Genomic DNA, 115,343 nt, shown 5'->3' on the forward strand with positions numbered 1-115,343 from the left:
GTACCGGCCGCCAGTGGCCTTCCTTGAGGAACGTCTTCAGGGCTACGCCCTTCCGACGTTCCTCAAGGACCAAAGATTTGAATGGAAAGATTTAGTTTTGAATGTTACTAACTGAGGGAAGCTTTCAGGATAACGCTAAACTAGGGGTATCAATTTCATATATACCTGGACAGTATAGCCTGGTAACTTTTACGGTGCGTCGCATACAATAGCAATCTAAATGCGTCCGGTGTGGAGTATCTTAATCAATGCAGATATCGCCAAGATAAAAGAAAACGGTCATGGAGAAAAATGGCTACAATTGGAAAGTGTATTGCGGAGTTAGTGAACCTGAAAATGGTATGTCAAAATGCTGCTGCAAGGGCTAACATTTATTGTTAAAAGCGATATTCATAATCTTTCCTATTTCAAAGGGCGGCATAGAACGCTCGCAGCGAATTACTCTTTGCCCATATTTGTCAAACTCCCAAAAAAAGGCCCATCGTTTCCGATGAGCCTTTTTCAATATCACGAAGCGTCCGCTTCAAAACTGTACCCGGGATGGGAGTTGAACCCACACTCCCATTGCTGGGAACGGGATTTTAAGTCCCGCGTGTCTACCGATTCCACCACCCGGGTAGACCACAAACAAAAATTCCAAACCGCCTGCGCAATTTGGAATCTGTTCTTGGAGCGGAAGACCGGGCTCGAACCGGCCACCCCGACCTTGGCAAGGTCGTGCTCTACCAAATGAGCTACTTCCGCTTATGAATAAGAACTGGCCAACGGCGTTTTTTCGTTGGGATGGCAAAGATAGGAATTGTTTCTATAAAACAAAAAGTTTTCTGGAAAATATCAGGTTCATCCTTGCCATCCCGCTACCACAGGGAGTTCTGTTTAATTGATCTGTAGCAAGACTCACAGTCCCGGCAATCCTTCCCCTTTACTTCGCTAACTCATAACCATACTTCACCATCCCCAATAATTCCTTCTGTTTCCCATAACAGGTCTCCTTCAGCGGCAACCCATTCTCCTGGTATTGATACTGCCACCGCGTATAGTCTCCCGTCTCCGCATTCACAGTGGTCATCTGCAGCAGGCGGCCCCTGTCATCATACTCAAACATATAATCAGGCAGCATACGCTTGCGCACCGCATTGTACCGCAGCACAGCGCTCAGGTGCCCCGCGCTGTCGTAGTCATAATAGATCCGCCCCGTGTGCACGCCTTTGCCCACTTCCTGCTCTTCGGTCACCTGCAGCTTATCATTGGTTTTGAAGATGATCAACGTAGTATCAGCAGGATTGGCACTGCGCTGGCGCAGCATGTTCAGCAGGCGCCCGGAACTGTCGTACCGTGCAGTGCGTGCTTCCGCCATGCGGAAGTGCTGTACGGTAGAAACAGACGTGGACTGGATGCTGGTCAGTTGTGCCTTGTCGTTGTAGTGGTATTGCAGCACGGTGGTGCTGGCCTCTGTACTGTCCACCACTTTACTGAGCAGGCCTTTGGTGTTGAACGAGGAAACCGTTACAGCCCGGCCGGTAGCGCGGCTTTTGGTCACCGCGGTCATCTGCCGGTAACTGGGCTCAATGACCCGTTCACAAATAAAGTCATTATCGGACGACAGGTCTGCGTCCATGCTTTGCACGGTCTGCTTTTGCACCTTGGCCGTCTTCAGCAGGGCCATATTGGCGTTTGCCTGCTGGTTGGCATAAATGTCCTGGTAAAAGTACTGGGCATGCGCCATGCTGCTAAAGCCACAGGCGGCCAGTACGGAGAGAAAAAGTTGCTTGAGGGATGGTTTCATATGCGATGCAAATATAACGTTTGCCCGCATTGCTTATTGCCCGGAACGGCTCGGGGCAGCCGGTGTTGTCACTCATATTTGAAAATTTCAAATAGGAATTATCCCGGCTGCATCTTATTTTTAGCACTCAAACCAGGATCTAACCACCCAAAAATCTACTGCATTGAGTAAAGACCTCCGGCATGAGAAAAACTGCCTGAACTGCGGCCATGAAGTGCCCGAGCGGTTCTGCACCCACTGTGGCCAGGAAAATACCCCCGCCCATGAACCTTTCAGCCACCTTTTAAAACACTTCGTGGCAGACGTGGTGCACTATGATTCCAAGTTTCACACGTCCATCACCTACCTGCTGTTCCGCCCCGGGCGCCTTACCAAAGAATACCTGGCCGGGAAAAGGGTCAGCTACATTCACCCCATCCGCCTTTACATCTTCGTTTCGTTCGTGTTCTTTTTCACGGCCTTTGCCATCAACAAGCACGAGGAAGTGGAAGAGGAAAAGACCACGGAGCACGCCATTTTGCAGACCGCTACAGATACGCTCTCCCATGTGCTGAAAGGGGTGCAACTGGATAGTGAAGGTGGAAAACCCGGTACCAGCGCGGCGGATTACGCCCGCCGCATCACCCATACCACGCTGGATAGCACCTTTGCCAGCCGCAGTGACAGCACCGGCTGGGAGCAATTTCACAGCGTGGCGGCCTATGACTCCGCCCAGAAAACCCTGCCAGACAGTCTCCGCGACGGCAGGGGAGAACGCTGGCTCTACCGCCGCCTCATCTACCTGCGCCATAAATACAATAACGCCAATTACCAGGAGATCTTCATGGAAATGATCCAGCATGACGGGCCCAAAGTGATGTTCCTGCTGCTGCCGCTCTTTGCCCTGCTCATGAAGGCCATGTACAACTGGAAGCGCTGGTTCTACGCAGACCATGCCATTTTCAGCATCCATGTACATAGTTTCTGGTTCATTCTTTTCCTGGTGGTGCTCATCCTGGGCCGGGTGTTCAATACGGATGCCTTTAACGGCTGGGGATGGATGCTGGGCTTCTTTTACCTGATGGCGGCCATGCGCAATACCTATAGCCAGGGCTGGGGCAAGAGCTTTATCAAGGCCAGCGTGATCTCCGTGGCCTATTGCTGTTCTGTGCTGATCGTGTTTTTATTGTTCCTGTTGCTGGCATTTGCAGTTATTCTGTAAATTAGGGTATGACACCGGAACATCTTATCGTACACCAGCAGCCGGCGCCCCACGTAGCGCACGTACAACTGCACCGGCCCAAGGAACTCAATGCCCTTAACCTGGAGCTGATGGGCGAGCTGCGGGACGTGCTCCGCCAGCTGGACGCTGATGACCAGGTGCGTGCTATCGTCATCAGCGGCGATGAAAAAGCATTCGCCGCAGGCGCAGATATTAAGCAGATGGCGGATAAAACGGCCATCGACATGTATAACATAGACCAGTTCAGCACGTGGGACACCATCCGCCGCATCAAAAAGCCCCTCATCGCCGCGGTGAGCGGCTTTGCACTGGGCGGCGGCTGTGAGCTCACCATGCTGTGCGACCTGATCATCGCCAGTGAAACGGCCCGCTTCGGGCAGCCGGAGATCAAGTTGGGCATCATGCCCGGCGCCGGCGGTACCCAGCGCCTTACCCGCGCGGTAGGCAAAGCCCTGGCCATGGAAATGGTGCTGACCGGCCGCCTGCTCACCGCGGAAGAAGCCTTCCAGGCTGGCCTTATCAATAAGATAGTACCCGTACCGCTCTATCTCCAGGAAGCCGTTAAGATGGCGGCCACCATTGCCTCCATGAGCCCCCTGGCGGTGCGCATGGCCAAAGAAGCGGTGCTCAAATCGTTTGATACCACCCTCGACGAAGGATTGCAGTTTGAAAGAAAGAACTTTTACCTGCTGTTTGCCACCGAAGATCAAAAGGAAGGAATGCAGGCCTTTGTTGAAAAAAGAAAACCTGTTTTTAAAGGGCGTTAACGATCTTTGCGGTAGTTGAAAACCTTATTTTACCGGCTGGTTCCCAGCGCCGGTTACATCACTTGCTATGAGCGTTAGAACGATTTTATTCCTGGGCGCCGCACTGCTGGCCTTTCCCGCCTGCGGATCGCTTACCAGCCCATCCCCCAAGACCACCCTGGCTGCAGAAGGGGTACACCCCACGGTAGATTCCATGGTGCTCTCTGAAGATACCGTGGTAGTAGTGCCGCTCACTTCCTGGAGCGCCTTTGAGCGCTTTGAAGGGCGTTATGCGTATGATGTGCACCTCATCAACCAGGAACCCCTGCACGCCCGTCTCCAGCGCCTCCTGGGCACCCGCGCGGAAACCTTCACAGAACGCTACCAGGTAATGCCCCCCATCGATATTGACAACCAGGTGCTCTTCAACGAAGGCTGCATGCCCCACAATTGCCTCCAGGACGAAGCCGCACTGGCCATAGACATGCGCCGCGATATCGTATACGTGGGCATTGCGGACAACAAACGGGTAAGCCTGTACGGAGAAAATGGTGACACCATTTACCCCGCAAGACTGCTGGCGTGGAAACAGAAATTCGTGACCCGGTGATCGTATAGCCGTTAACGGTGTTGCAATACATCAAAGCGGCGCATCGTATGAAATGATGCGCCGCTTTGATCTATAAACGGTCAAAAAAAACCGCTAACGATTATCCGTTAACCTGTTAGTTGAATTTCTTTCGCAGTTCATCCAGCTTGGACTGGAAATCATTGACCGGTCCGGGTTTCGCAGCTTTCTTCTGGTTGCTTTGCTGCGGGCGGTTGTCGCGCTGCTCGCGGCGGGCGGCCGGTGCTACGGGCTCATTTTCTTTCATGGAAAGGGAAATGCGTTTGCGGGCCGGGTCCACTTCCAGCACCGTTACCGTTACCTTTTGGTTCAGTTTTACCACGTCATTCGGGTTGCTCACATAGCGGTTGGAAAGGTGGGAAATATGCACCAGGCCATCCTGTTTTACGCCCACGTCCACGAAGGCACCAAAGGCCGTGATGTTGGTCACCACACCAGGCAGTGTCATACCCACTTTCAGGTCTTCCATGGATTTTACGCCTTCGGCATATTCAAAGATGGAGATCTCATCGCGCGGGTCACGGCTGGGTTTATCCAGCTCTTTCATGATATCTTCCAGTGTGAGCAGGCCCACTTCTTCGCTGACGTATTCTTTCAGGTTCAGGTTTTTGCGCAGGTCTTCCTTGGCCATCAGGTCGGCCACGGTGGTGTGCTGCTTGCTGGCCATTTGTTCTACCAGTTTGTAACGCTCGGGGTGCACAGCAGAATTGTCCAGCGGGTTGTCTCCGCCTTCAATGCGGAGGAAGCCCGCGCACTGCTCAAATGCCTTTTCACCCAGGCGGGGCACTTTCCTCAGCTCCAGGCGGTTGCGGAAGGCGCCGTTCTCCCTGCGGAACTTCACAATGTTTTCTGCCAATGAAGGCCCCAGGCCGGAAACATACGCCAGCAGGTGTTTTGAGGCCGTGTTCAGGTTCACGCCCACATTGTTCACACAACTTACTACCACGCGGTCCAGGCTTTGTTTCAGTTGTCCCTGGTTTACATCGTGCTGGTACTGGCCCACGCCAATGGCTTTGGGGTCAATTTTTACCAGCTCGGCCAGCGGGTCAATGAGGCGGCGGCCAATGGATACGGCCCCGCGCACGGTCACGTCGTGGTCCGGGAATTCCTCGCGGGCCACTTCCGATGCGGAGTACACGGAGGCGCCGCTTTCATTCACCATGAATACGTTCACCTTCTTACCAAAATCTATTTTCTTGATAAATTCTTCTGTTTCGCGGCCCGCGGTACCATTGCCCACCGCGATGGCGGCAATGTCGTGGCGGTCTACCCACTTGCGCAGCAGGTGCTCTGCATCATCGCGCTTGTAGTTCTTTTCCAGGGGGTAGATCACGTCATTTTCCTGCATATTGCCCTGCTCATCCAGCGCCACTACCTTACAACCGGTACGGTAGCCGGGATCCACGGCTATTACGGCTTTGGGGCCCAGGGGCGCAGCCAGCAACAACTGGCGCAGGTTTTCTGCAAATACGTCGATCGCTTCCACATCGGCTCTTTCCTTGGCATTGGAGCGGAACTCGTTTTCCAAGGAGGGGCGCAGCAGGCGTTTGTAAGCATCCGTACCGGCTTTGGCCACCTGCTCGCCTGCGGCATTCTTCGCGGTTACAAACTGTTTGTTGATGATCTCGATCGCGTCTTCTTCCTGCGGTGCAATGGTGCCGTACAGGAAGCCTTCCGCCTCTCCGCGCAGGATGGCCAGCACGCGGTGGGAGGGGATCTCCATCAGGTTTTCGTTGAAGTCAAAATAATCTTTGTACTTGATGGCTTCCGCTTCTTTGCCTTCAATTACCCTCGAGGTAAAGGTGGCGGTATGGGTGAAGAGCTTCCGCATTTTATCGCGCAGCTCCGCGTTTTCGTTGATCTTTTCCGCAATAATATCGCGGGCGCCCTTCAGGGCATCGTCAATGGTGAGCACCTGTTCATTCAGGAAAGGCTTGGCCAGCGCTTCCAGGTCGCCATCCTGCTGGTCAAAGAGGGTAGTGGCCAGCGGCTCCAGTCCCTTTTCAATGGCAATAGTGGCGCGGGTTTTGCGCTTGGGCTTGTACGGCAGGTAAATATCTTCCAGTTCGGCCAGTACCCAGGTGTTTTCCAACTTGGATTCCAGTTCCGGGGTCAGTTTACCCTGCTCGCCAATGGTCTTGATGATAAAGTTGCGGCGCTCGTCAATTTCTTCGTAGCGTTTTTTGAGGTCTTCGATACGGCCTATCTGCACCTCATCCAGGCTGCCGGTTACCTCTTTGCGGTAACGGCTGATGAAGGGAACGGTAGACCCTTCCGCCAGCAGGTTCATGGTATTTTCGGCCTGCCGGGCGCTGATGCCCAGTTCAGATGAGATGAGTGCAATGTGTTTGCTGTTCATAAATTTTTACCCTTTTTGACACCGGCAACTCCCGCAGACCGGGAGGGCCTAAGGCCGCAAAAGTAAGTAAAATGGGACGTACGGCATAAAAAGAAATTAATATTTTTCATATGGATGGGGAATGGGTTATAACCCAATGCCAGCGCGGGTTTTAGCCCGGCCTTTGCTGCCCCGGCCGTTTTCCTTATTTTTACCAAATGCAACAACCGGCACCCTTCGACAGACTACTGCAAATCATGGACGATCTCCGGGAAAAATGCCCCTGGGACCGTAAACAAACCCTGCAATCTTTACGGCAACTCACCATCGAGGAAATGTATGAGCTTACAGACGCCATCTCCGAACAGGACTGGCCCAATATCCGCGAGGAACTGGGCGATGTGCTCCTCCACCTGGTGTTCTACGCAAAGATCGCCAGTGAGCAGCAGCAGTTCAATATGACAGACGTGATCAATGGCATTTGTGAAAAGCTCATCGTCCGCCATCCCCACATCTACGGCGATGTGAAGGCCGATACGGATGAAGAAGTAAAGCGCAACTGGGAAAAGATCAAACTGAAAGAAGGCAAAAAATCTGTGCTCGCCGGTGTACCGGCTTCCCTGCCAGCCCTGGTAAAGTCCATGCGCCTGCAGGAAAAATCCAAACAGGTAGGCTTCGAGTGGGACAATACCGAACAGGTGTACGCCAAGCTGGAAGAAGAGCTGCATGAGCTGAAAGATGCTGTAGCCGCAGGTATCCAGGACGGGATAGAAGACGAACTGGGTGATGTGCTTTTTTCCCTGGTGAACTACGCCCGCTTCATTAACGTAGACGCTGAAAATGCGCTCGAACGTACCAACAAGAAATTTATCCGCCGCTTCCAGCAGATAGAAAACCTCGCCGCAGAGAAAGGCACCACGCTGTCTGAAATGTCGCTGGATGCCATGAACGCCCTGTGGGATGAAGTAAAACGTACAGAAAAAGCAAGCCGGCCCTAACGCATGGATGAGATCAAAGATATACGCCTCTTTGTGCTGCGCCATGGTTATCTGCTGATCATGGCCGCCTGGCTGTTTACGCTGGCCTTTTTGTTCAACAACTACTGGTCCTACTACTCCTCGCCCCAGGGCGTGAAACGTAGCCTGGAAGAGAGCATACAGGAACGGGAACAGGCCTTTTACAGGATGACGCAGGACAAGCAGCTGGTGCAGCAACTGTTTGACCGTACTTACAACGCCCAGACCCTGGAGAACCTTACCCGTAAAGACTTTTACGTGTATGCTTATGAAGGCAACGGCGTAGATAAATGGGAAACCTTCTGGAGCAATAACTCCGTGCAGCCGGCGGATATTACACCGCCCATGCTGGATGGTGTGCGCTTTGAAAAACTGAAGAATGGCTACTACGAGGTCATTTACAAAAGTGTGAGCCTTGCGCCCAAAAAACGCTTCCTTATCGGCCTCATTCCCGTAAAGCTGGAATATGCCATCAGCAACAATTACCTCGTAGATCACTTTTATGATAAACCTGCGCTGGGCAAGGAATACACGATAGACAGCCAGGGCCCCGGCCTGGCGGTGGAAAATAGCGGGCATAAGATGCTGTTCTACCTGCGCTACACGGAGCGGCTCAGCAGCCACCCGGTAAATGTGATCAGCGTAGTGCTCAAAGTGCTGGGCTGCATCTGCGTACTGGTGTTCATCAACCTCTTTGCCGCCATGATCGTGATGCGCTGGAAAGCCTGGTGGGGCTTTGCTTTCCTGGCCGTGGCCGTGGTCTTCATGCGGGCCGTCAGTTACGTGTATGACTTCCCTTTTAACCTGCGTGCACTCCATCTTTTTACCCCCCTGATCTACGCCAGGGATGAAGTGTTCCGCTCCCTGGGCGACCTGCTGCTCAATGTGCTGCTCTGCTTCTGGCTCATCCTGTTTTTCCGGGAGCACCTTAAAACCCTGAAGCCGCCCCGCCTGGCGCGTAAGTGGCAATGTTATCTGCTGATCGCGCTTTCCTGCTTTTTGCTGTATGGGGTGGGGCAGTTCCTTACCTCGCTGATAGAAAGCCTGGTGATAGATTCCCGCATTTCCTTTGATGTTACCAATTCGCTTTCGCTCAATGAATACAGCGTTGTAGGCTTTATTGTATTAGGGTTCATTGCATTTAGTTTCCTGTTCTTTTCACAGGTGATCAACTATTTCATGAACGAGCTCACCGCTTACCAGGTGCGCACCAAATACCTGTTCCTGTCCTGCATAGGCGTAGTGTGGCTGGCATTCAATCTCAATGATCCGGAACTGGGCTTCTACATCGTGCTGGTATTCTGGCTGGTAGCTTATGTGTTCCTGCTCGATACCTTTGAATACCGTTTTGAGAGCAGCATTGCCTCCGTGCCTTTCCTGTTCTGGCTTTTCCTGCTTACCATCACTACCTCCGCGGTGCTGGTGTACTACAACAGCAACAAGGAGATCACCATCCGCGAGAGCATTGCCAAAGACCTTTCCAAACAAAAAGATCCTTACCTGGAAATGCTCCTGGGCGACGTAGGGCAGAAACTGGAACAGGAAGAACTGATCACCACTTTCTTTGACAATGCTACCCGCGAAGGCAAGCGGGAGCTGCTCAATAACCTGCGGGAAAAATATTTTTCCGGCTACCTGAAGCGCTTCAACGTAAATTTTTATACCTACGATGGCAATGGCGACCCGCTTTTTAACGGGGATACCATGACCCTGAGCGTCTTTAACCGGGATGTGCTGCTCAATGCCGATAACTCCCTGCAGGTAAGCGGCAACGACCTGTATTTTTACGAGCGCAGTTTCAATGACTACAGTTATATTGGTAAAAAAGAATTTGCCAACGGCTACCTGGTCTACGAACTAACACCAGCCGTGGTGAATGTGGAACGCCTGTACCCCGAGTTGCTGCTGGAAGGGGAGAGCGATGCCGGGATGGAGAACACCAGCAACTACTCTTACGCGGTTTATGACAAGGGCAACCTGGTGGCTAACTACAACGATTACCCGTTCCCGTTACACCTCAATACCGCTGACATCACCATTGGCCTCAGTAAACTGGAAACCAGGAAAGGCTATTCCCTTCTGTATTTCCGGGCCACCAAGGATAAGTCTGTAGTGCTGGTGAAAGAGCAGCGTAACTTTATCGAGTTCATCACCCTCTTTGCCTGGATGTTCTGCCTGTTCCTGCTTATCATCCTGGTGTACAAAGTGCTGGACCTGCTCATCCGCGCGCGCATGCGCATTGGCAATTTGAAGCAGCTGGTCAATATCAACATCCGCCGCCAGGTGCACGGGACCATCATTGCAGTGGTAGTGCTGGCTTTCCTGGTATTGGGCGCCACCACGATCCTGTTCTTCATCAGCCGCTCCAAAAAGGAAAACCGGGAGCGCCTGGCAAAGAGCATCAACGACGTATCCCGCGATGTGGAAAAGGCATTCAACAACCAGCGCATGATGGATAATGTGGATGATCTTTACAGCCCCATTTTCCAGGCCCAGCAAAGCCAGGCCATGAGCAATATTGCGGAAGAGCGCGGGCTGGATATCAATGTATATGATCACGACGGTAACCTGCAGTTCACCACGCAGCCGCTCATGACGGAGAAAGGGCTGCTGTCCCGCAAAATGAATCCCAAGGCCTATTTCCAGCTGTTCAGGGAAAATGAAGTGTTGTATATCCAGGATGAGCAGATCGGCAAGATGAGCTATCTTTCCGGTTATGTACCGCTGCGCAATAACGGCGAAGTATACGCCTACCTGAATGTGCCTTACTTTGCCACGGAAACGGAACTGAAGCAGCAGATCTCCGACTTCCTGGTGGCGCTGATCAACTTCAACGCGTTCATCTTCCTGCTGGCGGGTATCCTGGCCTTGCTGATCACCAACTCCATTACCCGCTCTTTCTCCCTGGTAACAGAAAAGCTGAAGCAATTCAACCTGGGGCAGCGTAATGATGAAATTGAGTGGACCAAGGACGATGAAATAGGCCTGCTGGTGAAGGAATACAACAAGATGGTGCGCAAGCTGGAAGTAAGTGCCGCGCTGCTGGCCAAGAGTGAAAGGGAGGGCGCCTGGCGCGAAATGGCAAGGCAGGTGGCGCACGAGATCAAGAACCCGCTTACGCCCATGAAGCTGAGTATACAGTACCTGCAAAGGGCCATTGCCAGCGATGCGGCGAATGTAAAGGACCTCTCTGCCAACGTAGCGCGTACCCTGGTAGAGCAGATAGAGCATTTGTCTAACATTGCCAGCGATTTCTCCGCGTTTGCACACATCGGGGAGTCCAATAATGAGCGGCTGCTGCTGCAGGAAGTGCTCAAAAGCCTGGCCTCCCTGTACCAAAGCCTCCCGGAGGGGGATGTGATCTTCATGCAGCCGGACCGGGAGTACTACATCTTTGCGGATAAAACGCAGATGAACCGCGTGTTCACCAACCTGCTGCAAAACGCCATGCAGGCCATCCCGGAAGGCAGGAAAGGCGCCATTTACATCCAGGTGCAGCCCTCCGGCCAGCATAATGTTACGGTGAGCATCCGCGACAATGGCATGGGTATTCCCCCGGAAGTGCAGGCGAAGATCTTTGTGCCGAACTTCACCACGAAATCATCGGGTACGGGTTTGGGGCTGGCCATGTGTAAGAACATCGTGGAGCAGGCGAGGGGACATATCTGGTTTGAGACCATGCCAGGGGTAGGAACGGTATTTTTTGTGGAGTTGCCGCTGGTAGAGTAGGGGGGCGTAGATCAGCACTGCGCCCCAGGGCAGGTCTTTTGCGATACAATACCTGGTCCGGGTAATTATATTTACAGGAAAGCCGCTAAAGTATATGTCTTCAAACGGGGCAGATCCTTGTTTTTTTAATGAAACAGGCGGAAATTAAACAGTTTAGGGCCCGCCTAAAACGTCTTCTGCAAAAACACCAGATCCAGCCACCTCCCAAATTTATACCCCACTTCCGGCATTCTCCCCACTTCCACAAACCCGTACTTCTTATGAAACGCAATACTACTTTCATTGGCCGCATCGATCCCCGCTACCATGGTATGCATGCCCTGCTCCTGCGCCAGCCGCAGTAACTCCTCCAGCAGCAGCTTTCCAATGCCCATACCGCGGTGCTCCGTGTCCATGTAAATAGAATGTTCCACGCAGTACTGGTATCCTATCTTCGGCCGGAAACGCCCATAGCTGCCAAAGCCCACTGCCTTGCCATTTACATCCGCTACCACAACCGGCATACCGGTAGCCAGCTTATCCTGCCACCAGGCCTCGTGGGCTTCCGGCGTGCGGGGATCATAGTCGTAAATAGCAGTGCTGTTGAGAATAGCCTCGTTCACGATGTCGAGGATGGCCGGCAGGTCGGCGGGAGTGGCGGGACGGATAAGGGTGGGCATAAAACAGGTAGTTGTGAAATGTAGTGAATACAAGTGCACTGAAAACGAAAAACGTTCACCCCGCGATGCAGGATGAACGTTTTGGCGCAGGCATTACACCTGATAGTTATTTGGCAATAAAGCTTTCTTTGATCTTATCGAGCAATTTGGACTCTAGCATTTTCTGCGCCACCACGATCATGTTCATGAACGCGCGTTGGCCGGAAATGCCGTGGCCAATGATCACTGGTTCGGAAACGCCTAGTACAGGGGTACCGCCATAGTATTCAAAATCGAAACGGTCGATGTAATCATCCTTGATACCGCGTTTTACCGCCACTTCGTGGAATGATTCGGCCATTTTCAAAACTACGTTGCCGGTAAATCCTTCGCATACGATCACATCAGCCTTGTCGGTGAATACATCCCTTCCTTCCACATTGCCGGCAAAATTAATGCGTGGCTCGTCTTTCAGCAGGGGATAAGTGGCTTGCGCCAGCAGGTTACCCTTGCCTTCTTCTTCACCAATGTTGAGTAACCCTACTTTCGGGTTTTCCGTACCCAGGATATGCTTGGCGTACAAAGAACCCAGGATACCAAACTGCACGAGGTTTTCCGGCTTACAGTCTGCATTCAGACCTACATCCAGGAGCAACCCGTAACCGCCGGCTTCGCGGGGTACCATGGTGGCAATCGTAGGGCGTTGAACCCCCTCGATGGACTTGATGGAATAAAAAGTACCGACCATCATCGCACCGGTGTTCCCGGCACTGATAAATGCGTCGATCTTCTTATGCTGCAACAGGTAAAAGCCGATCGCAATCGAAGACTGCTGCTTTTCCTTTAATGCTTTGGTAGGATGTTCATTCATCCCAATTACTTGAGACGAATGAACGACAGTGTATCTTGATGTGTCCAGCTGAGCTTCTTCCAGTAAAGGTTTCAGGGCTGTTTCGTCGCCGATCAGCACCAAATGGGCATCAGATGTAACAGTATCGAAAAATAATTTTACTCCCTTAACGGCTTCCCCGGGTGCATAATCGCCACCCATCATATCAAGTCCGATTCTCATGTAACTTGTGAGTTTTTTTGCTGGGTCCGGGTAAAATTAGTCAAATTATTTCTCGGCGCTCTGTTTTTCCAGGACTACTTTTCCTTTGTAGTACAACTTGTTCTCTACCCAGTGAGCACGGTGTCTAACGTGCATTTCGCCGGTTGCGCTGTCAGTGCTCAGTGTGTCAGCAAAAGCCTTATAGTGCGTTCTTCTCTTGGCTGAACGTTGCTGAGAGTGTCTGCGTTTCGGATTTGGCATTGTATTTAAGTTTTAAAATTGTGCGTAATTAATTGTTCTTGAATTTATCCAATCCTTTCCAGATCGGGTTACTTTTCTCTTCTTCCTGCTGGCTCATTTTAGCGAGCATTGCTAACACCTCCGGATCACAGCCTGGCCTTCCGTCCGGTAAGTCCGGGTGAATATGCTGCATCGGGATACTCAGATTGATGAACTCATAAATCCAGTCCGCCACATTTACATGCGATTCGGTCCTGGCAATGTACGCTACATCCGGATCTTCGTCGTTGCTCATTTCTTCGGGATTGTCCACCAGCTTCACGACCAGGTGGAAATCATCCCACAGCCGCAACTCAAACGGAGCCCCGCAACGGTCACAGTCTACCATCGCCTTGCCACCTATCTCAAACTTCAGCATGAAAAAACTTGCCTTCTTGTCGAATTGAAGTTTTACTGTAGCCTGGCAATCCCGAAAGTCCTGTTCACCGTAATTTTCAAAGAAACTATCCGTAATTTGGTACTCAAATGAGTGCACTCCAGGTGTTAAGCCCACAAAGGGGATGTCAAATTCGCGGAGTGGTTTCATAATTAAGTCCTCACTTTTAGAGGGATGCAAAGGTAGTTAAATATTTTCAAAAGCAAAAATTTCCTGGTTTTGAAGAGCACCTCCCCCAGATTTATATATCTTTTTTCTAAAAATATATGATATTTGACAGACTTTAACTGCTAGGTAAACAATCGCTTAGCTTGCCCCTGCCCAACTATCCATTTTCCTGAAAATGCCAGACCGGTCAGTGAGCATTCCAAGCAGCACCCAAAAACCAGGCAATTATCAATCCGGGAGCACAGCCGTGCTCTTATTTTCACCCTGACACAATGAAATTAATCAGAAAAAATGGAAGGAAAAAACCTATGCCCGGCGAAACCGCCGACATGGAAGTGCCTGCCATTTTTTCCCTTCCCATAGCCACCTACCTCCATAATACCAACGCAGGTATCATGGTCACTGATGAGACCCACCGCCTTATCTGGCTCAATGACGTGATCCTGGAACGTACCGCCGTAGGCTCCGCCGCCGCCCTGCTGCACCTTCCCTTTGACGCCGTGGTCATGCACTACTGCCTCCAGGTATCACAACCAGTGGCCTTTGCCCACCGCATGCAGGAGCTCATTAACCAGAAGAAGCCCCACATCGGGTGGGAGATCGCCTTCCGCGAGGGGCAATACCGTGAACTGAGCTACATTCCCATCTTCGAGGAAGGGGTGTTCCGGGGCAGCATATGGGAAGTGATAGATGTAACCAAGCACCACCTGCTGCAGGAAGAGATCCTCCACAACGAGCGGAAGTTCCAGGTAGTACTGGACAATCTCAACGCCGCCCTCTGCGAAACAGACCTGGAAGGCAATATCACCCGGGTGTTTGAAGGCTTTTGCCGTATGAGCCGGATGACGGAGGACCAATTGATCGGCAGGAACCTGATCGACCTGTTTGTACCGGAAGAAAAGCAGGGCTACGCCCGCATGCTGCGCCAGCGCCGCCAGGAAAATAACATGCCCCTGCTCTACGAAATGGAGATCGTGATACCCGGTGGGGAACGCCGCTGGGTACTGGCCAGCGCTGCCAATATCCATGACCGGGACCAGGTAACCACCGGGAGCATGAGCATTTACATGGACATTACGCCCCAGAAACGCCTCCAGCGGGCACTGGAGCAGGCCCGGGAAAGTGCGGAACAGGCCCGGCGTAACCAAAAGGAGTTCCTGACCAATATCAGCCACGAGATCCGCAATCCCCTCACAGCCATCATCGGCATTTCCTATCTCCTGGAAAACACGGAGCTGACCGCCGAACAACAGGAATATGTGGGGATCCTTAAATTATCGTCCGATTTTCTCCTGGAACTGGTAGGCAACCTGCTGGACCTGTCTAAAATAGAAGCCGGCAAGCTGGAAGTTCAGCAGCGGGAATTTAACCCCGTGGCGCTGATCAAATCCCTCCAGGACACCTTCCGGCTCAAGATGGGCAAGCGCCCCATCAGCCTCACCGTAGACATAGACCCTGCCCTGAGCACCTGGCTGCTGGGGGACGATCTCTTGTTAAAACAGATCTTACTGAACCTGCTCTCCAACGCGGAAAAATTCACAACGGAAGGAGAGATCGCCATCAAGGTAAAGGCCCTGGAAGTAACGGACGGCAAGCGCTGGGTCAGCTTCCAGGTATGCGATACCGGCATTGGCATAGACCAGGAACAGCGGGCTGCCGTGTTTGAAGAATACCGGCAGGCACCCCGCCCCGGCCACGAACGCTATAACGGCACCGGCCTGGGCCTGGCAATTGTAAAACAACTGGTGGAACTGCAGGGCGGCCGTATTTTTGTGGAAGAAATACCGTTTTACCAGACCTGCTTCAGTTTTTCCCTGCCCTTTACGGATACTGGCCGCTCCATAGACCAGCGCCGCCGTACGGCAGCCCATCCCAGCCGGCCCATGCCCAACGTGCGCTTTGAAGAAGCTTACGTGCTGGTGGTGGAAGACAATATCATGAACCGCAAGTACATCTCCGGGCTGCTGCACCGGGCCGGCCTGCATTTCCAGCTCGCGGCCAACGGGCAGGATGCCCTGCACCTGTTGCAGCACCGGCAGTTTGACCTTATATTAATGGACCTGCGCATGCCGGGCCTGGATGGCTTTGAACTGGCCACCATGGTACGGGCAGACGAGTCCCAACCCAACGCAGCCACACCTATTGTAGCCGTAACCGCCAGCGCTATGGAAGACATGGCAGACCAGGCGCGCATGGCAGGCATCAATGATGTGTTATCAAAACCATATACCCCGGAACAACTGATCCGGGTACTGCAGAAATTCCTTAACGAAGACGAAACAGCCCTTATGGAAACGCCTAACATCAACGGTTATCAGTTCCAACCCACTTTGGACACCAAGTTCCTCAACGCCCTGTATGAAAATAACCTGGGCTATGCCTCAGATCTTTTCGAGGTATTTGTGCGTACCATCCAGGATGAAATGGGGAAGATCAGATTGTTGCTGGAAAGTAAGGATTGGGAAGCCATGGGGTTCCAGGTGCATAAGCTGAAGCCCAATTTCTCCATGGTGGGGCTTACCGGCATTGCCGCCAAAATGCAGACCCTGGAAAATTACCTGAAAAGCAGCCAGCTGGAGCAGCATCTGCCCGAGATCCCCGGCCTGTTCTCCGAAGTGGAAGCCGCCCTGCACACCAACATGCCTGTTGTAGAGGAAGAATTAAAAAACATGCGCGCCTTTGAAGAAGCCACCAGCAAAGGAAGTTAAGTGGAATAACCGCCGTCAGAACTCGTTCAGCACTTCCTTGATGTCACTAAAATAACTGCCGCCAAATATCACATAATGCACCAGCAGTGGGTAGAGCTGGCACACGCCAATGCGGGACTGCCAGCCATGGGAGAGGGGAAATACCGCCTGGTATGCATAATGGAAGCGGGTATCAAAACCGCCAAAAAGCCTGGTCATGGCCAGGTCCATCTCCCGGTGGCCATAGTACACGGCGGGGTCGTAAATACAGGCTTTGCCATTGTTACCCACCATAAAATTGCCCGACCACAGGTCCCCGTGGATCAGGGATGGCGGCTCTGAAGGAAAAATGTCCGGCAGCCGTTTGCTCAGCAGTTCCAGTTGTTTTACGGTTTCCTTATCCATCTTTTGCTGGTCGTAGGCCTCGCGGGCCAGGGGCAGCAGGCGGTTCATGGCATAGAACACCGGCCAGGAACTGTAGGCCGTGTTATACTGTTTCAGGTTGCCGATATAGTTGGAGGTATGATAACCGAAATTAGGCTGGCTGTGCCGGTGCAGCTGTGCCAGGGAGGCGGCAAAGTTTTCCCAGAAATCGCTGACCAGGCGGCCTTTTTCAATCAGCTCTGTGACCAGGAACGCGTGGGGGCCGGCGGTGCCGTACAGGATGGGTTGGGGTACTTTGATGGCGCCGGTGCGGGCCAGCGTTTGCAGGCCGTCGTATTCTTTGGCAAACATGCCCGGGTATTTCTGGGCATTGTTCATTTTCAGGAACCACTGGCCTTCGTTACTTTCAATACGGTACGTGTCATTGATATCGCCGCCGGCAATGCTCACTGTACGATTAATCTGTATTTTCACACCCAGCTGCCGGGATAAGGCAGTGCCCAGGTTAGTCAGTAACGTTTCATCCATCATATTGCTCAGCGGATTATGGAATTAAAAGCGAAAATAAACAGGCAATTGTACAGCATTGCATCCGTGATCATAGTGTTGCTCCTGCTAAAATTGGCCTTTGAAAGTGCCTCGTTCTCCCATTTCTATTTTCATAGGTGGTATCCGTGGGTCAGCAGCATCTTTCGTTCCGCCTTAGGGATTGTAAAAATAAGTGTTGGCGATGTAATTTACAGCGTCTGGGTCATTACAGGATTTATTTTTCTGTTGAAGCTCCTGCATAAATTATTTACCGGCCAGTGGGCGCGTCTTTTTTACATGTTGCTCAAAGGCGTGAGAACCTTACTGGGACTGTATTTGGGCTTCCTGCTCTTATGGGGCTACAATTATAACCGTGATGCCGTTGCGGAAAACCTCCACCTCAAAAGTGGTGAGTATTCCACCCATGCACTGCAAGCCCTTGCGGATACACTGTTACACCAGGTGAATACGCTGCGCCCTGCCCTGGGCGACACCTTTGCCCTGCAATTTTCCATCCCTGACGATTCCCTTTTTACAGCCGGGCGCAATGCCTATGCCCGTGCGGCAGACAACCAGCCGGCCCTGCGGCATGAGCACCTGTCGGTAAAGGCAACCCTGTTTGGCCACTGGCTCAACTACACCGGGGTGGCCGGTTATCTCAATCCATTCACCGCCGAGGCCCAGGTGAATACCACCGTGCCCGGTTTCGTGCTACCGTTCAATGTATGTCATGAAATGGCCCACCAGCTGGGCTATGCACGGGAAGAGGAGGCTAACTTCATTGGTTTCCTGGCTGCCAGCCACAGTACAGACCTGCGTTTCCGCTATGGCGCCCATTATGAAATGCTGCTGTACACCATCAGCCAGCTGGCCCGCAGCAATGATACCCTGGCAAAGGCCACTTGGCAACAGGCCTATGCCGGCGTACGCAATGATTACCGCGCCGTAAAGGCCTTCTACAAGCCTTACCGCGGTGCGGCAGACGCCTCTTTCAGCTTTCTTTTCGACCGTTACCTCAAAGCCAATAACCAGCAGCAGGGCATTGACAGCTACGATGATGTAGTGGGATGGTTGCTGGCGTATTATAAGATCTCCTAGTTCATCATCAGCACATTCACGCTGCGCTGCAGGATGTTGAACGCTATTTCAGCCATGAGGTTCTCCCGGTCCAGGGTGGGGTTTACTTCCGTGATCTCGAAGCAGCAGATCTTGCGGTGCTGCATGAATTTGGAAATGAGATCTTCCGCTTCCCGCTCCCGCAGGCCGTTGCTCACAGGGGTGCCGGTGCCGCGGCTGATAGATGCATCCAGGCTGTCCACATCAAAGGAAACGTAGATGTAATCACAATCGCTGAGGTAACGGAATACGCTGCGCGATACAGCTTCCGCACCTTTGCGCCTTACCTCGCTGGTGGTGATCACTTTCATGCCGTATTTACGGATGAGGTAGTCTTCTTCTTTTTCGTAATCCCGCAGGGAGATAAATACCACGTCTTCCGGCAGCACCTTGGGAGAGATATTGCCAATGTTCTTCAGCTTTTCCCACCACTGCACCGTGTTTTCATCCAGCTCGTGATTTTTACAATCCTGGTTATCTTCCGCGATGGCGGTGGCCAGGGGCATGCCATGCAGGTTGCCGGAGGGGGTGGTGTAAGGCGTATGGAGATCGGCGTGTGCGTCTATCCAGATCACGCCCAGTTTTGCATCCGGGTGGGCCATTTTGAGGCCCGCAATGGTGGCGCCGGCGTTACTGTGATCGCCGGAAAGTACCACGGGAAACCAGTTGGATTTTACCGTATCGTACACGCTTTTGCTGATGCGCTCGTACATGGTGTATACGCCTTTCACTCTTTTGGCGTAAGGGGATTCTATGGGCTCAAACAGCAGCCGGTTCTCTGTTTCAATGGATTCTGAGGGAAAATGCACAAAGAAATTACTCATGAAGTCCAGCGCCGCGATCTTGATGGCTTCCACGCCCAGGCTAGCGCCCCGGGTGCCGGCCCCGATCTCCGATTTCACTTCAATTATCTTAATATTCTTCATAATACCAGCAAACTAGTGTATTTACCCGAACCTCCCGGGCCGCATGGCTGCAAATGGTTTTGCATTCCCCTGGAAAAACCAGATAAAATCCAAAGAGGGATGAAGATTGTAAAACTATATTCAACATTTTCCGGCAAACAATGGATAAGCTGTAATTCTGTGCAGCCGCCTTTTTTAGGTGCGTATTTAAAGGTATTATTGTAACAACAGCACCAAAACACGTTATAAAAAATGAATTACCAGTTAACGGAGGAACACCTGATGATCCGCAAGGCAGCCCGCGATTTTGCGGTGAATGAACTGCTGCCCGGCGTTATAGAAAGGGATGAACACCAGAAATTTCCGGCTGCACAGATCCAGCAACTCGGCCAGCTCGGTTTTATGGGTATGATGGTAAGCCCCAAGTATGGCGGCGCAGGCCTTGATACCATTTCCTACACCATTGCCATGGAGGAGATCTCCAAAATAGATGCATCCGTATCCGTGTGTATGAGCGTGAACAATTCCCTGGTTTGCTGGGGGCTGGAAGCCTTTGGCACGGAAGAACAAAAACAAAAATACCTGGTGCCCCTGGCCACGGGCCAGATCATTGGCGCTTTCCTGCTCAGTGAGCCGGAAGCCGGCAGCGACGCCACTTCCCAGCGCACCATCGCAGCAGATAAAGGGGACCATTACCTGCTCAATGGTACCAAGAACTGGATCACCAACGGCAACTCCGCCAGCGTATACCTGGTGATAGCCCAGACCCACGTGGAAAAGGGCAGCAAAGGCATCAACGTATTTATCGTGGAAAAGAGCTCTCCCGGCATTACCGTGGGGGCCAAGGAAAATAAACTGGGCATCCGCGGCAGCGATACCCACAGCATCATGTTCCAGGATGTGAAGGTGCCCAAGGAAAACCGCATTGGCGAAGACGGCTTCGGGTTTAAATTTGCGATGAAAACATTGGCCGGGGGCCGTATTGGTATTGCCTCCCAGGCCCTGGGCATTGCCGCCGGCGCGTATGAGCTGGCACTGAACTATTCCAAGCAACGCAAAGCGTTTGGCAAGGAGATCAGCCAGCACCAGGCCATCCAGTTCAAGCTGGCCGATATGGCTACCCAGATAGAAGCAGCCCGCCTGCTGGTGCACAAGGCTGCCTGGGAAAAAGACCAGCACCTGGATTATACATTGAGCGGCTCCATGGCCAAGGTATTTGCATCAGAAACTGCCATGGCCGTAACAGTGGAAGCCGTGCAGATCCACGGTGGCTACGGTTATGTAAAGGAATACCACGTAGAACGCCTCATGCGCGACGCCAAGATCACCCAGATCTATGAAGGCACTTCCGAAGTGCAGCGCATCGTGATCAGCCGTTCCATTTTAGCATAGGTTTTTCATTAGTGGTCAATAAACAGTAAAAGGGCAGCCGGTACTCCGCGCTGTCCTTTTCATTTGTTACTTTCGCGCCATGTCTATCAATCTTCCCGCGTACCAGCACGTGCTGGAGCAGCTGCAGCCCTACGGCGCCCGCCTGGTGGCAGTGTCTAAAATAAAGCCGGTGGCCGATATCCAGGCGCTGTACGACGCCGGCCAGCGCGCCTTTGGTGAGAATTATGTGCAGGAGCTCGTGGAAAAGCAGCCCCAGCTCCCGGCGGATGTGCAGTGGCATTTCATTGGCCACCTGCAAAGCAATAAGGTGAAATACATGGCGGCGTTTGTGAGCGTCATCCACACGGTGGACAGCCTCAAGCTGCTGCAGGAAATACAAAAACAGGCCGCCAAACACCAGCGGGTGATAGACTGCCTGCTGCAGGTGCACATTGCCCGGGAGGAAACCAAATTTGGCCTGGACGAAACGGAGCTTTTCCAACTACTGGCGGATGCAAAAGCTGCCGCCTTTACCCATGTGCGCATTACAGGCCTTATGGGCATGGCTACCAATACGGATGATGAAGCCCAGGTGATACGCGAGTTCCGCCAGTTGAAAACCCTGCAGGAAAAAGCAAAGGCCGCTTATTTTGCAGACGCGGATCATTTCAAAGAACTGTCCATGGGCATGAGCGGCGATTATCCCCTGGCCCTGGAAGCCGGCAGCACCCTGGTGCGCATCGGCAGCCTCCTGTTTGGCGCCAGGAAATAGTTGTCCATCCGTCCCGGTTAGATTCCTTTTGTCTACTTATTTAGTAGGATTTCCCTGCTGAATCCGTAATTTTGTCCGCAGCACTTTTGATCACAGGGTGCGCGGACCTTTTTTTTATCATTAACACGCTTACATGAAACGTATGCTTTTGATCCTTGCCTGCTTTTCCGGCCTTACCAGCCAGGCAGGTAATGGAGGGCCTCTTTCCAACGGTATCTGGCAGGGCCGCCTGCACCGTACGGATGGGGTAGACATTGTGTTCAACTTTGAAGTAAAAGACAGCGCTGCACGCAAGGTGATCTACATCCGCAATGCCGGGGATCGCCTGCTGGTAGACGATATTACCGTAAGCGGCGATTCCGTGAACTTCCGGATGCCCTTCTTCGATTCTGAATTTAAAACTGCCCTGCAGCCGGATGGCCGCCTGGAAGGCCAATGGATCCGCCACCTGCCGGAGCGGGATATGATCTTCCCGTTCACCGCGCTACCCAAAGTGAGCACCCGTTTTTCCACCGCCAAGGCGCCCACCCGCAACGTAACCGGCCGCTGGGCCACTTATTTTGTGAGCCCGAAGGACACCTCCTTTGCCGTAGGCGAATTTAAACAAACCGGCAGCCAAGTGACCGGCACCTTCCTGACCCCCACGGGTGATTACCGCTTCCTGGAGGGCACCGTGAGTGGTGATACCCTGCGCCTCAGCACCTTTGACGGCTCCCATGCTTACGTGTTCCAGGCCACCATCACGGGCGGCCATTCCCTGCGGAACGGCGTGTTCTACGCAGGCCTGAGCAACAAGGAAGACTGGTACGCCCATAAAGATCCCAAGGCTGCATTGCCGGCGGAAACCGCGCTGGCAGGCATGAAACCGGGACAAAAGCAACTGGATTTCTCTTTCCCGGACCTGGACGGCAAAACCGTATCCATCAAGGACCCAGCCTACCGGGGCAAGGTAGTGATCGTAACCCTGCTGGGCTCCTGGTGCCCCAACTGTATGGACGAAAATGCCTACCTCTCCAGGTGGTATGAAGAAAATAAGAAACGCGGCGTAGAGATCATAGGCCTGGCTTATGAGCGCACCACAGACCCGGTGAAGTCCAGGCAGGCATTGCAGCCTTTCATTCACCGCTTTGGCATTACCTACCCCATCCTGCTCACCGGCGCTACACCCGGCGATCCGCAGAAAGGAGAGAAGACCCTGCCCCAGCTTACGGGGATAAAAGGCTTTCCCACCACGATCTTCATTGGCCGGAATGGGGATGTTAAAGAAGTACACACTGGCTTCTCCGGCCCAGGTACCGGTGAGCATTACGAGACCTTCAAAAAAGAATTCAACGAACTGGTGGACCAACTGCTGCAACAGCCTGTTGCCGCGGCATACTAAAATAACCACCCTGCACGTTTTTTTATAGATCCTCCCGCCCCGCGTGGGAGGATTTTCATTTTAAGACTATTTGTAATATATTTAAGCTGCATTTACCCTTTCCATGAAGAGATTTGTGTTATTCCTGTTGTGCGGGAGCCTGGCCGCCTGCCAGCAAACCACACCGGGGGCCACCCGTACCATTAAAAGCGTGAACATAGATATGGCCAAACTGCCCGCCTGTGTACAGTCGTATCCCGCTGTACTGGACGCAGCAGGCCCGGTGTTTGGCGATTCCGTGAAACATGCAGATACCGGTGAGAAGCCGGTGGAAGGCATCACAGACCCGCTGGACATTAGACCTTTTACCGGCGTGCCAAAAGTGAAAGGCAACTGCCTTACCGGCGTGGCCACAGACGAAGCCCAGTACCGGCGCAATACCTTTGTGCTGGCCGGCAGCGGCCGGGTGATGCAGCTGAAAGCGGGCCACCAGGTAGTGTTCCTCCGTGCGGTGGATAAGGAACCGGACAACTTTTTTGAATGGTGGTTCAAAGGGCATGGATACCAGGTGCACGTGAAAATGCTGCACCGCCAGGACAGCCAGGAAGGCACGTTTTTGTTTGACGGGTATATGGACATAAGCTACGGCGGGGAGCACATCGTGGTGCCGGTGTATGGCGGGGGCGGATGCTAACGGGCGGAAAAAATCAACATAAAAGTAGGCGCTGCTGCAGATGTGATGTATCTTGCTCTTCCGGACCCATGTTCGGCTGTGAGCAAAATTATCCGTTTAACTATGCGCAAATTTGCATTCGTTTTCGCCCTGGGCACGCTGGTGATGCTGGCCTGTAACTCTTCCAACAATAAAAACAGCGGCAATGCCGGTGACAGTACCGATGCCACCATTGCAGATACTGCCCTTGCCGGCATGAACAGGACGGCTACGGCCAACGACAGCCTGGCTGCCAATGCCCTGCCCAGCGTAATGCCCGATATAGACACTTCCGACGCGCCCATTGCCGCCCTGGCAAATCTTACCACCGTGAAACTGGACAAGATCCACGGCATCCCTGATTTTATCCAGGGTTGCAGCGATGGATCTGCGGAAACGGAGCAGGATTTTGAAACAGAGCATTACATTTTCGTGAGCGACGGCCAGTCCGTGGGCATGCTGATAATCAACGGGGTGCGGGTGTACCTGCGCGCAGACCTGGCCCACAGCAGCGAAGATGATAACAACGTGGCGTACGTAGGACATGGATTCCGGGTGCACATTGTACTGAGCAACCAGCAATCGCATGAAGCGTCTGACAGCTTTACTTACCAGGGCACGCTGGAGGTGCTGAAGGATGGTAAGTCTGTGTATAAGACCAGGATCTGGGGCGGGGGCGCCTGTTAATACGGGGCTCCACGTTGCGGGATCAGCTGGCAAAGCATGCTATTTACCTATGAATAATTGTAACCCTTTGACAGCAGCCAACGCCGGTCACTGATTGCAATTCCCGCGCAGATGAATATATTTGCAAACCCTATGTGTAAACTAAGTATCAGGCATTTAGCCATTACCTGCCTACTGCTCACCACCCTCACGGCCTGCCATACACGCTCTAACAAGCGGCTCAATGAAACGGCCCTGCAGGATAGCTGGTACGCCCTGCAGCTGCAATGGAAAGTGAAGACGATGACCCAGTATGAGTACATTGCCCGCAACGGCGAAAAACCAGGCTCCTACTACCGCAAAGACGTATTCAATTTCAATACAGACGGCTATCTCAGCGAAAATCTCATCTACTTCAACCAGGGCGCCTACCGCGACCTGAAACAGGTATCGCTCTACCTGCGCCAGGAATATGAATACGACGACCGCGAAAACCTGGTGGAAAAGAAAGCCTATGCCGGCGACGGCCACCTGAACTACAGTGAACGTTTTGTGTACGATGACCACAACAGCCTTACCCGCCAGACCGGCGTGAATGGCGGTGGCATAGACACCTTCCGCATCAGCTACCAGAATAAATACAACACCGGTGGCCAGATCACGGAGCGCCGCACCTTTGCAGGGCATCCCGCAAAAGCCGTATCCAAAGAGCTTTACACCTACAACGCCAACGGCAACCTGGCCTCCGAAAAGAAATACGCCAGCGATCCGGTAAAGAAAAATTTCTACCTGCTCAATAGCACCGCCTCCACTTACAATGGCGACTGGCTGCTCATCAAACAAGTAAAAAAAGACGCCACCGCCGGCACAGAAACCACCCTCACATACGACCTGAAAGGCAATGTGCTCAAGAGCCTCGTAAAAGACGACGCCGGCAACATCGACAACGAAGCGACCGACGTGATCACCTACGAGTTTGATAAAAAAGGCAACTGGACCTCCAAAACAGTGGCCGATGCCAATGGCAACATGAAAGCATATTACAAGCGGGAGCTGGTGTATTTTTAGAAAGATTGTCTTAGGTCCTAAGACCCACCTACTTCAACATCTGCTCCCTGATATATTTTACCGGTGCGCTACCGTAGCTGAGGAACTGCTCGTGGAAGGCTTTCAGGTTGAAATCCTTGCCCTGCCTGGCTTGCAGGGCTTCGCGGAGGTTGATGATCTCTTTGTAACCGGTGAAGTAACTGGTGAGCTGCACGCTGGTCACGCTCACGCGCTTCCATTTGCCCTCGGCTTCCGCCTGTTGCTGGAAGGCTTCTTTGGTGAGCAGGTGCAGGGCATCTTCCCTGCTCATATTGTTTACGTGTACACTGTAATCCAGGATGGTGTTGCACACGGTGCGCAGGTGCCATTTGTACCACATCAGCCACATTTCAGGCGCGTTGTTGCCAAAACCGTTTTCCAGCATCATCTGCTCCGTGTACACGGCCCAGCCTTCCACCATGGCACCATTGCCCAGCAGGGATTTGATCAGGCTGGGGGACTGGTTGGAGTATACCAGCTGCGTGTAATGGCCAGGGATGGCTTCGTGGATGCAAAGGATCTGCAGGATGTATTGGTTGTACTCACGCAGGTAGCTTTCTGCTTTTTCTTTGGGCCATCCTGCCAGGCTGCCCACGTTGAAGTAGGTATTGCCATTCTTGTCGAACGGGCCGGGGGCGCTGATGCTGGCGCCGGCCACCCCTGCCATGTAGGCGGGCTCTTTGCGCACCACCAGGGGTTTGGAAGCATCCAGGTACAGCAGGTTCTTTTCTTTGATGAAGGCCTCCAGCCGGGGAATCTCTTCCGAGATGGCATGCTGGAAATCTTCCGGTTTTACGTGCACGGTAGACAGGGTGTCTATCATCCGGCCGATCAGTTCCAGGGAGTCTGCCGGCATGGGCTGCTGCCCAAAATATCTGGGCCAGAGCTGGCGGCTGATCTTGGCCATTTCCCCATGCAGGTATTGCTTGCGGGCCACGGCAGCATCATAGATCTGTGCAGCGGTGAAAGTGCTCTGGATATTGTATTGGAACTTCTGTTCATAAAGCGCCTTGCCCAGGCGGAAACTGCGTGGCTGCGCGGGTTTCAGGGCCTTCAGCCAGTCCGCATAACCGCGGATGGCAGCAGCAGCGGTTTTGGCGCGGGCCAGGATATTTTTTTGCAGGCTATCCGGCAGGGTGGATTGATGCAGGGAATCGGCCAGGTCTTTTTCAAAGATGGAAAGACCGCCCAGGTTTTGATCGATCGCGAGGGATTGCAGTTCGGGTGCGGGATTGTTGACCAGGGTTTTGGCAGCTTCATAATACGCGGGTACGTTGGCCAGCCGTACATAAAAGCTTTGCAGGCGCTGGTCCAGTGGGGCGTAATGTTCATTGAGCAGGGTGGCAAAGGTGCCGCTCACATTGTAGGTGCCGGGATCCCACTCAAAGCTTTTCTGGGTACTGATCTCCCATTTGGTGGATTGCAGCTGGTTGCGGATCAGGTAATAATCCGTGAGATTATTGGCGTCCAGTTTTGTGGTGTCATAGCTGGCCAGGGAATCCAGCTGGGCTTTTACAAAATCCAGGTCTGCCGCCTGCTGTGCTTTGCCGGGGATCACCAGCACGGTGTCATAGGCATGATAACCGGCGCCGGTGGCAAAGTCGGGCCATTGTTTCAGCGCGGCATCTGCAAAGCGGAGCGTGTAAGCGTGAAAGACATTGCTGGCGGTGGAATCTGCATTGCTGCTATGGCCGCCGGTTCCGGGCCTGCACGCCGAAAAGCCGGCCGCCAGGGCCAGCATGAACAAAACTGTTTTTTTCATGGGAGACTATTTCAGGAAAATTAAAAGTCGTTTTTCCACATCATGCTTTCTACCGGGCGGATGGTGCGGCCGTTGTATTTGGCATTGCCCTTTTTGTTGTAGAAAGTTTCCACTTCGCCTTCCACCACAAAGTAGATCAGCTGGCCAATGGGCATGCCGTGGTAAATGCGTACGGGCTGGGCGCAGGAAATTTCCAGGGTCCAGGTGTTGCAGAAACCTACATCCCCCTTGCCGGCGGTGGCATGGATGTCAATGCCCAGGCGGCCGGTACTGGACTTGCCTTCCAGGAAAGGCACGTGGGCGTGGGTTTCGGTATATTCTGCCGTAACGCCCAGGTACAGGGTGCCTGGGTGCAGCACAAAGCCTTCTTCCGGGATCTCGAAATGTTCAATGGTGTTATGGGCCCGCGCATCCAGCACACGGTCCTTATAAGTAGCCAGGTATTTGCCCAGGTGCACATCATAGGAATTTGTTCCCAGATACTTGCGGTCAAATGGCTCGATGAGGATGGTACCTTTGGAAATTTCTTCAAGAATGCGCTTATCGGACAGGATCATAACTAAATTGTATTAGGTATTATGTACAGTGTACAATGTACAGGGTACAATGTACAACCTGTTTTTGCACGGCCTTTGCGTGTTCGCCTACCGGAAAGTTTATAATAATAAGTACCTTGTACGTTGTACACTGTACTTTGTACAATTTTTTTCTTTCAGCTTTTAGCGTTTAATTTGGCAAGATATGCCTTTAATACGTACCATACAAATTGATCCCGGGACGCGGCTGGGTGTGTGGCAGATAGCAGAATCCGCGGATTTTTTTGAGACCAGGGTACAGGTGCAATCCGCCATCCATCACCCGCACAAGCGCCTCCAGCACCTGGCCGGCCGCTACCTGCTCACCAGCCTTTTTGCAGACTTTCCTATTGCAGACATCCGGATAACCCATAACCGCAAGCCGGTGCTTACAGACGGGCGTTTCCACTTTTCCATTTCACACTGCGGGGATTATGCCGCGGCCATCATCAGCCGTACCTGCAGCGTGGGCATTGACATAGAACAAATGCAGCCCACCATTGAAAAGATCTCCGGCAAGTTCCTCAATGCTGCGGAACGCGCTTTCATAGACCCGGCGCGCACCCTGGCACACAAGACCATTTGCTGGAGCGCCAAGGAAGCCGTGTACAAATGGTATGGGCTGGGAGGCATTGATTTCCGGGCAGACATCCGCCTGCTGCCTTTTCCCTGCCGCCCTGCGGGCTTCATCCACTGCGATTTTGAAAAAGAGGAAGACAAAGCCCTGCTGCATTTACAATACCTGCTGGAAAACGATCTTTGCCTGGCCTGGACCCTGGCCACGGAAGGGGCCTGCGCACCGCTATCGCCCGGCTCGAAATAGTGTATTTATGCCACGCATTTTAAAGGTTAAAAAATTAGTTTAATTTAAACCTGCAAAACGTATCATTTTAAAACCGAACCAATTTGAAAATCTTTTTACTTGGCTTTATGGGCGCCGGAAAATCCTTCTGGGGCAAGCAACTCGCAGACCAATACCATCTCCCTTTCTATGACCTGGATGAAGTAATTGTGCAGGATGAAGAAATGGCCGTCAGCGATATTTTTGCAACAAAAGGAGAGGAGTACTTCCGCCGCAAGGAAAGCAACCTGCTGCGCGAACTTTCCAAACAGGATAAGTTCCTCATTTCCTGCGGAGGCGGCACGCCCTGCCTGCAGGAAAACATTGACCTGATGAACGAGCGGGGCACCACCATCTGGATCCATCCATCCATCCAGGTGATGACGGAGCGCCTGCTGCGCAAGAAGTCCAAACGCCCGCTGATAGCTGATATGCCGGATGAAGAAGTGCCGGACTTCATAGAAATGAAACTGAGCGAGCGCCGTCCTTTTTATGAGCAGGCCCAGATCATCATAGACCAGGATGATATTTCTTTAGATACCTTTGCGGAAAAATTAGCAAATGCATAAAGGCTTTTTAGTGTGGGCGGCCGTGATGGGCGCCCTGGCAGTAACCTTCGGCGCGTTTGGTGCCCATAAACTGAAAGAACTGGTGACGCCGGATGCGGTGGCCACTTTCCAGACCGGTGTGCAGTACCAGTTCTACCATGTATTTGCTTTGCTGGCCGTGGCCATCCTGTTTAACTGGATGCCCGGTCCCCAGCTCACCTGGGCAGGCCGCCTGTTCATTATGGGCACCCTGCTCTTCTCCGGCTCCCTGTACGCCATCGTGTTGTGCAAGGCCGCCAACGTGGAGTTTCCCCGCATCATTGGTGTGGTTACACCGCTCGGGGGGCTATGCTACATCATCGGTTGGGTGCTGCTGCTGCTGGCCGTACTGAAATGGAAATAGAAAACGCATAACGATCTGTAAGCCTCCACTGCCGCTGCTTTTGGGCCGCGGTGCTGGAGGTTTTTCCATCAACAGGCCCCGGGTCACGGGCCACATTTGCCGCTGCTTTTGAGCCGCAGTGCTGGCGGTTTTTCCATCAACAGGCCCCGGGTCACGGGCCACATTTAACGAAATTTTATCCGGCAATACCCCGCAATTGTCGTAGCTATGCACCGCCCCCGCCTGATAAATGCAATTTTTTTTGATATATTGATGTATGAAAAATGCAGCAGGAACGGATGTGCATCATACATTTGACCCATCGCTCAAAACGCACTACATGAAATACGGTTTCGCTCTCCTGGTCGCTCTACTGACCGGCACTGCCGCCATGGCACAGGATATCCCCGACATCTCCGGCAACTGGTACAGCGTGCTTAGCATGCAAGGCCACAAGTTGCGCCTCAATATTTTCCTGGACCGCACCTCAGACACCAGCTATACCGGCACCTTTTTCAGCCCGGACCAGGTAAAGCAGGGCTTTCCCATCAACCACGCTTCCCTGCATGGCGATACCCTGGCCTTTGCCGTACCTATGGTAGGGGGCAGCTTCCGTGGCATCTGGGATTTCCGCGCCAGCGCTTACATTGGCAGTTTTAAACAAGGGGGGCTTAGCCTGCCCCTGGGCTTCAGCCGCGTGGAAACCACGGAGGCCGATATCAAACACAATCGTCCGCAGACACCCAAACCACCTTTCAATTATTTATCACAGGAAATACTGGTGCACAACGACAGCGCGAAAGTAACGCTGGCAGGCACTTTCACCCGGCCCAACCGCAACAAGCGCTATACTACCGTGATCCTCATTACCGGCTCCGGCCCGCAGGACCGCGATGAAACCCTGTTTGACCACAAGCCATTCTGGATCATTGCAGACCAGCTGGCCAAGGAAGGTATTGCCACCCTGCGCCTGGACGACCGCGGTGTAGGCGCTTCTACCGGTAATTACAGCACGGCCACCATCAGCGATTTTGCCAGCGACGTGCGCGCCGCCATGGCTTACCTGCGCACCCGCCCGGATGTGGATGTACAGCACATTGGCCTCCTGGGCCACAGTGAAGGCGCCCAGGTAATGCAGGTGGTAGCGGCAGACAATCCGTACGTGGCCTTTTGCGTTTCCCTTTCGGGCCCCGGTGTACCGGGCGCAGACCTGATGCTGAAACAGAATGAACTGGTGTACCGCTCTATGAATGCTACGCCGGAGCAGATAAAGACCCGGCTGGATTATATGAAGAACATCCTCGGCATCATGAGCACGGAAACGGATAAAACGGCCTTATCCAAAAAACTGACGGACGAAGTGAAGCGCGAATACGCGGCCCTGCCGGACTCTGTGAAAGCCGGTGTGCCGGAAGCGCAATATGTTTTTTCCAACGTAGCTGGCTTCAGCCGCCCGGAACTCTTGTCCATCGTGCGTTTTAATCCGGCAGATTATTTGCCAAGGATCCATTGCCCTTTCCTGGCCATCAACGGCAGCCGTGACATCCAGGTGGATGCCACCCAGAACCTGAATGGTATTGATGCATTATTGCGCCAGGGGGGAAATAACCGGATCACGATCCGTAAATTTGAGGGACTGAATCACCTCCTGCAGGAATGCCAGGAATGTACCGTGGCCGAATATGAAACCTTAGAGCAATCTATTTCGCCCAACGTGGTGGACTTTATCAGCAATTGGCTTACCTTATTACCGACCCTGCAGTCGAAATAATTAATTCGGGTATTGTGCAGCGGCCGGCTTAATTTTGACGAGAGATATGTCGAAAAACAAACTGAAAACCGAAAAACCGGAGAGCAAGAAAACCGCCCCTGCAAAAGACCCCTCGATGGTGCTGAAAGCAGACAAGGTGGCCGATGTGAAGGTGAAGGAACTGGTGAAAGACGAGCGTACCCACAAGGTGCTGGGCGTGTTTCTGCTGTTGCTTTCCCTGCTCGGTTTCATTGCATTCTCCTCCTACCTTTTCACCTGGGAAGAAGACCAGGACAAGGTATTCCGCTACTCCTTCCACCTGATGTTCATGGGGGATGAGCACGTGGAAAACCTGCTGGGCCGCTCCGGCGCATTTATTTCCCACTGGTTCTTTTACGATGGTTTTGGCCTGGCCTGCTACCTGTTCTGCTATTTTGCCTTTATCCTCGGTATCAACTTCGTGGTGGGGCGCAAGGTGTTCCGCATCTGGCGCAACGTAAAGCATATTTTATTTGGGCTGCTCTTCATCAGCATGACCACCGCCTTTATTGCGGGGCATGCCGGTTTTCCATGGGGCGGGGCCGTGGGCAATGCGCTGAACCGCTGGGCCACCGGCTTCCTGGGCACCCTGGGTACCGGCCTGCTGCTGCTGGTAGTGGGCTTCAGCTGGTTGATCTGGAAATTCAATTTTGAATTCAAACTTCCCGAACGCAAGCCCAAAGTAAAACCCGCACCCCAGCCGGCGGCCGTGTTTGACGAAGGCATGCCCGCACCGGTAGAAGAGAAGACCGGCAAAGGCAAAAAGAACGGGATTAAAAATAATACAGGCGTTACCGTTATACCGCCCGTGATCACGGAGCCGGAGGAGGATGAAGCCGCAGGCGCCATGGAACTGGTAGAGCGCGATGAAGCCGGCATCCACCCGCTTATCACCGTAATTCCCGCCAATGCGCCTCAGATAGAAATGTTGCTGCCCGAAGAAGTGGAAGGCCCGCCGCCTTTTGACCTGGAAGAAAAGAAACCGGACCTGGAAGAAACATTCACGCCGGCAAGCAACCGCCGCAAAAATGGCAATACCGCGGATGTGGCCTTTGAGGTAAAATCCGTTTACGAAGAGAACCATGATGTGGACGACAGTATGGACCTGGGCCCCACCCGCCCCGTGAGCGTAGACCCTTATGACCCTGTTCTGGACCTGCGCGATTACAAGTATCCCACCCTGGAGCTGCTGGACCAGCACAGCACGGACAAAGTGGTGCAGGACGCCTCTGAGCTGGAAAAAAATAAGAACCAGATCATTGATACCCTGAAGAACTATGATATCGCTATCCAGAAGATCAGCGCTACCGTGGGGCCCACCGTTACCCTGTACGAAATAGTGCCGGCAGCGGGCGTGCGCATTTCCCGTATCAAGAACCTCGAAGATGATATTGCGCTCAGCCTTTCGGCATTGGGCATCCGCATCATTGCGCCCATTCCCGGAAAGGGCACCATCGGTATAGAAGTGCCCAATATCCGCAAGAGCATGGTGTCATTGAAGAATATCCTGGCTTCCGATAAGTTCCAGCAAAGCGCCATGGACCTGCCGGTGGCCATTGGTAAAAAGATCGACAACGAGAACTTCATTGCAGACCTGGCCAAGATGCCGCACTTGCTCATGGCCGGTGCCACCGGCCAGGGTAAATCCGTGGGCATCAATACCCTGCTGGTGTCCCTGCTCTATAAGAAACATCCCAGCCAGCTGAAATTTGTACTGGTGGATCCCAAGAAAGTGGAGCTGTCGCTGTACAAACTGATCGAAAAACACTTCCTGGCCAAACTGCCCGGTGAAGAAGACGCCATCATCACAGACACCAAGAAAGTGGTGCACACGCTGAATGCGCTGTGTATTGAAATGGACCTGCGTTACGACCTGCTCAAGGAAGCCGGCACGCGCAATATCCGTGAGTACAATGCGAAGTTCACCCAGCGCCGGCTCAATCCTGAAAAGGGCCATCGCTACCTGCCTTTCGTTGTGCTGGTGATCGATGAGTTTGCAGACCTGATCATGACCGCGGGCAAGGAAGTGGAAATGCCCATTGCGCGCCTGGCCCAGCTGGCCCGTGCGGTAGGGATCCACCTGATCATTGCCACCCAACGCCCGTCTGTAAATATCATTACCGGTACCATCAAGGCCAACTTCCCCGCGCGTATTGCGTTCAAGGTGTCTTCGAAGATAGACTCCCGGACCATCCTGGACCTGGGCGGCGCGGAGCAGCTCATTGGCCAGGGGGATATGCTGGTATCGTTTAACGGGGAGCTGGTGCGCCTGCAATGCGCATTCGTGGATACGCCGGAAGTGGAGCGGGTGGCCGAATTCATTGGCGGCCAGCGTGGCTACCCGGAAGCCTTCCTGCTGCCGGAATACCTGGACGATAAGGATGCCGATGGCAAAGAGATCAGCCTACAGGACCGGGACCCGCTGTTTGCCGAAGCAGCCCGCATCATTGTGCAAACACAGCAAGGCTCTACCTCGCTGTTGCAACGCCGCATGAAGCTGGGCTACAACCGCGCCGGCCGCCTCATGGACCAGCTGGAAGCCGCTGGTATTGTAGGGCCCAACATGGGCAGCAAAGCCCGTGAAGTGCAGGTGAAGTCCGACAGTGAGCTGGAAGAGATCTTCGACGCCATGGGCATTGTTTAATTACATGGTACGTTGTACACTGTATCCTGCGCAAAAAAATTAGCATCCCTTTAACGGCCGGCTTTTTAAACGCACCGGCATGGCATTTGTCTTAATTGCAGCATCTGCCAACATAAACCTAAACTGCAACTACATGAAGCAAATTTTTCTCCTGGGATTATTAACCTGTGGCCTGGTAATGTCGGGCATGGCACAACAGAACGACCCGAAAGCCAAAACCATCCTGGATGGGGTGAGCAAAAAATTCAAATCACTCAGTTCCATAGTGGCCAGTTTTACCCTGAAAGTAGAAGGCACCAACAATAAAGTGGCCGACAGTAAGAAAGGCGTAATGTCCATGAAGGGCAATAAATACAGGATCGTCATGGACGGCCAGGAAATTATTTCCGACAATAAAACCTCCTGGACCTATTCCAAAGATAACAACGAAGTAACCGTGAACGGGGTAGACCAAAGCGCCGGCAGCCTTACGCCCGCAAAGCTTTTCACGAACTTCTACGACAAGGATTACCTGTACCGCCTGAACGATGAAACCAGGGAGGGCGCCCGGACGTTGCAGAACATTGAGATGACACCCACGGATAAGTCAAAGCCTACTTTCAAAGTGCTGCTTTCCGTTGATAAGAAAACGCAAACCATTTACCGCGTGAAGATGTTCAACAAGGATGGCAACCGCTACACCTACGAGATCACCGGTTTTACACCTAACAAGCTGCTGGCGGATAATCTCTTTATGTTTGATGCCAAGCAACATCCTGGTGTGGAAGTGGTAGACCTGCGCTAAGAACGGCGCTTGTATATAACTGAAAAATCCCCGTGACGCTGGTAGCCACGGGGATTTTTTTATGGGAAGTAATATTGTTTAAATGCGCACCGGTGTTACGGTGTAGCCTAGTTTTCGGAGGCCTGTAATTAAGCCATAACTTGCTTTAAGATGATCTAAACCTACTGCGATGAAACTGCTTTGTGCCTGCAGCATCGATGGTATGCGTTGAAGCCATATTAAAAACACCGCGCCGTCGTATTGATATTTGCAACAGTCATTATTCCGCCATTACGATCACGGGTGCCGCGGTGGGTTCCGCGGCGGGCTGCGATTGCTTTTGCTGGATGGCCTTGTTCACCACGAACATGCATACCGCGCAGATCACGAAAGCCGCCACGCATACATACCCGATCACATCAAAATGATGCAGGAAGCCACTGGGCTCGGAGGTAATGATAGCGCCGCCTATCACCGCCGCTACGCCGCCCCCCATCTGCTGTACAGACGCATTGATGGCCATGAAGGCGCCGCGGTCTTTCATATCCGGCACGGCGGAAATAAGCGCCTGCGACGGGATCATGCGGGAGGTCACCGCCGTCATCATCACAGCGTTGACGATCATCACTAACCATAACGGCGTAATGCCCAGTTGTGTGAACCAGATCACCATCAAAATAGCCAGGCAGCTGCCGGCGATGAACACATTGTACTTACCTGCTTTATCCGCCAGGCGGCCAATGAGCGGGCCTGCTACCAGGCCTGCCGCGCCGGTTACCATGTAGAGCATGAAGAGGTCTTCCTGTTTAATGCCTACGTTGTTCACCAAAAAATTACTGGAGTAAGGCATCAGCAGAAAGCCGCCGGTAGAAATAAATACGGTGGTGAGGAACGCTTGCTGGTAGCGGGGCTGCGCGGCGGTGGCCAGTAAGTGCTGCATAGGATGGGCCACTGGTCCGCGTTTCAGGTGTTCGCGCATGGGCTGCATGCCGCGCCAGATGGCCAGGCCGATGAGCACGCATACGCCCACGATCAGCAGGAAGGGGGCATGCCAGTCGAACATGCCGGCCAGCTTAAGGCCGATGGGAATGCCGAGTACCTGGCTGCTGGCAAAGGCCATTTGTACAAAGCCCATCACCCGGCCCCGCACTTGCAGCGGGAAAAGATCCGCCACAATGGCCATGCCGATAGAGAACATCACGCCGCCAAACAGGCCGGTTACCATGCGGGCCATGAGCAGGAACCAGAAGCCGGAGGCCACGCCGCAAAGCAGGGTGCCCCCGGTGAAGCCGGCGTAAAAGAACAGGAGCATTTGTTTACGGTCAAAACGGTCTGCAAAGCCTGCGGCCGCAATACCGGAAACCGCCGCGCTGAAGGCGTAGGCAGATACGATCCAGCCAAACTGGGTGGCGGAAATGCGCATGCTTTTGGTGAGCATGGCGCCCAGCGGGGAGATCACCATGAAATCAAGGATCACGGTGAACTGGATGAGCGCAATAAGGGCTATCATAAACTTTTGATAGCGGGTGAAAGAAGTGGCGGAAGGCGTGTTCATAAGTGCAGATGGTGTGTGTTTAGGTGTTAGTAGCGGTGTGTAGAGACAAAACGGCCCCTGCAAGACGGCTAAATGAATATTCATTTAGTTATCTGGCTAAAAAAAGGGTAAAAGCGGCGATGATTTAAAAACGGTTGATGGGCACCTCGTTGGGCAACACTTCGCAGCAGAGGCCCAGGCTTTCAATGAGAATGATGATATGTTCTGCTTCCATGCCCAGCACCACTACGCGCAGCACCTCGTCGATGTCATCGTGATCAATGTTCCACTGGAGGATGTTAGATTGGGCATTGAGCAGGTGCGCTACGTGCAATTCAGCATTGGCCGTGAGGATGTTCGTTTTGAAAACGAGGATCTGGTTGATGAGTGTATTGCGCATAAAAATGAATATTCATTTACTTATCTAGTGAAAAATAAACGAAGGTCCTTTGCCTTCGTGTTGCCGGAGAAGCGCTCCCGGCGGGCGTTTTGCAGGCAGGCCTGCAGGGTGTTGATGCCCGGAAAAACACTTCCGGTAAATGATCGCTGGTTTGGTTTTGTTTGCTTGCCTGCGGTTAAGGTTTTAATGCTTTGAGCACCATCTCCAGCGTCGTGTACAAGATTTCGTCGGTAAGTTCAAACGGCTCGCCTTTGTGGGTGTAGCCTACCTGGTGGCTTTTGATCAACTGCATCAGCGGGGCAAATGCTATGGACCAATACACTTCAAAGTTGGGCATTTGCCGCAGCTCCCCGTTGGCGATGGCTTTTTCTGAAAAACGGGCCATCATGTTCCGGAAGTCCGGGCTGAGTATTTCCTGCGCGCGATAGTGCAGGGGGGTGTACGTGATATGCTCCATGAAAAGCCCCACTTCCTGGTGCTCCAGGGCAAACTGGGCGCGGCGTTTCCATTGCACCCGCATGCCTTCTGCGAACGTGGATTCCGGGTTGAAATCCTGGAGAATGAATTTAAAGTATTTTTCCACGATGCGGGCGTACAACTGAAGGATCAGGTCGTCGCGGTCCTTGAAGTAGATGTAGATCGTAGCGGGCGATACGCCAGCCGCCTTGGCTACTTTCTGCATACTCAACCCGTCGAAGCCCTCTTTTACAATCATATGCAGGGCCTCGCGCAGGATGGCTTTCTCTTTATTTTCGTCTCTTGTTCGCATTGATGATGCAAATATAAGTGAATGTTCGTTTATTTATAAAATTTATTTTTACCCTTTTTTGCAGGGGCAATAACCACCAGCCACCGCGCCGGACACAAATTAGTATTTTTAAGATATATGCCGCGCAGCTCCTCATAATATCTACACTACTTGCTACATTTTCCCTACCTTTGGCAAGTTTAAATAAAAACAAAAAGACTATGGCATACGACGTAATCGTAATCGGTAGCGGTCCTGGTGGCTATGTGGCAGCTATCCGGGCTTCTCAGCTAGGCTTTAAAGTAGCAATCGTAGAAAAAGAAGCCCTCGGCGGTATCTGCCTGAACTGGGGCTGTATTCCCACTAAAGCACTGCTGAAATCCGCCCAGGTATTGGAATATATGCACCATGCAAAGGATTACGGCCTGTCCGTAACCGACCCGAAAGCCGACTTCGACGCAGTAGTGAAGAGAAGCCGTGGCGTGGCCGATAAGAACTCCCGTGGCGTACAGTTCCTCATGAAGAAGAACAAGATCGATGTACTCATGGGCTATGGTAAAGTGAAAGGTAAAGGCCAGGTGGAGATCACCGATAAAGACGGTAAAGTAACCACCCAGGAAGCAAAATACATCATCCTGGCTACAGGCGCCCGCAGCCGCCAGCTGCCCAACCTGCCCATCGATGGTAAGAAAGTAATTGGTTACCGCGAAGCACTGGTATTGCCCCAGGCGCCCAAATCCATGATCGTAGTAGGTTCCGGCGCTATCGGCGTTGAATTTGCCTATTTCTACGCTACCATGGGCACCAAGGTGACCATCGTTGAGTTCCTGCCCCGCATCGTGCCGGTAGAGGACGAAGAAATCTCCAAGGAACTAGAAAAGATCTACAAGAAAAAGGGTATCGAGGTAATGGTGAATGCCAGCGTGGAAAGCGTGGACACCGCTGGTGCTACCGTGAAGGCCAACGTGAAGACCGCTACCGGCAATATCACCCTCGAAGCAGACGTAGTACTGAGTGCCGTGGGGATCTCTGCCAATATCGAGAACATCGGCCTGGAACAGGTAGGGGTGAAGACCGATAAAGGCCGCGTGCTGACCGACAAATACTACGCTACCAACGTTCCGGGCATCTACGCCATTGGCGATATCATCCCCGGTCCGGCCCTGGCACACGTTGCTTCCAAGGAAGCCATCGTTTGCGTGGAAGCCATCGCTTACAACGAAAAGAAATTTGCCCATAAGCCCGAGCCGATCAACTACATGAACATCCCGGGCTGTACTTACTGCGTACCGGAAATTGCTTCCGTAGGCTACACTGAAAAGGCTGCCAGAGAAGCCGGTTACGAGATCCGCGTAGGCAAATTCCCGTACTCTGCATCCGGCAAGGCTGGTGCAGCAGGCGCCCCCGAAGGTTTTGTAAAAGTGATCTTTGATGCGAAGTACGGCGAGTGGCTGGGTACCCACATGATCGGTGCAAATGTAACCGAGATCATTGCGGAGACCGTTACAGCCCGCACCCTGGAAACTACTTACCAGGAAGTACTGAATTCCATCCACCCGCACCCCACCATGAGTGAAGCGGTAAAGGATGCGATTGAAGTTGCATACGACGAAGCGATCCACCTGTAATCGCTTTTTCACATAATTCCAGCAACGGGCCTTTCCTGACCGGGAAGGCCCGTTTTGCCTGTTAGCGCCACCCGGGAAAAATATTCCTATCTTCACGATCCAATGCAGCCCCGCACATACATACCAGCCCCCGCGCTCCGGCCTTACATCCAGCGATACCTGTTGCTGGAAAGTGAGGTGCTGGCTGTAAACCGCGTGCTGCCCAACACGGCCCTGGTACTGTGCTTCCGCTATCGCGGCGATGTACATTTTCTTGAGAATGATACCCTGCATCCCTTGCCTGTAGCCGTTTTCACAGGATTGCGGCAAAGTGTGCGCTTTATCCAATACGCCCCGGGTACGGCAAACTTCCTGGTACAATTTACCCCCACGGGTGCCGCTGCTTTCAGTAAAATACCCCTGCATGAAACCTTCAATGAAAGCATTTCCCTGGATGCGCTGTTGCACACCGCATCCCTGGAAGAGCAACTGATGGAGGCCGTGGACGATGCGGCCCGCGTGCAGTGTGCGGACGAGTATTTTCTCCGGCAACTAAAACGTCCCGGAACGGACGCGCTTGTGGAGGCCGCAGTACACCGTATCCGGCAAAATGATGGCCATCTTAAAATGAAAGCACTGGCCGCGGAGCTGTACATTTCACAGGATGCATTTGAAAAGCGGTTCCGCCGGGTAGTAGGCGCCTCCCCGAAGCAGTATGCCGGTATTGTGCGCATGCACCATATTATTGCGCAGGGCGCTAAAAGCCTTGTTGGTGCTGCTTTTGAAGCCGGGTATGCAGATCAGCCCCATTTTAATAAAGACTTCAAGCGCTTTACCGGCCAGGCGCCGCTTGCGTTTTTTAAAGACCCGTTATACTGGTAGGCGATCGTTATAGATGTTAATCCCTTTCCCCATCCTTTTAGTTCTAAAGAAAGACCGGTGGTTTTATCCCGTTTGCAAAGTATAATTCAATGATTTTTTACAAGGAACACAGGCCCGCAGTTTGGAATTTTACGGCATAAAATTTCAAACGATGAATGCTTTTACCCGTTTGTGTTGCCTGCTCCTGTTATGCGGCAGCATGGGCTTTAAAACCTCCATTATGCAAACAAAACACGCCGTGTACGTAGACCAGTTCTTTGTTCCTGCTCCCGCCATTGATAGTTTTATGGAACGCATGCTGTATAACCGCAAGCTGTTGCGCACAATGCCAGGGTTACTGCACCAGGAGGCCTATGCCCGCAAGGATGAACAGGGCAACCTGTATGTGCTCACCACCGCCAGCTGGGAGAGCGATGCAGCCCTGCAACACGCCCGTGTTACCGTGCAAAACGCCTACAAAGAAGAAGGATTTGACCTGGCGGCTATGCTGGCGCGCCAGCACATTAAACTGGAGCGCTCCGTGTACCAGCCACTGGAAGATTAATGGGGTAAGACCACCAGTTTTTGCGTGCCCGTCCTGCGGCCATGGTCAAAGACCGCGCATACGTAAATGCCCGCTGGCAGCCCGCTTACAGGGATGGTGGTTTGCGGCATGTTAATGTTGCGCTGCAATACCAGCTGCCCGCTCATGTTATACAGTTGCAGCTGTACCTGCTCCGTAGTTCTGCTGAAAAACTGGAACTGCTCCTGCGCCGGGTTGGGGAACAACCAGTAATCATGCGTGCCCAGGAGATTAACGGCCACTTCATCACTGGTGTAATTTTTTCCTCCATCAGTAACCAGTGTTACGCGGTAGTATACCACGCCTGTGAGGTGGGTGGTATCAGTGAACTGATACACCAGCCCATCCTGGATGCCCTCTTCCTGTAATGTGATGAAACCCTTACTGGTAAGGCGTTCCCACCGGATGGCCTTTAGGTGGTATACGGTGCCCAGTTGCAGTTGCAGCAGCACACCTTGTGCAGTACTATCCGCGTTCAGGGATTGAATGTAACACTGCAATCCCTGCTGATGATAATTGTAGGTAAGGCTGCGCAAGCCGGTATCACCCCGGGGACTGATGGCTTGCAGGGAAAAGTAACTGGGCCCGTCGCCGGGGATCACCAACGCGGTATCACGGGTATGGATATACGTTTTTAGGCTGTCGTAGTCCAGCACGGCAAGCTGGTAGCTGTCCGCTCCAGGTTGAGTGGGCCACCAGAGCTGCCCGGCATCACTGCAGTCGAAACCCACGTGCAGCGTGGGTTGTGGCGAGACCACGAAAGTGTCGCTCAGGAACACCTGGGCGGCACTTTCCATTTTCAGGATGGCGGTGCAAAAAGTATCCGGCAGTGCCCAGGTGTAGCCGTCTTTTGCCAGGGGGATGCCGCTGGCCAGTGTTTTCCAGGTGTTACCACGATCAAGGCTATACGAGATATTGCCGGTGTTGTAACCGGCAGATGACCAGCGCAGGGGAAGGGTGGTGGCGGCTTCGGGTTTACTGCTGCGCAATGGGTATTCCCAGGTAAAATATTGTGCCGGTGTAAAACTGTATACCAGGTAAAAACGCTGGGTGCCGGCGTGCAGGTGGGTGGCATTTACCACCAGGCTGTAAGTGCCGGCAGTGGCGGGTTCCAGGGTTACCTGTTCTACGTTGTTAAGACTGTCGCGCCGGCGGGTGGCCGGTGCATTGATGCCGGCCGGCACCCAGGGCAGGAGGGAAGTGCTTTCCGGTGTTATTACCTGGAGGTCCAGGTCGTTCACCAGGGCCTGGGGAGCATTGGCCTCGGCCGGGGGATCGTTCCATACCAGGGTTACTTTCAGTGCGCCCGTACCTGCGGGTATTTGTAATGGCAGGGCGATGCTGCCACCTGCACTTACCTGTGCTTCCCGGAAGTGCCCGTCCTGCAGTGTTTGCAGGGCGCGTGCCGCATGCAGTGCACCAAAGCCGCTGCTATAGTCCGGTCCGGGAGGGCCAATGTCTGTAGCGCTGTTGATCAGCAAACCTTTTACCAGTGCAGATGCCGGGCGATGCCCGTATCGCGTGGCATAAGCCTGTTGCAGCAAGGTGGCCACCCCACTGCTCAGGGCTGCCGCACCGGAAGTGCCGTCCTGCCCATACGCCACTATATCCGGCTTCATGCGCCCATCATAAGCGGGGCCTTTGGAACTAAGCACGGGCACGTTGTTGTCTGCATCTGTACCCCCTGTTACCAGCACGTTCTTGGCTTGTTTGAAATTACCGGAGAGATTGGCATAACCTTTCACACCGGCGTAGCTGCCTTCAGTGGCTACGGAGTCGCCGATGTTCCCGGAGCTGAATACGTGCAGCAGCGTGTCCTGGCTCCAGGCTTGTGCATCAAAGGCGCGGGCTTCCAGGCCATAATAATTTTCAATGGAAGGCGTACCATAGGAGTGGTTTTGCACGCCTATGTGCAGGCCCTGGTAATAGGCATCCGGCTCGGGGAGGAGATTGGTGCTGTAGTCTGCATTGCTCAGTTGCGCCAGTGGCGCCACGCCTTTGCCGGTAATATCACTATTGCCCCTGCCTGCGGCCAGGGTGGTCATGATGGTGGCGTGCTCGCTGGTGGTGGAGGCTTCCTCTGCAGCGGGAATATGTTTATGCAGCAGGTCAATATCCGTGGTGTCAAACATGGATTCCTTGAAAGAGATCACCATGCCCTGTCCCTGCCATTGCGGGTAGCTTTGCCAGGCCAGGACAATGCGGTTCAGGCGCATGTCGCCCGTGTTAATGATCATCTCTTCTACGGGTTTCCGGTACACATCAGCAAAGCGGATAGGTGGAAGTGCTAACAGGCTGTCCAGCTGCCGGCTGGCCACGCGCAGGCTGTAAATGCCTGTTCTTACTGGCTTTGCGGGCCATGCAAGGCTATCAGCGCCCAGGAGCACCGTAACACTGTCGGCCTGTACGCATGCACGTAGCAGGGCCTGGCTGGCCTTCCAGTGATGGCTGGTGCTGTCTATGCTGATGATGTTACTGTCTTTCACCACGCGCTGTACATAATACCATCCCGGCTTTACTACCCGTAGCAATCCACTGGCCTGCAACTGCGCAGCAGCGGGTATGTGCGCGTAGTGCACCAGGTATGCAGTGCGGGTTTGCGCGGCAGCTGTGAAGCTGTGTAAACAGCAGTATAAAGTGATGATAAAAGGAGGCCAACGAAGCAACATAGTGATCGACAAGGATGCAAATAAAACTAAGCAATTTTTTTTCGCCGGGTTAAAAATGTTTTTTTGATTCTTAAAATTTTGCTAATATTGATTTAGTAGAAATTATCAACGAGCAAATCCAAAAATCTAAACCGAGCAACAATTTCAGCAGCACTATCCGTTTGTTACAGATCGTACCCGTTTTTATTGAAACACTTTACAGTACTGGTTTTCCTACGATCCTGTCCTGCAGGCTTTTAGCTGCATTTTAATTGATCATGGCTTTGTAGCACCGCCCGCACAACCACCGGTTGCGGCAGGCTATTGCATGTTTTTCTCACTGTATCACCTTGTATGCAGTTTGTTAACCTGCGCCCGTAAAAATGCGTATAACCGTTACCGTTATACGTTATGTTAGTTGTATGATCCGTTGCAGTGCACCGTCAGGTGTGCTAACGTCTGTTTTATTTTCAGAAACATTAAACCCACTCCAAAACTGAGCTATGAAAAAGCAAATGAGCACTGTTATGGCCTGCCTCTGCGTGGCCCTGCTGGCAACCTCCTGTAAGAAAGACCAGGCAGCTAAAACCCCCTCCGCCAACGAGATCTCCCAGGATGCGTTGAGCGCCATTTACAACAAAGGCTTCAGCACCGCTGATGTGCACAAGGTATCCGGCGGTTACCTCGTGGAAGGCGACATCTTCCTCAGCGATGCGGACCTGGCCACGGCTTTCACCGGCCCTGTGCTGCGCGTAGCTAATACGGAGCAGTACCGCACCACTAACCTGGTGACCGGCCTGCCCCGCAGCATCAAGATCAAGGTAACCGGCCTCGGTACGGCTTTCATAGCCGGCACTGATACCGCCATTGCCCGCTACAACGCACAACACCTGCAGCTTACCTTCTCCCGCATCACCAGCGGCACTGCAGATATTACGATCTCTGGCTTTAACCAGGGCCCCAGTGGGGGATACATCACCCTGGGCTCTTCCGGCTTCCCTACTAAGGCTGGTAAACCCTACAATTCCATTACCCTCAACACCAACACCCAGGCATATGGGTCTAATCCCAATGTGCTGTACGTAGGTTCCGTGATCCAGCATGAAATGGGCCACTGCATAGGGTTCCGTCATACAGATTACTTTAACCGTGCCTACAGCTGCGGGGGCACTGCTACCAACGAAGGTGCTGCCGGCGTAGGTGCCATCCTCATCCCGGGCACCCCCAGCACTGCAGACCCCAACTCCTTCATGCTGTCCTGCTCTAACGGGGGCAACCGTACTTTCAATGCAAATGATATTATTGCGTTGAATTATTTATACTAAGGTATTTTTCCATCGGCCCGCAGCCCGCTCCCGCAGGGCATTAGAGAGCACTATGTCATTCAGGGCAGGCGGTGCTGCGTGCCGTGGTACTGATTGTTTGGGCAACGGATCATACACAAAGAGGCCACGCTGCTATGTTACGGCGTGGCCTCTTGCGCAGGTGGCGCCTGAAATGCAAAGGGGCTGCATATTAGTGCGGCCCCTTTCTATTAAAAAATGAGTCGTTTATGCGTTATCATTTACCACTTTGCACTCATACACGATGGAGCTGCAGCGGTCTACTTTCTTTAGCCCCTTGCGGTAAGAGCGCAGGCCCTGTATAAAGCCACCCACCAGGCCACTATGGCCGGTCTTGTACTTTTCGCTGAGCAGGCTTACATAAAAGGCGTCAAACACCATGGGGTGTTTTTTTACGACCTGGATATTGTATTGCTGCAGCAGCATTTCCATAGACGGTGGTGAGAAATGGTAGAGGTGGCGGGGCACATCATAAGCAGCCCAGAAAGGGCCGTAGTGCTGTGCGTCCAGGGAAGTATAATTGGGCACCGCGATCAGCAGGGCGCCGCCGGGTTTCAATAGTACGGGCAGGTGTTGCAGGTAGGCATGGATCTCATGCACATGCTCCAGCACATGCCACATGGTAATGGCATCATACTGACCGGTTTCCAGGCTGAATAGATTTTCTACCGGCTGGGCCGCTACGTTGTATAGTTCCTTCGCCCTGGCGCGGGCGCCTGCATCGGGCTCCAGGCCGGTTACGCTCCAGCCTATCTGCTGCATGTAATGAAGAAAGGCGCCGGTGCCGCAACCAATGTCCAGCAGTTTGCCCTGTTTAAGGTTGGCGGCAGATTTCACCCAGTTCTGTTTGGAGCGCATAGTGATCTTGCGTACACTATGGTACAGGCGGTTCACCAGGCCCGCCTTGGTTTCGGTATGACTGATATATTCTTCTGCAGCATAGTAACGGCCTATCTGGCCACTGGTAGGGATGTTCTGGGTAAACCTGCCGGTGCATGCATCGCAATGCCATATCTCGAAAGTTTCTTTGGATACGGTGTAGTCCTGTGCTTTCAGGCTCAGATGGATGCCTGCAGCACCACAAAGCGGGCAGTTCTTGTAATAGATCAAACTCATGTAAATGTCTTTATTCCTTTGAAACCCTTACTGTTAGCTGGTTTCGTGCTACTGTGCTCAAACATATTCTCCCCATACCTGGCGCAGGGTATCGGCAATTTCTCCAAGCGTGCAATAATGTTCTACGGCCGTTACAACAATTGGCATCAGGTTTTCGGTCGTAGTGGCTTTCTGGGCCAGTTCCTGTAAAATGCGTTGCACCTGTTCATTATCGCGGCGTGCACGGAGGCTGGCCAGCCTGGCCGATTGGGTGACCCGGATGCTGTCGTCCACGCGGAATACCTCCGGCGTGGCGGTTTCTGCCACCGTAAATTTATTGACCCCAACGATAATTTTCTCATTTTTTTCAATGGCCAGCTGGTATTCGTAAGCACTGCGCGCAATTTCATCCTGCACAAAACCTTGTTCTATAGCGCTTACGGCCCCGCCCATCGCATCTATCTTTTCCATCAGCTGCAGGGCTTTGGCTTCCAGTTCATTGGTAAGGGCTTCCACGTAGAACGAGCCTCCCAGCGGGTCTACCGTATCGGCTATCCCGCTTTCATAACCAATGATCTGCTGCGTGCGCAGGGCAATGCGGGCCGCTTCCTCCGTGGGCAGGGAAAGGGCCTCGTCGTAACCATTGGTGTGCAGGGATTGGGTGCCACCCAGGGTAGCGGCCAGGCTCTGGACGGTTACCCGCACAATGTTGTTGTGCGGCTGCTGCGCCGTAAGCGTGCTGCCACCGGTCTGGGTATGGAAGCGCAGCATCTGCGCCTTGGGATCTGTGGCGCCCAGGGAGCGCGTAATGTGTGCCCACATGCGGCGTGCAGCGCGGAACTTGGCCACTTCTTCAAACAGGTGATTGTGGGCGTTGAAGAAGAAGGAAAGGCGCTTGGCAAATACATTGATGTCCAATCCCTTTGCCAGCGCGGCCTGCAGGTAGGCCTTACCGTTGGCCAGGGTGAAGGCCAGCTCCTGCACGGCGTTAGCGCCTGCTTCGCGGATGTGATAACCGGAAATAGAAATGGTATTCCACTTGGGCACTTCTTTGCTGCAGTGCTCAAAAATATCGGTGATCAGCCGCATGGAGGGCTTGGGCGGGTAAATATAGGTGCCGCGGGCGGCGTATTCCTTGAGGATATCGTTCTGGATGGTACCGGAGATCTGCTGCAGGTCTGCCCCCTGGCGCTTGGCCAGGGCAATGTACAGGGCCAGGAGAATAAAGCCCGTGGCATTGATGGTCATGGAGGTGGTGATCTTTTGCAGTTCAATGCCGGCAAACAGCTCTTCCATATCTTCCAGTGAATCAATAGCTACCCCTACTTTGCCTACCTCTCCTTCCGCCATGGCATGGTCACTGTCGTACCCGATCTGTGTAGGCAGGTCAAAGGCCACGCTGAGGCCCATGACACCCTGGCTGAGCAGGTAATGGTATCGCTTGTTAGATGCTGCTGCGGTGCTGAAACCCGCGTACTGGCGCATGGTCCAGAGCTTGTCGCGGTACATGGTAGAGTGAACGCCCCGGGTAAATGGAAAAACCCCTGGCTGCTCCTCCATGGGAATTGGTTTACAGTAGAGGGGTTGTATCACGATGCCGGCATCGGTTTTGATGGTGTTTTCCATTTTGTTTGATACGATGTTTGCAATGTTACATAATTATTACGTGACTTCCTTCCAGTGAAAATTTATTAATAATTTGTGCATGGTCTTTAACAAATGATATGGTTATTTACATTTTGCTGGGCCTGACGTTGCTGTTGGCCCTCGGTAGTATGCTCCTCCTGTGGATTGCCGTTACGCGGCCCCTGCAATATTCCCGCTCCCTTGTCTTCCTCTCATGCAGCCTGGCCCTTTTCGTTTACCTGTATGGTACCTGGATATTTCTCTCCGCCTATACCAAATATGTTTTTGCCGCAGCCTTTGTGCTGGTGCTCATTTCCGCAGCGCAGCAACCGCGGAAGGAACCTGTGCGCCCATATGCGGCCTGGCGCAAATGGGTGAACCGGGCGCTGGCCTGGATACTCTGGGTTTTCATCATCCTCTATTTTACCGGCACCACCGGCCGCCCGCGGCGCGTGGCCATAGGCCTGCCTTTCAAGCATGGAAAATATTTTGTGCTGCAAGGCGGTAAAGGGCTGCCCACCAATCTTTTTCACTACAGCCTGCGCGGCGCCGTGTATGCCATGGACATTGTAAAACTGGACCGGTATGGTCGCCGCGCCAACCGCGTGTTCTCTGCAAACCTGCATGATTACGTCAGCTTTGGCGATACCATCTATGCGCCCTGTGATGGGCGCGTGGTGCGGGCTAACAATACCAACCCGGATAACACACCGCCCAACATGCAGCGCGGCCCTACCAATACCAACCAGGTACTGCTGGAAACCGGCACCTGCTATGTATTTATGGCCCACATGCGCAAAGGCTCCGTGATGGTGCATGAAAATGATTGGGTAAAGAAGGGCGACCCCATTGGCCGCATTGGCAACTCCGGCTTCAGCGCGGAGCCTCATCTCCACATGCAGGTGCACATGAAGGAAAGCAACCTCCCCTGGTACCAATGCCCGCCTTTGTACATGGAGCTGAATGGAAAAAGCTACCTGCTCAATGAGATCATTGATGCGGATGAAAAATAATAGCGACGAACGTGTTAAAAAAGAAAATCCTGGTCCGGTAGCGCGGCCAGGATTTTTTTATGTGGTAGCAGGCAACAATAAATTATGCCATAATACGCTTGGCTTCATTACTGATGATCTGTGAAGCAATATCAGTGGGCGATTCCGGGAACTGCATGTAAATGCCCAGGATGGCACGGTTCAGGTCTGTAGCGGTAGCGCCTTCGCCCAGGTTGCCATAGGTCTGGTTAATCAGGGCGATGGTATTTTCCTTCACGGTCTTTACCGCATCCCATGCCCCTGCGCTCACGTAGATCTGCTGGGTGATGTTATGGTCAAATTCCGCCTTGATGGTATGCACCAGGGCCACATGCATGTCTGCAGCGGTCATTTCGGAATTGTACACGCGGTTAATGAGGCTCTGCGGGGTAAGGCGCTCTACCAGCAGCACCAGGCGCTCATAAGCAGCCAGTTGCAGGGGCAGGGTGCTCCTGTCGGCCGGTGCAGCAGGCGTAAATGCAGCCGCGGTGGCTGTACCGGTGCTGGTCTCCGGGGCGGCAGGCGCTCCGGCTTCCTCCTCTTTTGACGGTTTTTTCACGAGGTCCCGGATAGTAGTATACAGCACGTAGATACCGCCTAAGCAGAGTAAGAAGATGAGAATGTTCTGGGTGGAGAAGTTCATTAGGACAAAAAGTAGTTTAGGATGGGCAGCAAATATATAAAAATTTGTTATACCAATTTGCCTAACCATTCCTTCATGCGGGCCACGCCTTTTTCCAGTTTGTCCATGCCGGTAGCATAAGACAGGCGGATGCACTCCGGCGCCCCAAAGGCACCACCGGTTACGGTAGACACGTGCGCCTTGTGCAGGAGGAACATGCAAAGATCGTCTGCGTTCCGGATGGTGTCTCCTTCAAAGGATTTGCCGAAGAAGGCGCTCACATTGGGAAACATATAAAAGGCACCTTCCGGTTCATTCACCTTCAGCCCCGGGATGGAGGCCAGGCCTGCCGCAATGAAGTCGCGGCGCTTGCGGAACTCGGCCACCATGGCCTTTGCAGTGAGCAGGTCGCCGGTAAGGGCGGTCACTGCGGCCCGCTGGGAAATGGAGCTGGTAGCGGAAGTGAACTGGCTTTGGATCTTGTCAAATGCTTTGGCCAGTGGCAGGGCAGAGGCGCTGAAGCCCAGGCGCCAGCCGGTCATGGCAAAGCCTTTACTGAGGCCGTTGATGATGATCACCCGGTCTTTCAGTTCCGGGAACTGTGCAATGCTTTCATGCGGGCCGGTGTAATTAATATATTCATAGATCTCGTCGGACATGATATATACCTGGGGGTGTTTGAGGAACACCTTGGCCAGGCCTTCCAGTTCTTCCCTGGAGTACACGGAGCCCGTAGGATTGCAGGGGGAGGAGAACATGAACAGTTTGGTCTTTGGCGTGATGGCCGCTTCCAGCTGTTCCGGTGTGATCTTGTAATTATTTTCAGCGCTGCAGGCCACAAATACCACTTCACCCTGGCAGAGTTTCACCAGCTCTGAGTAAGTAACCCAGTAAGGAGTGGGGATCACTACTTCATCAGCGGGATCTACCACGCTCAGCACCGCGTTGGCAATGCTTTGCTTGGCACCGGTGGATACCACGATCTGTTCCGGCGTATAGTCAAGACCATTATCCCGTTTGAATTTCTGGGCCACTGCGGCGCGCAGGTCTGCATAGCCGGCTACGGGTGTGTAGTGGGTGTAACCTTCATCCATGGCCTTTTTGGCCGCATCGCGGATGTGTACCGGCGTATCAAAGTCCGGCTCACCAATGCTGAGATCTACGATGTCTATGCCCTGTGCTTTCAGTTCGCGGCCCAGCTTTGCCATTTTAATGGTTTGCGGCTCGGAAATGCGGGAGAGGCGGTCTGCTAGTTGGAATGTCATGATAATACAATTGTGACCTTGGCCGACAAACCTAAACAAAATAATTGTATTAAACGGGAGCAAAAATTATGGAACAGAGGCCCGTTTAGCGAAAACAGAAAAGGGCTGCATCCAACAGGATGCAGCCCCTTTTCTGCTATAAAAAAAGAAGATTAATAAGTGCTGTAACCGGCGGAGTAGATGCCTACTTTCTCTTTGCCTACACCGTGCAGGTAACCAGCCAGTACCAGTTGGTATACGTTGGCGGTGTACAGGTTCATGGTAGCTTTACAGATCAGGGAATCTTTGCCGGTGGGTTTTACTTCCACGGTAGCATTGGTAGAACCGGGGAAGGTGGTCCAGGCGGGGAAGAAGCCGGTGCGCGGTGTGTAATCACGGCCGGAGAACACTTTCACGGTGTTGATGAACACATCTACAGGACCAGTGCTGTCGCAGAAGTTGAAGAAGCGTACATTGGCAGAATCACCACGGATGTTGGCAAAATTTTCTTCCAGGTTAGCCAGCTTGCCACCGGTAGCTTTAGTGCCATAAGCGATCAACGTATGATAGGTCAGTGAATCAAAGGGAACACCGGTGATGCTGCAAATGAGTGAATCTGTTTTGTAGGTCCGGAAGTTGTAGCTGTGGGTGGTGGGCACGTCGCGCAGTACACTCCAGAAGCCAAGCGGGAAGCGGGTGGTATCTACTTTGGAGCTGCCGTCGTAAAACACCATGCCGGTGGAGTCAGCATAGGCGTTGATGATCGTGGAATAGGTCCAAACAGTCTGGGTGGAGCTGTTGGAGGTCTTCAAACAGGCGGTCATTGTCATCATCCCCAGGAGACCGGCAGCCATCAGCAGGCCGGCGATTTTCTTTCTGATCATGTTGGTGAAGGTTTATTTAAGTGTTCTAAAAGGTTTTGCGGTGTTGTGCCCGGAGGATGGTATGGTACACTAGTATTCAGTATAACGTTGCAGGTCCGGGTAATATTTTTTTGGTCGATGCAGTTCGTATTCATAAACAGCAGTTCCCAGGGCTTTGAGCCACTGTTTGCCGGCTTGCTCCTGTTCCGGCATGTTTGCCTGCAGGGGCGTACCGTCGTGGAAGGCTACGGTGGCTGACAGGCAGAATTCAATGCCACGTACAGGATCCGCGAAATAGGCCGTATCTGTCAGGAACCCGAAGGCCCACCCGGCTTTATTAAAACACCGCACACCGGGAACATCCGGCAGCAGGAACTTGGCGTAATGGTCCGGGTAATCAGCATGGGCTGGCAGGTTTTCCATCTGCCGGGGCCATTGGCCCAGGCTACGCAATAACAAGCGACGATCAGTGTCTGTTAAACGGAAGCCCTGCTCAAATGTTACACACTCCGGGAAAATTATGGACTGTAATATCTTATGAAGGTTTAGCAACGGTAGCCGGTTACGGAAAGAAAAGTTCATGGGTTGCCGGTGCAACCGGCCCTGGCCGTCCAGGAATGCGGTGCCGGCATGGTCATGCCGGGGAGGGGCTGCGGCCAGGTGGCAATGTGCCCCCGGTTGTTCATATATAACGGTATCCCCCTCCACAAACCGGCAGGGTGCCGTGTCCGGGTGCCCGGTGCCAATGTCTGAAAAGCCCAGCTGGTGGCGGATATCCGCGTCTGCATACCCCTTGGCGCCCAGCATGGCCTGCAGGGTGCAGGGCCCGGTGAACTGGTAAAGGCGGTTAAAAGCCGTATTGCTGCTGAGGGTCAGCATTTTCTCAATATCGGTGGCTACAGAACTGGCCTGCCCGGCCTGGTACCCCGTGTCCAGGGGCATGGCGGTCGTATAATAAGGTGTGTTTACCGTAAGGCGGGGGAGGCCCAGTAAATTTATTTTTTCCAGGGCGGCGGCCGCCATCGGAAGTTTTACGGTGGAGGCAGGATAAAAATACCGCTCTGCATCAACCTGGTAGTAAAAATCATGAAAATAAGCTACATTGCGCGCATCACGATCGATCCGGGTGTACACCACCTGTACCGGACCGGTGTTTAAAGGTTGCAGCACCGCGTTCAGCGGTCGTGAGGTATGTAAAAAGTCCTGAAACCAGGGATCTGTGGCCGGCCCTTTGCCTGAACGCATCTGAAGTGTTGAAAGTTGTAAATGTATTAAAATCAGCCCGGTCCGGCATCTGCCGGCGGGAAGGCACACGATATTCCACTTTCCTTCCTCTTTGCCTGAAAGCAGCGCCGCTACTAAATTTTGGCGGATTTTAACGGCTCTTTAATATATCAATTTAAATTCTATCTTTGCAACTCTAAAAAATTTTTTTTAAACCCGATACAATATGCAACTTAAAGGACTTGTAAGAGTTTTTACCGTCGCACTGATCCTTATCTCTGTGTATCAATTGTCCTTCACGTTTGTGGTTCGCAATTATGACAAGAAGGTAAATGAACAGGCACAGAACGATGTGTCCAAAAACTTCCCTTCCGCTGCCGTAAAATATCCCGGCGATGCGCAACAGCAGGCATTCTACCAGGATACACTCAACGACCAGGTAAAGCTCCGTAAACAAGCCATCCTCGATTCCGTTGGCAATGCCAAGATTGCCAGCTTCCCGTGGAACGTGAATTACACCACTGCAAAAGAAAGAGAACTGAACCTCGGCCTGGACCTGCAGGGTGGTATGCACGTAGTACTGGATGTGAGTGTGGAAGATGTGATCCGTTCCCTGTCTGGCCGCTCCAAGGACGGCGCTTTCAACCAGGCGCTGAAACAGGCCAACGAAATGAAGAAAACTTCACAGTCTGACTATGTGACCCTGTTCGGGCAGGCTTACGAGCAGATCAACCCCTCCGGCAAACTGGCAACCATCTTTGCCAATGCATATTCCAAAGACATTGATTACAATTCCTCCAACGCCAAAGTGCTGGATGTATTGCGCCGCGAAGCCCGCGCCGCTATCCAGAACACGTACCTGGTGCTGCAGAAACGTATCGACAAGTTCGGCGTATCCCAGCCCAATGTGAGCCTGGACGAAAATAAAGGCATTATCTCCGTGGAACTGGCAGGCGTGGACAACCGCGAGCGCGTACGCAAGTACCTGACCGGTATCGCCAACCTGGAATTCCGCGAAGTATATAAAGGTGGTGTTGAAAACTACCAGAATATCCTGGTGCCGGTGAATGAAGCCATCCGTGCCGCCCTGATGGGTAAAAGCGCAGATACTTCCGCCGCCAGGGCCGACAGCACTGCCACTGCAGCTGCTACCCCTGCCGCAAAGGATACCACCGGTGGCAATGGCAGCCTGTCCCAATACCTGTCTGACAGCAGCAAGGCCTCCGATAAGAACGCCGCCAAGACCAAAGATGCCCAGCTGGAAGAACTGCGCCGCCAGAACCCGCTGTTTGCCATCATGCAGCCTTTCTTCACCCAGGACAACCAGCCGGCTCCCGCTCCCGCACTGGGCCGCATCCTGCCCAAGGATACCGCCACCCTGCGCGCTTACCTGGAGATCCCCGCTGTACGCAACGTACTGCCCCGCGACTTTGTACTGGCTTACGGTCCGGAGAACAAAGAAGACAAGCACGCCGCCCTGGAAGTATACGGCCTGAAAGTGAATCCCTCCAACCCCGCACCCCGTGTGAGCGGTGAGCACATCATAAATGCCCGCCAGGACATCCGCGATGGTAAAGTGGAAGTGAACATGTCCATGGATAACATCGGTTCCAAGGAGTGGCGCAAGATGACCAACGACGTGTCACAGGGTTATAACAAAGACAATCCCTACAGCATGAACTACGTTGCTGTGGTACTGGATAACGTAGTATATTCCGCACCTTCCGTACGCGAAGAAATTGCCGGTGGTAACTCTTCCATTGCCGGTAGCTTTACCGCAGAAGAAGGTACTGACCTGGCAAACATCCTGGAATCCGGCAAAATGCCGGCTCCCGCGGTGATCGTACAGGAAAGCGTGGTAGGCCCCAGCCTCGGTGCTGAGTCCATCCACGCCGGCGCTACTTCCTTCCTCATTTCTTTTGCAGTGATCTTCGTGCTGATGCTGGTGTATTACAATACCGCCGGTATCGTAGCTAACATCGCGCTGATCCTCAACCTGCTCTTCACTTTCGGTATCCTGGCTTCCCTGGGCGCCACGCTCACCATGCCCGGTATTGCGGGCCTGGTACTCACCGTGGGTATGGCCGTGGATACAAACGTAATTATCTTTGAACGTATCAAGGATGAACTGAGCCTGGGTAAAACCTACCAGCAGGCGGTGATAGACGGTTACAAACGTTCCTATGCACCGGTACTGGATGGTCACATCACCTCCCTGCTCACCGCCTGCATCCTGTTCTACTTTGGCCTGGGCCCCGTACTGGGCTTTGCCACCACGCAGATCATCGGCCTGTTGCTGTCCCTGTTCTGCGGTATCATGGTATCCCGCCTGGTAACCGACTTCTGGACCAATAAGAAACGCCACTTCGAATACTTTACACCCATTTCCCGCAAGATCTTTAAGCACGCTAACTTCGACTTCGTAGGCAAGCGTAAATATGCTTACGTCATCTCTGCTATCGTAATGGTGCTGGGTGTTGCTTCCTTCTTCCATGGCTTCCGCGCCGGTGTTGACTTCTCCGGTGGCCGTAGCTACACGGTACGTTTTGAAAAGGACGTGCCCCAGGGCGAGGTGACCGCCCACCTGAAAGATGTATTCGGTGCAGAACCGGTGGTGAAGACCTTCGGTGCTAACAACCAGCTGGCCATCACTACGGGTTATAAAGTAGAAGAAACCGGCGCCGCCGCAGATAAAGAAGTATCCACCAAGCTGTTTGAAGGCCTGAAGCCTTACCTGGCCAATGGTACTACTTACGAGCAGTTCATGAGCAAAAACCTGCTGGGTTCTGAGACCGTATCCGCCACTATCTCTACCGCCCTGCGCGGTGGTGCTATCAAGGCCACGATCTTCTCCCTGGTAGTGATCTTCCTGTACATCCTGCTGCGCTTCAGTAAATGGCAATACTCACTGGGTACCATTTTCTCCCTGCTGCACGACGTACTGGTAACCCTGGCGGTGTTCTCCTTCCTGAAAGATGTAGTACCCTTCCCGCTGGAACTGGATCAGCACTTCATTGCGGCTATCCTTACCGTGATCGGCTTCTCCATGAACGATACGGTGATCGTATTTGACCGTATCCGTGAGAACTTCCGCAGCACCAAGAACGGCGATAGGAATACCCTCATCAACAAGGCGATCAACAGTACCCTGAGCCGCACCATCATGACGTCGCTCACGGTGTTCCTGACCATCCTGATCCTGTTTGTATTCGGTGGTGAAGTAACCCGCGGTTTTGCATTCGCCATGCTGATCGGTGTGATCACCGGTACTTACTCTTCCATTTTCGTAGCAGCCCCCGTGCTGGTGGACTTTGACCACAAGAATGAGCTGGCAAATGAAAGTGATGTACTGGAAGCGCTGGAGCCGAAAGCGACCGCTGCCGCTTCCAAGAAAATATAAGCTGACTAGTTAATGTTTGATAGAGAAAGGTCCTGCCGGCTGGCAGGACCTTTTGTTTTTTGCGGTTAAAACCTCAAAGCGGCGCATTCACGGTCCCGTTCTTCAAACTATCCACATACCGCTTGTAAGACTGGTGAATGAAATACAGCATATCATAATCACTCCAGTCATGCACCTGCTCATACGTGGGCCGGTACTTGTTTACAAAGTAGGTCAAAGAATCCCCGCTGAGCGGCACCGTAGACGCTACGAGGCGTTCTGTATAATGCGCGGCTACAAATCCTTCATGCTCGTACTGCACCAGCTGGTGCTTGAAAAACATTTTGTGACGGTTGGATTTCAGCTGCGCCAGGTGGGTAAGCTGGTTAATGTTTACCGCGATGCCGATGGGTGCTACATGTATGATCTCGCCTACGCGCGGGCGGTGGAAGTTGAAGGCTTTGGCATACTCCTGCCGGTTGGCGATGGAATCGTCTTTGTAGGTATGGTTGCGGACGGATACGGGCATGAGGTCAATGATCCGGGGCGTGAGCAGGATGTCGTGCACACTGCGGCTGGCGCCGGATGGCACGATCCAGTAGCGGGCCACCACGTTAATGCCGGAAAACAGGATGGTATCGCCGGGGTGGGCCAGGAGGGTAAAGCTGGCGTCCGGGCCGGAAGTGGTGGCAAGTTGGGAATGCCGGTTCGTAATGGCCACGCCGGCCAGGGGCACGGAATCCTGGCTGAGGGTACGCCCGCTGATACGCTGCTGGCCGTAAACGAAGGCCGGCAGCAACAGGGCGCTAAAGGCGGCAAGGCCTATGACGGTGACAGGTCTCATAAACAACTAGGCCTGTGCCTGTTCCAGCAGTTTTTCATGCAGGGCCAGCACCTGGGGGATCACGAGCTGCTGCTCATCATTGACGATCACGTGGTCCGACAGGCGCATTTTAATGTCTTCATCGATCTGGCGGCGCATGCGGGCCAGCACCTCTTCACGGGTCACATGGTCGCGCTCCATGACCCGTTGTATGCGCAGGGACTTAGGGGCCGATACGCCGATCACGGCATCGAGATAGTGGTTAGAGCCGGACTCAAAGAGGATGGCGGCTTCCTTGATCACGTAAGGAGTGGTTTGGCGGGCGGCCCATGCCTCAGAGTCGCGGATGGTGGCCGGGTGTGTCAGTTCGTTGAGAAGGGCCAGGCGCTCGGGATTATTGAACACCAGGTTGCCCAGGTACTTGCGGTCCAGCTGCCCGTCTGCCAGGTAAGCAGCATCTCCAAAGTGCGCACGGATGCCCGCTATCAGCTCAGGGTCTGTGTTCATGAGCCGGCGGGCTTCCGTGTCGGACTGGTACACGGGAATGCCCAGCACGGCAAACATGGCCGCTACGGTGCTCTTGCCTGAGCCTATACCGCCGGTGATTCCAATCTTTAACATGGTCCTCGTTTAGGGCAAAAAGATACAAAAAATAAAAAGGGCCTGCTGCAGTTACAGCGGGGCCCTTTCAAAAAAAGTGCAGTTGGAATTATTTCTTTTCTTCGGCAGGCTTGTTCATCGCCACGGTGTATTCCATGCTTACTGCAGAACGCTCAATGGTGAGGTAGCTGGCAGGGCTTACTTCGATCTGCAGGGTACCGTTGTCATTGATCTTTTTCAGCTTGCCATGAATGCCGGCAATGGTTACAAGTTTATCACCTTCTTTCAGGTTATCGATGAAGTTTTTCTGATCCTTTGCTTTTTTCTGCTGCGGGCGGATCATAAAGAAGTACATCACCAGAAACATACCGCCGATCAGCAGTATGGGCTGCATGCTTCCCAATCCACCAGCTTGAAGTAAAATGTTCATGTTTATTGTTGTTAATAGTTAATCGTTAATTGTTAATCGTAGTTATAAGGACGTTTGAACGGCCATTTTATTTTAATACGTGGTACCGTTGCCTTTTATCACGTTGCACAGGATGTGTGGTCCGGGCACAAAGGCATCTTTTGTATTGGCCTTGATGGAGATGGACTTGTCCTGGGCCCCGTCTTTGCCGGCACTGTTGAAAGATACCTTCAGGGCGCCTTTCTGTCCGGGTTTGATGGGCTCCCTGGGCCATTCCGGTACGGTGCAGCCGCAACTGGCTTGTGCATCTGTGATGAGCAGGGGCGCGTCGCCGGTATTGGTGAATGTAAAATCGTAGGTTACTACTTCTCCCTCATGCACAGTGCCAAAATCGTGGGTTTCCTGGTCAAAGGTGATCACCGGGAACCCGTGCTGGCTGGAATCTGTAGCCGTGGCGGCCTGTTTTTCCGAAGCAGGCTGGCCCTGGTGGCAGGCGCCCAGCAGCAAGCCTGCGCCGAGCAAAAAAAGGGAGATGCGTTTCATACGGATGGACGAATTTGCCGTAAAAATAAAACTTCCGGGCAGGAAACCTATTTTTTGCGATCTGTTTTCTGGATAAGGTTTTGGTTCTCCAGTTCTTTCAGCACATTATCCAGGATACCGTTGATGAACTGGCCGCTTTGCGGTGTGCTGTAAGCCTTGGCCAGGTCAATGTATTCGTTGATGGTCACCTTGATAGGAATAGTAGGGAAGTAGAGGAACTCGCATACGCCCATTTCCATCAGCAGCATGTCCACGGTGGCGATACGTTCAGAGTCCCAGTTCTGCAGCTTGGGCTTGATCAGCTCCAGGCAGTATTCCTTTTTATCGATCACGGTGAGCAGCAGTTCTCTTGCGTAGTCCAGCTTTTCCTTGCTGATCAGCTGCAGGAAGTTGAACAGCTGCGGCTTGTTAAAGTAGTTGCCAATGAGCAGGTGCATCATGTCCGCATCATCATCCCAGCTGGTAAAGTTGTCTTCCATGTGCTGGAGGAAAGCTTCACTCTTGGCGAGGATGCTGCTGTAGATGAATTCCAGGATGTGCTTTTCGCTGCTGCGGGCACGGGTTTCATCGGCAATGTAAGTCTGGTAAGTATCGGTGGCTACCAGCTCGTTATAGAGCTTGCGCAGCAATTCATTGTCTGGCAGGTATTTCAGTTTCCATTGCTCCAGGTTGATCTGGAAGCCATTGTCTTGCAGGATCTGGTAGAGGAACTCGTTGCCGGCGATCTTGGTGTTTACATTCAGGTCGGCCTGGCTGGGCAGGTGCTTGTTGGAGCGGGCCTGCGCATCGGTTTCCGCGTATTGTGCCACGCGGATAATAGAATAGAGCAGGTAGGAAAAGATCTGTCGGGTTTGTTCCAGCTTATCGTTCAGCAAGCTGGTGGCGGTACCCGGCTTAATACTACTTTGCTCCATCGTGTCCAGGGCATAAAGCGTTTGCATCACTTTCACCCGGATGTTTCTTCTACTAATCATGAATTTTAAGAACTGGTATGAGGGCGCAAAAGTAGGCATTTCAAGCCACTCTGCCAAAGCCGTTGTATTAATAAAATACATATATGACAAAAGGTCACAGACGCGTCTGCCAGCTTTTAAGCCGCCATGGACGGGACGTAGCCGGGGACGGGCTGTGGGGATCTGCCGGGAGGCAGCTATGAGGGGCGAACCCCCGGGTTTGGCATACTTTTCGCCTTTGCCGGGTCAAAACCATATCACATGAAAAAGATCTCCCTACTCCTGATCCTGCCGGCCATTTTGATCTTCGCTGCCTGTAAGAAGGACAACAAAAGTGGCACCGCGGCTGTAACCATGCGCCTTACAGACGCACCGGCGGCTTATGACCATGTTTTTATTGACATCCAACGGGTGGAAGTGACCATGGAAGGAAGTAGCACCACTACGATAACCCCGGTGCACCCCGGTGTCTATGACCTGCTGAGCCTGAAAAACGGGCTGGATACCCTGCTGGCGCAAACTACGCTGCCGGCAGCTACCATCGGCCAGATCCGCCTGGTATTGGGATCTAACAACTCCCTTGTGGTCAATGGCACCAGCTACCCGCTCAATACACCGTCTGCCCAGGAAAGTGGCCTGAAGCTGAACTTTCATCAAAGCCTGAGCGCTGACAGTGCCTACACCATCTGGATCGACTTTGACGCTGCCAAATCCATCGTGCAGACAGGCAATGGCGGTTACAAATTAAAACCGGTGATCAGGGCTTACAGCGCCATCACCAACGGGCAGATCAAAGGCTATGTACTGCCACTGGCCGCAGGTGCCATTGTATACGCAGCCGCGGGTACCGATACCCTGTCTGCAATACCTAATACCACAGACGGCTTCTTTAGAATAAGCGGCCTTGCTACCGGTACTTACAAGGTATGGATCACACCGGCAATGGGAACCGGCCTGCAACCTTACACTAACGCGAATGTATCCGTTAGCTACGGTATCCAGACAGACCTTGGTACTATCACCCTCCTCCCGTAAGCATGTTTTTAAAGCCGGTGCAGCCCACCGGAACACAATTGACCGAACAAATTTTTTTAAGCCGCGGCAAGCCATTGCCGCGGCTTAATCATTTCTTAATATAAACCTCTCAGCTACTTTTTCCAATTTTGCTGTTACAGGCCGCTGCCGGCACTCCCACTTCCATTTTTGCTTACTCCTTTTTTTAACGGAACTGTATCACAAATCCGCCGTCATGGACATTATTGGATTGAAGTTGGGCTATGAAGGGATTTTTGAGGAGGTGTACCATGCCTTTCACGAAAGGCTGTACGCATATTTCCTCAAGCATACCCGTTCGCCCGAACTTTCCGCTGAGCTGGTGCAGCAGGTCTTTATCCGCCTGTGGCAGCACCGGGCCCGCCTGTCCGAAACGCATACCCTGTCCGAGCAGCTGTTCCGCATTGCAAAGACCACCTTCATTGACATGCTGCGCAAGGAAAAATACCAGCGACAGCTAATGGATGCCTATGCCCAAACCCTGGATACCCCTGCCTCCACACCGGGCCACCATGCGGATATAGAAAAACAACTACACCGGGAAATGGATAAAATGCCCCCCGTGCGCAAAAAAGTTTTCTGGCTCAGCCGCGTGGAAGGCCTCTCCCACAAAGAGATCTCCGAACAGCTTTCCATTGCCCCCAAAACCGTAGAAGCCCACATCAGCAAGGCTTTGAAGCAACTGCGCAAAGCCCTGGTGTCAGCACTGGTTTAAATGCGTGCTGCCATTCACCGTCCCCTATTTAAACAAATTGTTAACACTAAGGGATCGGCTGTGCGCAAACGTAGTGTTGGTATATGCTATCAAAAGAGCTTTACCAGCGTTTTTTACAGGGCCAGTGCAGCGCCGCCGAAGAAGCGGAAGTGCTGGCATATTTCCGGCAGCACCCGGAAGCCTGGAAAGAACAGCTGCAGCATGATGATTTTCAACAATTCCGGCCCGATGCCCGCCTGCACCCGGCCCATTCAGCCAATATGTTCAAAGCCATCCGCACCCGCATTGTACAGCAGGATGGCGTGCACCGCATGCGGGTGCGCATCTTCACCGCCGCAGCCGCGCTGCTGGCCGGCGTGGCAGGCATTGCCTTCCTTTGGAAATTTGAAGCACAACGCCAGCATGCACCGGCCCCGCTGGTGGCCATGGCTGCCACGGTAATGGATACCCTGCGCAATAACAGCAACCACTCCCAACGCTATGTGCTGGAAGATGGCAGCAGCATTGTGCTGTACCGCTACAGCCAGATCTCCTACCGGAAAGGATTTGAGACCAATGCCCGTAATATCTATTTAAAAGGGGGCGGTCGCTTCTCCGTGGCTAAAGACCAGCGGCGGCCATTTACCGTATACACGTCCACGTTAGCCACCACAGCCCTGGGCACTGTATTCACCGTACAGGAAAATGCACCGAGGCAAATACACATAAAACTCATCAGCGGCAAGATCGTGGTGAAGAGCACCGGTGGCGTGGCCTTTGCCCCCATGTACCTGGAACCGGGTGAAACCCTGGCCTGGAACGAGGGCATGCATCTGCCCGAAAAGCGCCATGAGACGGTGCTGCCGCCCATGCCAGGCAGCGAGGAACGCCTGGTGGCCGATGGGCAAACCCTGGCATTCAACCATGTGCCTTTGCAGAAAGTACTGCAGGTACTGGGTGAACAGTATGATGCAGACATACAATATGATGCACACCATTTGAAAAAAGTATACGTCACCGCAACGTTCAGCCGGCAGGATTCATTGGTCAATATCCTGCAAACTATTGCTACGCTGAATAATGCCAGCGTGCAGGGCGACAACGGGCGCCATTACCAGTTAAAGAAGTAGAACCAACATCATTACCCGCTGAAAACGGCTGCTGCAGCGGCCCGGGAAGCTATTGCCTAAAAAAAATTGTATGAACAAAAACACACAACACATGTCTTTACGCATCCAGCATGCCTGCTGGTGTTTGCTGCTGCTCCTGCCAGTGATGGCCCGCGCACAGCAACGCCCCAGTGTGAGCGGCATTGTGCAGAATGATCAGAACGAAAGAATGATCGGCGTATCGGTAAAAGCCACCGATACCCGCACCGGCCGGATCAGCGCCCAGATGACCAATGAAAAGGGCCTGTTTACTTTCAACGACCTGGTGCCGGGCGATACTTACCAGTTTGCCTTTTCTTACGTGGGCTACAAGAACCAGGTGCTGGATGGTTATCTCATTAAAAAAGACGAGACCATTAACCTCGTGGTGCACCTTAAAATTAAAGACGATGCGCTGGCCCAGGTAGTAGTGGTAGGGTATGGCACGCAGAAGAAATCCAACGTGACCGGCGCCATCTCACAGGTGGGCTCTGAAGTGTTTGAAAACCGCCCGGTGACGAACATTGCGCAGGCTCTGCAAGGCGCCCTGCCCAACGTGAACGTGACCTTTGGCGATGGCCAGATAGGCCGCGGCGGCACCTTCAACATCCGCGGGTTTACTTCCCTGAACGGGGGCGGCCCGCTGGTGCTGATCGATGGTACGCCTGGTGATATTAACCTCATCAACCCTGAAGACGTAGAAAGTGTAACGGCCCTGAAAGACGCTGCCAGTGCAGCTATTTACGGCGCCCGCGCCGCCTTTGGCGTGCTGCTGGTCACCACCCGCCATGGCCGCAAAGACCACCTGCAGGTGCGCTATACGAACAACTTTGGCTGGGGCCAGCCCACCCGCCTGCCACACGTGATCAAAGACCCGCTGGCAGCGGCCCAGCTGCAAAACCAGGCCTACCGCGACTATGCAGGCAGCGATGCAGCCGGCATGGCAGACGTAATTGCTTACCTGCAGAAAAGAAAAGCAGATCCTTCCCTGCCGGAACTGGGCGTAGATGCTTCGGGCAACTTTATCCGCGGTGCCAACACGGACTGGTACAGCGCGTTTTACAACAACCGCCAGCCTTTCCAGAAGCACTACGTAAGCATTTCCGGTGGCAAGGATAAAACAGAATATTTTTTGTCGCTCGGCTACCTGAACCAGGATGGTTCTTTCAAAGCAGCTACAGACAATTACAAGCGCTACAACCTGCAGTTTAAACTGAACCAGGAAGTGACCAAATGGTTTAGCTTCAATAATAACACGGAACTGATCCAGGGCGTGTATGATGCACCCAATAAATTCCTGAACACCGCGGGCAATAACCTGTACCGCTACCTGTCATTATTTGCCAACCCTTACGAAGCCATTCATACACCGGATGGTAATTATACCCAGGCCGGCGCACTGACCTTTGGCGCGCTGGAAAAAGGCGGCCGCTCCCTGGAAAAGGACCAGGTGCTGAAAAACACGCTGGGCTTTCATACCCAGTTCCTCAACAACAGTTTGCACGTGAATGGAGACTACTCCGTGTTTGTATCGCAGGACCGTGGCCAGCTCCAGGGCATTCCCATCCAGTATGAGACCCGGCCGGGTACCGTGGTGACCTATTCCAATCCCGACTTTTACCGCACGGCCTTCCTGGAAAACTTTGACCAGAATGCAAACCTGTATGCGGACTACGAAAAGCGTTTTGGAAACGGCCACCATTTCAAGGCACTGGTAGGGATGAACCAGGAATGGAACACCTTCAATGCAGATACGGCCATGCGTAAAACCAACGTAACGGCCAATGAAGGCTCCCTCAACCTCACCACCGGCGTAGCCACCGTGAGTGATCAGAAAAGCAAATGGGTAACGAGGGGTTTGTTTTACCGCCTGGACTACGACTTCAAAGACCGCTACCTGCTGGAGTTTAACGGCCGTGAAGACGCCACCAGCCGCTTTGCGGAAAACCACCGCCGCGGCTTCTTTCCCTCTGCTTCCGCGGGGTGGGTAGTATCAAAAGAAAACTTCTTCAAACCGGTGGAAAAGATCATCAACTCCCTGAAGCTGCGTGCCTCTTACGGCTCCCTGGGTAACCAGCTGGTGAGTGATTATGCCTACATCAATGCTATGAAAGTAGGACAGGTAACAGATATCCTCGATGGCGCACAGCCCACCGCTATTTACGCACCCAATCTTACGCCATATAACCTTACCTGGGAAACCGCTACCACCACGGATTTCGGGGCGGACATCGCCCTGCTGGACAGCCGCCTGCACGTGGGTTACGACTGGTACGACCGTAAGACCACTAAAATGCTGACCAAAGGCAGGACACTGCCCGCCGTGCTGGGTACTACCGCTCCCCAGCAGAACGCTGCGGACCTGGATACCCGGGGCTGGGAACTGTCAGTGAAATGGGATGATCAGTTCCAGCTGGCCGGCAAACCCTTCAGCTACGGGGCTTCCGTGGTATTGTCAGACAGCCGTTCTTTCATTACCCGCTATGATAATCCTTCCAAACTGCTCAGCGATTATTACGTAGGGATGCAACTGGGCGAGATCTGGGGCTACACCACAGATGGTTTTTTCCAGAGCGATGATGAGTACAAAGGACATGCAGACCAGCGCAAAGTGCAGAGCACTTCTTACAGCCTCAATGGCCACCCCCTGGCCGGCGACCTGAAATTCAGGGACGTTAATGGCGATGGCGTGATCTACTCCGGTACCAACACGGTAGGCGATCCCGGCGACAAGCGCATTATCGGTAACTCCATGCCGCATTATGCTTACGGTGTGGACCTGAACTTCAACTGGAATGGCATTGGCCTCAATACTTTCTTCCAGGGCATTGGCAAGCGTGACTTCTGGCCTGGTGCGGAAAGCGGCATTTTCTGGGGCTTTTATAACCGCTGGAACCAGCCGGTGTATGATCATATTTACAACAACTACTGGACACCTACGCACACGGATGCGTACTTTCCCCGCCCGCGTGCTTATGATGCACTTAGCGACACGCGCCAGCTGGGTGTGGTGCAGACCCGCTACCTGCAAAACGCAGCTTACCTGCGCCTGAAGAACGTGACGCTGAGCTACACGCTGCCGGTACACTGGACAGAATCCATCAAAATGAGCAACGCCCGCATTTTCTTCTCCGGTCAGAACCTGTTTGAGTGGACGAAGCTCAGTAAGGCATTTGACCCCGAAGGAACCGGCGATGAAGTGGATGGCGTAGCCTCCAACCCCGCTGTGAATGGCAACGGTTTCGTGTACCCCATTCAACGTACTTACACATTTGGCCTGGAAGTAAACTTTTAAAACATGAGAAAGCATTCATCATACATCACCGCACTTTCCCTGGCAGCGCTGCTGCTGGGTGGTTGCAGCAAAGACATGCTGGACCAGCGTCCGCAAAGCAGCATTTCCCCGCAGGACTTCTTTAACAATGAGCAGGACCTGCAAACGTATACCAACGGTTTTTATTCCATGCTGCCCGGCACGGAGATCTATTCTGATGACCAGACCAGCGACAACGTGGAGCCTTCCACTACCAGTACGGTGGTGGCCGGCCGCACCATCGTGCCCAGTGACGCCGCCAGCGCCGGCTGGACCTGGGGCGACCTGCGCAACGTGAACTATTTCCTGGCCAATTACAACAAGCCGGTGATCCCCCAGGAAGCGCGCGACCACTACGCCGGCATCGCCCGCTTCTTCCGCGCCATGTTCTATTTCAACAAAGTGAAACGCTTTGGTGATGTGCCCTGGTACGCTAAGCCGCTTACCGATACCAGCTCGGAACTGTATAAAGGGCAAGACCCGCGCACGCTGGTGGTGGACTCCATCCTTGCAGACCTGGACTTTGCCACGGCGCACATCCGCACAGGCAAGAACGTGTCGCGTGTAACGCGCTGGGCGGCCTTTGCACTCAAATCACGGGTGTGCCTGTTTGAAGGTACTTACCGCAAATACCATGATGAACTGAAGCTGCAAAGCACTGCTACCCAACTGCTGCAAATGGCGGCAGATGCGGCCGACTCCGTGATGGTAAGCGGCCAGTATAAACTGTACACCACCGGCAAGCCGAATGTGGATTACCTGAACCTCTTTGCAGCCGATGCGGCCAATACCGACGAATACATCCTGGCCCGCGTGTACGACCGCTCACTGAATAAAACACATGCGGCCAACGGCGTATTTACCACCGCTACACTGGGTGCGCCCGGCATCACCAAAGCTATGATGGACAGCTACCTGATGGCAGATGGTACGCCCTTTTCCCAGCAGCCCGGCTTCCCCGCCATCCAGTTTGTGAACGAAGTGAAAAACCGCGATCCGCGCCTGGCCCAGACCATCCGCACACCTGGCTATACCCGCAGTAATGCCACGGCAAAGCTGCTGCCGGATTATACCAACGCACTTACCGGCTACCAGTGCATCAAATTTGTGACCGGTACCGACCAGGATGGTTATAACACCAATGCAAACGATCTGCCGGTGATCCGCTACGCGGAAGTGCTGCTCAACTATGCAGAGGCCAAAGCCGAACTGGGTACCTGCACACAAACAGACATTACGCAAAGCATTAACCTGCTGCGTACCCGCGTGGCCATGCCAGGTATGGACATTGCCAACTTGCCCACAGACACCGTGCTCCAACATCAATATCCGAACGTGACGGATAAACTGATCCTGGAGATCCGCCGGGAACGCCGGGTGGAACTGAACATGGAAGGCTTCCGCTATGCAGACCTCATGCGCTGGAAACAAGGCGCGCTGCTGGCCAAAACCTTCCTGGGCGCTTACTTCCCGAATAAAGGCTACTTTGACCTGGATGGTGATGGTACCGATGATATTGCCGTGCTGGACGAGCTGCCGGCTACACAGGTGAAGACCATCCAGTACTACAAGCTGCTGCCGGACCGCTCCCTGAGCAACGGCGCTGCCGGCAACCTGGTGGTACACCCGAACGATACCAAGACCTTTGATGAAACCAAGAGTTATGTGTTCCCGCTGCCCGTTACGGAGCTGCTGCTGAACAAGAACCTGCATCAGAATCCAAACTGGAAATAGATATTTGAAACGGGGCCCTGCTTACATCGTTAACGGGGGACCATGCTTAAATAATTAAAACGGGACCATGCTTAAATCCATTTTTGCTTTTGCCGCGGCGCTGTGTATGAGTATGGCCGCGGCCGCGCAGGACACGGCTTTTCGCTTTGTGATGTTGTCTGATACCCACATTGGCAACGAGACCGGTGCGGAAGACCTGGAACGCAGTATCCGCGATATCAATGCACAACCCGGTATTGCTTTTGTAATGATCAGTGGTGACATTACGGAGTTTGGCGCAGACAAAGAGATCATGCTGGCCAAAAGTATTTTTGATCAATTGAAGGTGCCCTGGTATATCATTCCGGGAAACCACGACAGTAATTGGTCGGAGAGTGGCTGCAACACGTTTAAGAAAGTTTTCGGGAGCGAAACGTTTGCTATGGAATACCACGGCATCCTGTTCCTGGGCACCGGCTGTGGCCCCAGCATGCGCATGGGACCAGGGCAGATCCCCCGCGAGCATATTGTGTGGCTGGACCAGCAGCTGAAAGCGCACCCCGATAAAAATCAGCCCATCATTTTTGTAAACCACTACCCGCAGGATAGCACACTGAATAACTGGTATGAAACGCTGGACCGCTTCCGCGGCCGTAACCTCAAAGCCGTGATCTGCGGCCATGGGCATGCCAATCACCACCTGGACTTTGAAGGCGCGCCCGGCATCATGTGCCGCTCTAACCTGCGCGCCGGCAAGGCGGTGGGCGGGTACAACATTGTATCTGTAATGGGTGATTCCCTCATCTTCAATGAACGCACGCCGGAAGTGGGCACCCTGCCCGCCTGGAACCGGGTGGGCATTGCCCATACCAACTGGCTGCAACACCCGCCCAGGCCGGATTACCACCTGAACGACACCTTCCGGAATGTGCAGGAAAAATGGCTGGTACAGGAAGATGGAGACCTGGGCGGAGGCGTTACCCTGGCCGGCAACCAGGTGCTATATGCCAATACCAATGGCTATGTTAAAAGTGTATCCCTGGAAAGCGGGAAGCCGCGCTGGGAGTACAAAACAGGCGGGAAGATCTATGCTACCCCACTGGTAACCGGCAGCCACGTGATAGTGCCGGGCACGGACCAGGACATTTATTCCTTTAATGCCGCCAATGGCAGGGTGCAATGGCATTTCACCACCGGCAAGGCCATTGTGAGCAGCGCTGCCCAATCGGGCGATCTGTCGATCGTGGCCGGTTCCGATGGTCACTGCCGTGCCCTGGAAACGGCCACGGGTAAGCTGCGCTGGGATTTTGACAGCGTACGGGGTTTCGTGGAAATGAAGCCGCTGCTATACAATGGGTTGGTAATGTTTGGCAGCTGGGGCAATGACTTTTACGCCCTGGATGCTGCCACGGGCCAGCCCCGGTGGACGTGGAACAGTGGCGCCACTAACCGGATGTTTTCCCCTGCCAACTGTGCTCCCGTGGCCACCGGCGGCAAGGTATTCATCGTAGCGCCGGACCGTTATATGACCTGCCTGGATGCCGCTACCGGCACGCAATTATGGCGCTTAAAGGATACGGCAAACTGGGTGCGGGAATCCATGGGCCTTTCGGAAGATAGCAGCAAAGTATATGTGAAGACCATGCAGGGCAGGATCATGGCCATAGACACTCACGCCCCGGAACGCCGCATCCTGTGGACTTCCCCGGTGATGCTGGGTTACGAGATCTGCCCGTCTGCGCTCCGGGAGTACAAAGGCGTGCTGTATGTGCCCACACAGTCCGGCGTGGTGTACGCCCTCAGTGCAAAGGATGGAAGCCTGCGCTGGAAGCATAAGTTCTCCAACTGCGCGGTGAATAACATTGTCCCGGTAAATGAGCACCGGGTGCTGGCCGGGGCGGCCGATGGGAGGATCGTTTGCCTGGAAATTAAATAGCCGTAAATAATTTAGAATCGCAAATCGCAAGTAGCCCGCGGTATCTACCGTGGGCTTTTATTTATATATGCAGGAAAAGAAGATGTGAAAAGAGGGCTTTGCGCATTGCCCGATTGTTCTATATTGCAGCTCCGACATTCTGACTGACACGCCGGGCTGAAAAATTGGCAAGATGGCAGCCGGGCTGAGGGGTGAAAATAGACGGAACTGCAAATTTGACCCGAAAAATGGTCCATGGCGCGGAATGCGTCCATTGGCATAATTCGTGAGGACCCACTGACATCACATAAAAAATCTACGTTTTAAAATTCATACGAACTATGGCTAATTTAAGTATCAAACCATTGGCTGACCGGGTAATTGTGAAACCCGCAGCTGCTGAAGAGAAAACTGCTGGCGGCATCATCATCCCCGACACCGCTAAAGAAAAACCGCAGAAGGGTACCGTAGTGGCCGCCGGTCCCGGTAAAAAAGATGAACCGGTTACCGTAAAAGTTGGCGATACCGTACTCTATGGCAAATATGCCGGTACTGAGATCAGCGTGGAAGGTCAGGATCTGCTGATCATGCGCGAATCCGACATCCTGGCTATCGTGTAAAGCTGTTTTGTACTTGAACCAGATCGTTAAACCTTAAATGGAAAACAACAATTATTATGGCAAAGCAATTATATTTTAATGTTGAAGCCCGCAACAAAATGAAAAAGGGTGTTGATACCCTGGCAAACGCGGTAAAAGTAACCCTCGGTCCCAAAGGCCGTAACGTGGTAATTGAAAAGAAATTTGGCGCTCCTTCCGTAACCAAGGATGGTGTGAGCGTTGCCAAAGAAATTGAACTGGAAGACGCCATTGAGAACATGGGCGCCCAGATGGTAAAAGAAGTAGCTTCCAAAACCGCTGATATTGCCGGTGATGGTACTACCACCGCTACCGTACTGGCCCAGTCTATCATCGGTGAAGGCCTGAAGAACGTGGCTGCCGGTGCAAACCCGATGGACCTGAAACGTGGTATCGACAAAGCGGTAAAAGCCGTTGTTGAAAACCTGAAAGCACAGTCTAAGGAAGTAGGTAGCGACCACCAGAAAATTGAGCAGGTGGCTACTATCTCCGCCAATAACGATTCTGCCATCGGTAAACTGATCGCAGAAGCCATGCAGAAAGTGACCAAGGACGGCGTTATCACCGTGGAAGAAGCAAAAGGCACCGACACTACCGTAGAAGTAGTAGAAGGTATGCAGTTTGACCGTGGTTACCTCTCCGCTTACTTCATCACTAACAGTGAGAAGATGCAGGCAGAACTGCAGAACCCCTACATCCTGATCTACGACAAGAAGATCAGCACCATGAAGGACATCCTGCACATCCTGGAAAAAGTGGCACAGCAGGGCGCACCCCTGGTGATCATCTCTGAAGACCTGGATGGTGAAGCACTGGCTACCCTGGTGGTGAACAAACTGCGCGGTACCCTGAAAGTGGCTGCTGTAAAGGCTCCCGGCTTTGGCGACCGTCGTAAGGAAATGCTGCAGGACATCGCCGTACTGACTGGCGGTATCGTGATCAGCGAAGAACAAGGTTACAAGCTGGAAAATGCAGACCTCACTTACCTGGGTAAAGCAGAATCCATCTCTATCGATAAAGACAACACCACGATCGTAGGTGGCCGCGGCGAGAAGGAAAATATCACTGCCCGCATCAGCCAGATCAAATCCCAGATCGAGGTAACTACTTCCGACTACGACCGCGAAAAGCTGCAGGAACGCCTGGCTAAGCTGAGTGGTGGTGTAGCCGTACTGTACGTAGGTGCAGCTACCGAAGTAGAAATGAAAGAAAAGAAAGACCGCGTAGACGACGCCCTGCACGCTACCCGCGCTGCAGTGGAAGAAGGTATCGTTCCGGGTGGTGGTGTTGCGTACATCCGCGCCATCGAAGCCCTGGGCAACCTGAAAGGTGATAACGAAGACGAAGATACCGGTGTTGCCATCGTTAAACGCGCCATCGAAGAGCCCCTGCGCCAGATCACGGAGAACAGCGGCATTGAAGGTTCCATCGTAGTACAGAAAGTGAAAGAAGGCAAAGCTGATTACGGCTTCAACGCCCGCACGGAAGTATACGAAAACCTGTTTGCTGCCGGTGTAATTGATCCGACCAAGGTAAGCCGCATCGCCCTGGAAAACGCTGCCTCCATTGCAGGTATGCTGCTGACCACCGAATGCGTGATCGCCGACAAACCCGAACCCAAATCCGCTGCTCCCGCAATGCCGGGCGGCCACGGTATGGGCATGGACTACTAATCTTTACCGGATTACAAATACGGAAAAATCCCGCCTGCACTTCGCAGGCGGGATTTTTTTTTGCCCACCCGGAGGCGGCCCTCTCCTCAAAAAGCCATCGCCTTTTCAATCAGGCGTTCCCCGGTTTCAACTTCCTCACTACCAGCGGTAACGTAAGCCCCTGCCCAATGATCGTAAACAGCACCACCACCGTAGCAATAAAAATGATCGCATCGCGCTGCGGGAAATTAGCCGGCAGGCCCAGTGCAATGGCCAGCGATACAATGCCCCGCATGCCAGACCAGCCTATCACAATGCTCTCCTGGAGGGTAAGCAATGCATCCCTGGAAATGCGTCCCTTGCGCGCGCGGAAAGCCCGCCAGAGATTGCCCCGCTGCCACTCCACGCGCACAATGCGCAGTACCAGCGCCGTAACCGTAATGAGGAATGCATAACCCACGAAAGGCCATACCTCGTGCGCATCAATGCGGCGTATCACCATCGGGAACTCCAGCCCTATCAAAATAAAAATCAGCCCGTTCAGCAGGTAAATAAGAATATCCCACACACTCTTGGATTGCACCTGCAATGCTTCCGGGAATACTTTTTTAGTGAAGCGGGAAATGCCCAGCCCCAGTACCACCACAGCGATCACACCGGATACATGCAGGTGCTCCGCAATGAGGTACGTAACAAAAGGCAACAGCAACAGGAAGCTGAAGACCGCCATGGTATTATCTTTCAGTCTTACCAGGAAAAATGATAGCAACTTGCCCATCAGCATGCCTACTAAAAAACCGCCACCCATGAGGATGAGGAATTGTATCAATGCTTGCCACAATACGAACGCTACGCCTGTAACTGCCGCCACGGCAAAACGGTAGGCCACCAGCGCAGATGCATCATTCACCAGGCTCTCGCCCTCCAGGATGGTAGCGGTGGTATGGGAAAGGCCCAATCCTTTGGTAATGCTGATGGCCGCCACCGCATCGGTAGCTGCCAGGATGGAGCCCAGCACAAAGGCCAGGGGCCAGGTGAAGCCCGGGATCACATAACGCGCGATCACCGCAATGGCGCACGTGGTCAGGAACACCAGGCCTATGGCCAATGTGCCGATGGTGTTGAGATTGGTCCGGAATGTTTTAAATGAAATATTGAACGCCGCATCATACAGCAGCGGGGGCAAAAAGATGAGCATCACTACTTCAGGGCTGATCTCGATCTCCGGCATGCCCGGCAGGAAGCCCATGGCAATGCCCACAGCTACCATCAGTACGGGATAGGGGAGACGGATCTTGTCAGATACGGCCGAGAGCACGACCATGATGGCCAGGATAAAAATGATGATGCTATAATTCTCCAAAGGATCAGGGTTTTAAGACATGTACAATCGCATCTAAAATAAGATAAAAAAATTACCACCCCGGGATACCACCGGCAGTTCCAGGCAATTTTCACGGGCAAGTTCTTATACGCGCCGGCCGGGGCACATTTGATAAAAAGCAGTAACTTTCCACCGCCTGTACCGTTATAGAACTGTATGAAACGAATATTACACCTCCTCATAGCTGTTTTTGCCCTTGCCTGCATGCTTTCCGCGTGTAAAAAGGACACCAGCAGCACGAGATCGGCGGCGGACCTCGCTGCCCCGGGCGATTCCAGCATCCTGCGTTACCTGGCCACCAATAATATCACTGCCAATTACGATCCCTCCGGCCTGTATTACCGCATCCTCAATCCCGGGGATGGCCAGCACTTCATCACCCTCACAGATACGCCTTACGTAATTTATACCCGCCGCCTCATTACCGGCATCATGGTAGAATCGTCCAAAGGCCAGGTGACCAACTTTGACGGGCGCGCCCTGAAAGACCACATCCCCGGCTGGCAGATCGGTTTACAAAAGATCTCCAAGGGAGGCAGCATTGAGCTGTACATCCCGCCCTCACTGGGTTTTGGCTCACAGGCCGTTTATAATGGAAGCGTGTTGATCATACCGCCCAACTCGGTACAGATCTGCCAGGTGGATCTCGTGGATTTTCATTAAATGCCCTTATCTTGCACCACAACATTCTAAACCAACCATCGTGGCGCACGAAGCAATTTCGGTATTCGATATTTTCAAGATAGGCGTGGGCCCATCCAGCTCACACACCCTTGGCCCCTGGCGGGCCGCCCTGCGTTTTTTACAATCCCTTGCTGATAAACAACAACTTGACCAGGTGACCCAGGTGCGCGTGCTGCTGTATGGCTCCCTGGCCAAGACCGGCGTAGGCCACGGTACAGACATTGCCGTACAACTGGGCCTCTGCGGCGATGACCCGGTAACGTTTGACGTAAACCAGATCACACCCAAGATCCGCGACATGCAGCAACACCAAAAAATGCTGCTGGCCGGCCGGTATGAGATCGGCTTTGATCCCGCTGCAGACGTGGTATTCCTCATGGAAGAATCACTGCCTTTTCACCCCAATGCGCTCACATTCCTGGTAACACTGCAAAATGGCGATCAACGGGCCTCCACCTACTATTCCATAGGCGGTGGTTTTGTAGTGCAGGAAGGGGAGGAGAAAAGCGCCAGTGAAAGCGTGGACCTGCCTTTCCCGGTAGACACGGCCCGCCAGTTGCTGCAGTGGTGCATTAAAACGGGCTTCAGCATTTCCGAACTGGTCATGGAAAATGAAAACGCCTGGCGGCCGGAAAGTGAGACCCGCGCCGGGGTGTGGAAGATCTGGACGGTGATGAAGGAATGCATTTACCGCGGGGTGCATACCACCGGAGAGCTGCCGGGTGGCCTGAAAGTGGCCCGGCGTGCAGCTGCGCTCAATAGGAGACTGTTGCAGGGCCGCACCTACCATGACTTTGACAGCTGGTTGCACGCCATCCGCGCAGGGGGTAACCATTTCGGCTATACGCTGGACTGGGTGAGCTGTTTTGCCCTGGCGGTGAATGAAGAAAATGCTTCGTTTGGCCGCGTGGTAACTGCGCCCACCAATGGCGCCGCCGGTGTAATACCCGCGGTACTGGCCTACTTCATCACATTCTGTGACGGGCATTCCGAAGAAAAGATCCTGCAGTTTATCCTCACTGCTTCCGAGATCGGCAGCATCTTCAAAAAACGTTCTACCATCTCCGCCGCCATGGGTGGCTGCCAGGCGGAGATCGGGGTGTCTTCTGCCATGGCCGCAGCGGCCCTCACCGAGGTAAGCGGGGGCTCCCAGCGCCAGGTGCTCATGGCCGCGGAAATAGCCATGGAGCATCACCTGGGCCTTACCTGCGATCCCATAGGCGGCCTGGTACAGGTGCCCTGCATTGAGCGCAATACCATGGGCGCCATCAAGGCCATTACCGCCTCCCAACTGGCGCTCCAGAGCAACCCAGACCTGGCCAAGGTATCGCTGGATGCCGTGGTGAAAACCATGTGGGAAACCGCCCTGGACATGAACTCCAAGTACAAGGAAACGTCCGACGGGGGCCTGGCTGTGAACATTCCTATCAGCCTGCCGGAATGTTAGCGGCGCACATTGTTTGTTAACCCCTACCGCTTGTCCGCCCCAACTGAAATCATTAGTTTTAGCTCCACATCATTAAACATCATCCTTTCACCCAGGTCTATTGCAGTGTCACGCTTACAACTTGATCCCTTGAAATATTTTTGCTTATTGCTTTGCTGCCTTTGTACCGGTACTGCCATGGCGCAGCAGTTTGGAGGCAACCCGCCTTCCCTGAAGTGGCAGCAGATCAACACGGACACGGCCCGCATCATTTTTCCCCGGGGAATGTCCGCCACCGGCCAGCGCGTGGCAGACCTGGTACACTACATCAACCAGCATGAGCGTACATCTATTGGCAGCCAGGAACGCAAGGTGAACATGGTGCTGCAAAACCAGACCCTGATCTCCAATGCCTACGTGCAACTGGGCCCCTTCCGCTCCGAGTTTTACCTCACTCCTCCGCCCACTACCGAAATTGGCTCCGCCTACTGGCCAGATCAGCTCTCCGTGCATGAGTACCGGCATGTGCTGCAAAACATGAACTTCCGCCAGGGCATCTCCAAATGGTTTTACTACCTGGGCGGTGACCTGGGACAGGCCGGCGCCACGAACCTGGCAGTGCCCAACTGGTTCTGGGAAGGAGACGCGGTAACCATGGAAACAGCCCTGGGCGCACAGGGCCGCGGGCGCCTGCCAGGCTTCTTTGACGGGGTACGCGCCCTGTCACTCGACCAGCAGCACTACCGCTACATGAAACTGCGCAACGGCTCTTACAAAGACTTCATCCCGGATCATTATCCCATGGGGTATATGCTGTCGTACTTTGGGCGGGAGCATTACGGGCAAACGTTCTGGAAGGATGTAACCTCCGATGCCGTGCGGTACCGGGGTATTTTCTATCCCCTGTCAAACAGCCTGCAAAAGCGCACCGGCATGCGCATTGCCGCTTTTTACGATACCACCCGCAGGGAATTTGAAAGTTACTGGCGGGCAGATTCCCTGCGCATGCCCATCAGCACTGCCACGCAGGTGTCGCCGGAAAGTAATACAGTGACCAGCTATTCCTACGTATACAATGATGGTCCCGGTGCCTGGGTGTACCTGAAAAGCAGTTATAAAAAAATACCTGCCTTTTATCGCCGTAACGCCGCAGGGGAGGAGCACCTGGTCCTGCGCCCCGGCAGTAACTTCGATGATTTTTTCAGTTATCGCAATGGACGCCTGGTATGGACCGAATCGCGCTTTGATATGCGCTGGAACAATAAGCAATATTCCATTGTGCGCCTGGCCGATACGCTGGGCCATGTGCGCACCATTACCCACCGCAGCAAGTATTTCAGCCCGGACATCACGGCAGATGGCAAACGTGTCATCGTAGCAGAAAGCGCCGCGGATATGCAATACAGCCTGCAACTGCTGGATGTGGAAACCGGCCATGTACTGCAAACACTGCCCAACCCGCAGCATTGGTTTTACAGCTACCCGAAGTTCAGCGCTGATGAACAGTCTGTGATTGCCGGCGTGCGCAATGCACAATCGCATATGGCACTCATCCGGCAGTGGCTGCAGGACGGTCGCATAGATACGTTGATACCTTTTGGGTTGAATACTGTTGGCATTCCTACGGTTACGAAAGACGCCGTGTACTTCACCAGCAGTTACGCCAGCGTAGATAACGTATACGCCTATACGTTTGCTGATGGACAGATACATCAATATACTTCCCGCCCCAACGGGGTGAAGCAGGTAGCCATTGATGCGGAGGACAACCGCATGGTGTTCACCGAATTCCGCGCAGCGGGATACACACTGTATGCCGCGCCCCTGGCACCTTACAGCCAGCAGGCACTGGACTTTGGCAAAGACGCCCGCGGCGCCTGGCTGCATCCTGATTTTAAAGAAGGCGGCAGCATTACGGACAGGTTACCTGCGCGCGCATTCCCGGAAAAGAAATACCCGCTGTTATCGCATCCATTCAATTTCCATAGCTGGGTGCCTACTTTCAATGACCCGGATTACACGTACAGCCTGCTGGGCAATAATATCCTGAACACCACGGAGACCAATGTGGGCTATGCCTACAACCGGGATGAAGGTTATTCCCAGGTGAATGCCGGTTTTACTTTCAGCGGCTGGTTTCCCTACCTGCAGGTGAGCACTGCCTACACCACTAACCGGAATGTGTACCTGCGCCAGGGCCATATTTCGTGGAATGAATGGTCCGGCCTCTTAGGGCTGGCCGTGCCTTTCAATTTCTCCTCCGGCCTGTATGGCCGCTACCTGTCTGTAAGCAGTAACTACAACTTCGTGGAGCGCACCACCATGAAGAAGTCTACCCGCCAGCTGGCAGCCGTATCCAAAGATGTGCAGTACGTTTATAGCAGCCTTAGCTTTGTGAACCAGCGCAACAAATCCGTGCAGCAGCTCTTCACTCATTTTGGGCAAAGCCTGGCCGTGCAGTACGCACACTCCGCCACCCGTGCCGAGGCCTGGCAGCTGAACACGCGGCTGGACCTGTATTTGCCGGGCTTCTTCAATAACCACAGCATTGTGTTACAGGGTGCTTTCCAGATGCGGGATACCTTCCAGAACTATTTGTATACGGACCATTTTGTATATGCGAGGGGCTACAACACCCCCGCCTATACGAAAATCTACAAGCTGGGCGCCAACTATCATTTCCCCATCGCTTACCCGGACTGGGGCTTTGCGCAGCTGCTTTACATCCTCCGCATACGGGGCAATGTGTTCTATGATTACAGCATGGCTTACGAAGACAAGCTGCCTGCCACCCGTACCCGCTATTCCTCCGCAGGCGGGGAGCTGTACCTGGATACCAAGCTGGCCAACGAGCTGCCCTTCTCCTTTGGCGTCCGCTTCAGCCACCTGCTGGACCCTGATCCGCAAGACAATGCAAAGAACCGGTTTGAAGTGATCATACCACTGCAACAACTCTTCAACTACTAGTCATAAAAAAAGTCCTGCCAGGTAGCGCAGGACTTTTTTATATCGTTTACCGTGTTACAAAATGCAGGTCCGGTACCTGGTAATACTTGTCTGGCGGGTATTTCACCACAATGTTGCTGAAGAAAAGCTCATCGCCGCGCTGCAGGGATTCCTTCAGTTTATTGACCCAGAGCGGGGAGAGGTGGGCAGTGTTCTTAAAATTATCGCCAAGGTATTCTGTGTAGGTGGATGGCTTGTTGGTAGAGTCGTTGATGTAAGGTGTTTTTTGTTCGTAGGTAAATTCAAAAGACACTACTTCGTACTTGTTATTCTTCTGGTCCCGCACCACCAGGTTCTGGTCCAGGTTCTTTAAGATCTCCGGGCGGGGGATGGAATCACTGAGATAAATGCCCCAGGTGCTGCGGAAGCGCAGGTCTGTTTTCTTTGCCAGGGGAGCGGTGCTGCTGGTTTTGGCCACAGCAGCGGCTTTGGCAGCGGGTTTGCCGGTGGAGATCTTTTGCTGGGCCGTAGTGGCAACGCTGATCATGCAAAGCATTACAGCAGGTAACCATATTTTTAGCATGCGGGCGGTTTTCAGGTAAAGGAAAGGGAAAGACTTTGCAGCTTTCCCTCTCTCAGAACGTTATTGTAAGCGTAAAATTATAATGCTTTCAAACTTTCCTCGATGGCCTTGATCTTGGCCTGTGCGTCTTCCTTCTTCTGGCGTTCCAGGGCAATGATCTCCGGCTTGGCGTTCTGCACAAAGCGCTCGTTGGAGAGCTTCTTGTCTACAGATGCCAGGAAGCCTTGCAGGTACACCAGGTCCTTTTCCAGTTGTTCCTTTTGCGCAGCGGGGTCCATGGCCTGTTCTGTTTCCAGGTAGAACTTGTCTTTCTGGATCACCAGGGCAATAGAGCCGGGCACAGAGGCATTGGCAAAGTGGATATCCGTAGCATTCACCTGCTTGGCCAGGATGGATTTGATGGGCGCAAAAGCCGCTTCGTTGCTGGTTTCTATATGCAGAACGATGGTGTCTTTTGGCTTGATGGTGTGCTTGTTGCGGGCATCGCGGATGGCGGTGATCACTTCCTTGGCCAGGTCGCCGGAAGCCAGCAAAGCAGCGTCTGTGGCGGGTGCAGTGGCAAACTGTTTGATGATCAGGTCATCGCCGGCGGTTCTTTCGGCCAGGTGATGATAGATATCTTCCGTTACAAACGGCATGAAGGGGTGCAGCAGTTGCATCAGTTCTTCAAAGAAGCGGATGGTCTGTGCATGCACAGCTGCATCAATAGGTTGTTCAAAGCCAGGCTTGATCCATTCCAGGTACCAGGAGCAGAAGTCGTCCCAGACCAGGCTGTAGATGGTTTTCAGGGCTTCGCTCAGACGGAAGTCCTTGTACAGGCCTTCTACGCTGGCTTTGGCTTCCGCCAGGCGGTTGGCAAACCATTGTACTGCAAAGTTGTCCTTTACAGAAGCATTGGCGTCGCCCTCGCAACGGCCTTCCCACATTTTTACCAGCTTCAGCGCGTTCCAGATCTTGTTTGCAAAATTGCGCCCCTGCTCACAGCTGCTGTCATCAAACAGCAGGTCGTTGCCGGCGGGGGAGGAGATCATGATGCCAAAGCGCACCGCATCTGCACCAAACTGCTTGATGAGCTCCAGCAGGTCTGGCGAGTTGCCAAGCGATTTACTCATCTTGCGGCCCTGCTTATCGCGCACCATGCCGGTGAAGTATACATCACTGAAAGGCTTTACCTCCTTGTATTCCAGGCCGGCCATGATCATGCGGGCCACCCAGAAGAAGATAATATCCTGGCCGGTTACCAGCACAGAAGTAGGATAATAATAGTTGATGTCTGCGTTATCCGGCTCGGTAATGCCTTTGAACACCTGCACGGGCCACAACCAGGAAGAGAACCAGGTATCCAGGCAGTCTTCATCCTGCACGAGGTCTGCGGTGGTAAAGGCAAAAGACGGGTTCTTAGCCTGGAACTGTGCCAGGGCTTCTTCCGCACTGCTGGCCACTTCAAAAGTGCCGTCCGGTGCGTAGTAGGCCGGTATCTGCTGTCCCCACCACAGCTGGCGGGAGATACACCAGTCCTTCACATTCTCCATCCAGTATTTGTAGGTGGCCATGAAACGGTCGCCGGGGTGAATGCGTACTTCACCGCTGATTACCGCTTCCAGGGCGGGTTTGGCCATTTCAGCCATTTTCACGAACCACTGGGTGGAAATGCGGGGCTCTACCACGGCGTTGGTACGCTGTGACATACCGGTTTTGGAAGGATAGGTTTCTTCCTTTACCAGCAGGCCTTTCTCCTTCAGTTCTTCTACTATCTTTTTGCGGGCCACGAAGCGGTCCAGCCCCACGTAGATCTGTGCGGCAGGAGAGAGGGTGCCATCGTCGTTGAGCGTGTCGATGATCTCCAGGTTGTGTTTGAGGCCCAGGTTGTAGTCATTGATATCGTGGGCCGGCGTTACTTTCAGGCAGCCGGTACCAAATGCTTTGTCCACGTATTCATCAAAGATGATGGGAATGCGGCGGTTGATCAGGGGCACCAGGGCGTACCTGCCTTTCAGGTGCGTGTAGCGCTCATCGGTGGGATTAACGCAGATGGCGCTGTCGCCCATGATGGTCTCAGGGCGGCCGGTGGCGATGGTGATAAATTCATCGCTGCCTTCCAGCTGGTATTTCACGTGGAAGAGGCGGCCTTCTACTTCGCGGTATTCCACTTCCTCGTCGCTGAGGGCGGTTTTGGCGGCGGGGTCCCAGTTGATCATGCGTGCACCGCGGTAGATCAGGCCTTTCTGGTACAGGTCAATGAAGACCTTGATCACTGCCTTGTAGTAGTGATCGTCCATGGTAAAGGTAACGCGGTCCCAGTCGCAGCTACAGCCTAGTTTCTTGATCTGGCTGTAGATGATGCCACCGTATTTATCTTTCCATTCGTAAGCGTATTGTAAAAAGCTTTCGCGGGTGAGCTGCGATTTATCGATGCCTTTTTCCCGCTTCAGCATGTCCACCACCTTGGCTTCCGTGGCAATGGAGGCATGGTCGGAGCCAGGTACCCAGCAGGCATTGAAGCCGCTCATGCGGGCATGGCGCACCAGGATGTCCTGTACGGTTTCGTTCAGGGTGTGGCCCATATGCAGTACCCCGGTTACGTTTGGGGGCGGAATGACCACGGTAAATGGCTGACGATCATCCGGTTGTGAGCGGAAGTAGCCCTTATCCATCCAGTGCTGGTACCATTTCTCCTCTGCCGCGGCAGGCAGGTAATTTTTCGATAATTCCATTGCTATTAAAAATCTAAGTCTGCAAAAATAACGGACAATTGCCAAAGCCGGAAATCCATATCCCTCCGGGCACAGTTATCGCCCTATTTCCACCACCTGTCCAAAATTCATGGCCATCTGCTAAATGCAGGTTTTCAATCCGCCCAATGGTGCGCATCTTTACAGGGTTAACACAAGCGACAACCGCTTACCCGCTGGCAGTGAACCCATTACACACTACGCCCTGCGATACATTTCACAGGGTGTGCCGGTAACCACTGATCCTCCGCTATAATCCGCTGCCAGTAAGGATTACAGGAGCGTGCTTTATAAAGGACCAAATATTTTCTTAATCCATTTTTCAATAACATTCAGGCAAACAACAACACTCCACTTTCAAAACACCTTTATTGTATGAAACAACATTCATGGAGCCATTTCCGCTCCGTACTGATCGCCCTGTGCGTTATTATAACAGTAGTATCCTGTGGTAAAACCGGCCCTGATGGCCCCGCCGGCGCAAAAGGCGATAAGGGTGACAAGGGTGACAAGGGCGACAAGGGTGATACCGGGGCCAAAGGCGCTACCGGCACAGCCAATGTGATCTACTCCAAATGGATATACGCCACTAATTTCGTGGACTCCACGGTGGATGGTTCCCAGGTAAAAGTAGCGCATCTGTATGCCCCGGAGATCTCTGCAGATATCCTCAATAATGGGGCGGTGCTGGTGTATATGAATTTTGGTTCAGGCGTATTTGTATTGCCCTATACCAGCTATGCCGGTGGCAAAGCAAACACCATCGGTTTCAGTCCCGGTGTAAAGAAGATCATCATTACCCGCCTTACCTTCGATAACAGCAATTCCATTGGACTGAGCACTGCGATACAATACCGTTATGTCATTATCCCCGGTGGCGTGGCCGGCCGCCAGAAGGATGCATACGCAAACCTGGATTGGAGCAACTATGAGCAGGTACAGGCATTCTTTTCCATCCCGGACTAACACCGGATCTGCAACTTTCCCAGGCTTGTTGGCCGGTCCTGTGCCGGCTGCCATGCCTGGACTTATAAAGAACAATGGCCTGCTTTCGTGCAGGCCATTGGCGGTTAACGGGGTGGGCTATACGAAACCGGCGCAATTTCTGCGGGGAAATTGCGCCGGTCAGTTGTAATATGCCAGTTGTAATGTGAACAGCCAGTTGTAAGGCATCCGTTATAATAATGGTGTGGGCGCTTAGTGCAAATGCAAAATAGCATCCAGCGTATGCTGCACCATGTCCGGTGTAATATCCAGGTGCGTTACCATCCGGATCTGTGTGGGGGAGATCACACCTACCCGAATGCCTTGCGCGGCCAGCTTTTCCGCGAAGGATGCCGCCGTGTAAGGCGCCAGCAATTCAAAGATGATGATGTTGGTCTCCACCGGCCACATCTGCCCTACAAACGGGCGGGAGAGGAGGGCGTCCGCGATATCGCGGGCGTTGCAGTGGTCTTCATCCAGCCGGGCCACCTGGTGCTCCACGGCGTAAATGCCGGCAGCGGCCATAAAGCCTGCCTGGCGCAGACCGCCACCCAGTTTCTTGCGTACGCGCCGGGCCTCTTTAATGAAAGCCTCGCTACCTACCAGCACGGAGCCCATGGGGCAGCCCAGGCCCTTGTTCAGGCAAATGGAAATGGTATCGAAGGCGGCGCCGTACTGGGTGGGTGTTTCCCCTTTTGCCACCAGGGCGTTGAACAGGCGGGCGCCATCCAGGTGAAAGCCAAGCCCATGGGCCTTGCACACGTCACGGATGCGCAGGATCTCCTGGAAGTCATAACAGGCGCCCCCGCCACGGTTGGCCGTATTTTCCAGGCACACCAGGGAAGTGCGGGCCCGGTGCACATCGTCCGGGTTGATGGCGGCTTCTACCTGTTTGGCAGTGAGAAGACCGCGCTCCCCGTGCAGGGTGCGGGCCTGGCAGCCGGCATTGAAAGCAATACCCCCGCCTTCATACACGAATACGTGGGCCAGGTCGCTGCAGATCACTTCATCACCAGGAAGGGTGTGGACTTTGATAGCAATCTGGTTACTCATGGTGCCGGAGGGACAATACAAAGCGGCAGCTTTGCCAAACAGTCCTGCCACGATGGCCTCCAGCTCATTGACAGCGGGGTCTTCGCCGAAAACGTCGTCGCCCACTTCCGCCAGCATCATGGCGTCCAGCATGCCTGGGGTGGGTTTGGTAAAGGTGTCGCTGCGGAAATCAGCTATGGTTTTCATTTAATAAATTATAATAAAAATCAGGATAAATTAGTGAAAATGACAATTTAAACGGTCCTATTTTTCAATTGTTAAAATTTAGATAAAGGGCCCCGGTTGGCGAACCAAAACAGTAGCATTTGTCGTTTATAATTATTATTTTGTTTATGCTGAAAACGTTGGCAGGAAGAATTTGGCAGAGTGCAGCATTAGCACGATCTTTGCAGGCTTATTTGCGGCTCGGAAATTTTGTAAGATAGAATTTTTCTCAAAATCCAACAAAAAATTTGCGCCGTTGTTAATTATTTAATCATCTATAAAACAACACTTTCTATATGAGGCAACTTAAAATTGCCACCCAGATCACCAACCGCGATTCGCAGGCGGTAGAGAAGTATCTGCAGGAAATCTCAAAGATCCCTTTGTTAACTCCTGAAGAAGAAACTGTTCTCGCGCAGCGTATCAAGATGGGTGATCAGAGGGCGCTCGAAAGATTAACGACCGGCAACTTGCGTTTCGTAGTATCCGTAGCAAAGCAGTATCAGCACCAGGGCCTGAGCCTCAGCGACCTCATTAACGAGGGTAATTTAGGGTTGATCAAAGCAGCGCAGCGTTTCGATGAGACCAAAGGTTTCAAATTCATCTCCTATGCAGTGTGGTGGATCCGCCAGTCAATTTTGCAGGCATTGGCAGAGCAGGGTAGGTTAGTGCGTTTGCCGCAGAACAAGATCGGTACCTACAATAAAGCCAACAAAGCTTATATGGCATTTGAACAGGAGAACGAACGCGAGCCTTCTACAGAAGAACTGGCAGAGATCCTGGAAATGTCTGAATCCGAGATCAATAACATTTTCCAAAGCAATACCCGCCACATGTCCCTGGACGCACCGGTACACGAAGCCGAAGACGTGGCCATGGGTGACCTGCTGGAAGGTGGTGATATCACAGACGACGACGTAATGCGTGACTCTCTCCGCGAAGAGATCCGCCGTGTCCTCAAATCCCTGAGCCCGCGTGAAGCTGAAATCGTGAACGCCTACTTTGGCCTGGACGGGGAAAACGGTGCTACCATTGAGCAGATCGGCCAGAAATACGACCTGACCAAAGAACGTATCCGCCAGATCAAGGAAAGAGCGATCAAACGCCTGCAGAAAGCCCGTTACAGCGGCGCGCTGAAGTCTTACCTCGGCTAATTTTACATACTCCGTATATAACCAGTATACAAAACATCTTGACTGCCGGCCTGTGTGATCCACGGGCCGGCTTTATTACTGGCCGGACCGTCGTATTTTTGCCGCATCGTTTATACCGGCCACCGCTTTTTAACCTTACGCCATGCGCTTCGCTGCTTTATTGATACTCCTCGCCATCCTTGCCACCTCCTGCGAAAAAGATGTGGATATCCGGCCCGGCTCCAGCCCTACCCAGCTGGTTGTGGAAGGCCGCATTGAACAAGGGAGCTACCCGGTCATCGCCCTTACCCACAGCCTCCAGTATTTTACCACCATAGATCCCCTGGTACTGCAAAACAGCTTTGTGCACGGGGCCAGCATCACCGTTACGGACAACGGGCAGGCTTACCCGCTAAAGGAATACCGCCTGGATACCCTGGGGGGGGCATCTATATATTATTATACCATAGACAGCACCCGCCGTCCCTGGCCGGCCCTGGGCCAGCCGGGCCATACCTACGCCCTGCATATGGAAGTGGGCGGGAAAACCTACGAGAGCACTACCACCATTCCCAAGAACGGGATGGTGGTGGATTCCGTCTGGTACAAGCGCGTGCTGTACGACGGGGACTCGTCCTACACGGAGCTGCGGGTACGCATTACAGATCCGCTGGAAAGCGGTAACTTTGCACGCTACTTTACGAAACGTAACAGAGAGCCGTACTACGCAGGGTTAAACTCCACGCAGAACGATGAACTGATGAACGGGCTTACCTTCAATATCACCCTGGACCGGGGCGTGAACCGCAACGAGAAGCTGGACCTGGCTACCTATGCTTACTTCCGGGTAAATGATACGGTAAGACTCAAATTTTGTAACATAGACAAGCCAACGTATAATTTTTGGCGTACTTTGGACTTCGCTTACAGCAGTAATGGCAACCCTTTCGGGTCGCCGGTGGTGATAGAGGGGAACGTGCCCGGTGCGCAAGGCTACTGGGGTGGTTACACCGTGCAGTATGCCAGTATTATCATGAGAGACTAAAAAGGAACAATAAAACAGTATGGAAAACAACCAACCGCAGGAACATGTACATGTTTTAATTATCGGCTCCGGACCGGCAGGTTATACCGCTGCCATTTATGCCGCCCGGGCTAATCTTAAACCGGTACTTTACCAGGGCATCCAGCCCGGTGGCCAATTAACCATCACTACCGAAGTGGAAAACTACCCCGGCTACCCCGAAGGGATCCAGGGCCCCGAAATGATGGTGGATTTTGAAAAGCAAGCCAGCCGCATGGGCGCGGACATCCGCTATGGCATGGCTTCTTCCGTGGATTTCTCCAGCCAGCCCTATAAAGTAACGATAGACGAAGAAAAGGTGATCTCTGCCGATGCCGTGATCATCGCCACCGGCGCTTCTGCCAAGTGGCTGAACCTGCCGTCTGAACAGCGCCTGAACGGCAGCGGCGTTTCTGCCTGTGCCGTGTGCGACGGCTTCTTTTTCCGTAACAAGGACGTAGCCATTGTAGGCGCCGGCGATACCGCCTGTGAAGAAGCGCTCTACCTGTCTAAACTCTGCACTACCGTACATATGTTTGTGCGCCGCCATGAAATGCGTGCCTCAATGGTGATGCAGGACCGCGTACTGAAAGCCAGTAATATCATCGTGTACTGGAACACCGAAACAGAAGAAGTGCTGGGCGACAAAAAAGTACATGGAGTGCGCGTGCGCAACAATAAGACCAACGAGGTAAAAGAAATCCCCGTGGAAGCCTTTTTCGTTGCCATTGGCCACCAGCCTAACTCCGCCATCTTCAAAGACTACCTGGAACTGGATGAGGCAGATTACATCCTTACCGAGCCCGGTAGCTCCCGCACCAAGCTGGAAGGCGTATTTGCCTGCGGCGATGTGCAGGACAAGATCTACCGCCAGGCAGTAACGGCCGCCGGTAGTGGCTGTATGGCCGCCCTGGATGCAGAGCGTTACCTCTCCGCCAAAGGCTTGCACTAATGGGATAGCTTGCCAATTGACAGGCTACAAGTAAATTATAATTATAAAAACCAATCCTGCTGCCAGCGGGATTGGTTTTGTTTTTTGGGAAGTTGTAGCTTTGGGTCTCTAATCCGAATGGCATGTTAACGATCGCACTGGAACATATGGAGATACACGCATTTCACGGCTACTATCCCGAAGAGGCCGTGCTGGGTAACTGGTTCATCGTGGACGTGGCGGTGAGCTTTGAAGAGCACCAGCCCGTAACCCACCTGTATGAAACGGTGAATTACCAGGGCCTGTATACCATTGTAGAGAAGATCATGAAAATACCCAAACCCCTGCTGGAAGAAGTGGTGCAGGACATGGCACAGGCCATGCATGAAAAATACGCCATGATCCGCAGGGTCGTAGTGTCCCTGCGCAAGGTAAATCCCCCGCTGGGCGGCCAGGTACGTCATTCCATGGTGACCCTGGAGAAGCAGTATTAGATCCATTCCCAACATTAGGATACCCGGTTGTGTTTATTTAAAGCGAAAGCATTGGCCGCAGGCCACCCAAAATATTTTTAGTCCCCACCTTACACCCGGACGGGGCCAGCCCGATTTTTTTAGTACATTTATATATAAATATTTCTTCTATGTTCAGAAGTATACTTTTAGCCGCCAGCCTATGTTTTAGCCTTGTATCCCGGGCACAGACCATAGAGGAGCTCCTGCAGCAGGGCGACCAGTTGGTAAAGCAGATGAAAGAAGTAGAAGCGCTTGGCAAGTACAAGGAAGCGCTGAAAATACAACCTAATAACCTTACGGCGCTCACCTGGGCCAGCCTGCTGGATTCCCGCGAGGGCAACCGCCAGGAAAAGAAAGACGCCAAATCCCGGTATTTTGAAGAGGCCAAGGCCTATGCTGCCCAGGCAGTGGCTGCCGGTCCGAACGACCCGGATGCCAACTATGCCATGGCCGTGGCGATGGGCCGCATTGCCCTGATCTCCGGGGCTAAGGATAAAGTAGCGGCTTCCAAGGATGTGAAGCGCTATGCAGAACTGGCCATCAAGCTCCGCCCTAATTTTGGCCAAGCCTGGTATGTGCTGGGTAAGTGGAATTACGAAGTTGCTACGCTCAACGCCTTTGAAAGAGGCGCCGCCAAGATGCTCTTTGGCGGCATACCCGACGGGTCACTGGCCAATGCCATTGCGGATTACGAGAAATGCCGCCAGCTGGACCCGGGGTTCATTCTTAATTACTATGACCTGGCGGTAGCCTACAAACAGAACGACCAGCTGGATAAAGCCGAAGAGATCCTGCGCAAAGTACCGGCCCTGCGCCCGGTAAGCCAGGATGATCCGAAGATCAAGGCAGACGCCAAGAAAATGCTGGAAGATATGCAATAGCAGAGGGGAAGTTTGTATTTTTGGAGCCAACAAAAACCAGACTATGGCCGTAGTGCATCAAATCCAGCCTGCGTTTACCGTGGATGATACCTCTTTACTGGAAACAGACCTGACCACCTGCCACCTGCTGGTGCTGGTGGGTGTGGGCACTTTCAGCTACGTGGTGTTTGAACCGGCGGAAAATAAATTCCTGGCCCTCAAATCTTACCGCTTTGAGCCCCAGAAGGCAGCCCTGGCCGACCTGGAAATGATAGAACAGGTATTTGATGCAGACCGCCTGCTGTTCACCGCATTCCGTTCTGTGCTCCTGGGGTTTGACCAGCGCTGCCAAACCCTGGTGCCGGCTAAGTTCTATAACGCCAACCTGAAAAAAGATTACCTCCACCTGGTATTCCCCGAAAAAATGCAGGAAGCCGTACTGGCCGATACTATTTCCGAACTGGAAGTGGTGAATGTGTACGGGGTAGATAAAGACCTGGTGGGCTTTTTACGCAAAGAGTTTGCAACAGACAAAGTGGTGAATGCCAATACCGCTTTGCTCCGTTCCTATGTTTATGACCATGACTACCAGCAGCGGGATGGTGTGGTGTATATTGAAGTACAGCCCGGCCATGTAACGCTGACCGCATACGCCCTTGGACGTTTGCTGGGCCAGCAGCAGTATGCCTTCCAGACCGGTCTCGATATTGTGTATTATCTCACCAGCATGCTGCGCCAGGTGAACCTGGACGAGCAGAAGGCCTTTGTAAAAATAGGCGGGGAGGTGCACACAGACGATGCCCTGGTGGAAGAGCTGCGCAGCTTCCTGCCCCAGCTGCAATGGATGGACCGCCTGCCTGGCTTCCGCTACATCAGTAAGATGCAGGAATTGCCGGCTCATTATTTTCAGGATCTTTATGCACTGGCCTTATGCGTATAATAGGAGGTGAAATGGGCGGGCAGCGTTTCCAGCCCCCCGCCAACATGCCCCATACCAGGCCTACCACGGATATTGCAAAGGAAGGCCTGTTTAACGTGATCGAGAACAACCTGGACCTGTCGCAGACCAAGACACTGGACATCTTTGGCGGCACCGGCAGCATCAGTTATGAACTGTACAGCCGCGGTGCACGGGACCAGACCATTGTAGAGAAAGACCCGGCCATGGCGGATTACATCCAGAAAACAGCCAGGCAGCTGCACGTGGAGCACCTGAAGCTGGTGCGCATGGATGTATTTAAATACCTGGAAACCTGTACCGAAAAATTCGACTTTATTTTTGCGGGCCCGCCTTACGCTCTTAATACGATAGACCAGCTGCCCCTCATTATTTTTGAACGGCAGCTGCTCAATCCTGAGGGCTGGTTTGTGTTGGAGCACACGCCCCGCAACCATTACGAGCACTACGACTATTACCGGTTGGAAAAGAATTATGGCACCACCATCTTCACCTTTTTCATCAACCGGGAATCGCTGAAACAAAGTGCGCCCAAATCCTGATCCATGCAACGTATCTGTTTATTTCCCGGCACATTTGACCCTGTTACTTTAGGGCATACGGACATTATTGACCGTGCCCTGCACCTGTTTGACCAGATGGTGATAGGCGTGGGAGTGAATGCCACCAAAGTGCCCATGTTCCCGTTGGAACAGCGCATTGCCTGGATGCAGGAAATTTATAAAGACCAGCCCAAAGTGAAGGTGATGGCCTACGAAGGGCTTACCGTGAAGTTCTGCCAAAGCATAGGCGCCCGCTTTATCCTGCGTGGGGTGCGGTCTTTCACTGATTTTGAATATGAAAAGGCCATTGCGGAAGTAAACCGCATGATGGACCCGCAGATAGAGACCTTCTTTCTCAACAGCAGCCCCCAGGTGGGCACCCTGGCCAGCACCCTGGTGCGCGATGTGATCCGCAACGGGGGAGATGCCAGCAAACTGGTGCCGGCAGCCGTTTGGCAAGGCTTAAAAAAAGCATAGCCACTTGCTGAAATGACTTACCTTTTCACTGAATAAATCAATGCAACATGAAATCTATCTGGCATTCGACGAATGTGTCCCTGGATTTGCTGAACGAGCGCGGCGAGAAGACCATGGCGGCTTGCATGGGCATGGAATTCACTGAAATAGGACCAGATTACCTGCGGATGATGATGCCGGTAGATGACAGGACCCGGCAACCCTATGGCCTTCTGCACGGCGGTGCATCCGTAGCCCTTGCGGAAACTGTGGGCAGCATGGCCTCTGCATTGATCATAGACCCAGCTAAACAAATGTGTGTAGGTATGGAGATCAATGCCAACCATTTGCGCGGCGTGCGCGATGGTTATGTGCATGCGGTGGCAAAGCCCCTGCACATTGGGTCCACCACCCATGTGTGGGATATCCGCATTACCGATGACGCACACCGCCTGGTGTGCGTGAGCCGCCTCACTGTGGCGGTGATTACAAAGAAGAACGCGTAGCCGTTACACCGCAAATCCGTCTGCCGCAAACACGGCGCGGATGTTCTGGTAAGAGTACTGCATGTACTTGCCCACATTTTCCGGCTTTATCCACTGGATGTCCATGATGTCTTCCTCTATCTGGGGGATGGTGAGCTCTGTGCCGGTAAAGCGCATGTGGAACCACACGGTGTGTTTGAGGAGGGGCTGATCTTTGTGGGCGTAATAATGATAGGTCTCGGTGATCTTGTGTTCCAGGGTAATGCTGAGCAAGCCCGTTTCTTCAGCCACTTCGCGGATGGCGCATTGTTCAATGGTCTCACCCGGGTCCAGTTTTCCTTTAGGCAGGTCCCATTTGCCGCGGCGGAACATGAGTAGCACATCCCCATCAGTATTCACGATCAAACCACCACCGGCGGTGAGCACGGTATAGTGTGATTTTACCGTTTCCAGGAGGCCGTCCACGTTTGGATCAATGAGCACAGTGGCGGCAAACTTACCGGTTTGCAGGTCATGGATGCAGCTGGTCACCTGGGGCCGGTCTGGTTTGGTAAAGAGGGGGGCGTTGAGAAATTCCGGGGAGATGCCATGAATGGAATCGCTGAGGATCAATGGCCGTTCGTCGATGAAGATCGTGTATTGCTTGGTCATGCTGCAAAGATAAAAGAATTAGCGGGATGCGGGAGTGCCGCAGGAACCATGCCAGGAGCGGGTTTCAGTTAAAGCCGGCAGGTTAAGCCTAATTTATTATTTTTGCGCCATGCAAAACATCAGTGAAAAACAGGTAGCAGAAAAACTGCTGCAGGTGCAGGCCATAAAATTGAGCCCTGCACAGCCCTTCACCTGGGCCTCCGGCTGGAAATCGCCCATCTACTGCGACAACCGCAAATTGCTTTCTTACCCGTATGTGCGGGACTATATCAAGTCTGAGTTATGCAATACAGTGTTTGAAACCTTTCCCGATGCGGCGGTGATCGCAGGCGTGGCCACGGCGGGTATCCCGCATGGGGCACTGGTGGCGGATCAGCTGAAACTGCCTTTCATTTATGTGCGTTCCAAGCCTAAGGAACATGGTATGGGCAACCAGATAGAAGGGGTGCTCCAGGAAGGCCAGCAGGTAGTAGTGGTGGAAGACCTGATCTCTACCGGCAAAAGCAGCCTGGAAGCAGTAGCCGCTATCCGTGCAGCCGGTGGGGTGGTGATCGGCATGGTGTCTATCTTTAATTATGGGTTCGATAAGGCGGTGCAGGCCTTTGCAGCGGCAGATGTGCCTTACAAATCCCTGAGCAATTATAATGCAATGATAGAGCTGGCGGAAGAAAAGGGCATAGTGTCGGCTTCCGATGTGGAAATGCTGCGGCAATGGCGTTCTTCACCGGATACCTGGGGGGGTAAAGGCTAGTGGTCCGTTGTTAGTTATTGTTCACTGTTGATCATCGATGGTTTAACTTTCAGCGGCTCATTTCTGCCAGTTGCTCGTTGCTGATCATTGGTCGTTGTGGCCCATTCTTTAGCAGCTGACCGTTGGTGTTTGATCACAATCGGCAATCCTCCGTGGGCTCACTTGCCAATGGTGATCGCTGCTAGTTAATTGTTGGAGGTTCATTTTTCATTGCTTTTGGGGTTTGCCGCGGTTAACCATTAATCTTTTTTCATATATTAGCAGTATAAATTTGAAAAACATGCGTATCCTGAAATTAATGACCGTAATGTTGCTGGCTGCCGCCGGTTCCGTATCAGCCCAGGCCAAGAAAGGCACCCTGGCTACTGCAAAGATCAGCGTACCCACTGTGCAGTGCGAAGAGTGCAGCCAGAAAATTGAACGCTTTGTAGGTCATGAAGAAGGGGTGCAATCCGTGAAGGTGGATTGGAAGCATAAGACTGCCACCGTGAAATACTTCACAGACCGCACGAACATTGAAAATGTAAAGACGGCTATTGCCAATACCGGTTATGACGCGGACAATGTAACGGCGGATAAAGAGGCGTACGACAAGCTGCCCCTGTGCTGCAAAAAACCGGAAGATGGCGGCGGTATGCCGGATAAGAAGCACTGATATTTTAATAAGTTGGTATAGACCGGAAGCCGGACCTGAACGCAGGACTGGCTTCCGGTTTTTTGCTGGATTTTGCCTGGTGAATCCGGGCTGGTTATGGTTTGATCGTCCTCGAGCTCAGTGCACGCGGGCTGGTTAGGGGCTGGCGCCTGGTGTTTGATCGTCCTCGAGCTCAGCGCACCTGGGCTGGTTATGGGACTGGCACCTGGTGTTTGATCGTCCTCGAGCTCAGCGCACCTGGGCTGGTTACGGGTACCGGCACCGGCACCGGCACCTGGTGTTTGACCGTCCTCGAGCTCAGCGCACCTGGGCTGGTTATGGGCCTGCCCCGGTTTTTTGATCAATACCCAGTCTTGCGCGCCAAACAAAAAGCCCGGTTTTCAGCAGATATACGATGCTGAAAACCGGGCTTCCCCTTTTTATAAAAGGCCCTCGTTTAAACGGGCTTAAAAGAAGTCGAGCTTTTGTTTTGTCTCACACTTGATCGGGAAGGGGAGATATACCCCGCCTTTACCCACTTTACAATTGCCAGTGGCGCGGATGGTCACTTCCTTGTTAGAGAATGCCATGAATGCGTTGCTGAGCACATTTTTCATGTTTACGTTCATTTTCACCGGGAAATAAAAAGTATCCTTTGAGGGAATTTCGATCATCGTATCCTGGGTAGAGTGACCTACCTGTACATCGTCAAAGAACACGTCGAAGGAGGCGTCTTTAAGGCGGAGATTGAATTTATTGGGGTTATAATAAGCGAGCTCTACCCGCACTTTGCTTTCCGTGAGCCCCAGTGATTCAAAAGTGACGCCGGCCACGCGCACAAACTGGAGGTCTTTTACCTTTTGGCAGGCGCTTAACCCTACCAGGAGCAGGCCGGCCAGGGCGATCCAAATTCCTTTCTTCATGATTAGTTTTTACGTCCCCAAACCTACGGGAAAGGGGGAAATTCTCAAACAGGAGGCTTTGAATTAGGAAACATTTAACTGCCGGCGGGCGCAGCGCCAGGGGGGAATTCCGGCATTTTGACGAAAAGAAGGGTGGGCGAGTTATTGAGATCCGGTAGATTTTGACTTGGATTGGGTAGTTGATTTCGGGAAAGCCGGGTCCTGGGAAACCGGGTCTCAGGGAATGGTGTTAGAAAAACCGGGTCGGGAAACCGGGTCGAAAAAACCGGGTCGAAAAAAACGGGTCAAAAAAAATCGGGTCGAAAAAACCGGGTCGAAAAAACCGAAGCCGGAAAATATAAAAATCATTTTTAACAAACTCATCAATAGTCCTTCGTTCTGCTAAATTTTAAAAGGGTAGGGCAGTCACCCACCAAACTCATCAATAACAAGCCAGGTCAAATCTTAAAGCATCCCTATCGCTTTGAGCTCGCTCCTTCATAGCAAGCTCTTCAATAAATCCCACTTTCAATTTCTTCCCATCCCCCAACCAACTTTCTACTTGAAATTTCACTTCAATTAAAAGTGACTGAAAATGACCATTTTTACTACTAACAAGTTTAGTATTTTTGCATCCTGGAATGCGATTATTTGAAAAACAATTTTGCTAATTATAATAGCATATTTATAATTTTTCTATGAGGTGCATTTCAGGCACTTACAATTAATTATCAAGTGTAGAAACATAAACAGTTGAGCCTACATTTCGATGGATTTTTAAGCATTTTAAACACCTGCCAGACAGTATGTCAGACGCTCAGAAAAATGGAACATTATTAATTGAATCTCAATTATTTCCAACACTTTACTTCTATAAAACTTCAATTGTAGCGGAAAAATTACTTTTGGAGCAATGGGAACACTACCAAAAAGTGAGTTTTCGGAACCGCTATTACATTGCGGGCCCTAACGGCCGTATTTTGCTCTCGGTGCCCCTTACCAAAGGAAAGAACCAGCGAACGCTTGTAAGGGACGTTAAAATCAGTAATGAGGAAAAGTGGCAGGATCAGCATTGGAAGACTTTAGTATCCGCCTACCGGCGCTCCCCCTGGTTTGAGTACTACGAGGAAGAACTGCGCCCGCTGTTTGAGCAGCGCTTTGAGCGCCTGCTGGACTGGAACCTGGCATGCTTCGACTGGGTGAATGAGCGCCTGGGCCTGGAGCTGCCCTATGAACTTACGGATGAGTACGTTCACCATTATGATCAAAACAGCGGCATTATCGATGCGCGCAACCGGATCCAACCCGGCAGTGACGCCCCTCAAGACGTTGATTTACCGGTTTATACACAGGTTTTTGGAGAGCGCACCGGCTTCCTGCCTAATCTCAGTATCCTGGATTTACTGTTCTGCGAGGGTAAGCAGGCTATAAAACGGCTTCAGGATTAGAAATTAATTGTAGGAGAGGGGGATTAACTAATTGTTTTGTAATCAATTGGTTTTATTGAGTGTTTTTTGTAAAAAACCTGTGGAAAATTGTGCGACAATACCGCAATTTATTTAGTTTTGCATCCAATTTTACTGGATCCCGAACTGACGTAGGTGTATAAACCAGGAGTTTACCAGTGAGGTGATGACACATTTACCTGAATAAATTTTACTAACGCTGAATTCATTCAAAGGAATAAATGAATAATACCTACACGGACCTCGTTAATCAGACTTTTGAGTTTCCACAGGAAGGCTTCGAAGTCAAGAATAACTATCTGGAGTACAATGGCCTGGACATGAAGGCGCTGATCGATAAGTACGGCACTCCCTTCAAATTGACCTACCTGCCCAAAATTGGCAGCCAGATCAATAAGGCCAAGAAAATGTTCGCCGATGCGATCAAAAAGAACAAGTACGATGCAAACTATTACTACTGCTATTGTACTAAGAGTTCCCACTTCTCCTTCATTATGGAGGAGACCCTGAAGCACGGCGTACACATCGAAACTTCGTTCGCTTACGATATAGACATTATTAATAAGCTCTACGAAAGAAAGAAGATCAATAAGGACACCTTTATTATATGTAATGGCTATAAAACCAAAGCTTATACAAAGGCTATCTCCAAACTGATCAACAGCGGGTTCACCAATGTGCTGCCTATCCTCGACAACAAAGAGGAACTGGAGGACTACCAGAAGAACATCCCCCGGGGCAAAAAGGTGAAAATGGGCATGCGTATCGCCACCGAAGAGGAGCCTACGTTCGACTTTTACACCAGCCGCCTGGGCATCCGTCCCCGTGACATCCTGGAGTTTTACGTAGACAAACTGAAAGGCAATGAGAAGTTCGAGCTGAAAATGCTGCACTTCTTTATGAATAAAGGGATCAAAGACGATATCTATTACTGGAGCCAGTTTAACCGCGTGGTGAACCTGTACTGCCAGTTGAAGAAGATCTGCCCGGAACTGGACAGCATCAATATCGGCGGCGGTTTCCCGATCAAACACTCCCTGGGTTTTGATTACGACTACAATTACATGGTAAATGAAATTGTGGCCAACATCAAATCCATCTGCAAAAAGAACAAGGTGCCGGTGCCGAATATCTACACCGAATTTGGTTCTTACACCGTGGGAGAAAGCGGCTCCGTGATCTACAGCGTGATCGGTGAAAAAATGCAGAACGACCGTGAGATCTGGTATATGATCGATAGCTCTTTCATTACCACCTTGCCAGACACCTGGGGCATTGGGGAGAAGTTCCTGATGTTGCCCATTAACAAATGGGACCAGGAATACCAGGAGGTACACCTCGGTGGCCTTACCTGCGACGGGTACGATTTCTATACTTCGGAAGAACATATTAATGCCGTGTTTTTGCCCAAACTGGGCAACCCGGTAGAAACCGGCGAAGCCGCTTCTTCTACCAAAAGCACCGGGGAGCCGTTGTACATCGGTTTCTTTCATACCGGTGCCTACCAGGACCAGTTGAGTGGTTATGGGGGTATCAAACACTGCCTCATTCCTTCCCCCAAACACGTGGTGGTAGGCTATGACAAAAACGGGCAATTAAGAGACTGGTTATATGCAAAAGAGCAGAGCGCTCAAAGCATGTTGAAGATTTTGGGTTATTAAAAAAATGGGTTAGTAATCCACTTAGGTACCCCTCGGTTTTCCGAGGGGTTATTTTTTTTATGGGGATATGCTGCGCCCAACGTCGTGCCTTGTACGCCGCACAGTTCCGCCTGAAAACTAAAAAGCCCCCCTGGAGGAGAGCTTTAAGCTTCATGGAATAGGCTAGTTGCTAATTATTTCATGGTGGGGATGAAAGACAAAGCATAAGGATAATAGCACGCCAGGCTGGCTGGCTACCCAAAGATAATACGACCTTTTTCCCGCTGTACGTACCACTTCGTTGTAGATTTCCCTGTTGGTTTTCAGGGTACTGTAGCTGCTTTGCCAGCCTCCGCAATTACGCCTGCAAGTTCTGAGGTTGTGGTTATGTATGTGTTTAAAGTTCTATGCATGTGTTTTTGCAGCAGGATGGGGCTTGACAAGTTAGGATAGTAGGAGGCCTTATGGGAAAGGTGGGCGCAAAGGGGCTGCTGTATTGGTTTCCTGGGTACTGCCTGTTGAAATGCTGCGCTGCTGGCGGGTTTGAGGGTGCAGGTTTATTACAGGGAAGGTGTAATGGAAAAGTATTGATTATATTGATGAATGACGAAATTAATAATATGTATTTTATTGTTATGGATAGCTATCACACATATGTGTAGGAATCAGGCCATTTGGGCGTGGTTGTATCCTGATGTGGTGGGAGCTCCGGGTACTTTGTAGGTGGAGGAACCAGGTGATTTGAATGCGGCCATGACCTGCGGCAGTTTAAAAATAATACCGAGCGGTATGAAGGTGCAACTCAATCATGGGCAGGAAGGTCTCCGCTGTTAAGGATTTCCAGGGCGGTTTCACACTGCTTTTCAATTTCCAGGAAGCAGGCATCGGTCAGCTCCTTGTTGGCCTCGGCAGTCATGCCGGATCGGGAGAGGCCCTTCAGCAGCAGGAACTGGCGGGTGAGGTTTTGCTGTAGCAGGGAGGAGTGCTGGCGCTGCCGGTCCAGGTTCTTCTTCCGCTCCAGGTGCACAATGCTGTGGTAATAGCTGGCCAGCAGGCCAAGGAGGAAGAGAATGGACAGTGCGGTAAAAATGGGATTGGCCACGTGCCGGAACACGTACGTGTAAGCGGGAAACACGTACACGGTGATATGATAGATCTTTATATAAGAACAGATGCCCAGGTAAATACAGAGTATTGCCACCAGGATGGCGGTGGTGGTACGGCTGGCGGTTACAAAGGAAAGCATGATAGCGGCCAGCCACATGAAACCATAGTGAGTGGTAATATCAATATTATCACAAAAAGAGGTGGCAATGGCGGAAAGGAGCGTGGTAGTTGCCACTACCGCGCCTGTATAGCAGGTGGAATTGCCTTTGCGCAGGAAGACCAGCGTGGCTGCCAGCACAGGGTAGGGCAGTGCGGCGAGGACAAAGCCCGGGTAGTTTTGTTGATATAAGAAAAAGAATAAGGCCGGTAACTGTAACAGCAGGTAAAAGAAAATGAAATCAAATAACAGTTTGGTTTTACTCTGTTCATAGGTATCCGCCTTCTTCTGCATTGCGCCACCTAACACCGCTTGGAGAGCAGCATCATAAGCACGCGTGGCCCAGTTGCCGGGCCCTGAGAATACTGGCTGCATTTCCGTGGTAGTTCTGGTCTAGGAGCAAATTAGAAGAAATAAATAACGTATATGTGAAACGTTCGTGTGAATTATAGTCACTGGCCGGTAGGCATAAAAAACGAAAACCCCGCCACCGTGGCGGGGTTTTCATACGGGTCGTTTTAATTAGCTTACTACGATCTGTTTGCTTTCTTCCTGTTGTTTTTCCTTCTTGGGTAAGGTGATCTTCAGGATGCCATTTTCATATTTGGCGTTGATGTTTTCTGCATCTACGTTTTCAGTCAGGCTGAAGGAGCGTTTAAAGGCACGGAACCCAAACTCGCGGCGCAGCTGCTTTTCATCTTCACTGCGGGTTTCTGCTTTCTTCTCTGCGCTTACACTCAAGGTGTTCTTCTCTACCTGCAGTTTAAAGTCGGCCTTATCATGGCCAGGTACAACCAGGTCAATGTTGTAGCCTTCTTTTGTTTCATGGATATTCACCGGGGGATAGGTGCCAAAGAAATCGCTGGAAAGCACTTCATCTTTGAACAGCTTGTTCCAGGGCTGTGCGGTGAATACATCATCAAGGATGTTAGCGTAGGTCTTGGGCTGGTTGAATTTTAAAAGTGTCATGGCTTATTAATTTTTTCGTTTTGTTAAGGTTTGTTGTTGTTTGGTAGCTACAGATCAAACCGAATACCATGGCCTTAGAACTGCTAAACTATCAGAAATTGCCTGGTTTTTAATGACTTTATGTCTGTTTTTATTGAAAAGTGCTGACTAAATGTCCTTGTGGCCGTTTTTTTTATTCGTACCGTATACATACCTTTGTATAAACTGTAACTAAAATTATATAAGTATATGTATCCTGCAGAATTAGTGATGCCGATGAAGGCGGAATTAACCGACCACGGTTTTGAAGAACTGCTGACGCGTGAAAAGGTAGATAACGCGCTGTCTCAAAGTGGCACTACCCTGGTGATGATCAACTCTGTATGCGGCTGCTCCGCGGGTTCTGCCCGTCCTGGTGTACTGATGGCCGTAGCGCACAGTGAAAAGAAACCGGACCGTCTTACTACTACCTTCGCAGGTTTTGATACCGAAGCGGTACAACAGGTTCGCCAGCACCTGCTGCCTTATCCTCCGTCGTCTCCTGCTATTGCCTTGTTCAAAGATGGCCAGTTGGTTCATTTCATTGAACGGCACATGATCGAAGGCCGCCCGGCCCAGATGATCGCGGCCAATCTCGCTGCTGCTTTCGATGAGTTCTGCTAAATCCCATACCGGATTCGCTGATAATTAATTAACGGGCGGATTTGGTTTTTGTGATTTTTACAGCTTATTTTGGTGATTTGATTTTTTCCTGCTGACTGATCGGCTTTGTTCACAGGAAAGATCGAATCACCAAATTTTTTATATACCCACTATGTATCCCAACTTATACTACGCTTTCAAAGATTTGTTCGGACTGGATTGGCCAAGGTTGCAGATCATCAATACGTTTGGTTTTTGCGTGGCTATTGCCTTCCTTGCCGCAGCATACACGCTCACCAAAGAACTACGAAGAAGAGAAAAGGCTGGATGGCTGCAGCCTGTAAAAGAAAAGCTGGTGATTGGCGGTTCCGTCTCGCCCATGGAGCTGGTCCTTTCTTTTGTGCTCACCTTCATCATTGGTGGCAAGGTGCTGGGTATTTTGTTCAGTTGGGATTCCTCTTCCGAGAAACCGTTGGATTACCTGTTATCCCCCCGGGGGCTCTGGTGGGCGGGTGCATTGCTTGCTGCAGGTTTTACCTATTATAATTACCGCACTAAGAAGAAGGCCGAGTTACCTACCCCGGAAGAAAAGCTGGTAGATGTGTACCCGCATCAACGCGTGGCAGACATCACGGTGATGGCGGCTATAGGCGGTATCATCGGCGCTAAGATCTTTAACTCCCTGGAAACCTGGAACGACTTTGTAAAGGACCCGATAGCATCCCTCTTTGGTTTTAGCGGGCTTACATTTTATGGGGGCCTTATCGTGGCGGCGATCGTGATCATCCGCTATGCCATCCGTAAGAAAATAAATGTATGGCAACTGGTAGACGCCACTTGCCCTGGCCTGATGCTGGCGTATGGGCTGGGCCGTTTTGGCTGCCAGCTGGCAGGTGATGGAGACTGGGGGATTGTAAATGAAGCACCCAAGCCTTTTTCCTGGATCCCCGACTGGGCCTGGGCTTACAACTATCCGCACAATGTGGTGAATGAAGGAGTGCCCATTCCCGGCTGCACCGGTGATTATTGCCACCAGCTGATCCCGCCGGTATTCCCCACACCGCTGTACGAGATCATCATGTGCCTAACCCTGTTTGTGATCCTGTGGAGCATCCGCAAGAAGATCACTACCCCGGGACTGCTCTTCGGTATCTATCTTGTCATGAATGGTGTAGAAAGATTTTTCATCGAGAAAATCCGTGTAAATACGCGTGACTACAATATCTTTGGCTTTCATCCTACGCAAGCCGAGATCATCTCTACGTTACTGATCCTGGGTGGTGCTGTGCTGATATGGTACAGTAAAAAGTATAACCGTCTAAAAACGACCGCCTGATAATGCATTTGCATGCCACTTTACAACCATTGCTGGTAGAACACCAGCGTCTTTTGAAAGCCTGCGAATACCTGAAGACGCAACATTCCACACCACTGACTACACAGGAAAGACTGGCCTATGTAGTAAAAGTGTTCCAGGGTGAAATGGTACCGCACATCCAGAAAGAAGAATATATTTTTGAAGCCTGCCGGGGCAAAATACCGGAACTGGATTTCCTGATAGGGGAGCTGGAGGCAGAACACCTTTATTTATCGCGCCTCTATAGCAACCTTACCGAGACCACGGAACTGGATAAAGTAATAGACCAGATCGTGGAAGGCCTGGAAGCCCATATTATTAAAGAGGAGGAGCATGTATATATTATGATACAGCAATACCTGCCCGATGTGATTGATAAAATATCCTGGTAACCAGGTATTTATAATTTTCTGCGAAAAGCTGGCCTCCCGGGCCAGCTTTTTTTTCGACCCCAACTTATCCTGATCGCCAAAAAAATTCCCGGTTGTTGCAACTAGTGTACCGCTGGGTCGTCTTTAATGCGGCCGGTTATCACCCATTCAGATGATTTGGCCACCGGAATACTGCTTTTGGACACAATTTCGCCCACGGCGCGGGAAAACATTCTAACATTGCTGAACAACAATAAGTTACAACCCCGGTAAAAGGGCTTTTCCTTTCAACTACCAAACACGGCACTACCGCTCATCCCTGGATAGGGACCGCTGATGGATAAATTTAGTACTGTGTATTGCAAACTACCTACTTTTACACTGTAGTAGTTAATCAAAGGAACTTTCTGATGACTGGAACTACTCAATAAAAAGAACCAAAGTATAAATAGAACCAAATTACCTAAAGTACCTTCAATCCTTCCTTATATGAAACTTATTACTTTTTGTTTGACCTCCACATTTTTACTTACCTCCCTGGCAAGCCAGGCACAAAGCGGCAGCGCTCAACTGAAAGGCGCCGTACAGCAGGCGGATAACAAGCCGGTGGAATTTGCCACCGTAATGCTGCTGAAGGCTAAAGATTCTTCCCTGGTGAAAGGCGCCGTAGCTGATGTGAACGGGCGGTACAGCTTTGAACGCATCCAGCCCGGGAAATACCTGCTGGCCGCCACTAACACTGGTATGAATAAAGTCTACAGCGCTCCCTTCTCTGTATCAGGATCCAATGACAACCTCTCCTTACCGCCATTAGCGATGACGGCTGCCACCAAGGCCCTGAAAGAAGTGAACGTAACCGGCAAAAAACCTTTCATTGAACAGCAGACCGGCAAAACCGTTATGAACGTGGAAAGCAGTGTGCTGGCCGCCGGCGGCACTGCCATGGAAACCCTGGAAAAAGCCCCGGGCGTTACGGTAGACAAAGACGACAACATTTCCATGAAAGGCAAGAACGGCGTGATCATTATGATTGACGGCCGCCAGACCAACATGACACAGCAGGACCTGGCCCAGATGTTGAAAAGTATGCCCGCCAGCAACATTGAATCCATTGAACTGATCAGCAACCCCTCTTCCAAATATGATGCAGCCGGTAATGCAGGCATCATCAACATTAAGCTGAAAAAGAACAAGGCGCTCGGCACTAACGGCAGTGTGAACCTGGGTGTGGGTTACTCCAGCAATGCGCGCTACAATGGTGGCCTTAACCTGAACCACCGCGGTGCCAAAACCAACATCTTCGGTTCTTATAACTATGCCCACCGCGGTGGTTATGAAGACCTGGGCCTGTACCGCACCGGCACGGAGAATGGAAAGTACACTGTGTATAACCAGCAGTCGCACTCACCCCATAACTCCATGTACCAGAGCGTAAAAGTAGGGATGGATTATTTCATCAACAAACAAAATACCATTGGCGTAATGGTAGATGGCAGCAACAGCAACTGGAAATCACCGGTGACCGGAACTACCAATATTGGCAATGGCAAAGTAATAGACTCTGTACTGCGCACCCATAATACCAATGAAGACAAGGGTAACAACTGGGCCTATAACCTGAACTATAAAGGCGTGCTGGATACCTCCGGTAAAGAGATCAACGTAGACCTGGACTATGCCACAAACCGCGGCCGGTCCAATGCCTTCCTGGTTTCTTCCATGCAGCCTGACTTGCTGAAGGATACGTTCGAAAATGACACTACCCGCAGCAACCAGCCCTCCAATATTGATATCCGCACGGCAAAAGTGGATTATGTGAATCCGCTGAAACACAATGCCAGGCTGGAAGCAGGGGCGAAGGTAAGCTTTGTGAAATCTGACAACGATGCCACCTTTGATTCCCTGAAAGTGGGCAACTGGGTGTATGACGCAAACCGCTCCAATCACTTCGTTTACCAGGAAAATATCAATGCAGGGTATGTAAACTACAGCCAGCAGTTTAAAAAATGGAGCATGCAGCTGGGCCTGCGTGGTGAGTACTCCCACGTTCGCGGTAACTCCATGACCATTAACCGGGTAACGGATACCACTTACTTCAACCTGTTTCCCAACGCAGCTTTCACCTACAACCTGAACAAGAATAACGCGCTGGGCCTGTCTTACAGCCGCCGCCTGCAGCGTCCCAGCTACGAAGACCTCAACCCGTTTGAGTTTTACCTGGATAAGTATACCAAGGTATCTGGTAATCCCTACCTGCGCCCTGAGTACTCAGATAATATTGAGCTCTCTTATACGTTTAAACAAGCGATCATCACCTCCCTCGGCTATACCCACATCCGCGACATGATGACCCGTGTGATAGAGGCAGATAAAGACCCCGTGACCGGCGATAGCTCTATTCTCCGTTATAAATATATGAACGTGGCCAAGGGCGATGTGGTGAACCTGAACATCTCTTTCCCGGTGCCCATCACTAAATGGTGGAATACCTACACAAACCTGTCCGGCTCTTACAATAATTATCAAACTGTGGTGAACGACAATAAGGTAGCGGTAGGGTCCTACGCTTTCTTTGGCCGCACTAATCACACCTTTACCCTGCCCAAGGGCATTACCGCGGAAGTGAGTTACTTCTATATGTCGCCCCAGGTAGTAAATGAAGGCCTGTTCAAAATGAAAAGCATGTCTTCCCTGGACCTGGGTGTTGGCAAGAGCATCCTCAACAAGAAGGGCTCTCTGAAGCTGAATGTGCGGGACCTGTTGAGAACCAGCAATTTTGAAGGTGAGTTTGAGAACGCCGGCCGCTTTATCCGGGTAAACAGTAACCACGACACCCGCCAGGTGCGCCTGACCTTCACTTACCGCTTTGGTAACAGCAATGTAAAGGCCGCCCGCAACCGCCAGACCGGTCTCACCGATGAAGAAAGCCGCATAAAACAAGCTAACTAATCTATAAAGGTTGCTGTATGGAGATTGAATATCAAACAGATAGCTCTCTTTCCGCCAAAAGTACCGCCGCTCTCCATGCGGCAACCTTATCAACCCATTCAACCTTTTTAGGTATATAAGGATGGATAACAACGCGGCTCTTTCGTTGGGCTGCGTTTATTTTTTGCCTTTTTTCTTATTTTTCTTTCACTCCATGCAACTTCCTGCTTTTATCCTGTCTTTATAATGAAAGCATCCAACAACATCTTGAACTCCTTGTCACCAACAGAACAACTGGTATCCCGTTGTAAATCAGGGGATACGCGCGCCTTCCGCGAGCTGTACGACGCCTATTCCAACGCGATGTACAACATTTGCCTGCGTATGTTGGGTAATGTGAGTGACGCTGAGGATACCCTGCAGGAGGCTTTTGTACAGGTGTTCAGGAACATTGGCCAGCTGGCCCAGGGCAGCACGCTTCCCGCCTGGATAAAGCGGATCGTGGTGAACCACTGCCTCAACCAGTTGCGCCGCAAGAAGTTGCAATTCCAGGACGTAGATGGGGTAGAAGTGGAGGCTGAAATGGCCCCGGACGAGCAACATTTTACCTGGACCGTGACCACCACCAAGGAGGCGATCGCTTCCCTGCCGGATGGTTACCGCACGGTGCTGAACCTCTATCTTTTTGAAGAGTATTCACACCGGGAGATCGCGGAAATGCTGCAGATCACGGAATCTACCGTGAAAACGCAGTACATGCGCGCCAAAGAAAGAGTAAGACAATTTGTAAAGGCAAAATCAATTTTACAGTAATGGAAGAAAACGAATTTGAAGGTTTTGTGCGGCATCACCGCTATTCCTTTGAAGAGAGAGGGCCCAGTGCAAAAGTGTGGGAGGCACTTGAAAAAGAACTCCCGAAAAAATCTTCAGGAGGCATTGTCCGCAGCCTGCAGCGTCACTGGCTGAAAGTGGCCGTGATGCTGGTGCTGTTGATCAATGTGGGTGTACTGGTAAAGATGTTCGTACTTAACAAACCCGCTCAACCCGGCACCGCTGTGACACTGAGTAACCCTGCCCCGTCTACCGAAGATGCGCAGGTGTATTACACGAGCCGGATAGAGCAGAAATTACAGGCCATCCGCCAGTTCCCGCCTGACCAAACAGGCCTGGACAGTGCAGCCCTTGCAGAGTTACAGCTACGCAACAGCACCTACGACGCACTACAAAAAGAATTGAAGGCTAACCCGGGCAATGAACGCATTCATGCGGCCCTGATCCAGTACTACCAGATGAAGGTGGAACTGCTGGACAAGATCCTGGATGAACTGCAGGAAAAGCATCCCCGTACACAAAAACAGCTGAATTATGAACGTACCATTTAAAATAGCCTTGCTGCTGCTTTTGCTCCCGGCAGCTGTACTGGCAAGCGAACCCAAAGATCAATACAAACGTACCATCGATGTAAGCTACCCGGTGAACGATGGCGCTACCCTTAACGTGAGCAACAAATACGGAAAGGTAATCCTGCACGTATGGAACAAAAAGGAGATCAAGGCTACGGTGACGATCACCGGTTTTGGCCGTAACCAGGAAGATTCCAAAAGCATTACCGATGCGGTAAACGTGGCCATTAAACACGACGATGGATCCGTGAGCTTCCAGACTTCCTACGGCGGTACCAACGGCAATGGCGGCTGGTTCTCCCTTGGCGGAAAAAGAGATTCAAAAGACTATGTAAATATCGACTATGAAATATATCTACCCAACAATGTAAGCACTACCCAGATCGCGAATAATTTTGGAGACGTTATCGCAGATGACCTGCCCGGCTCATTGAAGCTGAACATGAACTATTGTTACTATGATATTCATAGTGTGACGGGCACCCTGGATGTGTCTATGAATTACTGCTCCAAGGGCAAGTTTGGCAAAGCGGGTAGTATGCGCTCCCGCGCCAATTACAGCACTATACAGCTGGAGAGCGCCGGTACGGTGGATGATAGATCCAACTACTGCACATACGTGATACAAAATGTAAATGAGTTCCTCGCCGGTGGTAACTATAACGACTATACGCTGGTAAAAGTAGGCCGGCTCCAGTCCAGCAATACTTACTCAGATTTCAAAGTAACTACCCTCACTGGCGATGCGAATGTGAGACTTACGTATTCTGATCTGAAGATCAAATCAGTGACCAGCAGCTTCAAAGGCCTGGATGCCAAGGGTACCTACTCCAATGTGAAGGTGAACGTGCCGGATAACCTGGATGTGCGGGTGGAAGCAGACCTGAACCATGGTGATGTGCATGTGGGAGGCCTGAGCATGAAGAATGTGACGAACATTGAGAAGAGCGGCCACGTGACTTACTCCGGCAGTACCAGTGCTAACTGTGGCTCCTGCCCGGTGATCCGCCTCAGTGGTGTGTATTCCGACCTGTCTGTAAGCTCGAAATAATTTGTAATTGATCAACAGCCACGCTGCCCGTATAGCCAGCATTATCATTCATTCACCCTTAGAAAAAGACTGTTTATGAAAAACAAGATTTCCATTTTAAGCATGATGGCGGCGTTGCTGCTGCTGGCGTTCTCCAACGTTTCGCTGGCCCAAGGCCGTATAGAAGGCAATGGCGACCTGAAAAAGGAAAGCAGGGACGTGAGCGGCTTTACCGGCCTGGAAGTAGGCGGCTCTGCCCGCGTGATCCTGGTGCAGGGCAGCACAGAATCCGTACAGATAGAAGCAGAATCCAACCTGCTGCCCATTATTGTGACCAACGTGGAAAACCACAACCTGTCTATCCACTTTAAAAGAGGCTACAATGTGCATAACAGCAAGCCTATTACGGTGTGGGTGACGGTGAAGGATATTGATTACATCGGCGCCAGCGGCGGCGTATCCATAGACGCTACCAAGGGCATTAAGACCGACCGTATAAAAGTGGATGTAAGTGGTTCCATGAAAATAGACCTGGCCCTGCAGGCCAAAGAGCTGAGCGCTGATTTCTCCGGCTCTGCAGACGCCCATATCACCGGTAATGTTGAGCGTGCTTCTTATGATGTTTCCGGCTCTGCCAAGATCATTGCACCCGACTTCCAGACCAGTGAGAGCAACGTGGATATTTCCGGCAGTGGTAAGCTGGATCTGGCCGTGGCAAAGGAACTGAACGTATCGGTATCAGGCTCTGGCAACGTGCACTACAAGGGTTCGCCCACCGTTACAAAGCATATTTCCGGTTCCGGGAAGATCTATAATGATTAAAGAGACAATGTTTTAGATTTTGGTATGATGCGGCAGGTAGCTTTCTACCTGCTTTTTCTTTTTTATATATTTGCAGCAGAACAGATCTAAATTTCAAGTTATGCCGTCCTTTGATATTGTAAGCAAGGTAGATCCTCAGACCCTCGATAATGCCATTAACACAGTGAAGAAAGAAATAACCGGCAGGTATGACTTTAAGGATTCGCATGTGTCTATTGAGCTGAACAAGAAAGATTTCCTGGTAAACCTGGAAGCGGAGAGCGATATGAAGATGAGCCAGATCATTGACGTGCTGCTGAACCGCAGTATTAAACAGGGCCTGGAGGCCTCCATCTACGACCTGAGCAAGAAGCCGGAGCCCAGTGGAAAGGTTGTGAAACAGGCGGTGCCGGTGCGTAACGGCCTCAAGCAGGAAGATTCCAAGAAGATCGTAAAGCTGATCAAGGATTCCGGTTTGAAGGTACAGCCGGCCATCATGGATGACATTATCCGGGTAACTGGCAAGAAAATAGATGATTTACAGGAAGTTATAGCGCTACTGCGGGGCTCCAAGCTGGAGCTTCCGCTACAATACGTGAACATGAAATCCTAAAAGGATGTGGATAAATTATCAAAATTAATTGGACAGGAAATGAAAATTTGATTACCTTTGCAGTCCGTATTTACAAATTATTGATATGAAACAGGGAATTCATCCGGAAAGTTACAGATTCGTAGTATTCAAAGATATGTCCAATGGTACCAGCTTTTTGAGCCGTTCCACTGCTCCCTCCCGCGAGACCATCAAGTGGGAAGATGGCAATGAGTACCCGGTTATCAAGCTGGAAATTTCCAACACTTCTCACCCGTTCTACACTGGTAAGAATGTGCTGGTTGACACTGCCGGTCGTATCGACAAGTTCAACAAACGCTACGGAAAGACTAAATAAGCTTTTCCAAATAATTAGTAAAAGATCCCGCCCATTCGGCGGGATTTTTTATTTTTAGCCCCGATGAACCGGAACTATATTTTATTCGATACACCAGACAGAGACCTGCTCTATCCCTTTACCCTTACCAGGCCAGTGGCCGCCTGCCGTACCGGTATTCTCACCATCCAGGAAAAGTGGGCGCATTGGCTACAGGCGCCGTGCAGCTTTTACACCGTGCACTGGCTGCAGGAAAAATATCCACTGCCCGCTATGGAAGCGGATTCCCTCCAGGTGTTGATTAACGGTCACCTACTCCCGGACGCCGCCCTGGTGGCTGCGGTACAGGCCCTGGAAGACGGGCATGAACTTTATAAAGACAACCGCCTGGTGGCCAAAGCTGTAAAAGGCAAGGACTTCTTTACCCATGGCCATAAACGGCTGAATCATGCACCGGCCATCCTGCAAGTAAAAACGCCCTGGGATCTATTTCAATTCAATGATAAGGCACTGCGCGCCGATTTTGCCCTGCTTACGGCGGGCCGTACTTCTGCGCCCCTGCCTGCCAGTAACCAGGTGATGGGAGCGGGACAGGTATTCCTTGAGCCGGGCGCCAAAGTGGAATGTTGCCTGCTGAATGCAACAGAAGGACCGGTATACCTTGGGAAAAATGCCCTGGTGATGGAAGGAAGCCTTATCCGTGGCCCGTTTGCCATGGGAGAAGGGGCGGTACTGAAGATGGGGACCAGGGTGTATGGAGCTACTACTCTCGGGCCTTACAGCACGGGTGGCGGGGAGATCAAGAACAGCGTGATCTTCGGCTATTCCAATAAAGCACACGACGGTTACCTGGGAGATGCGGTGATAGGCGAGTGGTGTAACCTGGGCGCCAATACCAGTAATTCCAACCTGAAAAATAATGCTGGTACGGTAAAAGTGTGGATGGAAGCCCGTAAGGAAGCGTGGCCGGCCGGCCGCAAATGCGGCGTGCTGATGGGCGACTACAGCCGGGCGGCTATCAATACCAGTTTTAATACCGGTGCCGTGGTAGGCGTGAGCTGCAATGTTTTTGGAGCGGGCCTCACTGAAAAGTTCATTTCCTCCTTTGCCTGGGGCGCGGGCCAGTATGTGCTGGACACCGCCTTCCGGGATATTGGGAACTGGATGGAACTGAAAGGAAAAAAGCTGGAAGAGGCAGATAAAAACATCTTGCGCACTATCTTTGAGCGGCGTTATGAGACCATGACGGCCATAGACATTATTTAACCTTTAACAATAAAGCCATTAACACGGTATGAGAAAAAAAATTGTTGCGGCAAACTGGAAGATGAATTTAACGCTGGCGCAGGGCGAAAAACTGGTGAATGAACTGCTACAGGCGGGCATTGCCCTGGACGCGCACAAGGAAGTTGTCATCGCGGTGCCGTTTCCTTATCTGATTACGGTAAAGGAGTTGTTGAAAGGCCATAAAGGATTTTATGTAGCTGCCCAGAACGTAGCGGCGGAAAAGGCGGGAGCCTTTACCGGCGAGGTGAATGCTGAAATGCTGCATTCTATTCATACAGATTACGTGATCATTGGCCACTCTGAAAGAAGAGAGCTGTTTCACGAGAGCAATGCCACCCTGGCCAAGAAGATGGACCTGGCTTTGTCTCACGGCTTGAAGCCCATTTTCTGCTGCGGTGAGCCGCTGGATGTGCGCAAGGCAGAGACCCAGAACGCGTTTGTAGCAAAACAGCTGGAAGAAAGCCTGTTCCACCTGAGCCCAGACCAGCTCAAACATGTGGTAGTGGCTTATGAGCCTATCTGGGCTATTGGTACCGGCCTCACAGCCAGTGCTGCACAGGCACAGGATATGCATGCATTCATCCGCAAGCAGGTGGCTGGCAGGTACGGTGAAGCGGTGGCCAACGACCTGACCATCCTTTATGGTGGCAGTGTGAAGGCGGCTAATGCTACGGAGATCTTTGCAGGAGCGGATGTAGACGGCGGCCTGGTGGGCGGTGCGTCCCTGGTGGCGGCAGAATTTGCAGCCATTGCAAAAGCGATCTGATTTTAGCAAAATAACAGGAGGGCCGGAGGCCGGTATTAAGGCGGAAAACCGCGTGGGTACCGGGTTCTGGCCTTTTTTTGTGGAATTTATCTAAATTAGTTAGTAAAAAAATGCTAAGAAAATTAGTAAATCTGAAAAAAGGTTGTATATTTGAAGTGTTGTAATGATAGTAATTGTTTAAAACGATGTTATGCAAGTACATCCAGCAGTAGCAACCCAAACTACACTTTTTGAAGCAGAGCAGGTATTTGATTACCTGCTGGTCATTAACCCGGATTCCCAGGTAAGTGAAGATGTGAAGGGCATGAAGATGCGCCTGGCCAATGCTTTAGGCTATTACAACAGCCAGTTTTCCAAAGCGCATATTTCGTTGTTCCGTTCGGAGTTCCCGAGGCGTTTTGAGGATACATTCATAGAGATGCTGGAAACGGTTTCCAAGCGTCAGAATGGATTCACGGTATACACCTCGCGGTTGGAGAAGTTTGACCATGGCACATCCAAACATACCATTTATGTGAACGTGGCTAATCCCAAGCCGGTTGCAGAGTTGCACCGTAAGATCCTGCAATTGTTCAACCTGGCGGGCAGTCACTTTGTGCCGCATATCACGGTGGCACGGTCCATTAATACGGACCAGATGCTGAAAGTATATGACCACGTGCGCAACCAGTTGTTTGTGCGCAGTTTTGATTGCCACAGTTTCCGGTTGCTTCGCAAACCTGCTACTGGCGGGCATTACGAAGTAGTGAAGGAATTTACTTTTGGTGAGCCGGATGCCCAGGGGCATACTTTGTTCAATCACGCGGCATAGTCTGTTTTATGTATAATGCGGCAATGTGCTTATCGTTCAGAAAGTAATATTGCTGTATATATCGACAAGTATATACTGTTGTTTGTTTAACCCCATTTTACCCGCGCGTTGTTAACCAGTTAATTGTTTTGTTACGACGGGTATCTCCTAATCCTTGCCTCGGGAAGATTTCAGCGTATTATGCATGCAGCGTGCGTGAAGTGACGCGTAGGCTTGTCATGATTGCCGGTTATTTGTATTTGATTATTGTAGTTTTTAGTGAGCCGTGTCCAGGTGTCGTAGTGGGTGGGCTGTGTCCAGGTACCCTGAAGGCTATCTGTGTCTGCAGCTGTGTCCAGGTATTGAGGCGGCTATGTGTGTTCAGGCACCATGGAGGCTACCTGTGCGTGATGTCTGTGCCGGTCAGGGGGAGTGGTTGTAATAGGGCAGGGAAGTTATTGATATGGCTGTGCGTTAAACGGAAACATTTACCGGGGTAGTTTCCCGGTGTGCTTTAAGTTATCTATTTGAGGCGTATGTGCGATAAGAACAGTGGGGCTTGTGATCTCCATTTGTGGGGTAAAAAATTGTTTAGTTGTTAATTGTTAATAGTTGTTCATTTCAAGTTTAGGTTAGTTAGTTTTTCATCCATTGTTTAACCTCGAAAGGCATTTTTAAGTGAGTTGATTTTTAGCATTATAGCCCGGAGGCCTTTCGCCGGCTGCCTGTTTGAGTGGCAGTAAATGATTGTTAGTCCCTTCGCATCCGGGACAGGGTGGGCGCGTCATAGTTGGGGCTAGTGGCGTGGCATGATCCATGGCCATGGGTCGCACTTTGAGCCCGGTGCGAAAAAATGTACCCTCGGGTAGAATACTGCGAAGGTTAGATGTTGCGGATTCGTATGCTGGCAGCGGCCTGTGGCTGCTGCCCCTTCCGGGGGATGAAATGAGCCTTTGCTGGTCAGCGGGGTGAAGAAACGTGGGCTTTGTAAGCCAGGGAGGGCGTATGAACGGAAGTTAGTTTTCGCAAGGGAGGAGCGTATGCATGAAAACAGTAGGTCCAGGTTGGTCGGGGGCGTAAATAAAAGTAAATTTTTACCAGTCCGGAGGGCAGTGGAAAGAATATTGTACAGATAAACGCAGCGCGGTTTGGAAGGCATTTTGTAGGGGATGGTTATCTTTAATGCATAACCTTTCTAATGCTTACTATGGAAAAAATACACAAAGAGGTCATTGTGCGGGGGCTGGTACAGGGAGTGAGTTTCAGGGCCTATGCCCGCAGGGAGGCTGCGAAGCTGGGCATTACCGGCACAGTGAAGAACCAGGCAGACGGCAGTGTGGCTATTGTGGCAGAGGGATCGCCTGCGAATATGGAATCGTTTATTGCATGGAGCCGGAAAGGTCCATTGATGGCGTCTGTAGAGCAGGTGGAAGTATCAGACGGCCCGGTAAAGGGCTATGATGAATTTATGATCATCCGGTAATTGGATGGTGATTCCCGGGCCACCAAATTATGATCAGAGGTAATTACATTGTCTTTTTACTACATACACCTAGATACACCGTCCATTTTTGTTAACCTTTGAAATCCATTTCAGCAATTATTCATTGGAGGGCCGCATTTCCATGCGGGCTAACTTTTCTTTTCGTTTTTGTGGCCTGTTTTTCCCCTGGTGTTGCGGCCTGTTTTGTGGTGGCCTGTTTTCCCGGGTGTTGCGGTATGTTTTGGGATGACCTGTTTTCCCGGGGCTTGGGAATACATATACTTCCCTGGTCGTAATGCGCCTGTTTTCCCTTGTCCTTAAAGAGACTTCATAGTTAGACAAATCGGTGCATATTATGCCAGCTTTAGCGTAACCCATAAGAACAACATTTTTGAATGTGGTTTGACGTGGTATGCCACTTTAGGGTGAGAATAAGAAGCCACCAGCAATATGCTGAGGGCTTTCTTATTTTACGCAGCCAGGCATAAAGCCGCCGGCATTTGCAGGCTGCGAGAGCGAGGCTTTAATACCGCGTTGGTACCAGGCTGGCAATAAAACAAAACAGCCTCCCACAATATCATGTGGAAGGCTGCATAAGTAATTTATAAAACGGTCCTTAATCCTTCGTATCCACATCAATATTCAATGAACGGTGCCCGGATTTATTACTGCCTTTGATCTTCACATTCCCTTTTTCCGGGAAGAATGACTTGTACTTGTTCGCAACATCAGCGGGTTGTTTTTTACCATTGATGTAGAGGTCATCTCCCTGCTTCTGAATGTCGTAGGAAGTGGTATCAATGAGCTTGTCTGATTGCATCTGGCCAATGAGGGCGCGGTATTTATCGCTGGAGCGGCGCTGGCCTTCCTCAACATCACGTTCCCATTTGGCGTGCTGTACCTCAAGTGCACGGCGGTTGGAATCCAGGGTAAAGCGGAAAGTCTGCATTTGCATGGCAGTAGCCTGCTTCATAGCGCGCATCGCTTCTTCCTGGGCTTGCTGGGCATCCTGGAGTTCTTTTACCCGGGCCTTGTCTGCACTCGCCATCGCTTTTCCGCGGGCCTTCATCGCTTCTTCCAGGGCTGCCTGTTTGGCTTTCATGGCCTCCTGCATGGCTTTCTGGCGCTCTTTGGAGCCGGCTTCCCAGGCGGTCTTGTTAGCAGTCCACTGCTGGCGCATGGCCTGCAATTGGGCTTTCTGCAATACGCTGGACCGCAGTTGTGCTTTGAATGCCTCCGTGTTCAGGCCGGGCAGGGAAGTATCTACATCCTTCATGGCTTTGGTGATCTCCTTGTTTATTTTGTTCCAGTCCACTTTTTTCATAGCCTCATCTACCTCGGCATTGATCTTTTTCCAGTCCACTGCTTTCATGGCCTTATCAGCCTGCCGCATGGCTTCTTCCAGGTTTACATCCTGGGTAAAGAAAACCTTGCGCGGCGTGGTGTCAAACACAAAGTGGTTGTCGAACTGGTAAACGGTATTGGGGGTGGCTGCAAACACCATGTTGTTTGATGAATCTGCATTGAAGGTGTATGCAAAATTCATGTTGAAATTCGGTGGGGGCGGAGGGAGAGGTGCGTCAGGTGTTGCGTCCGAACCAACGGGTGGTACGGGGGCAATGGGCGTCATACCCGGAGGTGGCGGCGGTGGCGGAACCGGCGGTGCAGGTACGGCACTGTCGTCCGTGGAGAAATACCGTGCGGTGTAATTACCGCTGGAATCCTTTGTGGTGGTCAGTGTACCGGTAATGGTAGTATCTGCCTTTAGCGCTTTCTCCGCGCGCTGTTTGCTGCGCACAGGATTGAGCCATGCGATGGAGAACAGGCCGGTGGCCACGATCAGCAGGGCAAGTATTTTTTGACTATAGTTCAGGTTCTTAGTTTTCATTTCCATAATGCGTTTTATGCGATGAAATAAATGCTGCTGCTTACTGGCAGCTGCCATCGCCAGTGGGTTGGAGTTCAACCGGTATTCCTCCAGCGCCACCAGTGCTTTGGCATAACCAAGTGGTTGGTCCATGCGGGCTATCACCAGGTCGTCGCAGCAGTGTTCCCTTTCCAGGCGGATGTTTTTGGAGATCCACCAGATGAACGGGTTAAAAAAGAGGGTTGTTTCAACAATGGTTTGGAAAATATTCAATAAATAATCATTGCGTTTGATGTGTGCCAGTTCGTGCAGTAAAATGGCCTCTACCTGGTCTGGCTGCAGGTTGGTAAACAGGGCTACCGGCAGCAGTATCACGGGTTTGAAGAAGCCGATCATTACGGGCACCTGGAGGTAGTGGGAGATGAAAAGATCCACATGCCCGCGAATATCCAGCTGGTCTGCCAGCTTTTGCAGGTGCATTTTCCAGGCAAGGTCCGGCTCATGAAGCTGGCGTTTGCGGATGCTGCTTAGCTGGTGCAGGTCTGCAACCATTTTTACCCCCATGATGATCACGCCTGCCATGTAAACGGCCACCAGCAAAGGAAAGTAGCCTTCCAGGCTGGGGAAAAGCCCTATCAGTGCCTGCTGGTTCCTGTAAGGCGCCCCCGCTGCTGCCGGCAGTATTACCTGCTGGCCGGTGAGGCTGATCAACTGCTGTGTAATAATGGCAGCCTGCCTTAGGGCCTGCCATTGCTGGCAAAAAGTAACGACAAACCACACAAAGGCGCCTGAGAGCGAGAGGTACGAAAGATTGTACTTGATCCGGGCGCTGGCCGATGGCAACAGGCGTAGCACGAGCCGGAGACAGGCCCAGATAAAGAAGGTTTGCCAGATGGAGTGCAAAATGGCCCATCCGAGCGCGCGTACAATATCAGCTGTAAAAGGCACCAGGGGATTCATTGTGTCAGCGTTTGCGTGTGGGAAATGTAACTACTTGTTATTGCCCTTCTTTTCGATCTGGTCCAGGTATGCTTTAATAGCGTCCAGTTCCGCGGCGGAGGCTTTGCGATTGCCCAACGCCTGCAGCACCAGCTGTGATGCAGAGCCATTAAAGACGGTATCGATCATTTTACTCAGTAATTGTTGCTGGGTATCCTGCTGGGATACGGCGGCGCGGTATACATGTGTTTTGGCGCTGGTATCGCGGTACACCAGCCCCTTTTCATGCATAATCTGCATCAGCTTCAGGGTGGTGGTGTAACCGGCGTCCTTGCTGCGTTCCAGGACCTCATGAATGTCCCGCACCGTAGCGGGGCCCTTCTCCCAGAGAATGGCCAGGATCT

At 52.2% G+C, this 115,343-nt stretch carries 100 protein-coding genes and 2 tRNA genes (1 of these 102 running past the window's edge); 64 read left to right on the forward strand and 38 right to left on the reverse strand.

Annotation, left to right across the window (positions count from 1 at the left end; all coding sequences use genetic code 11):
• Positions 1-532: 532 nt before the first annotated feature.
• The 3 genes from DCC81_RS24000 to DCC81_RS24010 form a co-directional block, all read right to left on the reverse strand.
• A tRNA-Leu gene (locus DCC81_RS24000) sits at positions 533-618 on the reverse strand.
• A 50-nt stretch (positions 619-668) separates the two neighbouring features.
• Positions 669-744, reverse strand: a tRNA-Gly gene (locus DCC81_RS24005).
• Between the two features lie 178 nt (positions 745-922).
• The gene (locus tag DCC81_RS24010; protein ID WP_108689311.1) at positions 923-1,786 is read right to left on the reverse strand and encodes a hypothetical protein; all 864 of its coding nucleotides are present in this window, start codon (positions 1,784-1,786) and stop codon (positions 923-925) included.
• Positions 1,787-1,949: 163 nt separating this feature from the next.
• Between DCC81_RS24010 and DCC81_RS24015 the strand changes: the two genes are divergently transcribed.
• The 3 genes from DCC81_RS24015 (at position 1,950) to DCC81_RS24025 (ending at position 4,364) form a co-directional block, all read left to right on the forward strand.
• Positions 1,950-2,987 (forward strand): DUF3667 domain-containing protein, encoded by a 1,038-nt coding sequence (locus DCC81_RS24015; RefSeq protein WP_108689312.1) that lies wholly within the window; start codon positions 1,950-1,952, stop codon positions 2,985-2,987.
• Positions 2,988-2,995: 8 nt separating this feature from the next.
• The gene (locus DCC81_RS24020; RefSeq protein ID WP_108689313.1) at positions 2,996-3,775 is read left to right on the forward strand and encodes an enoyl-CoA hydratase-related protein; all 780 of its coding nucleotides are present in this window, start codon (positions 2,996-2,998) and stop codon (positions 3,773-3,775) included.
• A 67-nt stretch (positions 3,776-3,842) separates the two neighbouring features.
• Positions 3,843-4,364 carry a hypothetical protein gene (locus DCC81_RS24025; RefSeq protein ID WP_108689314.1) on the forward strand — a complete coding sequence of 174 codons (522 nt, stop codon included), beginning with the start codon at positions 3,843-3,845 and terminating at the stop codon, positions 4,362-4,364.
• Between the two features lie 115 nt (positions 4,365-4,479).
• On the opposite strand, the gene DCC81_RS24030 is transcribed toward DCC81_RS24025, so the two are convergent.
• Positions 4,480-6,741, reverse strand: a complete 2,262-nt coding sequence (locus DCC81_RS24030) for a Tex family protein (RefSeq protein ID WP_108689315.1) — start codon at positions 6,739-6,741, stop codon at positions 4,480-4,482.
• A 197-nt stretch (positions 6,742-6,938) separates the two neighbouring features.
• Here DCC81_RS24030 and mazG point away from each other — a divergent pair, with 197 nt between their 5' ends.
• Both mazG and DCC81_RS24040 read left to right on the forward strand, forming a co-directional pair.
• A complete protein-coding gene (gene mazG / locus DCC81_RS24035) occupies positions 6,939-7,718 on the forward strand; it encodes a nucleoside triphosphate pyrophosphohydrolase (RefSeq protein WP_108689316.1) in 780 nt (259 codons plus the stop codon).
• A gap of 3 nt (positions 7,719-7,721) precedes the next feature.
• Positions 7,722-11,465: a sensor histidine kinase gene (locus tag DCC81_RS24040; protein ID WP_108689317.1), complete on the forward strand. Its 3,744-nt coding sequence runs from the start codon at positions 7,722-7,724 to the stop codon at positions 11,463-11,465.
• 164 nt (positions 11,466-11,629) lie between these two features.
• Here the strand turns inward: DCC81_RS24040 and DCC81_RS24045 are convergent, their stop codons facing one another.
• The 4 genes from DCC81_RS24045 to DCC81_RS24060 form a co-directional block, all read right to left on the reverse strand.
• Complete coding sequence (locus tag DCC81_RS24045) at positions 11,630-12,124, reverse strand: GNAT family N-acetyltransferase (RefSeq protein ID WP_108689318.1); 495 nt, start codon at positions 12,122-12,124, stop codon at positions 11,630-11,632.
• A gap of 106 nt (positions 12,125-12,230) precedes the next feature.
• Positions 12,231-13,175, reverse strand: coding sequence for a phosphate acyltransferase PlsX (plsX, locus tag DCC81_RS24050; protein WP_108689319.1), 945 nt, complete (start codon positions 13,173-13,175; stop codon positions 12,231-12,233).
• Between the two features lie 45 nt (positions 13,176-13,220).
• Positions 13,221-13,415, reverse strand: a complete 195-nt coding sequence (rpmF, locus tag DCC81_RS24055) for a 50S ribosomal protein L32 (protein WP_108689320.1) — start codon at positions 13,413-13,415, stop codon at positions 13,221-13,223.
• 28 nt (positions 13,416-13,443) lie between these two features.
• Positions 13,444-13,980, reverse strand: a complete 537-nt coding sequence (locus DCC81_RS24060) for a YceD family protein (RefSeq protein WP_108689321.1) — start codon at positions 13,978-13,980, stop codon at positions 13,444-13,446.
• 326 nt (positions 13,981-14,306) lie between these two features.
• Here DCC81_RS24060 and DCC81_RS24065 point away from each other — a divergent pair, with 326 nt between their 5' ends.
• Entirely contained in the window at positions 14,307-16,706 is a 2,400-nt protein-coding gene (locus DCC81_RS24065; RefSeq protein ID WP_165806722.1) for a response regulator, read from the forward strand.
• A gap of 15 nt (positions 16,707-16,721) precedes the next feature.
• Here the strand turns inward: DCC81_RS24065 and DCC81_RS24070 are convergent, their stop codons facing one another.
• The gene (locus tag DCC81_RS24070; protein WP_108689323.1) at positions 16,722-17,600 is read right to left on the reverse strand and encodes a fructosamine kinase family protein; all 879 of its coding nucleotides are present in this window, start codon (positions 17,598-17,600) and stop codon (positions 16,722-16,724) included.
• Between the two features lie 15 nt (positions 17,601-17,615).
• Here DCC81_RS24070 and DCC81_RS24075 point away from each other — a divergent pair, with 15 nt between their 5' ends.
• The gene (locus DCC81_RS24075; RefSeq protein ID WP_108689324.1) at positions 17,616-18,695 is read left to right on the forward strand and encodes a DUF3810 domain-containing protein; all 1,080 of its coding nucleotides are present in this window, start codon (positions 17,616-17,618) and stop codon (positions 18,693-18,695) included.
• Here DCC81_RS24075 and DCC81_RS24080 read toward each other — a convergent pair.
• Positions 18,692-19,639 (reverse strand): arginase, encoded by a 948-nt coding sequence (locus tag DCC81_RS24080; RefSeq protein WP_205686430.1) that lies wholly within the window; start codon positions 19,637-19,639, stop codon positions 18,692-18,694. The genes DCC81_RS24075 and DCC81_RS24080 overlap by 4 nt on opposite strands.
• Before the next feature lie 231 nt (positions 19,640-19,870).
• On the opposite strand from DCC81_RS24080, the gene DCC81_RS24085 reads away from it, so the two are divergent.
• From DCC81_RS24085 to DCC81_RS24110, 6 genes are all read left to right on the forward strand, one after another.
• On the forward strand, positions 19,871-21,010 hold the full coding sequence (locus DCC81_RS24085; RefSeq protein ID WP_108689326.1) for an acyl-CoA dehydrogenase: 1,140 nt from the start codon (positions 19,871-19,873) through the stop codon (positions 21,008-21,010).
• A 79-nt stretch (positions 21,011-21,089) separates the two neighbouring features.
• Positions 21,090-21,761: a YggS family pyridoxal phosphate-dependent enzyme gene (locus DCC81_RS24090; protein WP_108689327.1), complete on the forward strand. Its 672-nt coding sequence runs from the start codon at positions 21,090-21,092 to the stop codon at positions 21,759-21,761.
• A 133-nt stretch (positions 21,762-21,894) separates the two neighbouring features.
• Entirely contained in the window at positions 21,895-23,142 is a 1,248-nt protein-coding gene (locus DCC81_RS24095; protein ID WP_108689328.1) for a TlpA disulfide reductase family protein, read from the forward strand.
• A 103-nt stretch (positions 23,143-23,245) separates the two neighbouring features.
• The gene (locus tag DCC81_RS24100; RefSeq protein WP_108689329.1) at positions 23,246-23,815 is read left to right on the forward strand and encodes a hypothetical protein; all 570 of its coding nucleotides are present in this window, start codon (positions 23,246-23,248) and stop codon (positions 23,813-23,815) included.
• Between the two features lie 102 nt (positions 23,816-23,917).
• The gene (locus DCC81_RS24105; protein WP_108689330.1) at positions 23,918-24,520 is read left to right on the forward strand and encodes a hypothetical protein; all 603 of its coding nucleotides are present in this window, start codon (positions 23,918-23,920) and stop codon (positions 24,518-24,520) included.
• Positions 24,521-24,652: 132 nt separating this feature from the next.
• On the forward strand, positions 24,653-25,567 hold the full coding sequence (locus tag DCC81_RS24110; protein WP_108689331.1) for an RHS repeat domain-containing protein: 915 nt from the start codon (positions 24,653-24,655) through the stop codon (positions 25,565-25,567).
• A 28-nt stretch (positions 25,568-25,595) separates the two neighbouring features.
• On the opposite strand, the gene DCC81_RS24115 is transcribed toward DCC81_RS24110, so the two are convergent.
• Together DCC81_RS24115 and dcd are read right to left on the reverse strand one after the other, a co-directional pair.
• A complete protein-coding gene (locus DCC81_RS24115; protein ID WP_108689332.1) occupies positions 25,596-27,347 on the reverse strand; it encodes a DUF885 domain-containing protein in 1,752 nt (583 codons plus the stop codon).
• A gap of 20 nt (positions 27,348-27,367) precedes the next feature.
• Positions 27,368-27,904 (reverse strand): dCTP deaminase, encoded by a 537-nt coding sequence (gene dcd / locus DCC81_RS24120; protein ID WP_108689333.1) that lies wholly within the window; start codon positions 27,902-27,904, stop codon positions 27,368-27,370.
• Positions 27,905-28,088: 184 nt separating this feature from the next.
• On the opposite strand from dcd, the gene DCC81_RS24125 reads away from it, so the two are divergent.
• The 6 genes from DCC81_RS24125 (at position 28,089) to DCC81_RS24150 (ending at position 34,910) form a co-directional block, all read left to right on the forward strand.
• Positions 28,089-28,745, forward strand: coding sequence for a 4'-phosphopantetheinyl transferase family protein (locus DCC81_RS24125; protein WP_108689334.1), 657 nt, complete (start codon positions 28,089-28,091; stop codon positions 28,743-28,745).
• An 83-nt stretch (positions 28,746-28,828) separates the two neighbouring features.
• Positions 28,829-29,332, forward strand: coding sequence for a shikimate kinase (locus tag DCC81_RS24130; protein WP_108689335.1), 504 nt, complete (start codon positions 28,829-28,831; stop codon positions 29,330-29,332).
• The gene (locus DCC81_RS24135) at positions 29,325-29,714 is read left to right on the forward strand and encodes a DUF423 domain-containing protein (RefSeq protein ID WP_108689336.1); all 390 of its coding nucleotides are present in this window, start codon (positions 29,325-29,327) and stop codon (positions 29,712-29,714) included. Before DCC81_RS24130 ends, DCC81_RS24135 begins: the two co-directional genes overlap by 8 nt.
• Before the next feature lie 256 nt (positions 29,715-29,970).
• Complete coding sequence (locus DCC81_RS24140) at positions 29,971-31,464, forward strand: alpha/beta hydrolase family protein (RefSeq protein WP_108689337.1); 1,494 nt, start codon at positions 29,971-29,973, stop codon at positions 31,462-31,464.
• 46 nt (positions 31,465-31,510) lie between these two features.
• Positions 31,511-34,126: an FtsK/SpoIIIE family DNA translocase gene (locus DCC81_RS24145; RefSeq protein WP_108689338.1), complete on the forward strand. Its 2,616-nt coding sequence runs from the start codon at positions 31,511-31,513 to the stop codon at positions 34,124-34,126.
• Positions 34,127-34,259: 133 nt separating this feature from the next.
• Positions 34,260-34,910 (forward strand): LolA family protein, encoded by a 651-nt coding sequence (locus DCC81_RS24150; RefSeq protein WP_165806723.1) that lies wholly within the window; start codon positions 34,260-34,262, stop codon positions 34,908-34,910.
• 78 nt (positions 34,911-34,988) lie between these two features.
• Here DCC81_RS24150 and DCC81_RS26105 read toward each other — a convergent pair whose 3' ends face one another.
• From DCC81_RS26105 to DCC81_RS24170, 4 genes are all read right to left on the reverse strand, one after another.
• The gene (locus DCC81_RS26105; RefSeq protein ID WP_394337129.1) at positions 34,989-35,138 is read right to left on the reverse strand and encodes a TraB/GumN family protein; all 150 of its coding nucleotides are present in this window, start codon (positions 35,136-35,138) and stop codon (positions 34,989-34,991) included.
• Between the two features lie 31 nt (positions 35,139-35,169).
• Positions 35,170-36,444, reverse strand: a complete 1,275-nt coding sequence (locus DCC81_RS24160; protein ID WP_108689341.1) for an MFS transporter — start codon at positions 36,442-36,444, stop codon at positions 35,170-35,172.
• A gap of 124 nt (positions 36,445-36,568) precedes the next feature.
• The gene (locus DCC81_RS24165; protein ID WP_108689342.1) at positions 36,569-36,823 is read right to left on the reverse strand and encodes a hypothetical protein; all 255 of its coding nucleotides are present in this window, start codon (positions 36,821-36,823) and stop codon (positions 36,569-36,571) included.
• Positions 36,824-36,998: 175 nt separating this feature from the next.
• Complete coding sequence (locus DCC81_RS24170) at positions 36,999-37,592, reverse strand: TetR/AcrR family transcriptional regulator (protein WP_108689343.1); 594 nt, start codon at positions 37,590-37,592, stop codon at positions 36,999-37,001.
• Between the two features lie 200 nt (positions 37,593-37,792).
• Between DCC81_RS24170 and lpdA the strand changes: the two genes are divergently transcribed.
• The 3 genes from lpdA to DCC81_RS24185 all read left to right on the forward strand — a co-directional run bounded on the left by lpdA (position 37,793) and on the right by DCC81_RS24185 (position 40,604).
• On the forward strand, positions 37,793-39,199 hold the full coding sequence (gene lpdA, locus DCC81_RS24175; RefSeq protein WP_108689518.1) for a dihydrolipoyl dehydrogenase: 1,407 nt from the start codon (positions 37,793-37,795) through the stop codon (positions 39,197-39,199).
• Positions 39,200-39,301: 102 nt separating this feature from the next.
• Positions 39,302-40,060 (forward strand): helix-turn-helix transcriptional regulator, encoded by a 759-nt coding sequence (locus DCC81_RS24180; RefSeq protein ID WP_108689344.1) that lies wholly within the window; start codon positions 39,302-39,304, stop codon positions 40,058-40,060.
• Positions 40,061-40,280: 220 nt separating this feature from the next.
• Complete coding sequence (locus tag DCC81_RS24185) at positions 40,281-40,604, forward strand: hypothetical protein (RefSeq protein ID WP_133177784.1); 324 nt, start codon at positions 40,281-40,283, stop codon at positions 40,602-40,604.
• Here the strand turns inward: DCC81_RS24185 and DCC81_RS24190 are convergent.
• Positions 40,601-43,201: a S8/S53 family peptidase gene (locus tag DCC81_RS24190; protein WP_165806724.1), complete on the reverse strand. Its 2,601-nt coding sequence runs from the start codon at positions 43,199-43,201 to the stop codon at positions 40,601-40,603. The two genes, DCC81_RS24185 and DCC81_RS24190, sit on opposite strands and share 4 nt — an antisense overlap.
• Positions 43,202-43,773: 572 nt before the next feature.
• Between DCC81_RS24190 and DCC81_RS24195 the strand changes: the two genes are divergently transcribed.
• On the forward strand, positions 43,774-44,595 hold the full coding sequence (locus DCC81_RS24195; RefSeq protein WP_108689347.1) for a M57 family metalloprotease: 822 nt from the start codon (positions 43,774-43,776) through the stop codon (positions 44,593-44,595).
• Positions 44,596-44,820: 225 nt separating this feature from the next.
• Here the strand turns inward: DCC81_RS24195 and DCC81_RS24200 are convergent, their stop codons facing one another.
• Together DCC81_RS24200 and DCC81_RS24205 are read right to left on the reverse strand one after the other, a co-directional pair.
• Complete coding sequence (locus tag DCC81_RS24200; RefSeq protein ID WP_108689348.1) at positions 44,821-45,729, reverse strand: class I SAM-dependent methyltransferase; 909 nt, start codon at positions 45,727-45,729, stop codon at positions 44,821-44,823.
• A 57-nt stretch (positions 45,730-45,786) separates the two neighbouring features.
• Positions 45,787-47,334: an acyl-CoA mutase large subunit family protein gene (locus tag DCC81_RS24205; RefSeq protein WP_108689349.1), complete on the reverse strand. Its 1,548-nt coding sequence runs from the start codon at positions 47,332-47,334 to the stop codon at positions 45,787-45,789.
• 98 nt (positions 47,335-47,432) lie between these two features.
• Here DCC81_RS24205 and DCC81_RS24210 point away from each other — a divergent pair, with 98 nt between their 5' ends.
• Positions 47,433-48,347, forward strand: a complete 915-nt coding sequence (locus DCC81_RS24210; protein ID WP_108689350.1) for a M23 family metallopeptidase — start codon at positions 47,433-47,435, stop codon at positions 48,345-48,347.
• An 82-nt stretch (positions 48,348-48,429) separates the two neighbouring features.
• On the opposite strand, the gene DCC81_RS24215 is transcribed toward DCC81_RS24210, so the two are convergent.
• The 4 genes from DCC81_RS24215 to DCC81_RS24230 form a co-directional block, all read right to left on the reverse strand.
• Positions 48,430-49,008, reverse strand: coding sequence for a DUF7935 family protein (locus DCC81_RS24215; RefSeq protein WP_108689351.1), 579 nt, complete (start codon positions 49,006-49,008; stop codon positions 48,430-48,432).
• A gap of 47 nt (positions 49,009-49,055) precedes the next feature.
• A complete protein-coding gene (locus DCC81_RS24220; protein ID WP_108689352.1) occupies positions 49,056-50,252 on the reverse strand; it encodes a pyridoxal phosphate-dependent aminotransferase in 1,197 nt (398 codons plus the stop codon).
• A gap of 152 nt (positions 50,253-50,404) precedes the next feature.
• The gene (locus DCC81_RS24225) at positions 50,405-51,115 is read right to left on the reverse strand and encodes a DUF4397 domain-containing protein (protein ID WP_108689353.1); all 711 of its coding nucleotides are present in this window, start codon (positions 51,113-51,115) and stop codon (positions 50,405-50,407) included.
• Between the two features lie 69 nt (positions 51,116-51,184).
• Entirely contained in the window at positions 51,185-52,264 is a 1,080-nt protein-coding gene (locus tag DCC81_RS24230; protein ID WP_165806725.1) for a serine hydrolase, read from the reverse strand.
• A 280-nt stretch (positions 52,265-52,544) separates the two neighbouring features.
• Between DCC81_RS24230 and secDF the strand changes: the two genes are divergently transcribed.
• The gene (gene secDF / locus DCC81_RS24235) at positions 52,545-55,718 is read left to right on the forward strand and encodes a protein translocase subunit SecDF (protein ID WP_108689355.1); all 3,174 of its coding nucleotides are present in this window, start codon (positions 52,545-52,547) and stop codon (positions 55,716-55,718) included.
• Between the two features lie 73 nt (positions 55,719-55,791).
• Here the strand turns inward: secDF and DCC81_RS24240 are convergent, their stop codons facing one another.
• The 5 genes from DCC81_RS24240 to nusB all read right to left on the reverse strand — a co-directional run bounded on the left by DCC81_RS24240 (position 55,792) and on the right by nusB (position 59,046).
• Positions 55,792-56,541, reverse strand: coding sequence for a hypothetical protein (locus DCC81_RS24240; RefSeq protein ID WP_108689356.1), 750 nt, complete (start codon positions 56,539-56,541; stop codon positions 55,792-55,794).
• 6 nt (positions 56,542-56,547) lie between these two features.
• The gene (gene coaE, locus DCC81_RS24245) at positions 56,548-57,141 is read right to left on the reverse strand and encodes a dephospho-CoA kinase (protein ID WP_108689357.1); all 594 of its coding nucleotides are present in this window, start codon (positions 57,139-57,141) and stop codon (positions 56,548-56,550) included.
• Between the two features lie 88 nt (positions 57,142-57,229).
• Positions 57,230-57,550, reverse strand: a complete 321-nt coding sequence (gene yajC / locus DCC81_RS24250; RefSeq protein WP_108689358.1) for a preprotein translocase subunit YajC — start codon at positions 57,548-57,550, stop codon at positions 57,230-57,232.
• A 72-nt stretch (positions 57,551-57,622) separates the two neighbouring features.
• Complete coding sequence (locus DCC81_RS24255; protein ID WP_108689359.1) at positions 57,623-58,072, reverse strand: DUF1573 domain-containing protein; 450 nt, start codon at positions 58,070-58,072, stop codon at positions 57,623-57,625.
• Between the two features lie 47 nt (positions 58,073-58,119).
• Positions 58,120-59,046: a transcription antitermination factor NusB gene (gene nusB / locus DCC81_RS24260; protein ID WP_108689519.1), complete on the reverse strand. Its 927-nt coding sequence runs from the start codon at positions 59,044-59,046 to the stop codon at positions 58,120-58,122.
• Between the two features lie 240 nt (positions 59,047-59,286).
• On the opposite strand from nusB, the gene DCC81_RS24265 reads away from it, so the two are divergent.
• From DCC81_RS24265 to groL, 8 genes are all read left to right on the forward strand, one after another.
• Positions 59,287-60,060 carry a DUF4382 domain-containing protein gene (locus tag DCC81_RS24265; protein WP_108689360.1) on the forward strand — a complete coding sequence of 258 codons (774 nt, stop codon included), beginning with the start codon at positions 59,287-59,289 and terminating at the stop codon, positions 60,058-60,060.
• A 214-nt stretch (positions 60,061-60,274) separates the two neighbouring features.
• A complete protein-coding gene (locus DCC81_RS24270; protein ID WP_108689361.1) occupies positions 60,275-60,793 on the forward strand; it encodes an RNA polymerase sigma factor in 519 nt (172 codons plus the stop codon).
• A gap of 83 nt (positions 60,794-60,876) precedes the next feature.
• Positions 60,877-61,902, forward strand: a complete 1,026-nt coding sequence (locus tag DCC81_RS24275; protein WP_108689362.1) for a FecR family protein — start codon at positions 60,877-60,879, stop codon at positions 61,900-61,902.
• A 91-nt stretch (positions 61,903-61,993) separates the two neighbouring features.
• Positions 61,994-65,215, forward strand: coding sequence for a SusC/RagA family TonB-linked outer membrane protein (locus DCC81_RS24280; RefSeq protein WP_240613068.1), 3,222 nt, complete (start codon positions 61,994-61,996; stop codon positions 65,213-65,215).
• Positions 65,216-65,218: 3 nt separating this feature from the next.
• Positions 65,219-66,967, forward strand: coding sequence for a RagB/SusD family nutrient uptake outer membrane protein (locus tag DCC81_RS24285; protein WP_108689364.1), 1,749 nt, complete (start codon positions 65,219-65,221; stop codon positions 66,965-66,967).
• A 67-nt stretch (positions 66,968-67,034) separates the two neighbouring features.
• Positions 67,035-68,882, forward strand: coding sequence for an outer membrane protein assembly factor BamB family protein (locus tag DCC81_RS24290; RefSeq protein WP_240613069.1), 1,848 nt, complete (start codon positions 67,035-67,037; stop codon positions 68,880-68,882).
• Between the two features lie 320 nt (positions 68,883-69,202).
• Positions 69,203-69,481, forward strand: coding sequence for a co-chaperone GroES (locus tag DCC81_RS24295; RefSeq protein ID WP_089712391.1), 279 nt, complete (start codon positions 69,203-69,205; stop codon positions 69,479-69,481).
• Between the two features lie 56 nt (positions 69,482-69,537).
• Entirely contained in the window at positions 69,538-71,172 is a 1,635-nt protein-coding gene (gene groL, locus DCC81_RS24300) for a chaperonin GroEL (protein WP_108689365.1), read from the forward strand.
• 109 nt (positions 71,173-71,281) lie between these two features.
• Here groL and DCC81_RS24305 read toward each other — a convergent pair whose 3' ends face one another.
• Positions 71,282-72,514 carry a cation:proton antiporter gene (locus DCC81_RS24305; RefSeq protein WP_108689366.1) on the reverse strand — a complete coding sequence of 411 codons (1,233 nt, stop codon included), beginning with the start codon at positions 72,512-72,514 and terminating at the stop codon, positions 71,282-71,284.
• Positions 72,515-72,691: 177 nt separating this feature from the next.
• On the opposite strand from DCC81_RS24305, the gene DCC81_RS24310 reads away from it, so the two are divergent.
• The 3 genes from DCC81_RS24310 to DCC81_RS24320 all read left to right on the forward strand — a co-directional run bounded on the left by DCC81_RS24310 (position 72,692) and on the right by DCC81_RS24320 (position 77,612).
• Positions 72,692-73,198, forward strand: a complete 507-nt coding sequence (locus DCC81_RS24310; protein ID WP_108689367.1) for an FKBP-type peptidyl-prolyl cis-trans isomerase — start codon at positions 72,692-72,694, stop codon at positions 73,196-73,198.
• Between the two features lie 40 nt (positions 73,199-73,238).
• On the forward strand, positions 73,239-74,666 hold the full coding sequence (locus tag DCC81_RS24315) for an L-serine ammonia-lyase (protein ID WP_108689368.1): 1,428 nt from the start codon (positions 73,239-73,241) through the stop codon (positions 74,664-74,666).
• Positions 74,667-74,795: 129 nt separating this feature from the next.
• A complete protein-coding gene (locus DCC81_RS24320) occupies positions 74,796-77,612 on the forward strand; it encodes a hypothetical protein (RefSeq protein ID WP_133177785.1) in 2,817 nt (938 codons plus the stop codon).
• Positions 77,613-77,658: 46 nt separating this feature from the next.
• Here DCC81_RS24320 and DCC81_RS24325 read toward each other — a convergent pair whose 3' ends face one another.
• Complete coding sequence (locus DCC81_RS24325; protein WP_133177786.1) at positions 77,659-78,174, reverse strand: hypothetical protein; 516 nt, start codon at positions 78,172-78,174, stop codon at positions 77,659-77,661.
• Positions 78,175-78,251: 77 nt separating this feature from the next.
• The gene (locus DCC81_RS24330) at positions 78,252-80,888 is read right to left on the reverse strand and encodes a valine--tRNA ligase (protein WP_108689371.1); all 2,637 of its coding nucleotides are present in this window, start codon (positions 80,886-80,888) and stop codon (positions 78,252-78,254) included.
• A gap of 393 nt (positions 80,889-81,281) precedes the next feature.
• Here DCC81_RS24330 and DCC81_RS24335 point away from each other — a divergent pair, with 393 nt between their 5' ends.
• A complete protein-coding gene (locus tag DCC81_RS24335) occupies positions 81,282-81,872 on the forward strand; it encodes a hypothetical protein (protein ID WP_108689372.1) in 591 nt (196 codons plus the stop codon).
• A gap of 231 nt (positions 81,873-82,103) precedes the next feature.
• Here DCC81_RS24335 and DCC81_RS24340 read toward each other — a convergent pair whose 3' ends face one another.
• Entirely contained in the window at positions 82,104-83,129 is a 1,026-nt protein-coding gene (locus DCC81_RS24340; protein ID WP_108689373.1) for a threonine aldolase family protein, read from the reverse strand.
• Positions 83,130-83,443: 314 nt separating this feature from the next.
• Between DCC81_RS24340 and DCC81_RS24345 the strand changes: the two genes are divergently transcribed.
• The 9 genes from DCC81_RS24345 to DCC81_RS24385 all read left to right on the forward strand — a co-directional run bounded on the left by DCC81_RS24345 (position 83,444) and on the right by DCC81_RS24385 (position 90,111).
• Positions 83,444-84,301 (forward strand): sigma-70 family RNA polymerase sigma factor, encoded by an 858-nt coding sequence (locus DCC81_RS24345; protein ID WP_089712370.1) that lies wholly within the window; start codon positions 83,444-83,446, stop codon positions 84,299-84,301.
• 142 nt (positions 84,302-84,443) lie between these two features.
• A complete protein-coding gene (locus DCC81_RS24350) occupies positions 84,444-85,325 on the forward strand; it encodes a DUF4249 domain-containing protein (RefSeq protein WP_108689374.1) in 882 nt (293 codons plus the stop codon).
• 19 nt (positions 85,326-85,344) lie between these two features.
• Positions 85,345-86,295, forward strand: coding sequence for a thioredoxin-disulfide reductase (gene trxB, locus DCC81_RS24355; RefSeq protein WP_108689375.1), 951 nt, complete (start codon positions 85,345-85,347; stop codon positions 86,293-86,295).
• Between the two features lie 122 nt (positions 86,296-86,417).
• Complete coding sequence (locus DCC81_RS24360; RefSeq protein WP_108689376.1) at positions 86,418-86,768, forward strand: dihydroneopterin aldolase; 351 nt, start codon at positions 86,418-86,420, stop codon at positions 86,766-86,768.
• Positions 86,769-86,917: 149 nt separating this feature from the next.
• A complete protein-coding gene (locus DCC81_RS24365; protein WP_108689377.1) occupies positions 86,918-87,670 on the forward strand; it encodes a tetratricopeptide repeat protein in 753 nt (250 codons plus the stop codon).
• A 43-nt stretch (positions 87,671-87,713) separates the two neighbouring features.
• Positions 87,714-88,589, forward strand: a complete 876-nt coding sequence (locus tag DCC81_RS24370; protein WP_165806726.1) for a DUF3822 family protein — start codon at positions 87,714-87,716, stop codon at positions 88,587-88,589.
• Positions 88,580-89,149 carry an RsmD family RNA methyltransferase gene (locus tag DCC81_RS24375; protein WP_108689379.1) on the forward strand — a complete coding sequence of 190 codons (570 nt, stop codon included), beginning with the start codon at positions 88,580-88,582 and terminating at the stop codon, positions 89,147-89,149. The genes DCC81_RS24370 and DCC81_RS24375 overlap by 10 nt, the downstream gene beginning before the upstream one ends.
• 3 nt (positions 89,150-89,152) lie before the next feature.
• Positions 89,153-89,626 carry a pantetheine-phosphate adenylyltransferase gene (gene coaD, locus DCC81_RS24380; protein WP_108689380.1) on the forward strand — a complete coding sequence of 158 codons (474 nt, stop codon included), beginning with the start codon at positions 89,153-89,155 and terminating at the stop codon, positions 89,624-89,626.
• A gap of 47 nt (positions 89,627-89,673) precedes the next feature.
• A complete protein-coding gene (locus DCC81_RS24385) occupies positions 89,674-90,111 on the forward strand; it encodes a hotdog fold thioesterase (RefSeq protein ID WP_108689381.1) in 438 nt (145 codons plus the stop codon).
• Between the two features lie 3 nt (positions 90,112-90,114).
• On the opposite strand, the gene DCC81_RS24390 is transcribed toward DCC81_RS24385, so the two are convergent.
• On the reverse strand, positions 90,115-90,741 hold the full coding sequence (locus DCC81_RS24390; protein ID WP_108689382.1) for an NUDIX hydrolase: 627 nt from the start codon (positions 90,739-90,741) through the stop codon (positions 90,115-90,117).
• 109 nt (positions 90,742-90,850) lie between these two features.
• Between DCC81_RS24390 and pyrE the strand changes: the two genes are divergently transcribed.
• Together pyrE and DCC81_RS24400 are read left to right on the forward strand one after the other, a co-directional pair.
• Positions 90,851-91,492, forward strand: coding sequence for an orotate phosphoribosyltransferase (gene pyrE / locus DCC81_RS24395; protein WP_108689383.1), 642 nt, complete (start codon positions 90,851-90,853; stop codon positions 91,490-91,492).
• A 280-nt stretch (positions 91,493-91,772) separates the two neighbouring features.
• Entirely contained in the window at positions 91,773-92,147 is a 375-nt protein-coding gene (locus DCC81_RS24400) for a heavy-metal-associated domain-containing protein (RefSeq protein ID WP_108689521.1), read from the forward strand.
• Between the two features lie 446 nt (positions 92,148-92,593).
• Here DCC81_RS24400 and DCC81_RS24410 read toward each other — a convergent pair whose 3' ends face one another.
• On the reverse strand, positions 92,594-93,049 hold the full coding sequence (locus DCC81_RS24410) for an LEA type 2 family protein (protein ID WP_108689385.1): 456 nt from the start codon (positions 93,047-93,049) through the stop codon (positions 92,594-92,596).
• 785 nt (positions 93,050-93,834) lie between these two features.
• On the opposite strand from DCC81_RS24410, the gene DCC81_RS24420 reads away from it, so the two are divergent.
• Positions 93,835-94,476 (forward strand): WbqC family protein, encoded by a 642-nt coding sequence (locus DCC81_RS24420; RefSeq protein WP_108689387.1) that lies wholly within the window; start codon positions 93,835-93,837, stop codon positions 94,474-94,476.
• Positions 94,477-94,715: 239 nt separating this feature from the next.
• Positions 94,716-96,155: a type III PLP-dependent enzyme domain-containing protein gene (locus tag DCC81_RS24425; protein WP_108689388.1), complete on the forward strand. Its 1,440-nt coding sequence runs from the start codon at positions 94,716-94,718 to the stop codon at positions 96,153-96,155.
• Between the two features lie 781 nt (positions 96,156-96,936).
• Here DCC81_RS24425 and DCC81_RS24430 read toward each other — a convergent pair.
• Entirely contained in the window at positions 96,937-97,773 is an 837-nt protein-coding gene (locus tag DCC81_RS24430) for a hypothetical protein (RefSeq protein WP_108689389.1), read from the reverse strand.
• Between the two features lie 147 nt (positions 97,774-97,920).
• Positions 97,921-98,367 (reverse strand): Hsp20/alpha crystallin family protein, encoded by a 447-nt coding sequence (locus DCC81_RS24435; protein WP_108689390.1) that lies wholly within the window; start codon positions 98,365-98,367, stop codon positions 97,921-97,923.
• 228 nt (positions 98,368-98,595) lie between these two features.
• On the opposite strand from DCC81_RS24435, the gene DCC81_RS24440 reads away from it, so the two are divergent.
• The 14 genes from DCC81_RS24440 to DCC81_RS24505 all read left to right on the forward strand — a co-directional run bounded on the left by DCC81_RS24440 (position 98,596) and on the right by DCC81_RS24505 (position 112,133).
• A complete protein-coding gene (locus tag DCC81_RS24440) occupies positions 98,596-99,009 on the forward strand; it encodes a BrxA/BrxB family bacilliredoxin (RefSeq protein ID WP_108689391.1) in 414 nt (137 codons plus the stop codon).
• Between the two features lie 151 nt (positions 99,010-99,160).
• Positions 99,161-100,324, forward strand: a complete 1,164-nt coding sequence (locus DCC81_RS24445) for a prolipoprotein diacylglyceryl transferase (RefSeq protein WP_108689392.1) — start codon at positions 99,161-99,163, stop codon at positions 100,322-100,324.
• Between the two features lie 2 nt (positions 100,325-100,326).
• Positions 100,327-100,737: a hemerythrin domain-containing protein gene (locus DCC81_RS24450; protein WP_133177787.1), complete on the forward strand. Its 411-nt coding sequence runs from the start codon at positions 100,327-100,329 to the stop codon at positions 100,735-100,737.
• Positions 100,738-101,205: 468 nt separating this feature from the next.
• Complete coding sequence (locus DCC81_RS24455) at positions 101,206-103,665, forward strand: TonB-dependent receptor (protein WP_108689394.1); 2,460 nt, start codon at positions 101,206-101,208, stop codon at positions 103,663-103,665.
• Positions 103,666-103,890: 225 nt separating this feature from the next.
• On the forward strand, positions 103,891-104,457 hold the full coding sequence (locus DCC81_RS24460) for an RNA polymerase sigma factor (RefSeq protein ID WP_108689395.1): 567 nt from the start codon (positions 103,891-103,893) through the stop codon (positions 104,455-104,457).
• Positions 104,457-105,026 carry a hypothetical protein gene (locus DCC81_RS24465; protein WP_108689396.1) on the forward strand — a complete coding sequence of 190 codons (570 nt, stop codon included), beginning with the start codon at positions 104,457-104,459 and terminating at the stop codon, positions 105,024-105,026. Before DCC81_RS24460 ends, DCC81_RS24465 begins: the two co-directional genes overlap by 1 nt.
• A complete protein-coding gene (locus DCC81_RS24470; RefSeq protein WP_133177788.1) occupies positions 105,010-106,098 on the forward strand; it encodes a hypothetical protein in 1,089 nt (362 codons plus the stop codon). The genes DCC81_RS24465 and DCC81_RS24470 overlap by 17 nt, the downstream gene beginning before the upstream one ends.
• 75 nt (positions 106,099-106,173) lie before the next feature.
• Positions 106,174-106,899 carry a head GIN domain-containing protein gene (locus tag DCC81_RS24475; protein WP_108689398.1) on the forward strand — a complete coding sequence of 242 codons (726 nt, stop codon included), beginning with the start codon at positions 106,174-106,176 and terminating at the stop codon, positions 106,897-106,899.
• Positions 106,900-106,999: 100 nt separating this feature from the next.
• A complete protein-coding gene (locus tag DCC81_RS24480) occupies positions 107,000-107,491 on the forward strand; it encodes a YajQ family cyclic di-GMP-binding protein (protein WP_108689399.1) in 492 nt (163 codons plus the stop codon).
• A gap of 85 nt (positions 107,492-107,576) precedes the next feature.
• Complete coding sequence (locus DCC81_RS24485; RefSeq protein WP_108689400.1) at positions 107,577-107,828, forward strand: type B 50S ribosomal protein L31; 252 nt, start codon at positions 107,577-107,579, stop codon at positions 107,826-107,828.
• Between the two features lie 63 nt (positions 107,829-107,891).
• Positions 107,892-109,073: a putative sugar nucleotidyl transferase gene (locus DCC81_RS24490; RefSeq protein WP_108689401.1), complete on the forward strand. Its 1,182-nt coding sequence runs from the start codon at positions 107,892-107,894 to the stop codon at positions 109,071-109,073.
• A gap of 28 nt (positions 109,074-109,101) precedes the next feature.
• Positions 109,102-109,860, forward strand: a complete 759-nt coding sequence (gene tpiA / locus DCC81_RS24495) for a triose-phosphate isomerase (RefSeq protein WP_108689402.1) — start codon at positions 109,102-109,104, stop codon at positions 109,858-109,860.
• A 190-nt stretch (positions 109,861-110,050) separates the two neighbouring features.
• Positions 110,051-110,671, forward strand: a complete 621-nt coding sequence (locus DCC81_RS24500) for a 2'-5' RNA ligase family protein (protein ID WP_108689403.1) — start codon at positions 110,051-110,053, stop codon at positions 110,669-110,671.
• A 1,186-nt stretch (positions 110,672-111,857) separates the two neighbouring features.
• Positions 111,858-112,133 (forward strand): acylphosphatase, encoded by a 276-nt coding sequence (locus DCC81_RS24505; protein ID WP_108689522.1) that lies wholly within the window; start codon positions 111,858-111,860, stop codon positions 112,131-112,133.
• A 616-nt stretch (positions 112,134-112,749) separates the two neighbouring features.
• Here DCC81_RS24505 and DCC81_RS24510 read toward each other — a convergent pair.
• Both DCC81_RS24510 and DCC81_RS24515 read right to left on the reverse strand, forming a co-directional pair.
• Positions 112,750-114,960 carry a M56 family metallopeptidase gene (locus DCC81_RS24510; RefSeq protein WP_108689404.1) on the reverse strand — a complete coding sequence of 737 codons (2,211 nt, stop codon included), beginning with the start codon at positions 114,958-114,960 and terminating at the stop codon, positions 112,750-112,752.
• Between the two features lie 30 nt (positions 114,961-114,990).
• Positions 114,991-115,343, reverse strand: partial view of a BlaI/MecI/CopY family transcriptional regulator gene (locus tag DCC81_RS24515; RefSeq protein WP_108689405.1) — the 3' portion only. 40 nt of this gene lie beyond the right edge of the window; only the last 353 of its 393 coding nucleotides appear in the window; its start codon lies beyond the right edge, outside the window; the stop codon is at positions 114,991-114,993.

The organism is Chitinophaga parva, from assembly GCF_003071345.1.
In the GTDB taxonomy this organism is placed as follows: domain Bacteria; phylum Bacteroidota; class Bacteroidia; order Chitinophagales; family Chitinophagaceae; genus Chitinophaga; species Chitinophaga parva.

Excerpts from the sequence above, each read along its gene's own strand:
- DCC81_RS24010 (WP_108689311.1), bottom strand. The coding sequence starts at position 1,786 with ATGAAACCATCCCTCAAGCAACTTTTTCTCTCCGTACTGGCCGCCTGT.
- DCC81_RS24020 (WP_108689313.1), top strand. The coding sequence starts at position 2,996 with ATGACACCGGAACATCTTATCGTACACCAGCAGCCGGCGCCCCACGTA.
- DCC81_RS24025 (WP_108689314.1), top strand. The coding sequence starts at position 3,843 with ATGAGCGTTAGAACGATTTTATTCCTGGGCGCCGCACTGCTGGCCTTT.
- DCC81_RS24030 (WP_108689315.1), bottom strand. The coding sequence starts at position 6,741 with ATGAACAGCAAACACATTGCACTCATCTCATCTGAACTGGGCATCAGC.
- mazG (WP_108689316.1), top strand. The coding sequence starts at position 6,939 with ATGCAACAACCGGCACCCTTCGACAGACTACTGCAAATCATGGACGAT.
- DCC81_RS24040 (WP_108689317.1), top strand. The coding sequence starts at position 7,722 with ATGGATGAGATCAAAGATATACGCCTCTTTGTGCTGCGCCATGGTTAT.
- DCC81_RS24045 (WP_108689318.1), bottom strand. The coding sequence starts at position 12,124 with ATGCCCACCCTTATCCGTCCCGCCACTCCCGCCGACCTGCCGGCCATC.
- plsX (WP_108689319.1), bottom strand. The coding sequence starts at position 13,175 with ATGAGAATCGGACTTGATATGATGGGTGGCGATTATGCACCCGGGGAA.
- rpmF (WP_108689320.1), bottom strand. The coding sequence starts at position 13,415 with ATGCCAAATCCGAAACGCAGACACTCTCAGCAACGTTCAGCCAAGAGA.
- DCC81_RS24060 (WP_108689321.1), bottom strand. The coding sequence starts at position 13,980 with ATGAAACCACTCCGCGAATTTGACATCCCCTTTGTGGGCTTAACACCT.
- DCC81_RS24065 (WP_165806722.1), top strand. The coding sequence starts at position 14,307 with ATGCCCGGCGAAACCGCCGACATGGAAGTGCCTGCCATTTTTTCCCTT.
- DCC81_RS24070 (WP_108689323.1), bottom strand. The coding sequence starts at position 17,600 with ATGATGGATGAAACGTTACTGACTAACCTGGGCACTGCCTTATCCCGG.
- DCC81_RS24075 (WP_108689324.1), top strand. The coding sequence starts at position 17,616 with ATGGAATTAAAAGCGAAAATAAACAGGCAATTGTACAGCATTGCATCC.
- DCC81_RS24080 (WP_205686430.1), bottom strand. The coding sequence starts at position 19,639 with ATGAAGAATATTAAGATAATTGAAGTGAAATCGGAGATCGGGGCCGGC.
- DCC81_RS24085 (WP_108689326.1), top strand. The coding sequence starts at position 19,871 with ATGAATTACCAGTTAACGGAGGAACACCTGATGATCCGCAAGGCAGCC.
- DCC81_RS24090 (WP_108689327.1), top strand. The coding sequence starts at position 21,090 with ATGTCTATCAATCTTCCCGCGTACCAGCACGTGCTGGAGCAGCTGCAG.
- DCC81_RS24095 (WP_108689328.1), top strand. The coding sequence starts at position 21,895 with ATGAAACGTATGCTTTTGATCCTTGCCTGCTTTTCCGGCCTTACCAGC.
- DCC81_RS24100 (WP_108689329.1), top strand. The coding sequence starts at position 23,246 with ATGAAGAGATTTGTGTTATTCCTGTTGTGCGGGAGCCTGGCCGCCTGC.
- DCC81_RS24105 (WP_108689330.1), top strand. The coding sequence starts at position 23,918 with ATGCGCAAATTTGCATTCGTTTTCGCCCTGGGCACGCTGGTGATGCTG.
- DCC81_RS24110 (WP_108689331.1), top strand. The coding sequence starts at position 24,653 with ATGTGTAAACTAAGTATCAGGCATTTAGCCATTACCTGCCTACTGCTC.
- DCC81_RS24115 (WP_108689332.1), bottom strand. The coding sequence starts at position 27,347 with ATGAAAAAAACAGTTTTGTTCATGCTGGCCCTGGCGGCCGGCTTTTCG.
- dcd (WP_108689333.1), bottom strand. The coding sequence starts at position 27,904 with ATGATCCTGTCCGATAAGCGCATTCTTGAAGAAATTTCCAAAGGTACC.
- DCC81_RS24125 (WP_108689334.1), top strand. The coding sequence starts at position 28,089 with ATGCCTTTAATACGTACCATACAAATTGATCCCGGGACGCGGCTGGGT.
- DCC81_RS24135 (WP_108689336.1), top strand. The coding sequence starts at position 29,325 with ATGCATAAAGGCTTTTTAGTGTGGGCGGCCGTGATGGGCGCCCTGGCA.
- DCC81_RS24140 (WP_108689337.1), top strand. The coding sequence starts at position 29,971 with ATGAAAAATGCAGCAGGAACGGATGTGCATCATACATTTGACCCATCG.
- DCC81_RS24145 (WP_108689338.1), top strand. The coding sequence starts at position 31,511 with ATGTCGAAAAACAAACTGAAAACCGAAAAACCGGAGAGCAAGAAAACC.
- DCC81_RS24150 (WP_165806723.1), top strand. The coding sequence starts at position 34,260 with ATGAAGCAAATTTTTCTCCTGGGATTATTAACCTGTGGCCTGGTAATG.
- DCC81_RS24160 (WP_108689341.1), bottom strand. The coding sequence starts at position 36,444 with ATGAACACGCCTTCCGCCACTTCTTTCACCCGCTATCAAAAGTTTATG.
- DCC81_RS24165 (WP_108689342.1), bottom strand. The coding sequence starts at position 36,823 with ATGCGCAATACACTCATCAACCAGATCCTCGTTTTCAAAACGAACATC.
- DCC81_RS24170 (WP_108689343.1), bottom strand. The coding sequence starts at position 37,592 with ATGCGAACAAGAGACGAAAATAAAGAGAAAGCCATCCTGCGCGAGGCC.
- lpdA (WP_108689518.1), top strand. The coding sequence starts at position 37,793 with ATGGCATACGACGTAATCGTAATCGGTAGCGGTCCTGGTGGCTATGTG.
- DCC81_RS24180 (WP_108689344.1), top strand. The coding sequence starts at position 39,302 with ATGCAGCCCCGCACATACATACCAGCCCCCGCGCTCCGGCCTTACATC.
- DCC81_RS24185 (WP_133177784.1), top strand. The coding sequence starts at position 40,281 with ATGCAAACAAAACACGCCGTGTACGTAGACCAGTTCTTTGTTCCTGCT.
- DCC81_RS24195 (WP_108689347.1), top strand. The coding sequence starts at position 43,774 with ATGAAAAAGCAAATGAGCACTGTTATGGCCTGCCTCTGCGTGGCCCTG.
- DCC81_RS24200 (WP_108689348.1), bottom strand. The coding sequence starts at position 45,729 with ATGAGTTTGATCTATTACAAGAACTGCCCGCTTTGTGGTGCTGCAGGC.
- DCC81_RS24205 (WP_108689349.1), bottom strand. The coding sequence starts at position 47,334 with ATGGAAAACACCATCAAAACCGATGCCGGCATCGTGATACAACCCCTC.
- DCC81_RS24210 (WP_108689350.1), top strand. The coding sequence starts at position 47,433 with ATGGTTATTTACATTTTGCTGGGCCTGACGTTGCTGTTGGCCCTCGGT.
- DCC81_RS24215 (WP_108689351.1), bottom strand. The coding sequence starts at position 49,008 with ATGAACTTCTCCACCCAGAACATTCTCATCTTCTTACTCTGCTTAGGC.
- DCC81_RS24220 (WP_108689352.1), bottom strand. The coding sequence starts at position 50,252 with ATGACATTCCAACTAGCAGACCGCCTCTCCCGCATTTCCGAGCCGCAA.
- DCC81_RS24225 (WP_108689353.1), bottom strand. The coding sequence starts at position 51,115 with ATGATCAGAAAGAAAATCGCCGGCCTGCTGATGGCTGCCGGTCTCCTG.
- secDF (WP_108689355.1), top strand. The coding sequence starts at position 52,545 with ATGCAACTTAAAGGACTTGTAAGAGTTTTTACCGTCGCACTGATCCTT.
- DCC81_RS24240 (WP_108689356.1), bottom strand. The coding sequence starts at position 56,541 with ATGAGACCTGTCACCGTCATAGGCCTTGCCGCCTTTAGCGCCCTGTTG.
- coaE (WP_108689357.1), bottom strand. The coding sequence starts at position 57,141 with ATGTTAAAGATTGGAATCACCGGCGGTATAGGCTCAGGCAAGAGCACC.
- yajC (WP_108689358.1), bottom strand. The coding sequence starts at position 57,550 with ATGAACATTTTACTTCAAGCTGGTGGATTGGGAAGCATGCAGCCCATA.
- DCC81_RS24255 (WP_108689359.1), bottom strand. The coding sequence starts at position 58,072 with ATGAAACGCATCTCCCTTTTTTTGCTCGGCGCAGGCTTGCTGCTGGGC.
- nusB (WP_108689519.1), bottom strand. The coding sequence starts at position 59,046 with ATGATTAGTAGAAGAAACATCCGGGTGAAAGTGATGCAAACGCTTTAT.
- DCC81_RS24265 (WP_108689360.1), top strand. The coding sequence starts at position 59,287 with ATGAAAAAGATCTCCCTACTCCTGATCCTGCCGGCCATTTTGATCTTC.
- DCC81_RS24270 (WP_108689361.1), top strand. The coding sequence starts at position 60,275 with ATGGACATTATTGGATTGAAGTTGGGCTATGAAGGGATTTTTGAGGAG.
- DCC81_RS24275 (WP_108689362.1), top strand. The coding sequence starts at position 60,877 with ATGCTATCAAAAGAGCTTTACCAGCGTTTTTTACAGGGCCAGTGCAGC.
- DCC81_RS24280 (WP_240613068.1), top strand. The coding sequence starts at position 61,994 with ATGTCTTTACGCATCCAGCATGCCTGCTGGTGTTTGCTGCTGCTCCTG.
- DCC81_RS24285 (WP_108689364.1), top strand. The coding sequence starts at position 65,219 with ATGAGAAAGCATTCATCATACATCACCGCACTTTCCCTGGCAGCGCTG.
- DCC81_RS24290 (WP_240613069.1), top strand. The coding sequence starts at position 67,035 with ATGCTTAAATCCATTTTTGCTTTTGCCGCGGCGCTGTGTATGAGTATG.
- DCC81_RS24295 (WP_089712391.1), top strand. The coding sequence starts at position 69,203 with ATGGCTAATTTAAGTATCAAACCATTGGCTGACCGGGTAATTGTGAAA.
- groL (WP_108689365.1), top strand. The coding sequence starts at position 69,538 with ATGGCAAAGCAATTATATTTTAATGTTGAAGCCCGCAACAAAATGAAA.
- DCC81_RS24310 (WP_108689367.1), top strand. The coding sequence starts at position 72,692 with ATGAAACGAATATTACACCTCCTCATAGCTGTTTTTGCCCTTGCCTGC.
- DCC81_RS24325 (WP_133177786.1), bottom strand. The coding sequence starts at position 78,174 with ATGCTAAAAATATGGTTACCTGCTGTAATGCTTTGCATGATCAGCGTT.
- DCC81_RS24330 (WP_108689371.1), bottom strand. The coding sequence starts at position 80,888 with ATGGAATTATCGAAAAATTACCTGCCTGCCGCGGCAGAGGAGAAATGG.
- DCC81_RS24335 (WP_108689372.1), top strand. The coding sequence starts at position 81,282 with ATGAAACAACATTCATGGAGCCATTTCCGCTCCGTACTGATCGCCCTG.
- DCC81_RS24340 (WP_108689373.1), bottom strand. The coding sequence starts at position 83,129 with ATGAAAACCATAGCTGATTTCCGCAGCGACACCTTTACCAAACCCACC.
- DCC81_RS24345 (WP_089712370.1), top strand. The coding sequence starts at position 83,444 with ATGAGGCAACTTAAAATTGCCACCCAGATCACCAACCGCGATTCGCAG.
- DCC81_RS24350 (WP_108689374.1), top strand. The coding sequence starts at position 84,444 with ATGCGCTTCGCTGCTTTATTGATACTCCTCGCCATCCTTGCCACCTCC.
- trxB (WP_108689375.1), top strand. The coding sequence starts at position 85,345 with ATGGAAAACAACCAACCGCAGGAACATGTACATGTTTTAATTATCGGC.
- DCC81_RS24360 (WP_108689376.1), top strand. The coding sequence starts at position 86,418 with ATGTTAACGATCGCACTGGAACATATGGAGATACACGCATTTCACGGC.
- DCC81_RS24365 (WP_108689377.1), top strand. The coding sequence starts at position 86,918 with ATGTTCAGAAGTATACTTTTAGCCGCCAGCCTATGTTTTAGCCTTGTA.
- DCC81_RS24370 (WP_165806726.1), top strand. The coding sequence starts at position 87,714 with ATGGCCGTAGTGCATCAAATCCAGCCTGCGTTTACCGTGGATGATACC.
- DCC81_RS24375 (WP_108689379.1), top strand. The coding sequence starts at position 88,580 with ATGCGTATAATAGGAGGTGAAATGGGCGGGCAGCGTTTCCAGCCCCCC.
- coaD (WP_108689380.1), top strand. The coding sequence starts at position 89,153 with ATGCAACGTATCTGTTTATTTCCCGGCACATTTGACCCTGTTACTTTA.
- DCC81_RS24385 (WP_108689381.1), top strand. The coding sequence starts at position 89,674 with ATGAAATCTATCTGGCATTCGACGAATGTGTCCCTGGATTTGCTGAAC.
- DCC81_RS24390 (WP_108689382.1), bottom strand. The coding sequence starts at position 90,741 with ATGACCAAGCAATACACGATCTTCATCGACGAACGGCCATTGATCCTC.
- pyrE (WP_108689383.1), top strand. The coding sequence starts at position 90,851 with ATGCAAAACATCAGTGAAAAACAGGTAGCAGAAAAACTGCTGCAGGTG.
- DCC81_RS24400 (WP_108689521.1), top strand. The coding sequence starts at position 91,773 with ATGCGTATCCTGAAATTAATGACCGTAATGTTGCTGGCTGCCGCCGGT.
- DCC81_RS24410 (WP_108689385.1), bottom strand. The coding sequence starts at position 93,049 with ATGAAGAAAGGAATTTGGATCGCCCTGGCCGGCCTGCTCCTGGTAGGG.
- DCC81_RS24420 (WP_108689387.1), top strand. The coding sequence starts at position 93,835 with ATGTCAGACGCTCAGAAAAATGGAACATTATTAATTGAATCTCAATTA.
- DCC81_RS24425 (WP_108689388.1), top strand. The coding sequence starts at position 94,716 with ATGAATAATACCTACACGGACCTCGTTAATCAGACTTTTGAGTTTCCA.
- DCC81_RS24430 (WP_108689389.1), bottom strand. The coding sequence starts at position 97,773 with ATGCAGCCAGTATTCTCAGGGCCCGGCAACTGGGCCACGCGTGCTTAT.
- DCC81_RS24435 (WP_108689390.1), bottom strand. The coding sequence starts at position 98,367 with ATGACACTTTTAAAATTCAACCAGCCCAAGACCTACGCTAACATCCTT.
- DCC81_RS24440 (WP_108689391.1), top strand. The coding sequence starts at position 98,596 with ATGTATCCTGCAGAATTAGTGATGCCGATGAAGGCGGAATTAACCGAC.
- DCC81_RS24445 (WP_108689392.1), top strand. The coding sequence starts at position 99,161 with ATGTATCCCAACTTATACTACGCTTTCAAAGATTTGTTCGGACTGGAT.
- DCC81_RS24450 (WP_133177787.1), top strand. The coding sequence starts at position 100,327 with ATGCATTTGCATGCCACTTTACAACCATTGCTGGTAGAACACCAGCGT.
- DCC81_RS24455 (WP_108689394.1), top strand. The coding sequence starts at position 101,206 with ATGAAACTTATTACTTTTTGTTTGACCTCCACATTTTTACTTACCTCC.
- DCC81_RS24460 (WP_108689395.1), top strand. The coding sequence starts at position 103,891 with ATGAAAGCATCCAACAACATCTTGAACTCCTTGTCACCAACAGAACAA.
- DCC81_RS24465 (WP_108689396.1), top strand. The coding sequence starts at position 104,457 with ATGGAAGAAAACGAATTTGAAGGTTTTGTGCGGCATCACCGCTATTCC.
- DCC81_RS24470 (WP_133177788.1), top strand. The coding sequence starts at position 105,010 with ATGAACGTACCATTTAAAATAGCCTTGCTGCTGCTTTTGCTCCCGGCA.
- DCC81_RS24475 (WP_108689398.1), top strand. The coding sequence starts at position 106,174 with ATGAAAAACAAGATTTCCATTTTAAGCATGATGGCGGCGTTGCTGCTG.
- DCC81_RS24480 (WP_108689399.1), top strand. The coding sequence starts at position 107,000 with ATGCCGTCCTTTGATATTGTAAGCAAGGTAGATCCTCAGACCCTCGAT.
- DCC81_RS24485 (WP_108689400.1), top strand. The coding sequence starts at position 107,577 with ATGAAACAGGGAATTCATCCGGAAAGTTACAGATTCGTAGTATTCAAA.
- DCC81_RS24490 (WP_108689401.1), top strand. The coding sequence starts at position 107,892 with ATGAACCGGAACTATATTTTATTCGATACACCAGACAGAGACCTGCTC.
- tpiA (WP_108689402.1), top strand. The coding sequence starts at position 109,102 with ATGAGAAAAAAAATTGTTGCGGCAAACTGGAAGATGAATTTAACGCTG.
- DCC81_RS24500 (WP_108689403.1), top strand. The coding sequence starts at position 110,051 with ATGCAAGTACATCCAGCAGTAGCAACCCAAACTACACTTTTTGAAGCA.
- DCC81_RS24505 (WP_108689522.1), top strand. The coding sequence starts at position 111,858 with ATGGAAAAAATACACAAAGAGGTCATTGTGCGGGGGCTGGTACAGGGA.
- DCC81_RS24510 (WP_108689404.1), bottom strand. The coding sequence starts at position 114,960 with ATGAATCCCCTGGTGCCTTTTACAGCTGATATTGTACGCGCGCTCGGA.